This is a genomic window from Fodinibius salinus (assembly GCF_008124865.1).
GTDB lineage: Bacteria > Bacteroidota > Rhodothermia > Balneolales > Balneolaceae > Fodinibius > Fodinibius salinus.
Window position 1 is genome coordinate 173,015 of record NZ_VNHY01000001.1, and the last position, 115,343, is coordinate 288,357.

Genomic DNA, 115,343 nt, shown 5'->3' on the forward strand with positions numbered 1-115,343 from the left:
ATAAAAATTTGAGTTTTCAGAGGTAGGGGGTGGTTTATATAAAGGGGGATCGTTTCTAAGGATGGAAATTTTAATTACGATTACTTGCGGACCCTACTTCGAACCTTGGGGGTGCAATAGGGGACCCATTTTCGGAAGATTGATTTTAAAGTACACCACCGGGGGTACCCCTTAATAAAAAACGCCCCAGCCTATTATGGCTGAGGCGCTCTGATTTCGGGCATTGCCAGATAGCAAGCCACAGTAGTTTTAGGGCATTTACCCTTTCGTAACTCCCAGAAGTATTTTGATCGCTTCCAGTAAATACGTAGCCAGCTGTTCTTCGAAATAGGCAAAGGATTTGTCCACTTTCCGCAGGTGACGGTCTTCAAAGTCATTGCTCCGATCAATGATTGCCTTCACCTCCGCAAGAGAACAAGCATTTTTGAGCTGCTGGTTTCAGGACAACCATTCCCGCAGTTCCCTGCAGTAGGTAAACGGTCCATCGTATTCTTTTATTCACGCTAAAAATAGTTTTTCAGTGTATCGTTCTAGTTCTTTCTTATTACTCATTGTTATTTTTCTTTTCGTTTGAATTTAAATTGCAGTTGGTAAAGTCAAGGGTCTTGTAATGCTCGGTGCTTACCGTACCATTAAGGACGCCTTTGAGGATCGCCGGTGCTTTCTCAGCTGGCCTTTTTCACTCGTGTTTATGCGCTAAATAGCGGATCACATACGGTGAGGTATCCAACTTTCCGGCGGTTCGGTACATCCCACATTCTGTTCAGATCTCTTTGATCCTTTTCAGTCCATACTCTTCGATCAGCCGGTGGCTTTCCGAATAACTGGTATCGCGGGGTTTTCTGTTATTGGGATAATTGTGTGTTCTGCTCTTACTCATAGTTGTATTATTTAAGGTTACTGTTTTAGTGAATTAAATGATCTATATATAATAATCAGATTTTTTCGTCGGCTGTTGTCGGTCACCCTGCCACAGGTTATATATAAGGTGAGGGGTAGGTGGCTTATTTTGCAATATTATTTATTATAGTGTTTACAACAGTGTTATTTTTATTTCAATGTTCTCTTATAGGCCTCACCACCCTACACCTATTAAGATAGTTTACTGTTCGTCAAGGACTTACAGGGTTAAGGGTACCTCAAGAAAGGCTACCCCGAGCCGGATCCTTCCTCACCTTCATCGTGATTTGATGCCCTAAAGGTAGATTCAAACGAATCTTTCTTATGAACCAGATAATACTTGGAGCCCTGACTTTTAACCGATTGGTACCCGTGTTTTGAGAGCGCTTGCCCCAAGCGTGTAACAGCCCGATGCGAGCTGCTGGGTAATCCCCCGCCGTGTAGCTTTTCAAGGATTTGGGTGGCCGTATATCGTTTGGCCTGCTGGTCACTTTTTTCAGCCTTTTCGAAATGCTCCAAGAGTAACTCTTCCTCAACCGACTGGGTTTCAAACTGCTTGTTGTGGCGGTTGATTTGCTGGATTTCATTCCCGTCAAACCAATACTTGAACCCTTTCTTGTATAGATGCAGTGCTTGAGAATACACCTTGGTCATATCGATATTGTGCTGGTAGTTGATATCACTGACACGGTGAATCAGGAAGCGCCTCGACCCCGTGGGATCATGCAGCATGGTACCCTGATTGATAGAGCCGCAAAGGCTCGAAAACCGAGTAAGCTTGTCGGCATATCTGGCGTAGGGTCGCCGGACGCGTATTTCACTTTTGGTAATGAGTTCTTTGAGGGCGCCTTCCTTGTATTTGGTAAGGGTTTCTAGCTCATCAAGCTGGCAGATGATTGTCTCAGATAATTGTATGACAGAGTCTTTATTGTTTGGATTGAGATTGCCCGAGAAAACGTAGTCGGTAAGTTCATCCGGTGCTAGTCCGAGTAGAAACGTACTCTTTCCTATTCCTTGTCCTCCTTGGAGTATAAGCACCGTTTGGTTGACAACCTCTTGTTCCTTTACGCTGGCAACTAACGCTACCAGCCACTTGCGCAGGCACCATTTCCAATACTGCTGATCTTTCGCCTTTACCTGCTCGGCCAACTTATTGATGTGGTCGGTACCGTCTCACTTGGGCAACCCTTCGAAATATTCGTGGAAGGGATGGTATTTTTCCACAAAATCAGATTGCAAGAGGCTCTGCAGACGTCGTTGGCTGATCTTGGCCCCACGATTTCGCATATCTCGAAGCACGCTGTTGAACTGATAGTCATCCATCAGCTTCCAGTCTCCATCTACCTTCACTTCGGTGCGGTTGGTCACCACATTGAAACGAAAATCGTAGAAATAGTTTAGAAATCCCTCGTGTTCGTCGCTGCTCGTAATCGGTTTGTTCTCAAAGGCCTTGCGGATGGTCATTTCCCCATAGGTCGTCCCATCTGAGCGGTGTTTTTCGTCCCATTTCGAGCGCATAAGCGCCGATTGTCGGTAAATTTGATCGGTAAGCTCGGCATCGAACTTGGTTCACTTTGCAAGGAGGCTAATATATCCCAATTCGGCCCGGGATTTGTCGCCAGCGTAGCGCGTCAGGTCGCCATGATCGTGCAATGCGCTAAAAAGGGGCCCGTCGTCGCTCTCTTTGATCTGTGAGAGTAGATAATCGTGTTTAGGACTGGAAACAGCCCGTTTTCGGCTCGAAGATCCTCCAGTAGTCGTTGGAATCTCCAGTTCTTGGATATTTACCGTCCGAATAGGCTTCGAATCCCCATAAATATCGCCGGTCATCGTAAAATACCGCACTGAATCGTAGATTTCGATACATTTGAAGCCCACATGCTCCATGGAGATCTTATTGGGGAAGTCATCTGCTAATATTCCTTTTACAAAGATGTGCAGGCCGTTCCCGCTGACTGATTTTTCGGTATAGGAGTCCGCCCACTCGACAATTTCGGCGGCAGCTGGCAGCAACTGACCACCGCTAAAACAATCATCGAGGTCAATACCAATAAACGGGTCATCTTTGGTAAACATATACCCGATACCACTGATATTAGAATGTGTACCCACTGTTAGAGCCTGTAACGCCTCCTGAAAGGAACTTCAAGTGGAGGGATCATTGGATCTGGCCGGGCGGCCATTGGGTTGGAGGGGGATTTTATTGTCGCTATGACATACTCACTGATCTCGTCCGGTGAGTCCGGAGTTTATATTTTGAAAGTTACTATTCATTTTATTGAGATTAATTTATCAATTTATTTGACACTGGGATTAATTCATCCCTGTTCTTACTTAATACATTGCGTGATCTGGAGTGATTTGTCAAATATTTCTTACAACTGTTAAAAATGGCTTTATTAGTTATAAAGTTTTATATCATAAAATAAAGCCCTTTAAGTGTTATAAAACAGGTATTTAGTAATAATAAATAGATTTAGTAAAAAGTTTGATAAAATTATTTTATTCGCTAATTGTGTTGATACTTAATTTTGAAGCTCCTCAATCAGTGTGATAGGAATAAGATAGAGGCTTTCATTATTTTGGGTCGTCGTGGCGTATTGACTATCTCTTCGTATGCCAAAACAATTTTCAATTAACTCGTTAAATTTTCCCTTTCTTCGTAGTACCTCATAATCCTCTTCAAAATCCTTTTTTAAGTCGAATTCCCAGAGTTTTTTGGTGATATATTTGAAATGGACTGTATCCTTATCATCCGGGTCATGTTCTTTAAAAAATGCTTTCAGTATATCTCGTATTGCGTCAAGCAGTTGACTCTGATTAGCAGCTTCTTCATACCAACAGACATCAAGGCCTTCCAAAATATTTCTTTTTACGTTGAGTTCGTCAACAAGCTGGGCAACTGTTAATAGTGGTTTGGCTAGCTGCAGTTTACGATTGTCAAGCTTGATATTACTGACCGGTAATCGAATATCGGTAGGCATATTGGCAACCGCATCAAACAGGGTGGAGGTATTGGTGAGTCCAAAAGCGAAGCAGGAAAGTTGAATCAGGCGAATATCCTCAGCGATCTGATTGTCAAACTCAATGAATTGGTCCTTTGGAATACTTTTGGGCTTTTCAAGAGTCTTAATCTGAATGGATCGTGATTTCAAGGTATCAATAAAAATATCTCCAGTACCACCGAAGGCTTTAGGAGAATAGGTGTTAAGAATGACATTGTCATTCTTGGATCGTTTTTCGTAGGAACCCTTATAGTGATAGCCTCCATTAAGAAACCGGGAGAGATCATCTTCGGATTTCCTTTTTGAAGAGTAATCTTCAAATTCATCAATACACAGTGTAGAACTATGGTAATGGACCTGGTGAATAAGAGAGGAGGGGGTGGCTTTCGTCAAATGTTTGCCGTTGAACGATAGTTGTGAAAGGATTTCTAGGATCGTTGTTTTTCCCGTGCCCCGTTTCCCCATAAAGTGCAGATATGGATAGGCTTGAAATAACTTAAACACATAACTACCAATCAGCCACGCAGTGAGAATGTCAAAAACCTGGCGATGCTCAAAATACAGAAATCGCCTAATGAACGACCGAACGAATGGATATAACGAAGAGGGTTCCAAGAGTTCTTCTCGCTTTATATGGTCAACCATATCTTGGTCTAATCGACTTTGCACAGGAGTGCTATGTGAAGGCGTTAAGCTTTCCAACACATATAGGTGCCGATTCTTCATGGTTCTAATAGGATTAGAAAGGATCGTTCGAGTGCCACCATAGCTATAGATTAGCGAGCCCCTTTTAACATCTTGGGCTGGATTAAATGAGAGTTGCCCATATTCTTTGCGATTATCATTGTAATTTCTTCTACTTGGGACATCACTCGCTTCGAGCTTGGTTATATTCTTTCGAAGTTCTTCCAACAGCTTCTCCGGGGTATGCTCACTGAGCCATATGGCAATAGATGTATTGGAAAAAACATTGTAGAGGTTCGATTTATAAAGCGGTATATCCTCCGTTAATAAAACGCTTGCAAAGGGATAAATGGAGAAACTGAAATTCTTCCCAAAGTTACGCAGGCAGAATATGATTTCTTTATCAGACAATAGGGAGGGGTAACCATAGTAGCTTACTTCATCTTCGGAAGGTAAGGGAATGGCACATATCCTATGAGATTGAAGAAAGTCTGCTATTAGGGGATTTTCTACGATCAACACAGTCTCGGATTCAGTGAACATCTGCACTGGAAGTCGAAAAACGCCACGGTGCTGCCATTTTAATCCATGAGCCTGAAGATTGTAATCCCTAATAGCTACCTCCGCTCCCGTGTTGCTTAAACTAAAATATCGGAGCGTATTCAGATGGGGAAGGGCTTTTATCTTTATATTTTTTGGCTGGTAGGAGAAAGGAAACTGTCTGGATAATGCCTGAATATCATCAGTCGATTGACCTGAGTCTTCTACATTTTGCTGAAATGCACCAAAGTAGTCCCCTTCGAAATTGAAGGCCACTTTTTGTCCACTGGATGCGATGTTATAGAGTTCACCATACAACTCCTCAATTGTGATCGACTCATTATCAAGGTTTAGTTCAAAACTGTTATTAACCGATAATGATCGACTTTCCCCACGCCAGTCCTGAATAGTTATCGATATCGGGAAGTTGTCATTGTGCACATCCCTAATGGGGAAATTAGGTATATTTTGCTCAAGAATTAGCAGTTCGTGACGCTGAAGTTTTACTGATTGGAAATTAATCATGATTCAGTAGGTGAAGGGCTTAAGATGTTTTTAAATAGGTTTTGATCTGCTTTGTCTCCGTCAGCAGTATGGAATACAAGGTGCCGCTTGATGCTATTTATATAATCAGAAATCTCAGCTTGCGTTCTTTTTTGTTGGTATAGTAAATTGGCTAAAGAGTCAATTTGTGTTTCGGTAAGTTGATGGGGGATTTCTTCAAGCTGCTGCTTAAGCTGTTTCTTGATATTCGGTAATTCTGGACGTTCTACCTCAATGTTCGTTCCAAACCGACCTGGACGAAGCAAGGCTGGATCAATCATATCCTTTCGATTGGTTGCTGCCACAAAGATGATATTTTCATTGTCAGCGCTATCCCCAAACTGAGTAAGTAGCGTATTGATGCTATCTGACGCATGACTGGATTCTGCAGAATTCCTAGTTTGGGCGATACTATCAATTTCATCAATGAAAACTAGGATAGGTCTGAACAATCGAGCATTTTCAAAAAGCTTGTTTATATTTTTCACCGTTTCACCAATCCACTGAGATTTGTTTTCACCGGCATTAACGACTTTAAACAGGATATTCAGTTCGTTAGCCACGGCATTGGCAATACTGGTTTTACCCGTTCCGGGAGGTCCATATAATAGAAACGCTTGGTTGGGTTTCACCTCAATATCGGTTCGAAACCGTTCGGGATGAAACATGAGTTCAGCTTCAGCACAAATCTGATCCACAAATCCTTCGGATCCTGGTAGATCTTCCTTCTTTACGGAAGGCCGTTCGATGTTCATTTCAGTTTCACAAAGCGGGGTAACAGCTTGTAAAGCATTTAATAGATCTTCTTTTATCATGGGGAGAGAAGAAGTATTTGTTTCTTGCTTTCGAGCCCGGGCCTTTTGATATGTTTTTGTCTTTTCTACCAGTGTATTTAAATCTGAACCAACGTAACCAATAGTCTTCCTTGCAATGTCTTTCACAAACCCTTCAGTTATCGAACTGCTATCGACAGAATACTTATTAAGTTTCGTTCGTAATATTGCTGCTCTGCCTGTTTCATCGGGAGGACCAATGCCGATTTTCGTATCAAATCGACCGGATCTAGTAACGGCTGTATCTAATGATGAGAGGTAATTTGTTGCTGCGAATACCAAAACATTTGGGGGACGATTTTTGGGATCTAATAACTGCAGCAGGACATTTACATTTTCTCTATCATGGGCATGATTCATCTCCGAGCGATGCCCCGCAAAAGCGTCAAGCTCATCCAAAAATATGATTGCACCACCTTTAGCTTTTGCAGCTTTATCGAAGCGTGCTTTTAAATTCTTACCGAACTGATGAGCCCACTTAGATGCCAGATCTCCTATTTGAATTGAATCAAAATACACTCCGAGATCTTCTGCTATGGAAGTAGCTATCTCAGTTTTACCGCAACCTGGCGGTCCATAAAGAAGTACTCCGCCCATCGGGTCGGGGTTTGACTCTTCACCATTTAAGATATCAAGGAAAGGATATACAACCTCATTTTTTAAGCGCTGTATAGTGTCATCGACCCCCTTTACTTTGTGAAGGTTTTTAAACGTTAGTTCCCGTTTTTCGCCTGTAGTAATATCTTCTATAGATTCTTCCCGGTTTTCATCGTCCAGGTAATATTGTTCTGCGTCTGGACCGTTCCCAAACTTCAGAAGGGTTTGTTCCGTAATGATCGCCTGAGAACGATCATTATCAATTGATAATACCTTGCAAATATTACCACCATTACGGATATAGTGTCCTTTAAATATTACACTTTTATCTTTTATCCGTTCTGTGAGGGGAGGTAGTGAATCGCTCTCATCTTCATCAAGGACTTTAAACTGGACTTTCTTTGCAAAAGAAGGCTCGATTAGTTTACATAGTGCAGAGGAGGAGGAAAAATTGTAAGCTTCTTTCCATTCCTCCGGCAATACGACAACTGATCGGTCATGGTATTTAGCAGGGGCGGGGATTATCCTTCCAATTACTGATAGCTTATCATTAGGTCTTTGTATGCTGATAACTTTTTGATACTGGGTTTTAAACTCCAAGACAATTTTGGGCGGTAGCGCAATACCTCCCTCAATATAGTTGTCAAACTCGACAGGTAGAGAAAACTCCTTGGCTACGTTTTCTTGATTCATAGAAAATATGGGCTTAACTAAAACTATTTGCGAGGAATAGGTGAGCAATGTCCTCTATTAGTCGCAATGCAGATGATTTTTTAGCGACTTGTATATATTGAGAGAGGGCTTATATTGCAAGAAATGAATACAAGATTCTAAATACTTGAAGTAAATGTCTGAAGAGAACGATGAGAATAACATTTTAAACCGCCTTAGACAGGCTAAACAATCATTCCATAAGGCAACTTATGGCGAGGTTGAAGAGCATAAAGTTGGAAGTCCGAAATATTTTGCCGCACTTCATGGGGTCTTGTTGGGCATATCTGATCAAAAGCTAGTTGAGGCTTTAAGCAAGTTTGGAGACCATATAAGAACAATGGGAGAAGGGGAGTATAACCCTGAACAAGGAATGCAACTAATTAGATGCTATGCAGAGCTAAATGACGAACTAGAAATAATGTTAGTTCCTGAAGTCCAAAAACGATTCAGAAATATCCTGAAAAAAGATGTCGAGTTTATTCGGATGAAGGACTCAGACAACGGTGACTTGAACGAAATTGCCGATAGAACAAGAATGGCATCTGAAAAGCAAAAACCAATGTTGGGTTCTCTGGATGAACAAGAACAGCTTGTCAATTATTACCTTAGCAAACTTCTTGATTATCGGCTATCTACATTACCAGAAGAAGCAGCGTGGGATTTTGTAGCACAATCCATTCTTGACCATTCTACGACAAAACCTTAGAAACCCACGCACGACTAACTCCAAATTTTCGGGCAATTTCAGATTGGTTCTTGACTTTTCCGGAGTCCAATAATTCCTCATATATTTTACGTTGTTCAGCTCGGCTTTTCCGTTTCTTTTTCTTCCTCTTTTTGGGCTTTGACTTAACATTTTTCTCTGTTAACCTATGGTTCGCATTATTCAAAAATGGCTGGATATTTAGTAATTTTGAGGTGTTAACTTCGTACCTAATTCCCCTTCGACCCTTGTTAACGACTCTGATAGGCCATTTTACGGAAAAAATAGTTCGCAGGTCGTTAACTGTCACGGAGCTTTAAAAATTAGAAGGACTAATTGGCCAAAAGCCGATTAGTCCTTTTTCTTTTTTAAGATTGCTCCGCCAGAGCAATCCGCTGTTATTCCGATGGTTGTAGGGACGTAGGTTTTACAAATGCGTTCGGATAATCAGGTTTTAGCTTCTTGTTAGCCATAGATTCCACTTCAATAGTACCCGTCTTATCTCGATTCGTATTAGAGGTAACTCTTTTGCACTAATGTTTTGATGTGATCTTCCCGATCATCAGGATCCCCATCTGGCTAACGATCTTGTTTAGTTAATCCCAGCATTTTCTTTTTGGTGCGCTGGGAGTTCATATCCTTTCGAATTATAGAAATCAATTCAGATTTTAGCTCCCTATTCCTTTAACCTCAGCCATCTCAAACTGTATAATGAACTTACTTCCATTTTCTCGCTGATATTCAATAGTTGCATCCAATTGTCCGCACAGCGTTTGTATAATACGCATACCTAATGTTGAGGGCTGATGAATATCAAAATCGTCCGGCAATCCAACACCATTATCGGCAATAGTTAGGCTTAATTCCTGTTGGTTGGTTTTTAGGATGATATTGATGGTACCTTTGTCTCTTTGCTCAAAGGCGTGTTTAAAAGCATTGGTAACCAGCTCGTTAACAATTAATGCAGTGGGAATAGCTTGATTTACATTGAGTATTGCATCCTCCAACTCATAGTTGATGTCGACTTCCGTATCAATTCGTAAGGTATCATTTATGGTGGCTACCAGCTTTTCTATCTGATTGGTAAAATTAAGTTCTGTAAAGCTCTCCGAATCATACAATAACTCATGGACGGAGGCCATTGACTGTATCCGAAGTTGACTTTCCTGAAGTTTGTTTGACAAACTTTTACTTTCACTTTCCATGGCCTGCAGCTGCATCATGCCGGAAATAATCGCCAGATTATTTTTAACCCGGTGATGGATTTCCTGCAGCAGTACTGACTTTTCCTCCAGCGTCTCTTGTAATTGTTCTTCATAATTAATGTGCTCTGTAATATCCACACCCACCGTTTGGGTAGCATTTTTTCCATTATATACGATAGGCACAGATTCAAATTGAACGTAACGGTTCTCTCCGTCAAGCCGCTTTATGACATAAACTTCTGGTGCAATTTGTTCCTTTTCTTCTTCGATTCTTCTAATGCGGTCAATGGCCTGACTTTTTTGGGCCTGGTCGATATAATCGAAAACTGATTCACCAATGAGATTGTCAGCTGAATCAACACCCATCATTTTGGCGCCACCTTCATTAATGAACTGAACTTCTCCCTCTATGTGGATGAGTACCATGCTCGGATCTTGGTCGACCAGTGTCTCCCACAGCTTGAGATTCTGTTCAGCTTTTTTCCTTATTTTTTGTTCTTCTTTAATATGTTCCTGTAACTTTTCTGTCATTTCATTAAAGGCTTGGGCTAACTCATTATGCTCCTCAAAACCCCCAACGGTTATTTTATCATCAAGGTTACCATTTGCTATAGACTTTGTTCCCTCGAGAAGTTTTCCAAGTGAAGCAAGAAGTTGTTTTCGTATCCGAAAGATCATATAAACAACAAATCCAATACCGGGAATCAAGATGAGTAAAAACTGAAGGCGCTGATATACTTGTAAGGTGCGAACTTCTTGCAGGCGGCTTTGTTCAAGTTTTTGGGATTCTGCCAGCAGCAACTGGATATCCGAGCGGATACGTGCGGTTGCACGTTCCAATAGGCGTTCCCGTTTTTCCGGTTGGTCCTGATACACCGATGGATTGTTATAAACTTCTTGAATTAGGGCAAATGACTGTTTTATTGAAGGAAGCGCATTAGTAACAACTCTGCGCGTTGGAAATTTTTCTATCTTACTCTTTTTTTCCTGTAGATCCTCGTATAATGTATTCCACTTCTCATAATATCGTTGTTCTTCGTACGCCAGAAATTGTTCGGTAATAATATTGAGCTCTGAAGCTCTCTTCGCGAATTGATTTACCCGATCTATTTGGTTGAGTTCATCACTAATTTGCCAGGTCGTGTATAATAAAAATCCGAATAGCACCACAACAGTAGCTACGGACAAAAGCGCAACAATATTTAGACGAGATTTTATAGTCATTGTATTACTGTTATGCCTTCGGGATGAGCTTTCTGGAGTGCATCAAAATAGATAGCATTGTGAACGTTAGATTGTTTCGTAGTGTCGGCAACACGTTGTTCCTGCATGAACCAACGCTGTTGTTCATTGAGTAGAGAAAGCATTCTTTGACCTATCGAAAGTTCATACTCAATGGAGGGCCAAAGATTCTCAATAGTTTCCAATGAGGTCTTCGTTTTCTGCGACACCAAGGTCTTTGTTTCTTCTGGATGGTGTTTGATATAATCTTGCGCTTTTTTAAGAGCTCGAAGATATTTTACGATTGTTTCAGGGTGTTGTTGGATATATGTTTCAGACGATACGCCCAGCCACAATGTTGAATGGCCCAGGACGGAATTAAGTTTGAAAGTGTTATTCTTTAACTTTTTTAAAATTTGAGAGGCATGAGGTTCCCAGCTGACTACTGCATCCACCTGGCCGTTTTTTAGTGCTTTATAATGTTCTGATATATCGATATTCACCTTCTCAACTTGCTTCTCCGGTATGCCATGTTCCAATAAGAACGTATCGAAAAAGTACTCCGACGTTGTTTCATAATACAAACCAACTTTTTTGTTTCTTAAGTCCTGAGGATTTTCTATCCCATGATCACGACGAGCAATAACTTTTTGACTATTGCTCGTGTAGATCATGCCCGTAAATATTTTGAGGTTGAATTCGTCGTACTTCGAATAGGGCAATGCCCCGGAAAGCGCACGAACCACTGGAATTTCAGCAACATGTGCTATATCGAGCTTTCCCTGGTATAACTCTTTCAATGATTCCCTTCCGGCTGAATGAGGATGGTCAATGATTTCCAGTCCCTCTTCTTCGAAAAAACCTTCAGATTGTGCGATATAATAAGCAGCTTCGCCCCAGAAAGTGGTAACACCAACTCGAACTGTTGTAAGATCGGAAGAATCATCATCGTTGCTATTGCAACCTACAAGCAAAACCAAAGCTAATATTGATGTTAGCTTCATAAAAAAAGCAGTATGATTGTTCTTTATTAAAAATACATCCATAAGGTTTGCTTGTATACTAAAAGTTGTTTCATACATTAAATAAACTTTAGCGTTTTTAACGCCATGTTATAATCATTGTATTACTGTTATGCCTTCGGGATGAACAGTCTGCATTGGCTCGAAATTGACCAGAGCTCTAAAATTGATATCAGAGGAATCTGTGATATTATTCCGTTCCATCCATCGTGCCTGATCATCCAGCAGGGTAATCAGGCGCTCGTTAAGGGACAGTTCGTAGTCGATATTATCCCAAGATTCCTGAATGGCTGCTATCGAGACCCCCGTTCGCTGAGCTAACAGTTGCTGGGTTTTATTCGGATATTTGCTGATATATTTCTGTGCCTGTCGAAGTGCCTGCAAGTATTGGACCAAAACTTCGGGATTTTCCTCTGCATAACGGTCACGCGCAGTAGCCAGCCATAAAGTAGAATACGTAAGTTTCGTATCAAGAGAAATGGCTTTATTCCCCAGTTCCTGTTTGATATAGGTGGCGTACGGTTCCCAGTTTACGGCTACATCAACCTCTCCGTTTGCTATGGCGTTAACCTGCTTTTGGGGGTCTATATCGACAAGAGTGAGTTCTTCTTTTGCAATTTGATGCTCCAGCAGAAACGAATCCAGAAAATAGTCCAGTTGCGTACCTTGAGATATAGCCACCGTTTTTCCGCTGATATCCCGGGGATTGGAAATACCTTGGTCTCGACGTCCGATAATATGCTGTATTTCGTCCGCATAGATCATATCGGCAAATATCTGGAAGGAAGGAATTTCTTTTCTCGTATAATACGAACTATCGAGAAGTGCGTACATGATAGGAGTTTCCGCTACATGTGCAATATCAATTTTTTCATCGAATAACTCGCGTATGGATACCGCCCCCGAAGAATTTTGCTCAAGCTGAACATCAAGTCCTTCGTCCTTAAAGTATCCCTGTTGCTGTGCCACAAAGGTTGCGGCTTCTCCTAAAAATGATTTCGTAATACCCACTCGAACGGTAGTAAGATCGGCTGAATCCTCATCTTTGCTACTACAGCCTGTGAATAAAGCCAAAGCCAATATCAGCTTTATCGTAAATTTGAGGTAATTCTTATTTGATAAGAATATATTCATAAGGTTTTTGCTGTACCCTTAAATAGTTTTTATAAATCCAGCAACTCTTAGTGTTTAACCTTAGGTTGAACGAACCATTTGCAAAGGCGTTCTGTAACAATATTTCGAAATAGTACGATAAATTAAAAACGCATTTAAATAAAGACATCCTTTCTGCTATCACTGCTGAAACGCTATATCCCTTTTGCAACCAAAGAAGAAGCACTGGCTGCAGAGTCAAAGGTAAAGAGCTGGAAAGTATGAAGATGAGATCCGCCTTTTGGTTGAAGGAGAGATTACTGATATCGCCCGAATCCATTTTTTTTGAGACCATTTCACGGTGAGATAGGAGGGGTAAGATCAGCAGGGGAGAGGGTAATGCATTTAATAAGTCCTTACCTAAAACCCATCGGGCACCAAATCTAATTGATTTGTATGCTTGTTTTCAATACTGCTGATATTTTAACGCGTTGTTTAAGTTGGACGGAGCGATTGTGGCAGGATACTATACTGATTTTTAATTATTTGGGGATAGTAATTTTGTATCAGCTTAGAAGTAACGACAATTAATACAAGTACTAATAATCGGGCTATAATTCCAATAATACTTCCTTCTAGTCCATACTCACCACCGCTTAAATATTTTGTACCCACCGGATTAAGGTGTACAAAAATATCTGAATACCATGTTAATCCACTGACATTAAAACCCCAGAATGATTGTGCAAAATTCCAAAATACGTGAAGCGAAAAGGGCATCCATATTCGACCGGTATAAATTAATGCAATTGAATACATCAGACCTCCAATGGCATTGCTAAAAGCTGTTAACAGGGTAGCGCTTGGATTAGTAATGTGAAGCACACCAAATAGTATGATCTGCAATAAGATAGCCACCCAGATATTTTTTAATAAATAGATAAGTAATAGAAGCAGCCCAACTCTAAAAATGATCTCTTCAGCAGCTGCACCTATTGCATATGTACCAAGACCTTTAAAGAACTTTGGAGTATCGAGAGCAATGGATTTAATTTCTATAAAACCACCAATCTTAAGAGCAAGGAAGGCCAAAGTTACAGAAACAAATGCGATGGATATTCCCAATATCAGCTCCCCGGGAGCCCATTTATCAAATGAGAAACCAAGCTTAATCTTATTTTGATACCTTAGGTATAAAATTGACAGCAAGGCTATAAGCCCGGATAGGCTAATAATTGTATTTAATATCTCCATGGATGCACGAATTGAATTTCAATTTATAGTGATCCTACTTTACGAAAGATGAGTATAATTGTTACTTATTTGTTGTTGCTAGAAATGATAAATATTAGCGTTGATAGCTTGTAAACTATCTATCGAAATCACTTAGCTCATTATATCCTTAGTATTTAGTAATATGCTCTTGGCGCTCAGACCAATCCTCTTGAAACCGGTCGGGATTGACAGTTTCTTCTTGGTAGTTCTTGATGTTTTTTTGAAGGAGGTCTTTATTCATTTGGATAAAAATTAATTGTAATTATTCTTCTATTTCCGAAACTGTCATGGTGAAGGAGGCGTGGCCATACCCTAATGAGGATGTGGTCGTTACGGCGTTGTGGGGATCGCAGCGTCGCGATGACACTATCCATTCAAACACGTTAAAGAAATAAATACCAATGAATAAGGGGGGGATATTTCGATGTTGAGAGATTGCAATAAAAAACTGATGTTTGGAGTCAGCTAATTAGTTCATAACTTCGGGTCATGAAATTTTCTAACGATTGGAAACAAAAGTGGATTAGGCTGCTTCGGTGGTGGCAAAGTTTTAAAAAGGATGTGAGTCTAAACTTTCACTACCTGCAAGATGATATTTATGAAATTGACAAGGTAGCGCACCCGTATCTCCGGGCATTTACTGTATTGCTTAGCTTGCTTGTGGTCGTAAGCATCCTTATCCCCATTGGCTTTGAACTTACTCCCGATTTGTTGTTTCTGAATCGTCAGATCGAGGAATGGATTCTGTTTGGCTTTGTTGCCAACTTTTTTGTCCGTTTAATTTTGACCAGCGATCGAAAAACATACCTCAAAAAACGTTGGTTTGAGGGAGTAATGTCGATTTTTTCAATATTTTTGCTCATCGATATTGGGATGTTCTCCATTGGTATTATTGACTATCTATTTGGGAGTGCTCCCAACCCCGAAGTGATGTTCCTGAAGTTTCTAAAAGGTTACCTGCTGTTTGTGGTAGCTGTAAAGTTTCTGCAGTATCTGCCCGAGCTGTTAGGGCAACAAGAGAATACCGGCCGGTTTTTAGTTTATAGCTTCTTGTCGCTGATCGCCGGTGGCACCTTTCTGCTTATGCTGCCCGGTGCAACACAGAATGGACAGGGGCTGCTGTTTATCGATGCTTTGTTTACGTCAACCAGTGCCGTTTGTGTGACAGGACTTATAGTTGTTGATACGGCCACCCACTTTACCCTGTTTGGTGAGATGGTGATTCTCACTTTAATTCAGCTGGGCGGTATTGGGATTGTTACTTTTGCAACCTTCCTGTTTCTTTTCATCAGCGGAGGCTTGGGGGTGGGGCAGATGAATACCCTAAAAGATGTTGTTGGAGAAAGTAATTCCAGTTTGGTAACCGCTACGTTAAAACGAGTGGTTGGATTTACATTTGTTGTTGAGGCGATAGGGGCCGTGGGATATTATCTGAGCTGGGAGGTTTCTTTTCCGAGCCATGGACAACGAATCCTATTCTCCATATTTCATGCGATATCGGCTTTTTGTAATGCAGGGTTTTCGCTGTTTACCAACAGCCTGGCTGACCCGGCGAATGCCACCAACCTGGGTATCAATATGACTACTATGATACTCATTGTATTGGGAGGTCTGGGCTTTACCGTTATTTGGGAGATGATCAGAACCCAAACAGATCACTCGCGGTGGAGAAGGCGTCTTTCAATCCATACACGAACGGTGCTCGTTTCTACAGCTGTACTTATTGCAGCTGGAACTGTTTTTATTTTAGCCATGGAATGGGACGGAACATTGGCAAGCTATAGCTGGGGAAATAAGATTATGGCTTCTCTTTTTCAGAGCATAACTACGCGTACTGCGGGCTTTAACACCATTGACACCGGAGCTATAGGCATCTCTGCTACTTTGATAATGCTCACTCTCATGTTTATTGGGGGATCGCCGGCCTCTACTGCCGGAGGGATAAAAACGACAACTTTTGCGGTGGTCATGCGGTCTATTGTGATGACTGTACGCGGATATAATAAGATGGAACTGTTTAAAAGAACGGTACCCAATCATGTTATCTTTCGGGCAATGACCGTTATTTTATTAGCTGCCTCTTGTATTAGCATTAGTACAATTTTATTATCATTGGTAGAAGATCATGCATTTATGGATCTGTTCTTTGAAGAAGTCTCGGCCTTTGCCACGGTGGGGTTGTCTCGGGGTATTACTGGGGACCTAACATCGTGGGGAAAATTTATTATTGTAGTCTCTATGTTTTTAGGCAGGGTGGGAATCCTCACCTTTATGGCTGCTTTTGCAAGTAAAGTGGATACCAATAAGTATAAGTATCCCGAAGAAGATATTATGGTATCATAATTCAAATGAATAACGATTTCTACTATGGAAAGACGAAGTGACCTGCATTTTGCAATTATCGGTATCGGGGCTTTTGGCAGTGCTCTTGCTAAAAAGCTTTCCGAGGAGGGAGCGTATGTCATCGCTATTGATAATGACATGGATCATATCAACCAGGTGAAAGAATATGTCTCTGATGCTATTTGTTTTGATGCTACTGAGCCTGAACTGCTGGAAAGCCACGGTATTACCAATGTAGATGTGGCGATTATCGCTATTGGGGAACGGTTTGAACCGGTGGCTCTCATCGCTATGCACCTGCTCAACTCTGGGGTGGAAGAGGTCTATGGCCGGGCAGGAACCTTGATTCAGGAGCAAATTTTGAAACAGATTGGTATTACGGATGTCATCCACCCCGAACGGCAGGTGGCTGAACGCATGGGGGTGTCGCTGGTGCGCCGGGGTATGTCTGACGTATTTGATATCGGGGAAGGACTGGCTATGTTTGAAGTTGAAGTCCCGGATTCAATGGTGGGCTATACCCTGGAAGAGCTTGAAATAAGGAAACGCTATGAGCTGAACCTAATTACGATTAAGCGCCTGCAATCGTTGGAAAGTGAAGTCGGTCCTGATGAGCAGTATGAACCGATAGGCATTCTTCGCGGATCAACAAAGGTGAAAGAGGGTGACCGATTTTTACTGGTAGGGCGTAAAGAAGATGTTGATAAATTACTCGAAACAAATTAAGAGAGCGAATAGTGATAACGGAGTTTCTGTAGCTTAAAACAGATTTTTAACTCAATGTTATTTTGGTCAAATTTAGTGATGTGTTTTTACGAAGCAAAAATTAGCAAATAATTTAATTTTTATGACACAAGAAGAAATCAATAAGGGAAGCAGGCTGATTGAAAACATTATGGGCAGTACCATTAAAATTGAGCAGGATGATGTGAAAGATATTCCGCTGGCGTTTTTGCAGCCCGAGGATATGAAATTTCACCAATCCTGGAAGTGGCTGATGCCGGTAGTACTCAAGATTGAAGAAGAGATGGGGCATACCGTCGTTATTGAAGAAAAGTCATGTAAAGTAATAACTGATGAGGATACCTATGCTGCTGAGGGGGATACGAAGCTGAAGGCTATATGGCAGGCAATTGTCGATTTTCTAGAATCAGAAGGATAGTAAAGTAATACAAGTTACTTGTTGACGGGCGACTTGGATAGTTCCGAGTCGCCTTTTTAAAATATTGATTTACGCTATACCGGGTTATTGTAGAAAATAGAAAAGGTCGCTTTTTAAAAAGCGACCTTTTAAAAATAGATAATCGTGGATTAAGAGAAATTAAATTTCGTCAACTTTTCCCGTATTTTTCCACTCTTGAATTTCCATTCGGATTTCTTGTGCTTTTTTCTTCATTGCCTGAAGAGTTTTTCGCGCACGAGTTCCGGCAGCTTTGTTGCCTTTATTGTAAAATTTATTGATATCTGGTTCCAGCTGATCTACTAATTCAGTTACTTCGTCATATCGGCTCATTGTAAACTCCGTTTGATTTTTTGTTAATAATTAAAACTCTTCCGATGTATTTTGTGTTTACATCGAATACTCGAATCTAGGTATATGGAACTGCCGTGTCAAGTAAAAAATGCCTTTTTAGTAAAATAAATGGGCTTTTTATGATTTAAATTGCTTTCCGGTAACTAAAACTGTCATCATAACCCTTATTCAATAAGTGTGCTGTGGTCCAGTTTGGGCAGTTGGGAAAAATCACGCGCACTGCTCAAACGTACAGATCTGTTATATTCGGTAAACTCATTTGGGATTTGCCGGTCGCGAAAAGTCTCATCCATGTTTTGCCATTGCAGATGTTGCATTTCTTTGGACTTGGTAAACACCTCGGACTCATCCGACTTTGTGAAAATAAATCGTTCATCTACACTAAGTTCATCAGATATAAAATTCATCAGTCGTGGCAGTTCCAGGATGGTTGGTTCACCGGTGTCTAAATCCTGTATAAGGGTAGAGAGTAGCAGTACTGACCGTTTGGGCAGGGTATCCAAAAACGACTGGTCAAGGTTGAGCTCCCCATCGCTGTGGGTAATAACATTACGCTTGTTGGGATTAATGCCTACCGTTGATACCCCCTCATCGGCAAGCAGTGCCACAAGTCGTTTGTTTAAATCTTTAACGCTTCGGATACGGGCTTGTTCACGCATAACCCCGGTTTGTATGACCCGTTCGGTGTATTCGCTGTCGCTGTGGATGAGAATAGAGCGCACCTCTTGTTCGTCTTGCTGCTGAGATAAGGACTGTGCAAGTGAGGTAAGAAAAACACCATTATCAAGGTGTTCGTAATCAATAGCTGCTATATAGTTCATGTTTTGGGTAAAGAGTCTAATTATTTTTAAGTGATGATGATTGGAAACTGTGCGGCAGCAGATCGGTACTAAAATGCACGGATGTGGAATGGTCGGCGTGGTATAGATGAATTTGCCGGTCGGGCATGTGCTCGATAATAACTTGCCGGCATGCTCCACAGGGACTGCTAAAATCGCCGCTGCGTGTATGAATGTATAGCTCTTCTAATTGTTTGCTGCCGTATGTCAGTGCTTTTGCGATAGCTACCCGTTCGGCACAAAGTCCCATATCCCATGCACTGCATTCAATATTGACGCCGCTGAAAATTCCCTGATCGGTTTTAAGAAGGGCGGCCACCGGGAAATCTGATTCTTTAACAACGGCATCATCAAGGAGTGATACAAGCTTATCTTTCAGATTGATATTTGGATCCAGTATCAGATCAGCAAACTCAATGTCCCCGGGCTCATCGTTGCTCCATTCTTTACATGTTATTTCCAGTTCAGATTCCCAAAATTTCTTGTGCGGTAACTCCGTTGCTGTCGTCCAGGCTATATCGGGAGTACTCCCCTCGCTTAGACAAGAAAATAATGCATTTTGAATAGCACTTATGCTTAGCGGATAAGCGATACTTTCTATGCGACAACCCGGAAAATATGTTCCTTCTTTGCTGCGTACGACTGCCAGGGAATCCGTATTGGAATAGGGTACATAGCAATGGTTTTGCAAGTCAGTAATATCCATCATTATTCTATTATTGATGACATAACCGCATCGGCTATTCGGGCACGGATGGTGCTGATGTTTTGTCCATAGGAACGATGCGGAAATGTCCGGTTCGTTAAAATTATGATCGCTATATCATGATTGGGGTCAATCCAAAAGCTGGTGCCGGTAAATCCGGTATGACCAAACGTTTTGTCACTGGTCAGCGATCCCGCGGTGCTAAAACCGCTGCTCTTTCGATCAAAGCCATAGCCACGATTGATCAGCTCAGATTGCCTTTGGCTAAACTTGTTGACGGTGGAGGGATCCAAATACTGCTGGCCGGCATAGGAGCCGCCGCTCAAAAGCATCTGGCAATAAATAGCAAGATCATCGACGGTTGAAAACAATCCCGCGTGCCCCGCAACACCGTTGAGGTAATAGGCTCGTTCATCATGTACTTGCCCTTTGATTGTTTTCATTCGGATAGAGGTATCAATTTCGGTAGGGGAGATACGTTTAAAAATCCATTTGTTGGATCGGTTGGGAGTAAAAAAAGTATCATTCATGCCCAGTGGATAATAAAATGTTTTGTGAACATATTGATCCAGCGGCAGACCGGTAACCTGTTCAATAATTTCGCCTAGTAAAATAAACCCCAGATCACTGTACTTATATTTTGTGCCGGGTTTGTACGTTAGTGGCTCATTTTTAATGGCTTTGATTAGTTTTGCTTCGGTCTTGATGGAATCCACATAAATGCGATAGGGCGGTAACCCTGAGTTGTGCAGCAGCAGGTTACGAATAGTGATATTCTTTTTTGGACCGGAGGTAAACTCGGCAATATATTTGCCTACGCGGTCATCGAGGCTCAATTTCCCTTCATCAACCAGTTTCATCACTGCGGGAGTAGTGGCCGTCACTTTTGTAAGTGAGGCCAGATCATAGATCGTATTTTTGCGTATGGGATTCAGCTTTTTGTAGGTTTGGTAGCCAAATCCTTTTTGGTAAGCCATAACTCCATTTTTTACAACGGCTACTGCACCACCCGGGAAAGTAGAATCGAGCACGGCCTGATTCATAATTTTTTCTACTTTTTTGAGCGAGTCCCGCGAAAGACCAGCCACTTCGGGGGCGTCGGATCGTATAGTCGTTTGCGGCAGCGTAATACCGTGGTTAAAATCATACATACCGGGTATTTCAATTGGCAGCCGCCCGCTTATACTTGCACCGCCAAAAAGAGCAGGGACCACACTTTTTACTTGCTGGTCAGTGGCTGACCATGCCATAAGTTGCGCATCTGTTTTGGGCAAATCCTGTACTACATAGGGATTTCCGAATGCGACAAGTGCCGCGGGCGTATCCTTATGTAGTTTTTGCAGCAGTCGCAGATCATCTTGGTTGAGCTGTACTTTTTGACCGGAACGCACATAAATGAATGATCCGATGATGACTAAATCAGCATCACGGGCATCGGCTAACATTTGTTTCTTTTCTTTGGGACCGGTGCGCTTATCAAGCACGTGCGATGTTATATTGGGATGATGATCTTTGATACAAGAAACAAAACCATTGCCCGCGCGTCCGGAGCTTCCGTCTGATACCGAAACGACGGTAATATTGGGATATTGATAGGGTTTGATGGGCAGGATATCGCCCTTGTTTTTAACAAGGGTAAGGGATTTTTGGCTTATTTCTTGCGCAATGAGCTCGTGCTTACGCGTACTTATTTTGTTGCTGAGCGTATTGATATCGATGTGTTCTTTTTGGAATAGGCCCTGCTTTTTTTTCCACTTTAACAATTTACGTACGGACTGATCGATACGCTGTTCAGTAATACGTTTATTTTTAATTGCTGCTTCTATTTCATTAATAGCTGTTAGCTCATCAGGACTCAAAAGTATGAGATCAACACCGGCTTGCAGTGCTTTGATAACTGCATCACCGGGTGAATAGTTAGACGAAATTCCTTTCATTTCCAGGCCGTCACTCACTACTAGGCCATTGAATCCCAGGCTGTCTGCCAGAATATTGTTTATGATGGTAGAATCCATGGTAGCTGGCAGATTCTGGCGCGAACTGATTTGGGGGAATGCAATGTGGGCACTCATTATGCTGCTAACGCCATCGCCAACGGCAGAGCGGAAGGGGAGAAGTTCTACTGAGTCTAGTCGTGTATAATTATAATTGATAACTGGCAACGACAGGTGAGAGTCGGTATCCGTGTCGCCGTGGCCGGGAAAGTGCTTGGCGGTTGCAAGAATATCCTCTGATTGTACGCCGTCAATAAATCGTTTGCCATAGGCAGCAACGGTATCGGGATTACCCGAAAATGAACGCACATTAATAACCGGATTTCGAGGATTGTTGTTCACATCCAGAACGGGACCGAAAATTTGATTAACGCCCAGGGCGTTAGCCTCTTTGGCCGTAACCTTACCCATCCAATAGGCATAATCGGGATTTTGGGTAGCTGCTACGGCCATGGCCGGTGGGAATCGGGTTGCTCCATCAACGCGCATGGCGGCGCCGTACTCCATATCCTGGGTAATCCACAGGGGGATCTTACTGGCTTGCTGAAGCTTATTAGTAAGTATGGTTTGCCCATAAATGGTACCGTTAAAAAAGGTAATACCCCCGATATGGAAGTCCTTAATCTTCTGGAGTAACTGCTGATATGATGCCTCGTCATAACTTTTAAAATGGCCGTAAGCACGGACAAAGAAGAGCTGCCCAATTTTTTCTTTCAGCGTCATCCGGTTAAGCAGCGAATCAATATTTATAGAATCAGCTTCAGCAAGGGTGTCTGAAGGTCCTTCAAATGGAATTGAATCGGAGACGTCAATGTTTGTGGAGTCAACCTTGGTAAGTATGCTCTCCTGCTTAATGTCTGGGGATGATTCCTCTGAATCTGAAAACATATTTTCGAGCACCGAGCAGGCACCAACAGTAAAACCAACCGTTAGCGTGAGAAATATCAGGGTGAAAGAACGTAAATGACTTTGAAAAAAAGTGCTCATTTAAAAGTTAAGACCAATTGTTGATGAAAATTTGAGCTTATATTAATTAACGATTCCGTTACCACCATGTTTTAATGTGGTGACAATAAGGTGCCAGGAATGTACTATTCTTCCGGAAGTAAGGTAGTGGTTTGATAGGGAATTTCGTTGAAAAAGCTACTGTCCTGATATACAAACTTATACTGTCCGTTGAGCCAGCTTTCGGTTTGGTCACCGTAAAATTGCGAAAGGGGATTCCCGGATTGCCCCGTTGGCATAATAGATCTTGTTCGACTGAGGTCCGAAAAGTCAACGACACGTCGTATTGATGGTCCAAGTATCATCTGGTAGGGATCGTTCCAATTATATTCTCCATTGTTGATACTTAGTCCGTGTCCTTCGGTTGGGTAGGGTCCTTTGCTAAGTAGATTATTGACAACCAACTGTAGTGTTTCAGAGGCATCTTCTTTTTCGGCTGCGCGTCCCAACAGAGGTGGTTTAAGGGATATGGTATGTAGTTGTCCCCACCGCCATTCGAAGGGTTCTGAGCCCAGTCTCTGTGTCAAAAATGTTGTTGTTTCTTGCATGCTCTGGATAATAAGATCAGCGTGATCTTCTATCTTATTTTCGGTCTGTTTATTCTCGATAAAAGAGTTTTGGTTGCGTAATGCTCGCATTAGCGTGCGTTCGGGAAGGGCTGAGAATTGGACAAAATTATTATACACCGCGGGTCCTAAGTCATCCTCAAAAATATTTTTTGAAAGCTTGAGCATGAAAACGTCCATAATGGAAGCAGCAGTTTCTGAGGGGTCATAGGAGTAATCCCAATTTTCGAGATATGAGATAACGGTATCAAAACTGTCGGCTTTGCTTTTTTTCAAGACCGGCAAAATAAGCTTGGTAAGATCACGGGCATAAAGGGAGTACGAGTCGTTTTGCATCTCTTGAAATGTTGTGGGCGAAAAGGGGATGTCACGTTTCAGATACTGTTTAATACGTTCATATCGTGCATCCGGTTCCCAGTAGATCGACAGGTAGTGTTCGTAGTTTTGGCCTCCAACGGGATTGTTGGCATTGGCGACCCATCCGCGATCGGGATTTACGGTCGAAGGCAATTCATCAAAAGGTACAGTTTCCTGCCAATTTTGGGATGAATCCCATCCATCACGTAAAAGAATAGGATTGCCGCTCCTCTTTGGAACTTTGCCAAGCGTAAGTCGGGCTATGTTGCCTGCCGTATCTGCATAAACAACATTTTGCGCAGGGGCTTTGAATTTGCTTGCTTCCTGGCGAAATTCACTAAATGATGTGGCCCAGTTCATGCCCAGTAGTGCTTCAATTTCATGGCTTACTTCGTGGCCAGTCCACCGCATAGTAATAACACGATTATCGATATAGTTTTGCTCAGTGAAAATATCAGATATTACAGGACCGTGATTGGTTACTTTTCTTGTAAAAACGGTATCGTCGGCATTTTTTATTTTCAGTACTTCTTGCTGATACTCAAATTTTTCATAGATGGCATTGCCATCCAACGAATCTACGGCATAGCGGTTCTTATTTTGGGGATCTACGGCCTCTTGGTAAAAATCAGTATCGTCTAGCATGACGTTGGTCAACGACCACCCCAGCTGTTCATTTTGGCCGAGCACTACAATGGGAGCACCGGCCAGTGTGGCTCCTGATAGATTGCGTCCATTTAAATTTAGATGTGCCTCGTACCACTTACCGGGTATGTTGATTCCCAAGTGTGGGTCGCCCGCTAATAAGGGAGCGCTATCAGCCGATTTTTGACCGCTTACGGCCCAGGCATTGCTTCCAAGGTGTGAGCCCTGCTTGCCCAGCATCTTGTTCAGTTGTTCATCCTTTTGGATAATTGGCATTAAACTTTGTGCCCATCTGTCGGAATGGGATGGTACGGAATGGCCAGCAACAAAATTGGTATCAGGTAAAAGATCAGAAAACTTGTTGCGAGACAATTGTTCTGAAAGGTACGCATAGGTTAATTCTGATTTCCAGGCTAGGTTGAGGTCCCAAGCCATCAGGCGTGTCAGGGCTATGGAGTGGGTGATCGTCCATTGGATAGGCTCCATACCAGTAAGAGAAAACTGTATGGGCAGGCTCTTGGGATTTTTTTGAATGTACGAGTTGACGCCGTCAGTATAGGCTTGTAGCTGTCGCCGGGTAGAATCAGAAAGTGTCTTTTCTATTTTTTTGGCCGTACGCCAGAATCCAATGGTCCGCTGTAGCTTGTCATACGGTACCATCTTTTTACCAAGAAATTCAGCAAAACGCCCTTCGATAGCCATCTGGCTAAGTGTCATTTGCCAAAGACGATCTTGTGCATGTACATATCCTAGGCTGTAGTAAAGATCGTGCTTGCTTTCAGCATAGATATGGGGTACGCCGCGCGAATCCCAGTGGATGTTAACTTTTTGCTGGAGTTGAGGTTGCGTAGTGGTGGCGTTGTAGTCGGGGAGGGGACGATAAAACGTCCAGTAAATACCGAGGATAGCAATACCCAACACCAAAATACCTATAAAAAGAAGACCTCGAGAGATTGATTTCATCAGCTACTATATTGATAGAGGGTTTTGAAGGCATCATGTTATCCCCTTCCGAATTTTCGGTAGGGCACAAAATGACATAGTAATTTAGCTCTGAAACTACTGTTAATAGTAAGTCAAGAATGTAGCAAACATAGTGATTAATAAATAACGGGTAAAATAGGATGACTCAACTGCTTTATTCAGTTATCTCCAAATAAGAAGTTAAAAGTCACCGTCCTAAAAACGATCTGTCGTTCTGGTGACAGGATAAAAGATTTTGATGATTCTTCGACTCATATTTAAAGATTATAATCAGTACTAATTATCCATGCTCGCGCTTTCAATATTTACACTATGAGTCCTTATGATTGGTAGTTTTAGTCTTAACTTAGGAGAAGGGCAAATTTAGCCAAAAAATAGAAATTAGGAGTCATAATAACATTGGCTAAAATTGATAATGCTTCAAAATTTCGATACTCTCTGCCATGAAATGAAGAAAACTAATCGTAATAAATTTTAGATCTATGGATATTAAACAAGTAGCAGTTATCGGCGGCGGCACTATGGGTAATGGAATTTGCCATGTATTTGCCATGAATGGAATTCCTGTAAACCTGGTAGAAATGGAGCAGGAACTGGCGGATAAAGCGGTGGAGACCATCGACAAGAATTTGGAGCGGATGGTCAACAAAGAAAAGATTGACGCTGAACAGAAAGTACAGACGCTCGAAAATATCACCACTTTCACCAATACTATTGAAGCTGTCAAAGATGCGGATTTAGTGATCGAAGCCGTGCCCGAGAATTTTGAAATTAAAAAGCAGGTATTTGCGGACGTGGATAAAGCAGCTCCGGAAGATAGTATCCTGGCAACGAACACTTCTTCGATTTCTATTACGAAACTGGCAGCTACGACATCCCGTCCCGAGCAGGTTGTTGGCATGCACTTCTTTAATCCAGTGCCTGTTATGAAGTTGGTAGAGGTTGTACGTGGACTTGATACCAGCGACGATGTAGTGGAAACGGTAGATGAAACGGCGCGGCTGCTCAATAAAAACCCTGTTGAAGTAGCAGACTACCCGGGTTTTGTATCCAACCGTGTACTCATGCCAATGATTAATGAGGCTATCTGTTGTGTGCATGAAGGAGTGGCTGATCCCGAAGATATTGATGACGTTATGAAGCTGGGTATGGCACATCCAATGGGCCCGCTTCGGTTGGCCGATTTTATTGGCTTGGATGTATGTCTCGATATTTTAAATGTATTGCACGAGGGGTTTAAAGATCCTAAATACCGTCCCTCTCCGCTTTTGGTAAAGATGGTGGATGCCGGCAAGCTGGGGGATAAGACGGGTGAAGGATTTTATGAGCACTAATCCTTTGCTGAAAAGATCTAGGTTCACCATTTAGTAAGGATTTGTAAATATAGAATGGTAAGGGCAAAGGTATTTCCTTTGCCCTTTTTTAATTGTGATACCTTATATTTTTCACCAAAATTTCCAGTAGCTGAGGTAGGTCTTCAGCCGATCAATAAAATATTGACCTCGGAACCACCCATAGATAAAACAGATTGCTAACAAAGCAATAACGGCTATGTTAACTATATCGCTGATAAAGGCCACCGTATGGTGTGCTGAAGAAAACATATACAGCCCAAAAATTCCGGGTCCGGGAAACATCCAAAATCCAATAATATTGATAAGGATAAATCCTAAAAAAAGTGCAAAAAGAGCATGCTTCAGGCGTTCGGTGGCAGATAATACCCGAGAGTGGGTGCGCTCATCTATTTTTAGCTCATTGTTGCTCATCATTCAGATGGATTTTGATGAAATGATTTAAGATAAACTAAAAAGTTTGAGCGGAAATAGCATATCAGTTGAGATAACTTTTCCATTATCAATACAGCTGAAAAATGTTTTAGACAGTTTCTATTTCTATTATATTCTTGTTATTTCTTATATCAATGAGATTTTAGGATTAAAATCAGGGTATATATGGAAAGTATTCAAGTTCCTACGCCAAGACAGATTGAACAAGCCCGAGAAAGGTTGGGCAACAAGGTTCGCCGAACCCCGGTTTGGGAATGGAAAAGTGAGATATCTAAGGAATTAACCAGCCCGGATACCAATCTTTTTTTGAAGCTGGAGCTCTTGCAATATGCCGGCAGTTTCAAGCCGCGCGGTGCGCTGATGAATATGTTGGAGCTCTCTGATGAGCAGCTTGAAAATGGTGTTACAGCTGTCAGCGCCGGTAATCATGCTATTGCGGTAGCCTATGCGGCAAAATCACTGAATACAACGGCCAAGGTAGTTATGCCGAAGACAGCCAACCAATTTCGAGTAAAAAAATGTGAGTATCACGGAGCCAATGTTGAACTGGTGGATGATGTGCATATTGCTTTTGAGCGAGTAAAAGAGATTGAAGAACAGGAAAACCGGGCATTTATCCATCCGTTTGAAGGTGAACAAACCGCGATTGGTACCGCTACTGTAGGACTTGAGCTGATGCAGGATACTCGGCACTTGGATGCCGTTATTGTTCCTATTGGCGGCGGGGGCCTTTGTGCTGGTATAGCAACGGCAGTAAAGCAAATAAATCCCGATTGTAAAGTATATGGCGTGGAGCCTACCGGGGCCGACAGCATGAGCAAGAGCAGAGCAGCAGGCGAACCGGTTGAGATTGAAAAGGTTGATACTATTGCTGATAGCCTGGGCGCTCCGCACGCTGCTCCGTATAGTTTTGGCCTTTGCCAGCGGTTTGTGGATGACGTGGTAACGATTACCGATCTGCAGATGGCACAGATGATGAAAGTGATGTTCGAAGAGCTGAAGCTGGCTGTTGAACCGGCGGGTGCTTCGGCAATGGCAGGAGCTGTAGGTCCGTTAGCGGATCGTATTGAAGGAAAATCGGTGGGTATTATTGTATGCGGTACCAACATTGATACCAAAAGTTTTCACACTATTTTAGATGAGACAAAGTGATTACAAACTATAATGAAATGTCATCCTGTCTCGATTAATCGGGATCTGCATTCGTAAACTAATTATCATGATTGATCTGCGAAGTGATACGGTAACTAAGCCCACCCCTCAAATGCGTCAGGCTATGGTTGAGGCCAAAGTAGGGGACGATGTGTTTGGTGAGGATCCTACAGTAAATGCGTTGGAAAAGAAGATAGCTCGTAAGTTTGGATTCGAAGCAGGCTTGTTTGTGCCCAGCGGTACCATGGCTAATCAGCTGAGTATCAATACGCTAACCGAACAGGGAGAGGAAGTGCTCATCGAAGAAACGGGCCATATTGCTAATTATGAATCCACAGCAGCGGCTCATCTTTCATCCGTTCATCTAAAGACGCTGCCGGGTCAACAGGGTAAATTATCGGCAGAATTACTTACAGATACTGTCCGCGGCAGTCGCGACTGGGAACCACAAACTTCTGTAATTGCACTGGAAAATACTACAAACAAGGGGGGCGGATGTTGCTACAGTGAAGAGGAGCTTTCTGCTATTCGTGCATTTTCCGATAATCATAACTTGGCTGTTCATTTAGATGGAGCGCGGATCTGGAATGCGATGACGGCTACTGGTACCGAGCCTAAGTTCTACAGTTCCATTGCTGATACGCTATCCGTTTGTTTTAGCAAGGGGTTGGGTGCACCCGTTGGATCCATGGTGTTGTCATCGAAACAGCAAATTGCCGAAATGCGGCGTATGCGTAAAATGTGGGGTGGAGGCATGCGACAAGTCGGGATACTGGCTGCAGCTGCCGACTATGCTGTGGAGAATCACTATCAGCTGCTGAAAGAAGATCACCGCCGGGCGAAGGAACTGGCAGAAGTTATTGAGCAGTGTAGCGGACTTGCAATTAAACGGGATCTGGTAGAGACGAATATCCTTATTTTTGATGTTTTGAATATGTCAGCGCCTACGGCCGTGGAAAAATTAGAAGAGCAGGGCGTTCGTCTGGTGCCATTTGGACCAAATACGCTGCGAGCAACTTTTTATTTTCATATCACAGATGAAGATTTGCAACAGGCAAAGCAAATATTTAGAAGCCTTTACGATTAGTTTTATTGCTTCTTTTTATCACTGGTGTAGTTTTGCCAAAGCGGATTCCCCCGGTCAGGGTAAGACAATTCGGAAGACTGTGATGGTCCGAACTGGAGATTAATAAACGAGTTTGCGACCCACATCAGAGATGACCAGTTTTCTCCAAACTCTTCTTTCATTTGTTCACGATATGCTTTCATAGCCCTGTCCAGGTGTTTTTGACCCATAAAAGGACGTTCATAATGGTATGGGTTCGGTTCTGGTACATCGTACGTTCCCATTTCAGACATCGCGCCCAGTGAGACAGAACGGTCTTGCGGAGTGTCTAAATTAAGCGAACGGTTGGCTTTTGGGTTACGCTCGATATCCCTCTTTGTGGTATCTTGTTCTTGTGACAGTGAACAAAGGGGCATGACAAGGAAGGTTACAAAAAAGAAAAACCTGAAATAAATTTTGTCGTTCAGTGGCACGTTACGCAGTTTATTTTGGAGTGGGATGCATACTATAACAAAAATGCGATCATTTTGTTTTATCTATCCCGATATTTTTTCTGATTGCCTGTATTAGCACGTCAGCTAATCGAGTCAACTCTTCGTTGTTAATGACAAGCGGCGGCACCAGGCGAATTACGTTGCCTTGTGTACAGTTAGAAAGCACTCCCATGGCCATCATATCCTCAACCACCTTGCGGCCGTTAAAGTCCAGTTCAACACCGAGCATCAATCCTCGTCCGCGAATGTCTGTGATTTCGGGAATAGTTGAACTCATTTCGCGAAGTTTATTTTCCAAAAACTGTCCCTTTTCATCAGCTTGTTGGATTAAATCTTCATCCTTTATCGTATTCAAGGCGGCCACAGAAGCGGCACAAGCTAGCGGATTGCCACCGTACGTGCTTCCGTGGTCGCCGTAACTCATGGTTTTAGCTACTTTATCGGTACACACCATGGCTCCAATAGGGAACCCGCCGCCCATAGCTTTAGCGATGGCAATAATATCAGGCTGCACGTTATAGTGTTCAAATCCGAACATTGCTCCCGTTCGTCCAATGCCAGTTTGTACCTCATCAACGATAAACAGAGCATCATGAGTATCACAGAGGCTTTGAATCCTTTCTATAAAATCTTGTGAAGCTACATGGAGTCCGCCGGATCCCTGTATGGTTTCAATAACGACGCCAAGCGTTTGATCATTAAATGTGGCTTCGAGTGCTTCTGTGTCGTTCATTGGCACTTCATTAAATCCTTTCATCAGTGGGTCGTAGCCTTTGGAATATTTTTTCATCCCCATGGATATGGTTCCCATCGTTCGTCCGTGAAAGGCATTACTGACGGTTATAAGTGAAGGCTGCTTGTCATAAGCCTGCCCATATTTCCGAGCCGCTTTTACAGCTGCCTCCATGGCTTCGCCACCACTATTGCAGATGAATCCTTTGTCTAATCCTGAGATTTCAGCAAGTAATTCTAAAAGCTGTGCCTGTGGTTTGCTGTAATAAAAGTTGGAGATATGCATCAGCTGCTCTACTTGTTGCTGAACAGCTTCTACAACATTTGGATGGCAGTGTCCAAGGCTGTTAACTGCTATACCTGCAAGAGCATCCAAGTATTTATTGCCGTTTTCATCCCAGACATGAGTTCCTTGGCCTTTGGTGATGGTAATGGGAAATCGATTGTAAACAGGGAGATGGTATTGTTCGGTAAGCTGCTGAAAATTCATCGGCTGCGGATTAGAAAAATTGTAAAATAGGATTTTAAATTATCGCTCAACAAGGTATTCAATAGTAACAAAAATTTGAGGCAACTATGAAAATTAAGCAGCCTCTCAATGGAATTGTTTCATCTGTGAACGCATGTTATTAGAACATAGGATGGAGCAGAGTCTGAGGCCTCCCAAAGAAGTGTGGAAGCCAATCAATATCTGACAAAATAAAAAGGTATCAAATGGAGAAGGGCAGTGGTCCCGTCGGCAGATCAGGGGAATTACTATGGTAGATTCTATCATTTTTTTCTGGTTTTATTTGACAACTTTGAGGATAAGCAAGACTTATTACTTCAGGTTGGGAAAGAAGGTCCGTTATGGGAACGTGATGTGCCGATTTTGACTCCCTGTGCATCGACAAAGAATAGACCTACAATGTAGCCGAAGTATGATAAATAACTTATGCAAAAAGCTCTCAATTCTGCAGATAATACTGGCTTGTTTTGTCTCATCGGTAAGGGGTGACGTCGGTCATTATTAGGGCCAAAAAATGTCGTATTAATGGATTAATGTTAGAGGCGGAAGAGATGAGATTAACAGGCGAAGAAATTGCTCGAATTCTAGAAGTTACCAAGTCTCGAAAGGTCTACCCCAACTGGATGATTGAACGCATGAAAAGGGAGTGGAGATAGACTGATACTTTTTGACCAATCAACTTGTAAATGGTTTTTAAGAATTAATCATTTTGGTCGGTCATCTGTCATTACAGAGGACTGTTTTTGTAGCTGGCAAACCAAAGCAGAAGTATGATTGTGAAAGGGAAAAGGGTATATAACGTGGAGTATGTTATTATGGCATAGCATAATGGAGTTATTGGGTCTGGTACAGAGATGAGGCTATAGTATATTGCTTCCCAATAAGTTACAGTGATTATTTTTTAGGAAATTGATGTATGTATTCATAACAGCGAAAAGACATGATTATAGTTTTAGTCAAGTTTTTAATATCGTATGGTATAACACAGGTTAAACTCATGCTTACCAGTGGATTACAGAACTTATTATAACTAATATATTGTATGTATAATAGGATCAGTATGTGCGGAGCTTAAATTATTTAGGCGTGCATGAAATAAAATTACAACGGGGTTGTTAAATTGTATTTTTTATAACACGTAAGTATATAAATTTCAGTAATTTACGACTATTATTATCCTCATAGATGAGAAGGATTTAGGGGCTTTATGTTTGCCTTAATTATTTAGGGTTTTGGGTTGATAACAACAATCAGACAATTTATCATATAATTTATATACATGATAAAATATTACTCAACATATAGTTACAAAATATATCTATAATTTACTTTAAGTATAATACTAGTATTTATTGTGTTTTGGGTCTTGCTGGTCCAGAATTTGTCAAAAAAAAGGAAAGGCTGCCGATTTCAGATCGACAGCCTTGATAGTTTAAGGAAGAGAAAATTAGGTTGGTAATAAGTTTCTAAAAGAGAGAGTTGTTTAGTTAATCTTTTTGGTTAATGAGGGATAATCCGATGCGTCCTCGTTCCAGATCAAGCGACACAATTTTAAGTTTTATGATGTCGCCAACGGATACAATATCGTGCGGATCATCTACCTTGCGATCGGCCATTTCTGAGATGTGCAAAAGGCCGTCTTGCTTGACGCCGATATCGACAAAAGCGCCGAAGTCAACGACGTTGCGAACAGTTCCTTCGACCCCCTGTCCAACACTTAGATCTTCCATCTTCATAATGTCTTCTCGGAGCACCGGTTTTGGTAGTGATTCCCTCGGGTCGCGGCCGGGTTTTTGAAGGTTCTCGATGATCAGTTCAAGGGTCGGAATTCCGACCTCGATTTGGTCGGAGACTTGTTCCTTGTCAATGTTCTCAAACTTCTTGGCGATAGCCTCTGTTTGGTCGTGCAAATTTTTGAGATTGATGTCGAAGAGGTTACATAATTTTTCGGTGGCTTCGTAGCTTTCCGGGTGGATGGCTGTGTTGTCCAGTGGATTTTCGGATTCCGGAATTCGCATAAATCCAGCCGCCTGCTGGAAGCGAAATTCACCAATACCTTTTATTTCTTTGATTTGCTCGCGATCTGAAATGATACCTTCGGTCTCCCTGCGTTGTACTATGTTTTTGGCAACGCGGCTGCTTAAGCCGGAAATATGAGCCAATAGCGGGGCGCTTGCTGTATTTAGGTTTACGCCCACTTGGTTTACGCAGCTTTCTACTACATCATCGAGTGATTGTGCCAGCTGATTTTGATTTACATCATGTTGGTATAATCCCACACCAATCGACTTTGGATCGATTTTGACCAGCTCGGCCAGGGGATCCTGCACGCGGCGAGCAATGGAGATGTTACCGCGTTGGGGAGCGTCAAGGTCCGGGAATTCTTCGGCTGCTATTTTTGATGCCGAGTAAACCGAAGCTCCTGCCTCATTAACAATCATGTAACTGAGTTCTTCATCGGGATGTTTCTCTTTTCGCTTCTGAATAAAATTGGCGATAATCTGCTCGGTCTCTCGGCTGGCTGTCCCGTTGCCAATAGCGATCAGGTTAACATCGTATTTGTCAATTAAGTCGCTGTACACTTTTTCCGCTTTAGCTACTTTGTTCTGCGGCGGGGTAGGATAAGTTGTTGTACCCTCCAGGTATTTACCGGTTTCATCAACAACAGCGACCTTACAACCTGATTTATAGGCCGGGTCGATACCCATCACCACTTTGTGATCCAGCGGCGGCTGCATAAGCAAATTAGATAAGTTCGTGGCGAAGGTCTCGATGGCATGCCGGTCAGCTCTTTCAGTAAGCTGATTACGAAGCTCGCGTTTCAGGGAAGGAAATAGCAGACGCTTGTAGGCATCCTCCACGGCATCCTGCAACTTGGGGACAAAAATACTTATATCGTTATCAATCACCACATCGTCAATATTTTCAAGGGTGATATCATCCCAGAGTTCTACATTTACGAAAAGTACACTTTCGCGCTCTCCGCGATTAATAGCCAAGATTTGATAAGGTTTAAGATGCTTTGCCTTCTGTGAAAATTCGTAATAGTCCTCAAAGTTGGTGCGCTCATCCACAGCCGGATTTTTCTCTGTTTTGATGACTGCATGCTCCTGAAAGATATCTCTCAGTTTTTCACGCACCTTGGCCGACTCGTTAATCCACTCGGCGACAATGTTCAGGGCACCGTCCATGGCTTCTTCGGCAGATTCTAATTCATTTTCTTCATCGATATATTCAGCGGCGTAATCCATGGGATCTCCCTGTTCAATCTCCTGATCCCAAATGAGCTCGGCCAACGGTTCCAGGCCTTTCTCCTTGGCCATATCGCCCTTGGTACGGCGCTTGGGCTTGTAGGGAAGGTAGAGATCCTCTAGTGTATTCAGGTCGGTGCAGTTTTTGATCTCTTCCTCAAGTTCCTCGGTCAGTTTATCCTGCTCGTCAATTGTCTTGAGGATGGTTTTCTTGCGATCTTCGAGCGTGCGGTGAAATTCCAGCTTGTCGCGCACTGCCCGAATCTGCTCTTCATCAAGTCCGCCGGTGGCCTCCTGTCGGTAGCGGGCCAAAAAGGGAACGGTGGCCCCGTCATCTAGAAAATCAGCTACAGTGCTGATCTGTTTGGATCGTAATTCTAGTTCCTGTGCAATACTTTTATACATCTGGGGTTCGGTCATGTTCGTGGTTATAAATTCTGACTTCTAATTTCTGAGTCCTATATTTGGATGCCGGAAAATAATCACCCTAAAGCATTTTATACACATGAATTTTGATTTGGATACCGTTCATCAATCAGCGATTAAAATAGCCAAACAGGGAGGGGCGCATACCCTGGAATACTTCAACAAATCATTTAAAGTCGAACGAAAATCTGATGATTCGCCGGTGACTGTTGCAGATCGCGAAGTGGAATCTATGATGCGCGAAGCTATCACTGACCAATTCCCCGAGCACGGCATTGTCGGTGAGGAATACGATGATGTGAATCCTGAGAGCCCGGTGCAGTGGATTATTGACCCCATTGACGGGACGAAATCCTTTATACACGGCGTACCGTTGTACACTACGCTTATCGGTGTGGTGGTGGATGGAGTGCCGCAGGTCGGAATTATTTATGCACCGGCACTCGACGAACTTTGTGATGCAGCCAAGGGGAAGGGGGCGCGACTCAACGGCGTATCTTGCAGCGTGCGTTCCTGTGATGACCTTGCGCAAGCAAGCTTTATGAGCACAGACTGTTATACGTCTGCCAACTTTAATTACGGAAAGGCTTTTGATGTGCTTGTTGACCAAACGTCTATCCATCGTACCTGGGGTGATGCTTATGGGCACATGTTGGTGGCAACCGGTCGGGCTGACCTTATGTTTGATCCTGTGTTAAATATTTGGGATGCAGCCCCGTTACTGACTGTCTTGCAAGAGGCAGGGGGTGTATTTTGTGATACGGATGGTAAGGAAACAATTGAGTCGGGCAATGGTTTTTCCTGCAGCCGTGAGTTGTTGCCGGAGGTCCTTGAAGTGTTTGACAATAATTAAAACTTCTATGCCAAGTACCAATATGGTATACAGCTGAAGTAGTTGCCGTAAGGGGCACGATTTTGGTCAAGCTGGCTTAATCTAATAAAAGTGTGGACGCTTCTATCAGCAAAGCCCCCGGGTTTGTGTTTGAAATAAAAAAGGTGTAGCACACATGAAAGTGTACTACACCAGGGAAAGATTGTTACTTGTACGATTTCAGGTCACATCTCGAGTACAACCCGGAAACGTGCCTCATTGTTAATCATTCGATCGTAAGCTTCATTGGCTTCTTCGAGTGGGAATGTTTCAATTTTAGGACTCACATTATTCAGAGCACTAAAGTCAAGAGTATCCTCCGAATCTTTCGCATCGCCGCTTGGCCATCCGGCTACCGACTTACGCCCCATTATTAGTTGAAAAGGAGAAACCTCAATAGGATCGTTGGTAGCAGCAACGATCATAAGATTGCCATTGCGCCCCAGCCCGTCGATAACTGAAGTGATCGCTTCGCTGCTGGGAGCTGTTGCCAGGAGAACATCAGCACCGCCCATATTCTGCAGGCGTTCAACGGCATTTTCTGCTTCTGTGTTGATGTACACATCTGCCCCGAGCCCCAATGCCAGTTCTTTTTTGTCCATGCCGCGAGACAGCGCTGCCACTTTGCATCCCATTTTATGTGCATACTGTACGCCTAAGTGACCCAAGCCGCCAATACCTTGTACGGCAACAAGATCACCGGGTTTTAGATCACTATTACGGAGAGCATTAAAAGTGGTGATACCGGCACACAGCAGCGGAGCTGCTTCGGTGGAATTGAGCCCATCGGGAATACTAGCCAGCGCATTTTGAGGGGCGGTCATGTACTCGGCGTATCCGCCGTCAAAATGAAGGCCAGTAATCTTGGCGTTTTCGCAGTTTATAAAATCACCGTTTCGGCAGGCTTCACATTCATAACAGTGTCCGCCGTGCCAGCCTACGCCAACTCGTTGTCCTTCATCCCAGGCAGAAACATTATTTCCAACTTCCTCAACCGTACCAATAACTTCGTGGCCCGGCACCCGCGGGTATTCAATACCGGGCATTAATCCATCTTTGACAAAAGCATCACTGTGACAAATTCCACAAGCTTGTACTTTAATGAGAACTTCATCATCAGCCGGGGAGGGAATGTCTTTGTCGACCAGTTCAAAATCTGCTCCCGGTTCATTTATTTGCATTGTTTTCATAGCAAGAATAATATTTTTGATTAACGTGTCGTCTTCTAGGTTAACAGAAAAATCAGATTAATCATTTGCTGATGTATGAAACAAATACGATGCGTGCGACTTATATTTATTCGTAAGGCGAAGAGTTCTTATATTCTTCAATTCAGCTGATTAATTACAAAACAGTTATTATTTAATTTCACAATTGTATTGTCCATGAGCAGATCTATCCATTCATATCAACGGTACTATCTTGTTGGTATAGTTTTGTTGGTTACACTTTTAGGATTTCAATCTTTACAAGCGCAGTCCTTTGATTACAAATCTCATCCTAAACTGGATTTTGATTTTAGAAGTCTGAACCTAGAGCTGGGGATACAACCCCAAAATCTGCGGATCGACGGTTCGGTTACTTACAGTGTAGAAGCTAATGTCAGCGGTGCCGATACGCTTACCCTTTTTGCTTCTCATATTGATGTACGAAATGTTACAGTGGGTGATGAGGCCGTAGAATACAGCCTGCAGAATGATTCGTTGCTGATTCCCGTAACCGATTCCACAGAAATTGGAAATCGTTATCAAATTGCTATCCGTTATTCAGGCCGGCCGCAGTTTGGGCTTTTAAAAAATAGCAGTGGCACTGTGTGGACTTCAATGCTTCCCAAAACCCAACGCCACTGGGTGCCAATTATTGATAATCCACAGGTGGACATGAAAACAGAGATGACCTTTTCTGTTCCCGGTGATCGGCAGGTATGGGCAACAGGACAAAAGATGACAGAGAAGACGGGATCAGAATCAGAAGGAGTAAAGCAGTATAAATTTACATCACAGAAACAAGTGCCAGCCAGTAGTCTTTCATTTGCGATAGGCAGTTTTGAAGAGCAGTCCACTACTTACGGTATCAAGCGTATTAATGTGGCTGTTGAGCAGTCTCTGAGTGATTCTGTGGATACTAAAAATTTGTTGGAGAAGGCCTACAATTATTTGGAAAAAGCTGAGCGAAAGTTACAGCACGAGTTTCCCTACAGCCGGTTGAATGTTATTGTGACCGGAGATCACAGTTGGGAGACGAAATCATGGGGAGCGTCAACGGTATTTTTATATGCCGACCAGCAGAGTATCGATACCCAGCTAATGCGGGGCATTGTAGGACAGTGGTTTGGCGTTTTGCAGCGCGAAGGGCAGTGGAGCCAGGCTGATGCAATATCGTTGTATCAAACTATTATTGCCGATGAGCTTTTGAATGATTCGTCTCTTAAACTGGATAGCCAAACCAGCCCTGATCTGTCATTTAGAACCGTTTACGAAAAGTTTGGGGGCAAACGGTGGAATCAATGGCAGCAGAATATAAATACTTGGCAAGAGCCCTCTGTGCGTTCTGTGATTTTTGAGGCTTCGACGAAGTTGCTTAATGCTTTGCCGCCGGTTATCAGTTGGGATGATTATGCTGACTACTGGTATCAGCAAACGGGCCAGCCGCTTTTTGATCTGCCGAGGTTGAGGGAGATGAATGATATAAATAAAAAAAGCACGGCGGGCGATACAACGTATAATGTATTTTATGATCTGAATGAGGCTGAAGGAGAGCTGAAGCTGCGGTTTGAGTCCACTGGTAACTCATATTCTACATTGGTCTCTGTTGAGGCCCATGAAGTTTATAGCGATAAAATTGAAGCTACTACCGTAACTTTTACCGGAGTGCAGGATTCGGTGATTATTAAAGTTGATCCCCTTATTAACACTCTGCGACTGAAAACTCCGAAACACCCTGAGTTGAAACTAAACAGTATGAAGCCTGCTCCTTTTTTGATTTATGATTTTCGTAACGGGGAAACAGCAAACGCGCGTGCAGAGGCGGCCCGGAAACTAGGTTATCACAGGGAGAATGCAGACTTACAGCTGGCCATTCGTGATTTTATGAATCAGGAGTTGAAGCCTAAGGTACGAGCGGCATTGCTAAGTTCATTTGCAAATATTACGAATGGAGCAGAGGGTACTCAACAGGTATTTTTAGATGCTTTGAATACGGACCAAAAGGTTTTACAAGAGGCTGGATTTAAAGGTCTTCAAAACTTTAGCGGGAATGCTGAAATTTCGGCTCGTGTACAGTCAATTGCTAAAAAGACAAGCAATTTTGCTCTTTTTGAAAGTGCTGCTAAAACTCTTCGGGCAATGACATCCGGTGATAAATTTGGGCGATTTGCAGCGTCGATTACCAGTCAAGACACGACAGGTGCTAAATCAATATTCATACTTCAGCAGCTGGCAGATATGGGCAATACCGAACAAGCAGTACGGCAGGCAAACAAATTTACGAACAGTACATATGATTACTCAGTTCGTAAAAGTGCAATTGAACTTCTTGCTGCCTACGATCAGTCCGTTGAGTCTTGGATGAGCCGAGCAGAGAAGCTCCTGGATGCTCCCGACCCGCGCATTCGATTTTTGACTGTTCAAGCTCTTCAAAAATATTCTAACGACGAAGTTAGGACATTTTTAAGCGAGCGAATTGCGGACGAATACGATGCCCGTGTATATAAAAAGATCCGACAGGTGCTGCAATAGTTATTCTGTTTCTTCGATGAGACCAAACTGCAGCAGGTGGTGGAAACAGTGTTTAAAATGAAACCGCTGCCACTGTTCATTATCTAACAATCCAAAAGTTGGATTGGTGTGCTCAGCATCAGGGTGATCTTGATAGTACTGCCAGTATTCTTTGACTGCTTTTTTTAATTCTTTTTGTGCAGTTTCAAAGTCTGACAACTTTAATTCTGGTAGTTCATCTTCCGAAAGGGGATTAGTAAATCCTTTTGGCATGGGACGATTAGTGCGCAAAAACATTTGTAGCTGTCTTTGTTTCTTCTCGGAATTATGACACTCTACCTCCATCTTTCCCGTCGAAATCCAGTATGTCCCCGTGAGGTGTTCAACCATATGCTGGGCACTCATTCGTCCCCATTGTGGTGCAGTATCTTCTGATAAAGAAGATACTGCTTGAGGCACTATTTGGGTTATAAAATGTTGTCGTAACTCCTCGTCATCAGCATTATATGTGACTGTAATTTGTTCCATGATATTGTGTATTCTGTAACATGATTTATTCCCGAATCCACTTGAGAAGTTCTTTTAGATTGGCCGTTTTCCCATAGCTTAAAATTCCTACACTGTAAATTTTAGCACTTAGCCACATGGTGCCGGCAAAGGTGCCAACCATCAGCAGGATGGAAAGACCAATTTGCCAAAATGGAACATCGGTGATGGCGATACGGGTAATCATCACAATAGGAGTACAAAAGGGAATGAGCGATCCAACTACTGATAACATTCCGTCGGGGTTTTCCATTGTACGAAACATGATGAAATAAGCAATCATGATAGGAATCATAATGGGAAACATGTATTGCTGTGTGTCGGCTTCAGAATCGACAGCGGAACCAATAGCAGCAAATAGTGAGCTGTAGATCAGGTATCCCAGTACAAAGAAAATAACAAAGTAAACGAAAATTGAAGTCTCGATGGTAGGCAGGGTTAGGGTAGAGGGATCGAAACCCTGTGGGGCTTGGGTTGCCTGTGCGGCTTCGGGCATTTGTTCCATCTGTGTGCTTAGAAACATACTTGCGATGGGACCTGCGGCGGCGCCTAACCCAAACAAAAAGATTATCCAGATAGTCATTTGGGTGAGTGCCAGTGACCCGATGCCGGCCAGTTTGCCACATAACAGTTCGATGGGTTTTACTGATGAAGCAATGACTTCAATAATACGGTTGGTCTTTTCTTCGATCACACTGCGGGTAATAAGTCCCCCGTACCCACTAATGGCACCAAAGATGATAACACCCATGGCAATGCCTAAGATGGTCAGGAAGCCGGTATCATCATCGGTTTCCTTACCTGCCTTGGTAAGTTTTCGGGTTTCAAAAGCCACATCACTGGCATAAATATCTTTGATGTTCTCTGAGACCTCGGCGCGGTTGAGCCGCTCGTTGCGAATTACTTCGCGCAGGTCTGATCGAATATTGGATTGTAAACTGAGTCCACCGGATCCGCTGGAAATGAATTCCAGGCTCTTGTCATTATCGATATGTTCTTCCTGCAGCACAAGGTATCCATCAATGTCTTCGCTTTGTATCATTGAGCGAACAGAATCTTCCGACAGATCAGAAAAGTCTTTGTACCGCTGGGGAGCGATTTTCTCCAGCCGTGGATAGAGCACCTCTGTCTGATCCATAATACCAATAGTACGTTGTGTTTCGGAGTCGAAGACGGATATGCCAACGACAATACCCACAAATGCAACCATTCCCAGGGGAATTAAAATAGTAGCTAAAATAAAGGCTTTGGATCGTATGCGGGTCATATATTCCCGCTTTAGAACAAGAAAAATTTGCTTCAAACTCATAAAATCAGGCTAATTCGTTTGGGTTAACATTATCTTCGCCAACAGTAGAAATAAAGATCTCAGTTAGTGACGGTTCCACACGCTCAAACTTGTAAACTTCGGCGTGACTGATGGCTGTCTTAAGGATGTTTTGCATGTCCTGTCCATCAAGTACTCGGATTTCGGCAAAACCAGTTGAACGATTATTGATTCGCACATTTTTGAGCTTATCCAGGAAATTGTGGTCCCCCTCAAATTCAATTTCAACGGTATTTTTGCCGAATTTTTGTTTGATATCTCGAAGATTCCCTTTGAGCACTGCTTTGCCGTTATTGAATAAGCATATTTCATCACACATCTGCTCAACTTGTTCCATGCGATGGGTCGAAAAGAGTACTGTTTTCCCCTCGTCGCGGAGCTCGATGACAATCTCTTTCAGCATCTCACTGTTTATGGGATCAAGTCCGCTGAACGGCTCGTCAAAAATATATAGATCCGGATCATGGGCTATGGTGGCAATAAACTGGATCTTCTGTGACATCCCCTTGGATAGTTCTCCAATCTCTTTGTTGTACCAGTCGGTAGCGTTAAAACGGTCGAGCCAATATTTCGTTGTTTCTTTGGCTTGGGCATGGCTCAGTCCTTTAAGTTGTGCCAGGTAAATGAGCTGTTCGCCGACTTTCATCTTTTTATACAGCCCACGCTCTTCAGGCATATAGCCGATCATATTTTGTGTTTCGGAGCTTACTTCTATTCCATTAATGGTAACCGATCCGCTGTCGGCAATTAAAATATGATTGATAATGCGAATAGCGGTCGTTTTACCTGCTCCATTAGGACCAAGCAAACCAAAAATGCGTCCTTTAGGAACCTCAAAACTTACATCTTGTACCGCTTGGGTATCGCCAAATGATTTATTGATATTATTAACTTCAATGACTGCCATATATAGTAATCTTATTTATTAAGAATGGGATAAAGTACAGAAAGCTTTTGATAAAAAAGTAAAGGTTTAATTAAGCCATTCTAATCTATTGATTTTAACTTATGGTCTCAAAACAAATTGCCGGTACGTAAAAACAGTTAAGGTGTTACAGCAAATATGAATATTCTACATCTCAGTGCCGAGTGTTATCCGGCAGCAAAAGTTGGTGGACTGGCGGATGTCGTGGGTGCATTGCCAAAGTACTTGAATAAGCGGAAAGTTAACGCTTCTGTGCTTATGCCCAAATACGGTAATGAATGGATGAAAAACCATTCTTTTGAGACGGTTTATGAAGGTAATGCTCCGCTGGGAGAAAATAAGTTTAAATTCAAGATCCAGAAAGGAGAGAATATTGCTCTTGGCTATCCACTCTATGTGATTGATATACCAGGCCGTTTTGATCGTCCCGGTATTTACAGTGAAACTGAAACGGGTTGTTCCTTTGATGATACGTTCGAACGTTTTCTAAGTTTCCAAATTGCTGCTCTCGATTGGGTAAAATCAATGTCCGATCAGCCCGATATCATTCATTGCCACGATCACCATATGGCGTTGCTGCCATTTATGATCAGCCGAAGTAACCGGTACCAGTTGATTGCGCAAATTCCTACTGTACTAACAGTTCACCATGCACAATACCACGGACGTTTTGAGTTGCAGAAAACGGCACTGCTACCTGATTTTGACAGCAAACACCGCGGTCTGCTGGAATGGGATAGGCAGCTCAACTGTCTGGCGGCGGGACTGAAATGCTGCTGGCAAATTTCAACAGTTTCTCCATCGTATATGCAACAGCTTAGTGAACAAAGCAATGGCCTGGAATGGTTGTTTGAAAACGAGCAGCAGAAATCGCGCGGTATTCTCAACGGCATTGATACGGCTGTATGGGATCCCGACAGTGATTCACTGATTGCTCAACAATTTAATGATGATACCATTGCTGAAGGGAAGTTAGCGAACAAAAAAGCATTAAGCCGGCGAGCAGGTTTCGATCTGCAATATCCCCTTATTTCGTATATCGGCCGGTTAGCTCATGAAAAGGGGGCTGATTTACTTCCTGATCTTTTTGCTCTTTTTCTGTCTGCTAAACAACCGGTAAATATTTTGCTGTTGGGTACGGGAGATCGTGAACTGCACAATCAATTTGAGAAGTTGAACAGGCAGTATCCGGACTATTTTCATGCCGAATTGGACTACAACGAGACACTGGCTCATCAGATTTATGCCGGTAGTGATTTCTTAGTTATGCCTTCACGCGTCGAGCCGTGTGGCCTCAACCAGATGTATGCTATGCAGTACGGAACGGTGCCTATTGTGCGTAATACCGGTGGATTGAAAGATACGGTTATAGATTTGAATCAGCCTGACGGTTATGGCATTACTTTCGATGAATTTACGTTGGAGGCTGCCGAGCAGGCCCTCTGGCGGGCTTTAGATTTATATCAGAAAGATGAACAAATAGCCAATCTGAGGCCGCGGATTATGGGCTTGGATTTTTCTTGGAATGCTTCGGCCAACGACTATATTAAAATGTATAGTGCACTGATTGAATGATAGAAAACTGAATATTTTTATGCGAAACAAAGCAATTGCGGTTATTTTGGGCGGGGGACAGGGTACCCGCTTATTTCCATTAACGAAATTACGGTCGAAGCCGGCGGTACCCATTGCCGGTAAATATCGGCTGGTTGATATTCCCATTTCGAACTGTCTGAATTCCGATATCCGCCGGATTTATGTGCTTACGCAATTTAATTCCGCTTCCCTGAACCGACATATTAAAAACACCTACAATTTTGATGTGTTTAGCAGTGGCTTCGTGGATATTCTTGCTGCTGAACAGACGCCCCAAAGCGATACTTGGTATCAGGGCACGGCCGACGCTGTCCGGCAGTCAATTCATCACATGGAAAATCATCCCCACGAACATGTATTTGTTCTTTCTGGTGATCAGCTTTACCAGATGGATTACCGCAAGATGATGGCTAAGCACGAGGCAAGCAATGCTGATCTTACGGTTGCAACAATACCGGTTGTAGCTAAACATGCTCCGCAATTTGGAATTATGAAAACAAATAATTCCGGCGTCATTGAAGGTTTTACAGAAAAACCGGATCCTGCTGAGCTTGACCAATGGAAATCTGACACGCAGGAACGGTTTCAAAAAGACGGCCGCGTGTATCTTGCTTCAATGGGTATCTATATTTTTCAAAAAGAAGTGCTTACCCAAATGCTTGATCAATATGCTGATTCCACTGATTTTGGCAAAGAGATTATTCCCAGTGCTATAGCGGATGATTTTAATATACACAGCTATGAGTTTGATGGCTACTGGCGGGACATTGGGACTGTAAAATCATTTTTTGAAGCTAACCTTGCACTTACCGATGATCTGCCAAAATTTAATCTCTATGATAACGACGACTTTATCTATACTCACGCGCGGATGTTGCCGGCTTCGAAGCTTTCCGGTACTACTTTTGCCAACTCTATTTTGGCTGAAGGTTGTATCATAGAAGCAAATAAAATTGAACACTCGGTGGTGGGAATTCGATCGCGTATTGGTCAAGGAACAACTATCGAAGATGCTATTATCATGGGGAATGACTTTTTCCCTTCAGATGAAATGCCACAAGATACCAAAGCTGCTAAACCACAGGTTTCCATCGGGGAGCGGTGTTTTATAAGCAATGCAATCATTGATAAGAATTGTATAATCGGGGACGATGTGCGCATTATCGGGGGCGACCATCTTGAAGATGGGGAATACGAAAATTACCACGTGGTTGACGGTATTGTTATTGTACCTAAAAACTCAGTAATCGAAGATGGGACTGAGATTTAGAAAAAATAATCTTTTGTGCTGCGTATTGCGTAAGAAATAGATTTGCTAGTCAAGTTCTTTTGAGTGTTGATAGTAACAATGCCCCAATACTTACTTGTTACTCATTGTTCTGTATTTCCTCAAGCTTACTCATCGCCCGATCATTCAGATTGTCGAAAAGCTCTTTATCAATATCACCAACGGTATATTTTAGATGTAGCCATACCACATAGGTACCCATCACATCTTCGTAGCAGTAATGCTCAATTTGGGGTAGTTGTTCATCTCGATACATTGCAAGTACTTCATGGCCTTCGCCGGTCTGTTTAAAGGGAATGTCGATCAGGTGTCCCAAGTGTTTAAGCTTGGGCCATGAGCTGGCACCATAATTACTGAATTCGTCAATAAGATCTACATTATCGTTGCTGTAACGGTAATTAATATCGTAATGATTGAGCCGTTTAGGCATTTGTAGCCCGTGTTTTAAGGCTCGGTACGTAAGTAAGGGCAGATCAAAGCCGCGCCCATTGTGGTGAACAAGCCCAAAATCTTTGTAGGTGTTAAGGCTATCGAATATTTTTTGGAGTCCTTCTTTTTCGTCTTCCCCGTGCCAGCCTACTTTCTGTTTGGGAACACCATTATTTTCAATCCAGAGTCCTACCCACGAGACCATTCGGTGATACATGGGGGGCAGAAATCCTGAGGAGTTACGTGCCAGCTCTTCACTTGCTTGAATCAGCAGTTCATCTTCATCTGCTTCGGGATTTTTGATGACCTTTCGAACGAACTTAAAATCGGGAATAGTCTCGATATCAAATACAAAAAACATGATTACTCCGTTATTTCTCCAGCTATATTGTGGTTAAAGGCATTGATGATATTTTGTGTCTTGTCGTATTTGCCCAAAAGATACATGATTTTTGTGAGTGTTGCTTCGGTGGTCATATCTTTTGCGCTCAGGGCGCCCAGTTCAATAGCTTTGCGACCGCTTTCATAATTATTAAGCTCTACGGCGTCATAGTCTGCTTGAGAAGTGATGATGAGCAGTGTGTCCTCATCAACGCAGCGTTTAAAGAAGGGCAGAAGGCTTTGTTCGCCGTGAATGGGGAAGTTTCCACTTCCAAAGGCTTCGATAATAAGAGCGCGAATATTACTGAAATCAATTTGTTGCAGGTATTTCGGGTTTAGATTGGGATGAATCTTTTGCAAAAACACTTGGTCGTTAAACTCTGTAGATACCTGCAGCTTTTGTGCCGGTGATAGGATATGATCACTAATTTCAATATTTAGTCCAATTTCGGCCAGTGGAGAATAGTTCGGAGAGCTGAATGCATCAAAATCGCCGATACTCATTTTGGTGGCGCGATTACCCCGATAGACAAAGTCGTTAAAACAGATAGCCACTTCGGGCAGTGGCATAGTGGCCATTTCTATAGCATTGATAAGGTTTCGTCGCGCATCGCTACGGATATTGCGCATGGGGACTTGACTTCCGGTAAAAATGATGGGCTTGTCCAAGTTTTGCAGTGCAAAAGAAAGGGCAGAGGCCGTATAAGCCATAGTATCAGTACCGTGCAAAACTACAAATCCGTTATAATCCCTATAATGTTCATGAATGAACGTTGCCAGCTTTGACCAATGTTTTTTGTTGATATCCGAGCTGTCTTCGGAAAAGAGCTGCTTGCTTTGGATATCAGCAATTTTTGAGAGTTCGGGAATTGCTTCATATAGCAGCTGGGTCCATCGGTCGGTATCAAGCGTGGGATTGTTATCATCACCGATATCCATAGCAATAGTGCCGCCGGTTTGTATGAGGAGGATTTTCTTCATCTACTGGTTGGTAAAAAGCGAATTAAAACTATTTATGTAACTTATCTCACTAATTACTTTTTTGTATCGATTTAGAGGTTGAAATTGGTAGCCATTTGCTTTCAGGATGCTCTTCTTTTAAATGCTCTATGTATCGCTGGGGAAGAGGGAAAAAGATATCGTCTGATATAGGCGGAAAACGTCGTTTCATTTTTTTCTTGGGACGCTCGGGACGTAGGTCGGGATTCCAGCTAAAACCGTTTAAACGGCGATTAGCCGTTTGTTCACTTTCTGGTAAATATGATCCATCGACAGTTCCAATTGCATTCATCTTTTTAAGCTGACCGTTTTTAAAAAAGATGCGAATATCGGGAGCTGTCAGGTCAATAGCTCCATCCGGTTGCCCCTTTTTATTTTTGGTGTAACGGAGTAATTTGGCATTGCCAAAAACATAAATCTGTCTGAGTGTCCCTTCATTAAAATTAGCATGTAACGTATCTCCGGTAATCTGGTTAAGCCGGTTAAGGGAGGTATCCTGCTGCACCGAAAATGGTCTGGGATATGATTTTAGGCTGTCAATATCACCATTTTTAATCTTAGCCAGGATATACGGACCTGTAAGTTGCACCTGTTCGTGCCATGATTTGGCATTCGACCAAATTTCGAAGGTATTGGTACTGTCGGTATAGGTGGTAGTGTCGCCTACGGCGGAAAATGAGGAGGACCAGATACGTACGTTTTCAAATCCCCGCACCGTGGTAGAAGTGTCTGTTTGGGATTGGTGTTTAATCGAGCGAATAATATTAGCTTGAATGTGCGTGGTGTCGGCCTGTGTGGTATCGGTGGTATCAGATTCGAAATTTTGAAGCCAGGCATTGCCCTCAAGCAGTTTGCGACCAGTGGAGTCAGACTCCAAATAATCACCTTGAATCATACTCTCATTTTTTTGGTCATTGCCGTAAACTTTACCGTATAGTTCGTAATATTTTGTGTCTCTGTTGCTGAAAAGCGAATCCCCTTCTAGATACTGTAGGGAATCTGCAATTTGTACGTGACCCCGAAATTTTGCACTGTCGGCTCGGCGATAATAGTAGCCGGAGTCTGCCAGTAACGTTCCCCGCTGATCTTCAAGTCTAATCTTGTCAATAAAGTGAGCAATTCTAGTTGAAAAGCGGTAATCCACACTGTTTCCAAATAGGGTAGTACTGTCGGCTTCAATGATCACGCGTCCCCGCAGCTCGCTGAAATCCACGTCCGTAAAATATGTGAGGCTGTCTGCCCAAATCTTTTCAGATTCAGTGTTGATTTGAATATTACCGAATGCACGAATTTTACTTTTGTTGGTGAACTGGTAGGCACTATCGCAATACATTTCCATATTTTGCCCTTGCAGATGTACATTCCCAATAATTTTCTGAATGCGTTGACCCTGAAAATTACCGCCGCGAATACTATCAGCTTTTAGGATCGTAACTTTGCGTTGGGCTTGGGAGGATTGAGGTAATAAACTGATCAACAGTATGGGGATTACTAAGACGAGTGTCCATACCGGTATAGTTTGCAAGGTGTTTTTTATTTTGGAGTGAGAGTAGCGTAAATCCATTTAATTTACGATAACACGCCCTTTAGGTTCTTTTATGGTATAATTTGTTAGTTTAGTGGTACCTTCAAATCCCGTGCCGGCAATACTGTCACTGGGTGTTGTAATGATCACAAATTTTGGAGTACTGATGAGGTCTTCGCCTTGCTTCCACTTGAGATATTCAGATTTTAGATGGCGGTTATCAGAAGTGTTAACGCGCACATTTCCATATAGTTCAAAAATGGCTTCTTTAGCTTTGTAAATAGCTCGGTCTGAATATACGGTGGTTTCTATAGCACCGCCGGTTTTATACACGTAAATCGTTACCGGACCTTTAATGCGTGTTTCGTTGAGTTTTTTAGTGTTATATGTTGCGGCATAGGAACCTAATACACGCACTTTTTTAAAACCGTCTTCGGTAATTTCCATATCCACTCCCCAAGTCTCGGTTGTAGATGTAAGGGAGTCTTTAAGTGCATCATTTACCTTTTGGGCTTGCTCTTGCGAAAGTTCGGTGCAGGAGGATACGGTTGTAACCACTAGAATACTTATTAATAATATGGAGAGTGTGTCAGACTGTGCCGAAATAGCGGTCACCTGCATCACCCAGTCCCGGAACGATAAAAGCATCGTCATTAAGTTTTTCATCTATAGCAGCTGTTATGATATGCACGTCGGGATGTTCCTGTTCCATCTTTTTTAACCCTTCTGGTGCACAAACTAACGAAACAAATCGCAAATGTTGTGCTCCTTGTTTCTTTAAGAAGGAAAGGGCATCGTTTGCACTGCCACCGGTGGCAAGCATAGGGTCAACAACCAGTACCATAGCATCCTCAACGCCTTTTGGAATGTTAGAATAATAGTCCTCCGGCTCGTGTGTTGTTTCGTTACGCTCCATACCCAGATGCCCAACTTTGGCATCAGGGATAAACTGCAATAGAGCATCAGAAAGTCCTAGCCCCGCCCGTAAAATAGGGACGACCATCACATCTTGATCAATATCATACCCTGTAGTTTTTTGAATAGGTGTTTCTATTTCAAAAGTGCGCAGGGGCAATTCTTTAAGTGCATGGTAAGCCAAGATTATGGCAATCCGTTTCAGAGCTGCTCTAAACTGAGCAGTATCCGATGAAGCATCCCGCAGGATTGTCAAATCCTTACTTATAACGGGATGCTCAATAAGCGAAACCTGCTTAAAATTTTGCGAAGCCATTAGACCGTAAAATTAAGATTCTGGCGTTTCGTGTTCGGTGCTAAAGTATTGTTTAGTTGTCTTGTAGACTACTCCGGATAGGGCAAAGAGGGCGATTATGTTGAAGAAAGCCATCAGGCCGAGCATGACATCGCCAAAAGCCCAAATAGTAGCCAGTGATGCAACAGCACCAAAAAAGTGCATGCCTACAAAGGCCGTTCGATAGATCATAATAGATTCAAACCCGAAAAGGTATTGCGCAGCTCGATCTCCGTAGTAGCTCCAACTGATGGAGGTAGAGATAGCAAACAGCAGTACGGCAAAAGTTACCAGATATCCACCACCGGGTATTATCGGAGACAATCCCTTTTCAAAAGCCGCTGTAGTTAGTGGGGCTCCTGTTCTGACAACACCTCCATAGAGGGTTGATACTTGGTCTCCATTTTGCTGATAGGCGATATCACCATTCTCTTTGGAGACTTCTATCCGTCCGGTAAATGGTTTTGAATAATTAGCATCCACAAACATAGTATCCACGGGAGCACTATTATGCAGCATAGTACCATTTTCGGCGACGCCGTTGCTAAAGTAAAGAATTTCACCTTCAGTATCTTGTGGTTGGTTGGCTGCCTGAGCGGTTACTTCATAACTAACCTGGCTGGCAGAGGGACTAAATCCAGAGGGATGTTGCATGTCCCAGGCTCCGGTAGAGACGATCACCAATCCAGTCATGGTACAAATGATAAGAGTGTCAATAAATGGTTCCAGCAATGCAACCACACCCTCGCGCACAGGTTCATCTGTTCGGGCTGCCGAGTGGGCAATAGGCGCTGATCCCTGGCCGGCTTCATTGGAAAAAATACCGCGTTGTACACCATAGCTCAGGGTAACAATAACAGCTCCTGATCCAACTCCAAGTGCTCCCGCTACAGGATTGAAGGCTGTGCTAATGATTGTAGCAAGGGAAGGAATAATGGCATCATAATTAATTATAAGAATTGCCAAAGCGCCAAGCACGTACAAAATGCCCATAAAGGGGACAAGCTTGGATGTTACTTTCCCAATACGCTTAATTCCACCAAGTATAACAGCTCCCACAATACTTGCTGTTATAAGACCTGTTATCCAGAGCGGAATTTGGAAATCTGTTTGCATTACATCAGCAACAGTATTGGCCTGTACAGCATTACCCGTGAGGAAAGCACATATTGCTGCCGATATAGCGAAAGCTACCGCTAGCCATTTCCAATTATCCCCCAGGCCTTCTTCGATATAATACATGGGGCCGCCGGAGACAGTGCCATCAGGATTCGTTTTTCGAAATTTTTGTGCAAGCGTGACCTCAGTGTATTTAATGGCCATTCCAAAAAGCGCTGTAATCCACATCCAGAAAAGGGCACCGGGGCCTCCAATGTGGATAGCCAATGCAACGCCGGCAATGTTACCAATACCGACTGTGGCCGAAAGCGCTGTTGTTAATGCTTGGAAGTGATTAATGTCTCCTTCGTCTTCCGGATCATCATAATAACCGGTTACTACTTTTAGGCCGTGTTTAAATCCTTTAAACTGTATAAAGCCTAATCGTATAGTTATATAGATTCCAAAGGCGAGAAGAATAACCACCATGGCCGGAAGCGCTTCAGGGGTATTCCAAACAAGGTTTTCGAGCCAGGTAATAATTTGATCAAATGTCTCCATGGAGTATGTACTTAGCTTTGTGTTAAAAAAGAATCAGGCTGAAAGTATAAAAAGTTTTTTGAATTTTTTAGATTTAATTCGGAAAGAACTATGAGTACCCATTAAAAAACGTTAAAATTAGGGTATAATAAAGTAGTGACGCAATATTAAGAGATAAATAAAATAATATTAAACAGATAAGGTGGCTATCTATGACGAAAGCAGATATGGTAGATGTGATTTCATCATCGACGGGTCTTACAAAAGTAGAAACAGAAGCAGTGGTTAATGGTTTTATGGAAACCGTTATTGATGCTATGAAGCGAGGTGAACATATTGAGCTTCGGGGATTTGGCACGTTTAAGGTAGTAAAGCGTGCACAGCGTGTTGCTCGTAATCCCAAAACTAACGAAGAGGTGATTGTGCCCGAGAAGTTTGCCCCGGTTCTTAAAATGTCCAAATCGTTCAAAGAAGAGGTCAACGAATCGGTATCAGAGAAAAGAGAGTCGTAAGTTTATAGTTTTTCTCTTTAAGGAGCAGCAATTCTATGATAAAAAACAGGCAGAGCTATGTTGAGAGTTATCGATCAAGCAGCTTGAGACTCGAGCGTTTGATCGGCAATGGTGATCACACGCTTTGACTTACCAAGCAGTTCTTCTAGCCGGTCAATGACAAAATTGTGGACTTCGTTGAGACTCTTCAAGTCAATGAGACTATATTGGAAGTAAGAGATCAGGTTAACGGCCGATAGGTATTTATGGTCATTAGAGCCCTCCACTTCAAGATGCCAACGGGTGATGATGTCATCATCAGCCAGCAATTCATTAACTTGCTGAGTAATTTCTTCCATCCATTCGCTAGCAGCATTTAGACTGTGGTTGCCGTTTTGAGCAGCCATCTGTGGGTGTGGTGCTTTTTCATCAAAAAGCCAAGAAACCTCAATATCAATGATTGGGGCAATGCCTGTTGATGTGTTATCTTCGTCTTGTAGACATGGATGCTTTTGCATGCCATCAAGTTGCTTGGCCAAGACGGTTTCGCGAAAACGATCCCAGTCAAGGTTAATACTCAATCCTTTTAGAAAATTGGTTTGAGGCTGCAAGTCAATTTCTATTTCCAGTCCCGTTGCATTTATTCTATCTTCGTTCCAGGTACGGAATGAATTAAGTGATATATTTCTCTTATTTAGGTCAGACTCGATTCGGTTCACGACCGAATTAAATATCGGATATGTCATTCGTCAACCTCGCTGATTTTAATTTAGAACGTCTCTGTTAATCAATGAATAATTATTACACGCTAATATATTTAAACCGTGAGATAAAAGAAAAAATTACGGGTGGGTTTTTCCGTTTTTCAATCAGTCCGCACAAAGATGTGCTACACATATATATAGAAAAAGAGGATGAAATATCACGCCTTATTTTTAGTGCAAACTTCAGAGAAACGGCTCTGTTTTGTGATTTTTATCGCCCTCCCAAGAAAAGTAATGTCATCAATTTTTTTGAGGGATTGGAAGATCGAAAAATTGTTGATGTGGCTTTGGCCGATCAGGATCGGTTAGTATCGGTACATTTTGATAACGGTCAGCATCTGGTGTTCAAACTTTTTAGCGGATCTCCCAACGTTTTTTTTGTAGAGGATGATACTATTATTGATGCTTTTAAAAACCCCGAAGACCGAAAGGGAGATGCACCGCCGAGTCCGCAAGCCCCTAACTTTCAAGATGAGGTAAGTCCCAGACGCAATGCTAAAAACCAGATGACAGAAATTAATCCCCTGCTCCCGCGCAACTTGTTACCCCACATTATTGAACAGCACGATGTTGATGAGATGCCTCCCGATCAAGTTAAAGAATTTACAAACGCACTCACCATGCCGTTGCTTGAAGATCCGCATCCGCGCGTACTTAAAACGGGTGATTTTTGTTTGTGGTCCCGAGAGTGGTTAGATATCCCCAGTGAAAAAGAGTGTGAGTCGGTAAATGATTGTGTAGCATTTGCTTATAAAAATGCAGTTCATCTGCGTCGTCTGCATAATAAAAGAAAGGATGTGGCTGAATTTTTGGAGCGAAGCAAGCATCAAAAAGAGCAATTGATTGACCAGTTGGAGCAGGCAGACAAAAGTTTAGAACGGTCGGATAAGTATGAAAAATATGGTCACCTGTTGATGGCGCACGCTCACGAAGACTTACCCCCCGGCACCGAAGAAATAGAGCTTGAGGATTTTTATGAGGAGGGGGCAGCAATTACCATCCCACTAAAAGGAGATAAAGATGTGGCTGAGAATGCAGAGTACTATTATGAGAAAGCCAAAGATGCAGAAAAATCGTATAAAAAGGCAATGCAGCGCTTACCCAAAGCAAAAGAAGATCTCCAAAAACTTGAGGATCTTCTAAATGAAATACGAAGTATTGAACATTTGCCCGATTTAAATAGCTGGATAAAAGATCACAAAGAGGTACTGAACAGTTTTGGTTTTGGCAGCAGTGATGATAAACAGGCTACATCGCCGTTTCGCAAATTCAAGGAGGGTAAATTTGAAATTTGGATTGGGAAAAACGCAAAAAGCAACGACCAGCTTACCAGTCATGCACATAAAGAAGATATTTGGATGCACGCACGGGGCGTCAGCGGTTCGCATACGGTTATCAGGATGGGAAACAGGAAAGATTACCCTCCACAGAAAGTAATTCTAAAGGCTGCTAGTTATGCTGCTTATTACTCAAAGGCCAGGGGTATGAAATCGGCGCCGGTTATGTACACCAAGCGTAAATATGTGCATAAACCTAAGGGAGCGGCCCCGGGAGCGGTAGTGGTGCGGCGCGAGCAAGTACAGATGGTGCCGCCAATGAAACCCGAAAGTAGCTAACGAGAATAAAAATTTAATACCTTCGGCTATAAGATATATCATATGGCAAATATTCTTGTTGAATTTCGAGATAAATTTAATAGGAATAAAAGTTTTTTTAATCCGAGATATTAATTTTAAGCAATGATTCCGAACGTACCAGATCGTATTTTTCTCAGTGGATTTATGGGAGCTGGCAAATCCACGGTGGGACGCCTGCTGGCTGAGGAGCTGGAGCAGTCATTTGTAGATCTCGATGACAAGATTGAAGAACAGGATGGCCGTACTATTCCCGCTATTTTTGAAGAGTCGAGAGAAGCGGCTTTTCGTAGAATAGAGCGGGGTGCACTGATGGAAGTTGTTCGTAATTTCGAGGGCATTGTTGCACTAGGAGGCGGTAGCCTGCAGAATCAACATATAGTAGATCACCTTAAATTAAATGGGCTACTTATCTTTATTAAAACGCCAATTTCTGTTATATTACGGCGCATTTCTGATGACGAACACCGCCCGTTGTTAACGGATGATGACGGTCGTCCCAAGGACAAGAAAACACTTCGCGAAGAACTGCAGAAAAAATATGACCAGAGAGCCCCCTTATATAAGCAGGCGGTGATCACTATAGAAGATAACGGTAATTGCACGCCACAGGTATTAGCAAAAAAGCTTGTGAAAAAGATTAGAAATCATGTCGAATATTAACTTAGATATTACTACCCGTAAAGAGTATCCGATTGAAGTTGGGAAAGGACTCGGCAATACAGTTTCAGCGTGGTTGGGCGAACACTATTCCACTGATAGTGTTTTTGTAGTAATTGATGAAAATGTAAACAACCTCCACCGCGAACGACTAGAAAAATGGTGTCAGCCGCAGTTTAAGCATGTTTACTATATTGAAATTCCTGAGGGAGAAAGGTCAAAGTCAATACAACAGTGGAAAGAGGTTGCTGATGAAATTCTTTCAATTGGTGTGGAGCGTTCTACCCCATTGATGGCTGTAGGTGGAGGTGTAACTGGCGATCTCGGTGGCTTTGTAGCTTCGACAGTGCTGCGCGGTCTTCCGCTTATCCATGTACCGACCACATTGTTGGCCATGGTTGATAGTTCCATTGGAGGCAAGACCGGTATTAATCATAACACCGGCAAAAACCTGATTGGTGCTTTTTATCAGCCGGATGCCGTTTTTGCTGATGTCCATTTTTTGGATACACTGGATGACAAAGAGTGGGTCACAGGTATTGCTGAAATTTTAAAGTATGGAGCAATTCGCAATCCTGATCTTTTTAAAGATTTCGAATCTTTAGTTAATAAATCGTTTACAGCTAATGAGCAATGGGTAAGTGTAATTGCCGAAAGTGCAGGTATTAAAGCAGATATTGTGCAAGAAGATGCACTTGAGTCTGGTATCCGTGCCTATCTTAATTTTGGTCATACTTTTGGACATGCGCTTGAAAAAGTGGCAGGCTATGGTACGATAACACATGGAGAGGCTGTTTTTGTGGGTATGCTTGCGGCGTGTAACTTTTCGGCGCAATTGGGCCATTCGGTAGATATAACGCCTTTTAAATCTTTTTTACCGTTGTATCAGCGTCAAATGTCGCCCTTGCCCGATGATGTAGATGAGCTTATAGAAGCGATGAAGTCAGATAAAAAAGTAAAAAATAATATGCTACGCTTAGTGTTATTGAATAGTTGGGCATCACCTTATGTTCACGATTGTACCGATTATTCGGCATTGCGTGAAGCGTGGGAGTTTGCCTTGTCACAATTTAATAAAAGTATTTAGGTTTATCGTTGTTTGTCCGCTGGTTACATAACGCTTGGAAGTATTTTTGGCGTGTCGTCATGGCTTTGCTGTTAGTTATTTTAATTGTCGGCGGATGCCTGATCGGAGTTCTTCAATTGGATGTGACTCAAAACTATCTGGTTGATAATATTGAACAGCGAGTAGAACAGAACTTCCATGCCAAATTGGAAATTGGTGATGTCGGCGGTTTTCTCCCTTTTAATATTTCGATGCAAGATGTTGTTTTGGTAAACACATATTCAGCATCTGAAGATACTGTGGCTTCGGTTCAGAATTTGACCAGTCAAATTGCTGTTTGGGGATTACTGCAAAATGAACTGGCTATCACTGGTTTTAGACTTGATAAACCTCGTTTATGGATACGTTCTGATGAGGAAGGACGCCGTCGCTTGTTAATTCCTAAAAAGGATAACTTGGCCGAAGATTCAAAATCAGCAGAAGAGGGTTGGTTTAGTAGTGTAGAGATTGTAGCGCCGGCATTGGAAATTACAGACGGTACGCTACATTTAACTGCCGCAACAAAAAAGAACAAAATTGGGAATTTACCTCAATCCTTTGCACTTACAGATATTGAAGCTAGTTTTTTCCTGGAGTGGGGTGGTCCGGAACGATATTTTGATGTTAGTTCTTTTTCGGCCAACACAAAAAATTTAGGAATAGATAAATTTTCGTTATCCGGCCAGTTGTACAGTGATCAAAATGCATTAGAGTTCAATTCTTTTTATGTGAATCTTGCCGATTCACGATTTATCCTGAATGGACAGGTGCAGGGGGTGGATATAACACAACCTGATCTGACAGGCCAGTTAGCGGAAGCCCGCTATAATATAAGTGTGGAGTCTGAACGTTTTGAGCTAAATGATTTGCGGGATATTATTCCGAACACACCTTCTTGGGATCCACAGTTTTCATTACAAGTTGAGGCTGATGGTACTACTGATTCACTTGCTGTAACGCAAGCTTCCATAGGTACGGGAGAAAGTTTTATTCGATTTAAAGGATTTTTTAAACACCTGAAGCAGCAAAATTTTTCTTATGATGTAACACTTGATTCAGTGAACCTTCGCAAGCCGGATGTTTATAAATTTGCTGATACGCTTTCAACTTCGCAATATCGTGCGCTTCAAGATCTGTCAGCCAGCGGTGAGGCGTCTGGTTCTGCCAATTCGGTGGATGTTGACTTGCAGTTACAAAATCCCATGGGGAGGTTGACCGTTAATGGTCAAAGCCAGTTACGCGCACCATATAATTATTCGGGTACAATAAGCGCTAAAAAGCTCAATATTGCTCCGCTCATAACCACTTGGGATACAACTTCTTTGAATATTAATAGTCGTTTTGAAGGGCAAGGTATTTCATTGGAAGAAGCATCCGGCAATTTTGAAGTGTCTTTGGCAGACAGTTATATCAATAATATTGGTATTGACACATTATGGACGACAGCTGAATTGTCAGACGGATTGTTTTCACACCATTATGAGTATTCCAGTGGTGATGAGCATTTATCTGGATCGGGAACCGTTGACGTTACAGCAGATAAATCGTTATCGTTAGAGGGGGATGGGCAGAATTTTAATATTAAAAAATACCTTGAATCTGCTGCCGTAGTATCAACGAGTCTCAATTTTGATTACAACGTTGAGTTCCAAAATTTTAAGCTTGACGATATTTATGGACGGGTAAATGTCGATATTCATCCATCTATCGTTGGAGAGGATTCTGTCAAGTCTCATCAATTTTATGCCGATCTAAACGCCCCCGGCAATGACAATCGTTCATTGCGGCTTACAAGTTCCGTATTTGATATGAACATCAGCGGTGATATCCTTCCATCTGATATTGTTGAACAGTATCAGTTTTGGATGCCTTATTTACGCAGTCAATTTAGGACGGAGTTGTTGCTGGATACCGAACCAGCAGCGCAGCCATCTGCTTCTGCTTTGCCTGATGATCCAGTGGTTGTTGAAGGTAATATCACAGCAAAAAATTTGAGCCTTATTAAAAAATATATTCCCGACTTTCCGTCAATATACTCGAATGCAGAGCTGACCTTTAGTACGAATACCAGTGCCCAGCGATTTTTACTTTCAGCAAATATGCAGGCCGATTCTCTAAATTTTAATAACTGGACGTTTACCGACAGCCAAACACAGTTTACGGCTAGTGCTCGCAGCGATCAATCACTCAAAGAATTTACAACTGTTGATTGGGAAACCTCCGTTGGGACGCTCGATACCCCCAGGCTCACAGCCGATTCACTTGTATTTGATTTTGCCCTAAATCAGGATTCAGTATACTACAGCCAAACAACTGGAAGCATTGCGAAAAATACGCAGTTCCAAATGGATGTAGAGGCAGCACTTACTGATACGGCTATTTCAGTTACAGTTCCTAATTTTTATTTGGGAAATCAGGAGTATGCATGGCAGCAAGTTCAAACCCCCTCTTTTACTTACAATCAAAAGGGACAAATTCAATTTAACGATTTTCGATTTCAGAACAGGGACGAATATCTGCGATTGCAGGGAACATTTAGCAAAAATCGGAGCGATTCGCTTACCTATATCCTTGAGGATATTCACCTGAATCGTATTTCTGATCTTATTAAGGGCCAAATTAATTTCAACGGCGTGCTTAACGGTACATTTGTTACCCGTTCTCTTACGCGTCAACCGACCGTGCAGGGCAAATTTGATATCAACAGTTTTAAGCTTAATAACCGGCTAATTGGTGATGTCGATTTTAATAGCGAATATAATCCTGATAAAAAACGGTTTGATACGCAAATTGATATCCAGACGGACAGTACTAAGTATCAGGATTATCTTGCTTCTAATGACGGAATTGGTCAGGATATACAGCTGGATGGCTATGTATTACAGCCGGATGCAAATACTGAAAGTGACTCACTCTATTATTTTGATGCCAGCTTCAAGCAAATTGATATGTGGGTGCTTCCGCTTTTCTTGGATAATATATTCCAAAATATGGAGGGTCAAGCTACGGGCGACGGTTATATCACCGGTAATTTTGATGATATAGATTTCCACGCCAATTTTGAGACAAAAAATGTATTTGCCAAACCGCAATTTGTGAATACTAATTATTTCTTAACCGGTCCGGTAATATTAGATAGGGATGAGGGAGTAACGCTGGATTCATTAAATGTGATCGATACCAAGGGGGGTAGTGGTACGGTATGGGGCAATATTGATTTTAATGATTTTAGTCCTATCACATATATTGATCTTACGATGGATATGAACCGGCTGCAGTTCTTGAACAATAAGAGAGATCCCGATGTACCCTTTTTCGGGAATGCATCCGGTTCCGGAATTTTACGGCTAACTGGTTCAAATCAGGATATGTATATGCGTACCCCTGGTACCTTGCAATTAAGCAGTAGTTCTGAAATGTCAATTCCTTTGCTCGAAGAAACAGAACTTCAGGAGACCGGAAAGTTTATACAATTTGTGGAAACCTTTGAGCCCGAATCCACGTCACAAACTGAGGAAGCGGAAGAGCAAGCTAAAGAAGCGACTGTAGATGAAGAAGCACTGCGAGAAGAAATTTCAGACATGACGTTTACCGAGCGTTTTGACTTGGACCTACAGTTCGAGGCTAACGAAAATGTTACGGTGAATTTACTTTTTGATCCCGTTACAGGAGAAGTACTTACGGCGGGAGGAACTGGTCAGCTCAATATTACTATGCAGGATCAAGACCTGCAGATGTTTGGTCGATATACCATTAACAATGGGAATTACCAGTTTGTGACCGGAGAAATTATTAGTCGCAATTTTCAACTGCAGCCCGGCGGAACTATTATCTGGGAAGGCCCCGCCGATAATGCCCGGCTTGATATCAGTGCTGTGTATAACGCACGGCCTAATATTGCCACGCTGACATCCCAAACAGCTTTTGATGCCGAAAATGAGAATACTAGTCAACAGGTACCAATCGAGCTTGTGCTGGAAATTACTGGGACTCTTAACAGCGTAGAAAATAACTTTTTCTTTCGGCTGCCGTCTTCCATTGATTTGTCATCAAACTCTACGCTTCAATATACGATCAACCAGATTAATCGTGACGACCAACAAAAGCTGTTACAGGCTACGAGTATTCTGTTCTCGGGCCAGTTTATACCATCTCGGGGGGCAAGTAATTCTACGGCTTCGCTGAGTCAGAACTTAACACGGGGTTCTACTGTTATAAATCCGTTGCTTTCTAACCAAGTGATAAGTCCGTTATTATCTAATCAAATAAATGCCTTACTTAACAGTGATGTAAGTGAACTTGAAGTAGACTTTAATTTGAATGCCAATAATGAAGTGGATCTTGGAATTGCATTGCGATTGTATAATGACCGTCTGATTTTACGGCGCGAAGGTCAATTAACCGGTCAAGGTTCCGAAAGTTCTTTTGGAGATCGCATTGGCGATCTTAATGCCACTTATCGCATCAATCGTGGTTTATCACTTACAGCTTTTCACCGGCAGGATCAGGTATTAAACAGTTATTCTGCTAGTGGATCCCAAGCCGGCGATGTGACGCCCAGCGTAGATGGTATTGGTATTGAAACGCAAGTCCAATATAATACTTGGGGTGAGCTGATGCGTAAGATTAGGAATATTTTTGGAAATAATGAGAACGAAAATAAGAATAAGAAATCCGGAGAGCGTAATGAGACTGCTCAAAAACCGGAAGAAGGAAATTAAGAATTTTAATGTTTTATAATTTAATCAATGAATAGAAGTAAAAAAGAAACCTTTGAGGATATTATCCTCGATATTTTACAAAAGAATCCCAATGCACAACTGCCGTTTAATGTGTTGCAGAATATTCTGCAAGTCAATGGCAAACAAGATAATAATCGACTTAAGAGTGTCATTAATAGCCTTTTTGATCGTAATCTTATCGTAAAACGAAAAGGTGGAGCTATACAACTGGCCGACAATAAAAGTAAGCGCGGACAGCGTACCGTAACCGGTAAAATTGACATAAGTCGGCGCGGGACAGGCTATCTTATTACTGATGCTTTTGAGGAAGACGTACAAGTGTCTTCCAAGCATTTGGGAACGGCTCTGCAGGATGACAAGGTTAGCGTTGAATTGTTTGATAAGAACAATGGTCGCCGCAAGGGTAAAGTAGTTGAAGTTTTAGAACGCGGTAAAAGCATTTTTGTGGGCACTCTAAACAAGCAGGGCAAACAAAATTATTTGATTGAGCCTGATGAAAAATCAGCACATACTAACTTTTTTATACTTCCGGATAATATTGGGAAAGCACAGCCTGGCGATAAAGTGGTTTTTGAGCTGGTTGACTGGGTACATCCCCGATCGCTGCCTGAAGCTTCCATCGTTGAAATTCTCGGTAAGGAGGGGTCTAATGATGCCAATGTGCTTTCGATTTTAGCTGAGAATGATATTAAACCCGGATTCCCGGACCAGGTAAAAGTCTTTGCCGATAATATTGATAGCAGTATTCCCAAACAGGAAATTGCCCGCCGACGTGATATTCGCGACGAGACGGTCTTTACCATTGACCCGGATACGGCCAAAGATTTTGATGATGCTTTGAGTATTAAGGTATTGGATAATGGTAACTTTTATTTGGGTGTGCACATTGCGGATGTTACGCACTATATGCCCAGAAATAATGTACTGGATGAGGAGGCTTATAAGCGTGGAACCAGTGTATACTTGGTTGACCGTGTAATTCCTATGCTTCCAGAAAAGCTCAGTAATGGTGTGTGCAGTTTAAGTCCGCATGAAGACAAGCTGGCCTACAGCTGTTTTATGGAAATATCGCCTAATGGTAAACTAGTTGATCATTCTATTGAAGAAACCGTCATCCACTCCGATCATCGCTTTACTTATGAAGAGGCTCAAGAAGTGATCGACGGAGCAGACAGTGACTACGCTGCAAAAATACAAACTGCAGCTAAATTAGCACAGACGCTTTTGGATAAACGATTTGAGGAAGGAAGTATCAACTTTGAAACCAAAGAACCAAAGTTTATTCTGGATGATGATGGCACTCCCCTTGATGTAAAGCTAAAAGAACGCCTGTTTGCCCATCGCCTCATTGAAGAATGCATGCTCATGGCCAACAAAACGGTAGCAAAACATGTCGATGGACTGCGTAAAAAATCGAATAAACAAGATAATGAAGATCTGTTTCCGTTTTTATATCGTATTCATGACCAGCCGGATCTTGATAAGTTGAAGAATATCGAAGAAAACGTGAAACCTATCGGTATTAATTTTCATATCGACAGCCCAACGGTAAGTTCGAAAGCTATTAATGTACTTCTCGACCAAATTAAAGACACTCCGCTTGAGTTAACGGTCAATGATCTGATGCTTCGGGCTATGTCGAAGGCCGAATACAGCCCCGATAATATTGGGCACTTTGGCTTGGGTTTTGAAGATTATGCACACTTTACCAGTCCTATTCGTCGCTATCCGGATGTGCTTGTACATCGGTTGCTTAAAGCTTACGGTGCTGGCAAACCCGGGTATTCCTACAACGAACTTAAAACGTTGGGAGCACATTGCAGCGAGCAGGAACGATCGGCTATTGATGCTGAACGAGACTCTGTAAAGCTGAAACAAGTAGAGTTTTTAAGTCAGCATCTTGGTGAAGATTTTGATGGCGTAATAAGTGGAGTAATGGGTAGCGGTATTTTTGTTGATTTGGAAGATATCCACTGCGAAGGAATGGTCCGGGTTAGTGATCTTAACGATGATTATTATGAATATAACGAAAGCCAGCACTGCCTGATTGGACGAAATCACGGCAAAAAATATCAGCTGGGGAAAGAAATCCGCGTAAAAGTTGTTAACACTGACATAAAAGCACGGCAGATAGATCTGAAATTAGTCGATGACGGCGAATAATCTACATATATAAATCCTAATGTCACTATGAAAATCTTTCGATACCTACGGCGATTGTTGGTACTGCTTTTTGTGATTGTCTTTGTTGGGGGACTGTTGCAAGAATCTCATGCCCAGTACTTTTCATTTGGCAAAAATAGGGTTCAATACAAGAATTTTGATTGGAAATATATACAGTCCGAGCATTTTGATATATATTATTACCAGTCGAAAAATTATGACTTGGCTAATTTTGCAGCCTACAATTTAGAAGCCTCGTTGCAACAGCTTAATGAGGATTTCGACCATCAGATTGCTGATCGTATTCAGGTAATCCTTTACGATTCTCACAACGACTTCTCGCAGACAAACGTGGTGCCACTACCGGTTGATGCAGAGGGAATTGGTGGTGTTACTGATCCTTACAAGAATCGAATTACCATGCCGTTCGACGGTAATTATACCAAATTTAGAAGTACGTTACAGCACGAGCTTGAACACGCTGTCATCAACGATATGTTTTATGGGGGCACCGTACAATCTCGGTTAAGCGGTAATGCACTGCAGATTCCGAATTGGTTTAATGAAGGCATGGCCGAGTATACTTCGCTGGGGTGGGATACGGAGACTGATATGTATATGCGGGATGCTATTATTAATGATTACATTCCTCCCATACCTCGGTTAGGGGGATTTTTTGCTTACAGGGGGGGAGAGGCCGTATGGAATTATATTGCCGAAGAATATGGACGCCAAAAGATTACGGAAATTATGCAGACCCTGAAAAGTACGCGTAGTTTAGAAGTTGCTTTTCGGCGGTCGCTGGGTCTAAGTATCGAAGAGCTATCCAAACGTTGGAAAGATTATTACCGGGAGCGATATTTGCCGGAGGTGGCTAATCGCGAAGATGTAACTAATTTTGGTGAACAATTAACTAATCAGGGTAAGAACGCAACTTATAACACTAGTCCCGCTATTTCACCGCAGGGTGATAAAATTGCGATGATTACCAATGCACGCGGTTATTTTGATGTGGTGGTCATTAGCGCGGTAACCGGGAAAAAAATAAAGACGCTAATAAAGGGAGAAGATAACGTCAATTTTGAAGAGCTGAACATTTTAAATCCTAATTTAACGTGGTCGCCGGATGGACAAAAAATAGCGCTCTCTACAAAGTCGAAGGGAGAAGATAAGCTGGCCATTGTAGATTATGAAACTGGCGATGTACGTCTTATTTCATTTCCTAAATTGGATGCTATTGGTTCTGTAGCTTGGTCTCCAAACGGCAATAAAATTGCCTTTGACGGTAATATTGGACCCTACCAGGATATTTATGTTTATAATCTTAAAAATGAAGAGTTTATAAATGTTACGAATGATGTGATCTCTGATTATACACCTGCTTGGGGCAGTGACTCAAAAACTATTTATTTTGTCTCATCGCGTGGAGATGAAACCAGATTAAATGCTGTTAAAAATACATCAAGGTTGTTACTGGACGATGATTTATACAGTTCAGATATTTATTCAGTGACTATCGGAGATTCCAAGGCAACACAGCTTACGAAAACGCCCCTATGGAATGAAACGCAGCCTATTACCTCGCCTAATGGTTCGCTGTTTTATATTTCTGATGAAAATGGTATTCCTAATGTATATCAAATGGATCTGGAAGATCGCACAACAGTGCCACTTACCAACCTACAGACTGGAGTGCGTCAAATGTCAATTAGTGCAGATGCAAGCCGGCTGGCAGTTAATTCCATCAACAAGGGGGCATTAGATATTTTTATGATAAATGCACCTCTTAGTCGAAAGAAAGATGGTCCCCTGAAACCCAATCACTGGGCCCAGCGGCGTGCTAAGGAGACGGAGGCCGAACGGGTACCTGCAACCGGCTACGTTCGTGATATGTTAACGAACAATGCACTGGCCACAACAAGTTTAACAGATGCCGTAGCTGATAAAGTGGATCCTGAGCCAAAAGAAGCGGCAGTCGATACGTTGGCAGGAGATGCTAAGTCGGCAAAAAGTGATACTACGGTAGCCCAAGCACAAACAGATACCACAGCTAAAGAGGGTTCGGATAATATTGATTTTCGAAACTATGTATTTGACTCCTCAGTGTCAGAAGACTCTACTTTCGAGAAAAAATATTTAGATGCTTCAAAGTTTGAGGTTAAAAAGAATAAAACAGAAGACGGCCGCTATATTCCCAATGAATATCGCCTAAAGTTTAGCACTGACCTTGTATATGCAGGAGGTAATTTTTCAACGATGTATGGGGCTTATGGAATTACTCAGATACAATTCAGTGATCTTTTGGGTAACCATCAGATCTCTTTTGGGACCAATCTCAATTTAGATTTGCGCAACAGCACCTATTTTTTGCAGTACGGTTACCTTAAACAACGAACTGACTGGATTTTTAACTTCTTCCATCAATCCAGAAACTTCCAGGATTTTAGTGGCAATTTATTTCGGTTCCGTACCTTTGGCGGTGGGATAAATATGCGGTATCCCATTGACAAATTCCGTCGGGTTGATGTAAGTCTCTCAGCTATTGGTCTTGCACAGGACTTTTCAGTTGCGTATGAAGATACGGCAAGCAATCAAAAAGCTACTTTTTTATACCCTCAGGTAATTTATACCAGTGACAAAACACTCGGAGGATTTTTGGCACCAAGAGGAGGGCATCGGTATTCGGTAAGTGTCAGTGGTAGCCCGCCCATTAGTAGTAGCACATCCCAATTTGTTTCCGCACTGGGCGATTTCCGAAAATATTTTCACTTAGGTAGCAGATATTCGTTTGCCGTTAGGGGATCTGGCGGAGCTTCTTTTGGCCGTGACTCACAGACTTTCTTTTTGGGGGGGACACTGGGATGGATTAATCAGCAGTATTCGGGTCGTGGTATTCCGTTAGATCGTCTTGGAGACACCTTCTTTACCCAGCCGGCACTGCCACTTCGCGGTCATCCGTATAATGCTACTTACGGAAATAAGTTTTCATTAGTCAACGCAGAATTCCGGTTTCCGTTGTTTGCAGCTATTTTGCCCGGTCCAATACCGGTACTCCCGTTATATAACTTAACTGGTGTAGCATTTTTGGATGCCGGGATGGCTTGGGGACAGAATGTAAAATTCGAGTTTCGGAACCAAAACAACCCGCAAAATACACAAGAAATTATTTTAAATGATAAAGAACTGGATTTTGCTGTAGCCCAGCAAACACGTCAGACGGTTGTTACACCGGGTGGGCAGACTTCGGTACCTGTCACTGAGGGAGATATCTTGATGGGCGCCGGATTTGGCCTGCGTACTGTCCTTTTTGGATTTCCCTTGCGTTATGATGTGGGGTGGCCCTATTTTCGCGATGGTTTTGATAGCGATCCTATCCACTACATATCGATTGGGATAGATTTTTAGAGCATTTCGCAGAAATAGTTATAATCAATATCTGTAGTTTGTTATAGATATTTCTTTTAGCAACTTACTGTTTCATAGTGCGATCTACTTTTAACAGCCGGTCAAAATTTTTATCAGGATCTTTATAATAGATAAAGGTAAAATATTCTTGGGCTGAAGATACAAAGAGTTGGTCGAGTGCCAGGTCGTTTATATTGTTATTGCTGACTGTTACGTACTTATAAGCATATTGCCCTTCCTTGATGATTGCATTTCCTTTCCAGAGCTTTCTTTCGCTATCATATTCCATCTGATGGAAGTCATTTACAATCCAGTTGTTAAAATCACCGATCACAAAGATATTGGTATTGGGAGAGACTGATGAGTCTGTTGTCAGCGAAAACTGCACCCGGGCATAGTTTCCGCTCCGGCCCTTGCTTGGCATTCCCAGATTAGAAAGAGGAAAGGGGCTAGGCGTTACCCCAAACCGTTGGATATCACGGCGTAAAACAACTTTAGGTGGCGTTAGGCCTGGAAAATACTCTACAATTTGCTGTCCATCTGCTTCAAAATTTTGCAGGTTTAATGTTTTAAATTCATAATTACCCACAAAGCTATTGTTTATTTGCAACCGGCCGTTTAGCTTATTTTGAGTAATGGTATCAAGAAAATCAGCTTTGCGCATTCGCCCCCAAAACTGGTTTTGAGCAAAAGACATCGACAAATCAAACTGTGGGTATTCAACGAATTTGGGATATTGGTACTTACTGGAAGGCTGATCAAGAGGTCGCCCGTCATTCCTTTTTGCAAATAATCGGTCAATTTGAGTACTTATTTGCCCTTCGTTTTCGGTAACAAAAAAAGGCAGCTTAAAAAGCAATGTCCCATCGTTGTCGTCATAAACTTCAATTAAGTAATTTCCACTTACAGCAGGACGTAACTGATCATTTGGAAACGAGTATTCGACATGCCGATAAGATGGATTGTTAGTAAAACTGGCCTTTGCATTTTGGATAAAGGCATAAGAAAAACTGTCGAGATAGGTAGAGGCAGTAATAGAACTTTGTTTCCAATTTTGAGTACGATGAGAAATTTCAATTCGAAATTGGCGGCTTTGTGTACTCAGATAATCAAATGACAATACAAGTTTTTGTGAAGTCTTGAGGCTAATAATAGGGGCTTTAGCAGGGGCATTTTGGGGATGTACGTGAATACTCTGGATATCCTTGGGCGGAACTTGCTGCCCTGGGAGTGCAAATCCTGATGTTAAAAGAGGTCGATCAGAGTGAGTGAGATTAGCATTTCTATTTTGGTTAGAGGCTGCACAACCAATCCCCAAATACAATAAAAATGTGACAAAAAGGAGATTACTGTAGAAAGTTGCCTTGAAAAACAAAATGGGCGGGTCCTTTGAGTGTTATATTTGAGTATTTTTTTTCATCCGGATAATATGAAAAACCAACATCCAGTTTTCCCCCTTTCGTTTCGACGGAAAATATGTTAGAAGTAGCAGTCATCTCCTGTATATGGTGCCAGGCTAGTGCCGAAGCAATAGCTCCTGTTCCACAGGCAAGGGTGAGATCTTCGACCCCACGTTCATAGGTTTGCAGCTCAAGACTTGAGGTATCATTGCCACAGATAAAGTTTACGTTAGTGCCTTCGGGAGCAAAGTCCTGATGGTATCGAAGTTTGCGTCCCTCACTGACTAGCTGGTCTTTGTTTTCTAGTTGTTCTTCGTTGACTTGTTTTACGATATGTTCCGTTCCGGTAAAGGTTTCAAAAAGTTCTTGATCAGCAACGCTTCGTTCTTGTACCGAAGTTTCCATGGGGAAACCAATAGAGGCTGTATTCGAGTTGGTAATAGAGGCCTCATAAATTTGTTCATGCACATTAAAACGATGTTGTTTGTCAAAGCCCAGAGAATGTGCAAATAAAGCTATGCAGCGGGCTCCATTACCGCACATGCCAGCTGGACTACCATCAGGATTGCGGTAGAGCATGGTGTAATCGACAGCTTCCAATTGGGGGCTTGAAAGTCCCAGTATACCATCAGCTCCAACACCAAACTTACGTTCGCAGATGGCAGGAGCAAGCTCGGCAATGTCTTCTTCGGAAAGGTTGAGATTGCGATTATCGAGCAACACAAAGTCGTTGCCGGCGCCCTGCATTTTTGTAAAGGGGATATGTGATGTAGTATTTGTCATAGGTCAGTTCGTATATGCTGGTAAGTGTTCCCAGGGATTGTCATCAGCAATAAATGGATCGTTTCCGCGCATCAGGCTTGAAAAACGAAGGGCCAGGCTGGTGAATACTAATTTACCCTGTACATTCTGATAGATAAATGGCTTGCAGTTATTTACTTGGGCTATCATATCTTCTAGCCGTGCATCGCTGAGTGTAGAACAAAAATTTTTAATTACGTCAATTTTGTTGGCATTGGTAATCAGCGATTTCTGTTGTGTAGAGCGATAAACCAACAAATCACGAAGAAAAACTTCCATCATATTTAGCACAGCAATTTGGCCCTCAATATTTTTTTGGCTCTGCCAATCTTGTGCAGTTTCCGTGATATTTACCGCATCCTGGACATAAGAATACCGGAGAAATTCAATGATCTCTTGTCGTGTCTCTTTAAGGGTTTCAGCATCAAAAAAGCGTGTCATAGCATAATTACCGCCAGAAACGCGAGCAAGGTAGGCGGCGTCTTCTTCCGGTAGTCCATCTCGCTGGATTAATGCCTGTTCAATCTTATCAGTACCTAGAGCTGATAACTGAATATGTTGACAGCGCGAGATTATAGTAGGCAGTAGTGATTCTGAGTGGTTTGTTGTAAGTAAAAAAATCAGATTTTCGGAAGGCTCTTCAAGCAGTTTCAAAAATGCATTGGCTGCTTCTTTACGCATGTGTTCAATGCCCGTCAGAATAACTATGGTCTTTTTACCTTCATTTGGTTTCAAAAAGGCAGTGGGACGAATTTCTTCTCGGAAGTAATCAATAGGATAAAATGCCTGCTTGTTGCTGGTGCTGTCTTCGTTGGTAAGCGAAGGCCGTAGGCTGAAATCCACTACTTCATAGGGATCTTTTTTTAGCAGTTCTAGTCTATTGCGTAATTCCTCAACCGAAACTGAAGTGGGTACAGGCAAAAATACATGAATATCTGGATGCGTAAACCAAGATGATTTTTTTGAAAATGCCTGTTCTCCAAGATCCGTAATATTGTCAACACCGTTTAGTAGCTCGGCAAAGGCTAGGGCAAAAGCTGTTTTCCCAGACCCTGGGGGTCCAGAAAATAGATAGGCATGGCCGATGCGTCCTGATTTGATTGTTCGCTTAATTTGTTCACGAGCAAATTGTTGGCCAACGAGACGTCGATTTCCAAATTCAAATGTAAGATTCTTATATGATGTCATGAGTAATTATTCGTCCCAGATGTAGTCAAAAAGTAATATACCAGCTGTAATTGTGGCCCCGGCATAACCGAAGAGTGCCCAAAAGTCATTGGCATAATTTTGTATAACTCCTTCAATAAGTGCCGCTTTTGTGGTGCGTACGAGTATTAAAATGAGCGGGAACATAAGTGGGATACTTAGTACTGAAAAAATAGCACCTTTACGGTCGGCCTGCGAAACGATAGCACCAAGTAGGGTGGCTACGCCCGAAAGTCCTGCGGTTCCCAGAATAAGCAACAGAACAAATGCACCGCTGTCTGCAATGGGCATTCCTAATAAGAAAATATACAACAAAAAGGTGGTGGTATTAACTGACAAGCAAAAAAGATAATTGTAGCACAACTTTCCAACAAATACTTCTTCTGAGCGGGCATGTAGCCGAAGAAGGTTGTATGTTTTATGTTCCGTTTCCATCACAAATGATCGGGATAAGCTGGATAGTGCGGCAAAAAGGATAACGATCCAGACAAGCGCACTTTGGGGAGTGGGGGAAAGTTGTTCGGCATTGAGTGCGAATAATATGAGCAACAAAGCGCCGCCAACAAATGCCAACACAGTATTGATGGCATACCGAGATCGAAATTCGGTTTGCAGATCTTTGGTGAGAACAGCCGTTACTCCTTTAAAAAACTTCATTTTTGTGGTTTAGAAAAAATTGTGAAAAACGATTAAAAATGGTTTTATGATAGCAATCATTCTGGTGTGCTCTTATTTACCAATATTAGTTGTATCACACCGTTAACGATGAGTATATTTAACATCCATTGGAATTAATAATATAGTTTTTCGCCGAATGAATATTTTCAGCTTGCTCGATTCCCAAACTGTTTTTCCTGCTCTTCATGCCAAGGATAAAGCTGAAATTTTAGATAAATTAATATCGTCACTGCAAAATAATGTTTCGAACGGGGAGGTCGAAAAAATTAGGGAAGCGGTTATGGAGCGCGAAAATATTATGTCAACAGGCGTGGGGAAAGGGCTGGCGATTCCTCATGGAAAAGCACCTGGTATCCAGGAAACGTATGCGGCTTTTGCAATGCTGGATGAACCGGTAGATTATGAATCGATTGACGATGAACCGGTCAACATGGTGTTTTTGCTTGTGGGTCCGCAATCTAGTAATAGTCTGCACATAAAGTTGCTGAGTCGTATTTCACGCCTTATGAATAACTCCTCATTTCGGGAGCAGCTGCGTGGTTGTTCATCTGCGGATGAAATTATAGATCTCTTTAAAGAACAAGAGCACGTATCTTTTCATGGGTAACCGAATCTAATTATTTACAACAGGGACGTATGGGAAAAAAGACTCTTCTTTGGTTTGTAGTGATATCTTTTTCTTTTGGCGGATTTTCATTCCCGGTAAGCGGTCAGGATATCAACGAACAATCCGCCTATCAGTATATCAAAAAAAGCCGTGCAAATGATGCTTTTTGGTCGATAACTGTTTGTGATAGCACTGGTACTATTCTTGAAAGTTATAATAGTCGTAAACTAATGCGTCCGGCATCAAACCTTAAATTGCTTACCTCGGCTGCTATTCTGGACCAGCTTGGACCTGACTTTACATTTACAACTACTGTTTATGGTATTGGTCACAAATCAGGAAATACCTGGAAAGGAGATATCATTATTCGAGGATCTGGCGACCCCTCTATCAGCGGTACTTTTTATAACGAAGACCGGTTTCACGTTTTTGATAAATTTTATACCGCGCTCGATTCTATGGGTATTCGCAAAATTGAGGGAAACCTGATTGGCAATGATGCATTTTTCGATCAGCAACCATATCCCAAGAACTGGAGCTGGCAAGATCTTTCTTTTTATTATGGCGTTGAGATAAGTGCTTTGTCTTTTAATAACAATGCCGTTGATCTGCGCGTATATGCCGATGGTGAGATAGGGAGTACTCCAAGAATTGAGTGGTTTCCTTTTGATACCGACTATGTAACCTTTGAAAATGAACAGGTTATTACGCCGCCTGGTACTGAATATGATGAATTTTATAGGCGTGTACTGGGCACAAATACGATTCTATTGCGTAGTAAACTCCCCCAGAATTATGTAGAAAAAGAATCTCTTTCGATTAAAAATGCTCCTCGTTTTTTTCTGGATACTTTTAAACAGTATTTGGAAGATGGTGGTATTGAAGTTGCCGGGGGCATTATTGTAGATAGCCAAAATACCGATTGGAAGTCTGATAAATATCAGCCGCTGGTAAAACATCAGTCGGTTCCGTTGAAAAAAATGATAACACAGATAAATAAGGAAAGCAGTAATTTTTATACTGAAATGCTGCTTAAAACGATGGCAGCCGTTGAGTTTGATGCTCCTGGAAGTACAGATCTGGGCTTACATCTGGTAGAAGATTTTGCAGCATCCATGAAAATGGACACCACAAAAATTGAGTTAACTGATGGGTCGGGTATGGCAGCATCTACGCTGTTAAAGCCTCTTGATTTAAGCCAGATGATGGTTGCTATGAGTGATCATCCGCATTTTGATGTATATAAAAACAGTTTATCCCTCGCTGGTATTGATGGATCACTTAAAAAACGATTTTCCGACTCACCTGTTCAGGGTAAATTGTATGGCAAAACTGGATATTTGTCGGGGGTTCGTTCGCTGAGTGGGTATTTGGATACCTCCTCCGGACAAACGGTCGCGTTTACCATAGCCACAAATAATTATACCCAAAAGACTTCATACATTGATACCGTACAACAGCAAATTGTGCAGCACATTTATCAAAAATATTAGGATTTAATGTCAGACGTTACGCCCACAATTTTAGTTGTTGATGATGAAAAAAGCATCCGTAACTCTCTGCGTGATATTTTGGAGTTTGAAGACTATAGTGTAGTTGAAGCCTCCAATGGGCAGAAGGTATTTGAGTTGCTGGAAGATAGTATTGATGTGGACTTAATGCTCTTGGATATCAAGATGAAGGGCATGGACGGGATGGAGATTCTTACTAAACTGCGGGAGCAGAAGTACAGTTTCCCGGTGATTATGATTTCCGGGCATGGTAATATTGAAATTGCCGTTAAAGCCACGAAGAAGGGGGCGTTCGATTTTATTGAAAAGCCGCCGGATTTAAATCGCTTGCTGGTGAGTGTACGCAATGCTCTAGATCAGCACCGCCTGTCCAAAGAAAACCAATCGATGAAATCGCGCCTGCCAGAAGTGCCCGAGATTATTGGTGAAAGTAAGGCCATTCAACAGATTAAATCGGCGATCGAAAAGGTGGCAAAGACCAGTTCTCGTGTAATGGTAACGGGTGAAAATGGGACGGGAAAAGAGCTTGTAGCCCGTTGGATTCATAAAAAAAGCAGCCGCTACAGTAATCCGTTTGTAGAAGTCAATTGCGCTGCTATTCCTGCCGATTTGCTTGAGAGTGAGCTTTTTGGTCACGAAGAAGGTGCTTTTACGGGAGCTAGCAGTCAACGTATAGGTAAGTTTGAACAGGCTGATGGCGGTACGCTCTTTTTGGATGAGGTAGGTGATATGAGTATGGATGCACAGGCAAAAGTGCTGCGTGCACTGGAGGAAAATGCTATTATACGTGTTGGAGGCACACAAAAAATTTCAGTGGATGTCCGCGTTATTTCTGCAACAAACAAAAAATTGCTTGAGGAGATTGAAGAAGGCAATTTTAGGGAAGATTTGTACCATCGCCTAAATGTAATCCCTATCGAGGTGCCGCCATTGAGAGAGCGGCGCGAAGATATTTCGTTACTGGCAGATTCTTGGCTGGACCATCTTGCTCAAAAAGATATTGTGTTTTCAGGAATTTCTTTCACCGAAGAAGCTCTTAACGAGCTTAAAACGAAGCAATGGTCGGGCAATGTGAGAGAATTACAAAATGCGATAGAGCGATTGGGATTGCTGGTCGATGGTTCGAAAATCACCAAAAAAGATGTGCAAGATTTAACGTTTACTGGTAACCGAGGTGACGAAGGAATTGACAATTTGGTTAATGAAATTAGTGAATTCAAAGATTTTAAAGAATCAGCGGAACGTTTATTTTTGATCCAAAAATTGGAAGATCACGATTGGAATATTTCCAAAACAGCCAAGGCTATTGATATCCAGCGTAGTCACATGTACACCAAGATGAAAAAGTACGATATCAACAGATAGACGCGGATATTTTATAGCAGACCAACAGAAGTACACATTACGAAATATGTTATTTAAAATTGAAATTATCGCGTATTTCGTAATGCGTAATTCTAAACTCTTTTAAATTTACCCTTTATCAATGTCCGCAAAAATTATTGACGGTAAAAAAGTAGCGAAATTAACTCGTAAAGAAGTCCGCCAAGATGTTGATGACTGGATGGATGACGGCCATCGTGCTCCGTTCCTGCAGGTTGTGTTGGTGGGTACAAATCCAGCTTCTGATGTGTATGTGGGAGCGAAGACACGAGCTTGCAAAGATGTGGGGATCGAGACGGACACGATGCGTCTGCCTGATACAATTTCGGCAAAAGAGCTGAAAGCTACAATCCAAGAACTCAATGAGGATGATACCGTTGATGGCATTCTTGTGCAGTTGCCATTGCCCAACCATTTGTCAGCTCATGATGTGATTGAATCCATAGATTATCGTAAAGATGTTGACGGGTTTCATCCTATGAATGTGGGTCGACTAACCGTTGGTCAACCTAGTTTTCGATCATGCACTCCGGCGGGTATCATTGAATTGTTTAAGCATTACAGTATTCCCACAAAGGGGAAACATGCCGTAGTAGTTGGCGCCAGTAATATTGTAGGACGCCCTATATCTATCCTTCTCAATAAAGAAAGCGGAGAGTATGGCAAAGCCACAACCACCGTTTGCCACAAATATACCAAAGATCTGACTCAGCACACCATTTCTGCTGATATCTTGGTTGTTGCAGCAGGGCAGCCTAATCTAATTAAACCGGAGATGGTTAAAGAAGGAGTTGTTGTAATTGATGTAGGCATTAATCGAGTGGCTGACGAAACAAAAGACAAAGGGTATACCCTGATGGGTGACTGTCATTTTGAGAGCGTCAAAGAAAAAGCCAGCTGGATTACACCCGTTCCCGGAGGTGTGGGGCCAATGACGGTAGCAATGTTGATGAAAAACACGCTGTTAGCTGCAAAAAATTCTATTTATCCGCAATAGAGAGACTACAGGCAACGATCGCGATAATCAGGATGGATGTGACAGGTATCGGGCTGTAGGGTGCGATTTAAGTTAAATTCTTCATTTGGATTATCTAAATAGGCTTTAATCTGTTCCTGCTTCTTCCAAATTTGATGCGTATCGCTAAGTACCGAAAAGCTCATTCATCTGTATCTTTTGGGTAGTGATCCTGGATCAGATACGGGCAGGATTCTATAGGCACAAAAACCCATCTCTTGTAGCCTTTTGCTCAATCCGTGTAGTGAATAAATTATCGTAATTCCTGTAAAATTTTAACATGCCTGTCTGTTACCTAGTTAGGTTGATTAATATTTAAAAATAGTCCTTCATTCCGTTTAAGCATGATTATCGTTATTTCCTGAACGGCTCCGAAGTTTTTGTAAATAGGGGTGACATAACGGTGTCACATCGGCTAATTATATTATGATTGAACAATAATTAACCGACAAACATCAATTATGAATACTGCAAAGACGTTTTCTCCTCAACAACAGACAAAAAACTTAGAACCTGTCCTTCGTAAAGTATTAAAAGAGGCAAAACAAGAACATCAGGAACTGCAAGAGATGTTTGAACTTATGGGATGGAGTGAATTGCCGGACGCACTAAAAATAGAAATTAAAGACGATGTTTCGGCTATGGCTGATGAACTTAAAGGGCAGTATTCCAGTTGCGATCCGCATATAGCCCGCCGCCGGGAGCGCGTTGTACATTGGGTGAACAGTTATTTGGATGGAATTTGCTCACTGGAAACGGCTATTGAGGTGCTTCGGGTAAACAAGTTGTAATAGTTTTAGTGCTACTTTAGTTGGTATCTGTATATGTTTAAAGTCGTTATTTCAATTTGGCAATAGGTAAGAATGTTGTAGAATAGCAGAAAGGCGTAAGAAAAATAGCCTTATTTTAACAAAATATGCTACATAGTTCGCTTACATTTTTTTATCTTTGCCCAAATCAGAAAAAGAAAACGTGCAGACTTTTTTACCATGTCAGATTCCTCTCCTTTTGATCGAGTTACGCGCCAAGGCTTAACTTATGATGATGTACTACTTGTACCGGCCCATTCCGAAACTCTTCCCCGTAATGCTAATACAAGTGTACAGCTGACACCTAACTTACAGCTCAATACACCGGTGATGAGTGCAGCAATGGATACGGTCTCGGAATATCGACTAGCTATTGCTTTGGCCCGGGAGGGAGGTATTGCTATGCTACATAAAAATATGTCTATCGAAGATCAGGCTGACCAAGTGCGTATGGTAAAGCGCAGTGAAAGCGGCATGATTGTAGATCCGGTGACATTGGATAAAGATGCAACCGTTCTTAAGGCCCGTGGCCTTATGAAAAAGCATAAAATTGGTGGTATTCCCATTGTTGAAGAGGACAATACGCTTGTCGGGATTGTTACGAATCGTGACTTGCGTTTTGAGCACTCTGTGGATAAAAAGCTGAGCACTATTATGACGACAGAGAATTTGGTAACGGCACGGGAAGGCACCACTCTTGATGAAGCTGAGAAAATTCTTCAGGAACATAAAATTGAAAAGCTACCTATCGTAGATGATGGTATGCAGCTGGTGGGACTCATTACCGTTAAGGATATTGAAAAGAGGAAGAATTTTCCCAATGCCTGCAAAGATGAGATGGGACGTTTGCGTGTTGGAGCTGCGGTGGGTATTACATCAAATACCCTTGATCGAGTTGAGGCATTGGTTAATTCTGGAGTAGATATTATTACTGTTGATACTGCTCACGGACATTCATCGGGTGTGCTGGATATGATTAAGGATATCCGAAACGAGTATCCCGAATTGGATATTATTGCAGGAAATATAGCTACAAAATCTGCTGCAAAAGCGCTGGTTGATGCTGGAGCTGATGTATTGAAAGTAGGGGTAGGACCGGGATCTATTTGTACCACACGGATAGTGACCGGCGTAGGTGTTCCTCAGCTAAGTGCTGTTATGGAAGTCGCAAATTATACCAAAGAGGCTAATGTGGGGCTTATTGCTGATGGCGGTATCAAACAAACGGGAGATATACCGAAAGCCATAGCTGGTGGGGCGGATGCAGTAATGATGGGGTCGATGTTTGCGGGTGTTGATGAAAGTCCTGGTGAAACTATTATTTACGAGTCACGGAAGTATAAATCGTACCGTGGTATGGGCAGTTTAAGTGCCATGGAGCAGGGGTCCAAAGATCGTTATTTTCAAGATGTGGAAGATAATATTAATAAACTTGTTCCCGAAGGTATCGAGGGACGTGTACCCTACAAAGGATATCTCAGTGAAGTTGTTCACCAAATGACGGGCGGACTTCGAGCTGCTATGGGATATGTTGGTGCCAAAAATATCGGAGACCTTCAACAAGCAGAATTTGTTCAAATTTCACCGGCTGCCTATCAGGAAAGTCATCCACATTCGGTAGAAATTACTAAAGAGGCTCCCAACTATTCGGTATAGTTAAGGGTATTATTTTCGAGTATTAATCAAGATGCCCAATCCAACTAACAGAAAAAATAAATGTGGGATAAGAGCAGCCAGAAGTGGGGGTATTTCGCCCTTTCCGCCAAATGGCTCAATGACTTTCATTAATACAAGATATAAAAAGCTAACTGCAAGCCCGGCCGCGATGTAGAATCCCTTTCCACCTTCTCGCCGCACAGATGCCAGCGCAAATCCCACAATAGTTACTACAATAATAGAAAATGGATAGGCATAGCGGCTGTAAAGCTGCACTTTTGGAAGCTCAATATTTCCCGCACCGCTGCGTTCGATGGACTGGATATAATTTTCTGCTTCGGGATAGGTGAGCTGATAAATATCTGATGTTTTTCGGGCTAAGTCTCGAGGATAAATGTTAAGTGTAGTGTCCATAGAATCGATATGGGTATAGTCATATCCCAACTCAGTAAATTCACGCTTATCGATATCTTCGAACTTCCAATGGCTACTGTCAGGCTGCCAGATCATCCGTTGAACATGGAACATTTCACTAACGCTGTCTCCTTTAAAGTTAGTAATATCTACACGGTAACCGATCTGTTCTTTGTTATTAAAATAGTTAATTTTGAAAATAGAATTTTCTGATTCCTGTCTGAAAATTTTATTATTGTCTACGTTATCCGATTTGCCCTGCAGATACTTTGCTTCAAAGGCGATACGCTTTTCATTGGCATCGGGGATGACGAATCCGTCGAGATAACTGATAGACATCGACATAACAGTGGCAAAGATCAAATAGGGTACAAATAGCCGATAAAGACTTATACCCGCTGCTTTTAGGGCCGTAATTTCAAGACGTTCGGACATTTGACCCGTAAGGTAAAGACATGCTACAAAGGCAGCTACGGGAATGATAAGCCGGATCATCTCGGGAATATAGTTCAAGTAATATGTGCCGAAAATTTGAATAAATGTGGCTCCTTTATCCGTAAAATCTTCGCTGTTTTCTGAAAAATCGATAACGATAAAGATGAAGACCAGCACCAGCATCACAAACAGTGTGATTGTTAGCAATCGAAAGAAAATATATCGGTCTATTTTTTTAGTCACGGTTTTTCCAGAAATTTGAAATTTTAAACGAGCTGCAAATGCGAATAGTAAGGTACGTACCTATAAGTCCCAGTACAATGTTGGAAAGCCACATGCCGGTAAAGGGCGTAATAAAAAGCCGATCGGCAAGTTTTTCTCCCTGGATGATAGAAATCCAGTAGATAGTTAAAAATACGGTGCCGATGAGTGCAGCATATCCTAGATTTCCTTTTCGGGTGTACATACCGATGGGGGCTCCCAACAAGACAAAAACGATACACGCAAAGGGAATGGAAAACTTTTTATGAATCTCAACGAGATATCGCGCAATTTTCTCGATACGCCAATCTGTGTTAGTGATTAGCTCGTTTAGTGAGGTTCTGTAAGTTCTTAAACTTGATAATGTAATAGACTTAATCCGTTCTTGTTTCGTCTTTGACGTTAGATGTTTCAATCCAACCCAATCGGTTTTGACAGGAGGTTGAATCTCTTGCTCGTTCCGATACTCAAGTTCTCGTTTAAATACTTTAGAGGTGTCTGAAGTAATTGAGAAACTGTGCTTGGTATAAAGTTTTTGTTTTTTTTCTTTAATCTGTTGATCCAGCGAATCAACCAGGCTGGCCATAGCCTGTATATTCATAGTACGGTCATTTCGCGAACGATCTTGCGGATTGGAACGAGAAAAAGCTAGTTCTGAAAGATCAAAGCTAATGCGGTATCGGTCAAATGATGTTGTTTCATAGACATCCACCTGTTGCCGACCTTTATTCCGTTCTAACTTCCTGAGGATTGAGCCGTTCTCAAGAAAAAGAGTGAGAGTTTGCCCGTTTTCCTTACTGCTGAGTGCTCCTTTCTGGGCTTTGATAAGTGCCTTATTCTTGTTTTTGGTAGGATCTTGGAAAATGGTGACATCATGCAAAGAGTCAGATTCGTTGGTAATGCGGTCTACCAGAAAGGTATAATTATCAATACCGTCGTAAAATTCATCTTCTTTGAGATCAAAGCCAGGTTTTTTTAGTCGAATATCGATAAATAGTGATCGTGCTCGTTGATTAGCATCGGGCAAAACATCATTCGAAAACCATACCAAAAAAATTGTTAGCAAGATGCCCGATGTTAGTACTGGACTTATAACATGAAAGGGATTAACACCGGCAGCACGGATAGCGGTAAGTTCGTTGAGTTCCGTAAATTTCCCATACGCCATCAGGCAGGCTACTAGTACGGCCATGGGCATGGCCAAAACTACCATAGAGGCTAAGTTGGTGACGATAAGTTCAATAATGACGCCCAGCGGTAATCCTTTACCTACCAACAGGTCGATATAAAGGATCAGAAACTGCATAAGCAGTAAAAACATGAGGGTGAAGAAGCAAAATATGAAGGGGCCCACATGCCTTCGCAGTATATCAAGTTGTAATTTATTGGGTAATAGATTCATTATCTGAAACTTTTTGAAAGAACCTAAAATTAGGTCTATACTGCTAGATTACAAAATGGCATTATATTATGACTACAAGTCAAGAGTTTATACTTTTAAGAAAAGAAATTATCTGTTATAATTCTCCGAACTGCCTCTGGGGTTTCACAAATCATAATTAAAAAGAACTGTCTATAGGATAAAGCTACCAGCAATTTATTGATGTTTTCAACATGTAAATTATTCTACAACAGTTTTCGTGCAACTCAGAGTTTATACTTTAATTTTAGGTTTCATATTATGTTTGATGGGCGTTGGGGGTCTATCTGTGGGGGTGGTACAGGCCCAGGACACGACGGATATTGCTTTTCCTACTGCTACTGATTCGCTGCCCAGGCTTGAGCGCCCATCTACGATATCTTATCCCTACCCAATTAATCTGCCCAAGTTATTTTATATTCGTCTTTCTGAAGAGCAAACGATCGTAGAGCGTGATTCCACCGGACAGTATATAAGTTATCGTTTACTGTTTGGGCTGCCGGTAGCCCAGCCGTATGTAATGGACTTCAAAGAGTATAAGAATCGAAGCCGAAGTAATGCTCTCCAGGACAACTGGGATCAACTTATTCGGGAACAGCAAACCTCGGAAACTGACCGAACGGGTTTGCTCGATTTTAAACTGGATTTACCGGCCGCCGAAGAATCTGCCTTTTCTACTATATTTGGCAAGCCCGAGGTAAACCTGAGCATTAACGGTACAGCTAATATGAATGTGGGGGCAACGATACAAAAGACTGAGAATACCGAAATTCCTGAGGACCAGCGTACACAGGTAGATCCTACCTTTGAGCAAAGTTTAAAGTTAAATATACAAGGGACAATCGGTGATAAGTTGTCGATACAAACCGATTGGGATACTGAGCGTGATTTCGACTTTATGAATCGCCTGAATATTGTGTATGACGGTTATGACGATGAAATCCTGCAACGTCTGGAATTGGGTAACGTATCAATGCAAACAGGCAATTCACTGGTTAGGGGTGGGAGTGCACTTTTTGGAGTAAAATCAGTAGCTCAAATAGGTTCGCTGGAGCTAACATCGGTGCTTTCGCAACAGGAGGGAGAAGGGAAGACGGAAACTATTACCGGCGGTGCACAGGAGAAAAATATTTCAATTCGTCCCGGTGATTATGAATCAGACCGTCACTTCTTTCTTGACTTTTTTACACGCCAGCAATTTGAGGAAAATGTATCTGATCCTCAGCAAACAGGTCAGGCCCTGCAGCTTACAGAAGTGAATGTTTGGGCACTTCGGGAATCATCCCAATCGGTAGAAGGAGAGCGCCAGGCTATTGCACTTGGTGGGCTGGGAGTTTCTCAAAATCCCGATAGTACCTACAATAGGCCCAACGAGAACAATGACAACATTAGTGAGCCTGTACTCGATCAGTTTCGGGACCCTTCGCTGGGAGCTTCGGCTTCAGACTTTGGCGTAAATCCGTCACAGTTTGTAGAAGGATATTTTGTGCCTTTGCAAGAAGGTGTTGATTATTCCCTACGCCCCAATTTGGGATATATTTCCCTGAAAAGGAATCTTGGTTCTCGGCAGGCATTAGCCATATCGTTCAAATATCGCAATCCCCAGACTGGTCAGTCAATTAGTGTAGGTGATGTGAGCCCGGGAGGTGGTAACCGAATTTATTTAAAGCTAATTCGCCCGCAGACGGTTACGACAAGTAATCAATTGTGGGATCTTATGATGAAAAATGTCTATTCCATGGGCGTTTCCAATATCACGCAGGATGGACTGGAATTTGATATCAAGTATACTGAGCAAAACGTGCCCAGCAGTTCGTTGCCCGGTCGTAATACCGTCTTGCTGCAGGATTTGGGACTCGATCGTGTAGACCAGCAGGGTTCGTTAAGCCCCGATAATAATCTCGATTTTAGTACGACGGTATTAAACCCCGCCGCGGGACTCATAGTATTTCCGTATTTACAACCGTTTGGAGACCGGATTGAAGAACTGCTAGCCCAGGCTGGGGCGGGCAGTGAAGAAATTTTTTCACTTTCGTTTACAGAACTATATAACGAGAAAAAGGTAAATGCTAACCAAGAGTCAAAAAACAACTTTTACTTAATGGAGGGGACCTCCAAAGGCAGTGTCTCATCAAGCTATTCGCTAGGGTACTCACTAGTAGAGGGATCAGTCACGGTGCTGGCGAATGGACGCGAGCTACAAGAGGGTACCGATTATGCTGTTGATTATTCTATTGGTAGCATTACGATTCTAAATGATCAGTATTTGAAGAAGGGGCAAGAGATAAAAATTGAGTACGAAAACAATCAGCTTACTCAAATTGGGCAAAAGAGTTTTACAGGGGTACGAGCTGAGTATCAGTTCAGTGATAATATTACCTTGGGCAGTACTTATTTTCGACTCAAAGAGAAGCCGCTGCAAGATAAAATCCGAATCGGCGATGAACCCATCAATAATTCTGTAATTGGTTTTGATGCTAATGCCCAATTCGATACGCCGTGGCTTACACGCTTGGTTGATAAAGTTCCGCTGCTTCAGACAAAGGCACGGTCGAGTATGTCATTTAGCGGTGAATTTGCTCGGCTAAAGCCTGGAATTTCGCAGACAGGTGCAGTAGAAGATGCAATTGAACAAAATCGCTTGTTTGAAGATGAAGAAAATGGACTTTCATTTATTGATGATTTTGAAGGATCCGACATTGGATTAAGCTTTCTAAGTCCATCACGATGGTCTTTGGCTGCTGCGCCTGCGGCCGTTCCCGGCTATGCCCCTGATGCCATGTATTTTGATGATAACCCGCCTCAAAATCCAATGACAAGTATTGCTGATAAAGCAGCAAGGTCGGACTTACGCAGTCAATTTGCGTGGTATACCATCCCACAAAATATTGATCAGATTTTGGGAGGCGTAGAATTTACTCCCGAATCAGAGCCGGTGCAGGTAACAGAGGTATTTCCGAATCGTGATGTTCTTACAGAAGAAAACTTTATTAACACACTGGATGTCCATTACAACCCTACTGAGCGTGGCCCCTACAACTATAATAACAATTTGCGAACACTACTTGAGGATGAACCGGAACGTACCTGGGGCGGAATGACGACAACGCTTCCTTCTGGACAAGAAGATTTAACTCAAAATAACATCGAGTTTTTAGAATTTTGGGTGCAGTCGGTACTGCCGGGAGGAAAGGTCCCTACAGCAAAGGATCTGCAAGACTATGACGGTAAAATTTATATTGATGTGGGAGTTGTTTCGGAAGATGTGGTACCAAATTTTAAGACGAATACCGAGGATGGATTAGTCCGCAGACCTGATGACCTCCAACGGGATAATATTGGCGTGGATTCACGGTCTTATTTGCCCATACCACCACCGGCACCCGAAGGGCAATTTTCTAATGAGACACAGTTACAGGCTGATGTAGGACTTGACGGAGCACCCAATACCAATGGTATTGATAATAAAAACGAGCAAAACTTATTCTCCGATTTCATTAATGTGATCAAGTCCCAGTACGGCAACGCCAGTACTATGGCCAGTGATGTACAGAATGATCCCTCGAATGATGACTATACGTATTATGGGGAAAGTGAAGTTGAGGGACGCCCTTTACACCAGCGCTTCCATCGTATGTACGGCTATCATGAAGGTAACTCTCCGTCAAACAGCGGCGAAAAGCGAGCAGTAACGAATGAACCGGATACCGAGGGATTAATTACGCAATCCATTGTAGAACAAAATAATGCTTACTTTCAATATGAGATTGACTGGAACCCTGCCAACCTAGATAACATAAATCCGGGCAGTGACAGTACGTTTGTTGTTGATATGGTGGATAGCCCCAACCAGGAGGATCGGTGGTTTCAGGTACGCGTACCACTAAAAGAATGGGCACGGAAAGTCGGAGGAATCGAAAATTTTCAAAATATTTCGTATATCCGTGTGTGGTTATCGGGTTATGAAAAGCCTTTCACACTTCGTTTTGCAACTTTTGAACTCGTGGGCAGTCAATGGCGACCGGCAGAAAACGTAGATAAAGAACAGGGCACAATGCAGGGTGAATTTAATATCTCATCTGTCAATATAGAGGAAAACAGCCAGCGACAGCCCATCCCATACCGCAAACCGGAAGGTGCCGTACGTGCCACTGATCGAGGGCGACAGCGCCAGACTGTACAAAATGAGCAGTCTATTGTAATGAACCTGCAAAATTTAGCTGGGGGAGAGTTGAAAATGATGAAGCGTGTTTATCCCGGTGGATTAAATATGATCAATTATTCGAATGTACGAATGTTCGTACACGGTGAGGGGTATGATAATCGGAGTGATGCCGAGCTGGTTATGCGTTTCGGTACGGATCTTACAAATAATTACTATGAATACCGCCAGCCTATTACACCTACCGACGAAAAATTCCCGTTCAGTAATAAATTGACCAGCGAATTAGATGATCCAACCCGCCTCACCGAAGCCGAGGAGGTGTGGTTATATGACGAAAACAGTATGAATATTCTGCTTCGGGCTTTTAACGAGCTTAAACAGCTACGCGATCAGCAGGGGGGAGATCCAAGTACAAAATTTGAGCGCAGTGATCTCCTGGAAAATGCACCGTCCGGTACCCGTATTGCCGTAAAAGGGAATCCCTCGCTGGACAGAGTTGGGGAGATTGGAATGGGAATTCATAATCCGTTTGATCCCCAGAATCCTTCGGAAGGGGGTGTTTCATCATTAAGCGGCCAGTTTTGGTTTAATGAACTACGAGTGTCGGGCTATGATAATCAATCAGGATGGGCTGCTACGGCGAAAGGTAATATCGAATTTGCTGACTTTGCCTCTGTTAGTGCAAATGTTAACCGTGAGACGGATGGTTTTGGTTCCCTTGATTCTGGATTGGGACAACGCCGAATGTCTGATCTTTTTGCTTATGATGTGAATACTACGCTGAATCTACACAAATTTATTCCCGAACGGTATGGATGGAATATCCCTGTTACATTATCGACGCGTCAGTCCTCCTCAACGCCGCGATATTTGCCCAATCAGGGTGATGTGCGACTGTCGGAATTTAAGAGTGCTGTCCATGCGCGGGATGATATTGATGAGGAACAGAAAGACCAAATTATTGACCAGCGGATTAGGCAAAGTCAGACTGTGAGTGAGAGTTATTCTATTAATGTTTCGAATGTATCAAAGTCGGGCTCCAATTCTACATTGGCACAATATACGTTAGATAAAACAACCCTTAACTATGTATATAATACGACCGAGCGTCGTAATCCCGAATATTCTATGCAGGATAACTGGAATTACAGCGGGTCACTGCGATACGATGTTAATTTCCAGAATACGCTGTTGTTTCGCCCTTTAGGGTTTTTAGGTAATATTCCAATTTTACACCCACTGGCAGGACTTCAACTTGGGTATACCCCGGCATCCATCAACGCATCGGTGGGTATAGACCGGGAGTATGACGAGCGGTTGCGTCGATTTACAGCCGGAGAGGAAGCTACGCTACAGCAATCACATAGTTTTACCTATAATACCGAGTTTGGCTTTGGTTATAATTTAACCCCATCCATTAAAACTACCTTTCGCAGTCGTTCCGTTTTTGACCTTTCTCAAGCAGGAGTCACCGGTGATACGCCCGGCAATCCAATGGCCGACAGTACCGAGTTTAGAGTACAACCTTCATTTGATGTGCTCAGAGATGTAGCTTTTGATACGGTTTCTGCCCGCCGCAGTAATTATCAGGAAGCCTATACCGCGAGTTGGCAGCCCCGTCTTAATACGATTGATGCCGTTAGCTGGGTCAATTATTCGGCTAACTACAGCGGTGGATACCAGTGGCGTAACAGTCCGCGGGGATCGCAGCTGGGGGCAACAGTTTCAAATAATTTTAGTTTAAATCAGACACTTGATTTTGATCTCCGCAGTTTGTTAAACCGGATGGATTGGTATAGCAACTTACAAAATGAAGAAACTGACTCACGCCCTTCATCCGCTCCACAGGATACAACGTCGGGCTATTCCGAAGAGCAGCTGGGAGAAGATTTGGCCAATATAGGCAAGAAAAGTTTAGCTGCTATATTGAGTCTGCAATCTCTGGATGTGTCTTTCAATATTTCCAAAAGTGCATTACAGAACGGTTATTCCGGTGGTTCTACTTTATTTGATATGTTTAATTCAAGCCCCGGTGATTTTTCTCCCCCTTTTTCTTACCGTACTGGTGTTACGGATAATATCGGGCGAAGTCGCCTTATTGATAATCCCAACGATAATACCAGCTTGCAGTTGCCATCTAATCGTAATCTTACCGACGATATTACTGTGGGTGCACGCTTTGCACCTTTTGATAATTTTACAATTGATCTAACCTGGAATACCGAATGGAAACGAAATCGTACCAAATCAATTACCATTGATCCCAATCAAAGTATCAGCTCGGTGAGTAACCAGAATGGGATGATAGGTTCCAGCGTATGGGCTTTTGGCGGGGGATATTCCAGTCTTTTCCGCGAGCAGCTCAGTACGGCCTTTGAGGATATTAACAACGGAAGTACGGTGATTAACGATAGCCAGGGAAATAATGATGGAGAATCTGTACTGGGACGCAAGACATTGCAGAATGATTTCCGAAGAGCTTATTTAGGAGCTGGAAAAGGAGCTATTGGCAATCGTAGTTTTACGCCTTTTCCTATGCCCAACTGGCGCATTACATGGACGGGCATAGAATCTTTCTTCCCCTTGATAGGTGATGCTATGTCCCGTGCATCCATCACCCATAATTACAAAGGTCAGTACCGCTTGGGATGGGTTTTTAATTCGGATACCAGCTTGCTGCCTGATTTCTCGGTGGGCGCTTATTCTGTTTCAAATCCTCGGCCCGAATTTGATCCTAACAGCATCAGCGTAGAAAAGAAATTTAGTCCGCTACTGGGATTGAATATTACATGGAATTCGGGATTTCGGACCAATTTTCAGTACGAATACAGCCAAATTACAAGTCTGGCACTGTCGAACTCAACTGTAATTGAGCGATTGTCGAAAGGTATAAAGCTCTCTTTTGCTTATACACTTCGTGATTTTAAGATTCCACTTTTTCCCCGAGTGCGCAATGCTATTGATATCACTATTAACGGCAGTTTGCTTGAAGATAAGGAGACAAAATACGAACTTGATTCCGATCTCGGAAAAGCGTTGAGTGCTGGTCCCAGCGTTATCAAAAAAGATGTATCGAATGCTGATTTCTCGGGTACGACTACTGGAGGACAAAAACGTATTAACGGATCTGCAATTATTGGATATCAGTTTTCGCAAACGGTCAAAGCCAATTTTGAGTATAACTACAACCGCTTAATACCCAAAACATCGGGTGTTTTTGGTCGTACCGATCACGACATTCGGTTTAATATTGTAGTCTCTATTCGATCTAATTAGTGCCGTTATCTTTTGAATTTCGGTATCCCACCCAACCGATGCCGAGTGCCGAAAATATAAGCATCAGAATGGGGAGCCAGTCTCCAAAACGTGCATAAAGGGTTTGGGTATTTAGTACAGGAACCTGGTAGTTAAAAGCCGTTTGTTCCCAATAGGGTGTTTCTTTTTTGATAGATCCATTGGGAGCAATAATGCCCGAAATACCATTATTGGCACTACGCACTACCCAACGTCCAAACTCTATGGCTCGCAGCCGGGCATAAGCATAATGCTGTTCATGTCCGCTAGTATTACCCCACCAGCCGTCATTGGTGATAATAGTAAGATAGCCTGCTCCATCATTAACGTATTTTCGTACCCAGCTTGGATAAACCGAATCGTAACAAATAAGTGCGGGTGTTTGGGTATTTCCAACTGAAAACTGATTGGCTTGGTGTCCTTTACCGTATCCCTGGTTTTGGTTCCAGCTGATCCAGTTGAAAACATCAGCCGCATTTAAAAAGTGTATAAAGGGAACCCGCTCTACAATAGGTACCAAATTATGCTTGCGATACACGTCGATGGATGAGTCGCCCAGGGAGGCAGTATCAGAATGAAAGCCCAATGCTGCGTTGAACGGTAAGTATGCTCCGCGGTTGGATTTGTAGGGTAGAGATGGGGTTTCATCTGAATCATAGTATTCATAATAAGTAGCGCCGGCGATGAATGTAGTATTCCATTCCCGGGCCTTTTGTTTGAGCAGTTGTTTAGTGCTATTGGAGCCCTTGCTGATATTTCTGCGGTTATAGATAGATGATTGAATAGCATTTTCGGGCCAAACGATGAGGTCCGTTTTCGACGTGCGTACCGAATCGGAAAGCTGTAGCAAGTGTTGGTTCGCCTTTTGGGGTGAATCCAGCCCTCCATACTGCAAATAGGAATCAAAATTTGGCTGTACAACGACGACTTCTTGTGTGTTTACTACTTTTTTGGTCGGATTTATTGATCCACTTACCAGCGACCAGAGGGGGAATGCAAAAAGAACGCATACCAACGTTATTTTCAATGATCGGCTTGGTTTTTTAATGATTCGATAAGCTAATGCGCTGCTAAAGAGCACCCAGAAAGAGATTCCCCAGAAACCGGTAACCGAAATATATTGTACCAGCTGAGGCACGTTGGACCATGCATTAGCTATGGTAAGCCAAGGCCAGGCCAGATCCCACTGGTGATGCAGGTATTCAAAGCTGAGCCAAAAAGCAGTTTGAAAAAGGGCGATCAGCCAGCCGGGTAGTTTTAGTTCTTGTACTTTGTATTGCCCCATTACCGGCAGTGTCATAACTACAGCATTTGCCAGTATGGCCGCTACCCCTCCTGCCACGGTAGCCATGACCAGCCAGTAGGTGGTGATAATATTCCATATCAGAAATGCAGGATACGTCCAGTAGGCAGCGGCGCGGGCGGAATCGGCAAGATCAGTAATGCGGAAAATAAGAACAAAGGCCGGGAAGACCAGAAAAGGCAGGGGTATAGGGGGCCAGCTTAGTCCCAATAGCAATCCCGCAGACAATGTTAAAGCCCATTTGTTATCCCAAAAAGCAGATAGTTTATTCATTCGCTGTAATCTTTTGGAGCAATTACAATAGCAATTTCGCCTTTAATCTCATCCCTCAGAGCAAAGGTATCGGCCACAGATTTTAGAGAGCCACGGACGACTTCCTCAAATTTTTTCGTCAGCTCACGGCAAACAGCAGCCATACGTCGGTCGCCCATATACTTGCGCAACTCTTCCAGCAGTTTGTGCAGTCGATAGGGACTTTCATAGAGTACGACTGACCGATCTTCTTCAGCCAGTTTTTTAAGTCGTTTTTGGCGCCCCTTTTTTTGAGGCAGGAATCCCTCATATACATATTTTTCACAGGGCAGTCCGCTGGCAACTAAGGCTGTTGTGGCAGCATCAGGGCCGGGAATAACAGAAACGGAATGTCCTGCCTGGTGAGCAGCGCGCACTGCCAGAAAGCCCGGATCTGAAATGCCCGGCATGCCTGCATCGGAGATCAGGGCCACTGGTTGCCGCCCATCCAGCATATTGATAAGATGTTCCACTTTTTGGTGTTCGTTATGCTGGTGAAAGGCAAAAGTTTTAGTATCAATGCCCAGATGGTTAAGTAGTATACCCGATGTTCGAGTATCTTCACAGCCAATGGCCGCGACGGATTCCAGCACCTCTTGTGCACGGGAAGAAATATCATCCAGATTCCCAATGGGTGTTGCTACGATATAGAGCGTACTCAAAATTTCTTAGTTTTGAATGACTGTTTGATTTCAACTAAACCTCACAAAAACTAATAAAAATGAAGCAACTATTTGGGTTAATTATTCGTTTCTAATAATCTGAAATTGCGCTTTTAAAAGCGTATCTTTAGTAGCCTTGAAAGCAGATAGCTGGTATCAAGTATATTCTGTCAATTATTCTAAAAACAAACCATAAAATCCTACTATTTCATGGCTGATTTTACACCATCCGGTATTAATCACATGACCATCCGCGTGAATGATATTGAACGTGCTGAAGAGTTTTATGGCGATGTCTTGGGGTTTGACCTGATTCGAAAAATGGGAAAAAGTATGTCGGTGTATCAAATTGGAGATGAAGATACGCTAGTACTTGTGGAGGCGGAAACCAGTTATGATACCTCATCAAGTGATTATCGGGTAGATCATTTTGGGTTTTATCTGGATTCAGAAGAAGAAGTCGATGAAATGGCCGAATATTTGCGCGATCAGGAGGTAACAATTTTAAGCGGTCCTGCCAATCGAAAGCGCGGACGGTTTGTGTTTATCTCGGATCCTGATGGCAATATGATTGAACTTTTTTATGAAGAGGATGAAGAATAGCAGATGGTCATATTTTTATAGTCGGACTGACACTCTGAAGTTTAGTTAGCCGACAGGTTTATTTGTCGGCAACTTTGTCACGAGATACCCCCTCATTTTTTGATGGCATGCTATTTGCATTTCAAGATAAACAAGAATGACAGTATTTAACCTTTAGATTGATAACATGAGCGAATCGAAGAAAGAAGTTTCTGAACAAGAAGCGGCTGAAATTGAAGAGCAGGAACAAGAAGTATCTGAGGAACAGTCGGAAGAAGAATTACCGTATCAGAATTTTAATGAAGATGAGCTGCGGGAAATGCTTGTTGCCCGTGAGGAAGAGCTTTCTGAACTGGAACAAGAAGTGAACGAGTTAAAAGACGATCGATTGCGCAAAGTAGCAGAGCTTGAAAACTATAGAAAGCGTGTAAAGCGAGAGCGTTCCCAGGTGTATGAGACAGCTAAAGCCAGAGCGCTCGAAGATTTTTTGGAAATCAATGATGACATCCAGCGAACATTAGGTGCGGCTGAAGAGCTTGATGTGAATGAGACCTTTTTTGATGGGGTACAGATGGTAGCCAAAAAACTTCAGGAAATTTTGCGAAAGAATGATGTGCAGCGCATTGATCAAGAGGGGGTTCCTTTTGATGTAGATTTGCATGATGCTATGATGCGCCGCAAGCCCGAAGATGACAGCATTGAAAGTGATATAGTTTTAAATGTCGTGGAAAGCGGTTATCGTATGGGAGATCGTACTATTCGTCATGCCAAAGTAATTGTAAGTGAATAATTAAGTTTTAAGAAAATCTAATTCATGTCTAAACGCGATTATTACGAAGTATTAGGTGTTAGCAAAAATGCATCTGAATCGGAAATCAAAAAAGCCTATCGTAAGAAGGCCATGAAGTTTCACCCGGATCGCAATGAGGAAGATCCGGAGGCCGAGAAGAAATTTAAGGAGGCTTCAGAGGCATACGAAGTTCTTAGTGATGAGCAAAAGCGTCAGCGTTATGATCAGTTTGGTCACCGAGGAGTTAATAACGGTGCCAATGGTTTTGGCGGTCGCGGCGGTGCAGGCTTTGATAATTTTGAGGATATCTTTAGTCAATTTAGCGATATATTTGGCAGTGAATTTGGCGGGGGTGGCCGTTCTCGGCGGCGTCGATCGTCAGGGCGGAAAGGTTCCGATATGAAACTGCGTATTGACCTGGAGCTTGAGGAAATTGCTTTTGGCACTGAGAAGAAGCTGAAGGTAAAGAAGTATATTACTTGTGATGAATGCGATGGCACCGGGGCCGAGACGAAAAACGATTTTGAGACCTGCAGTACCTGTAGCGGTACCGGTGAAGTTCGCCAAGTGCGTAAAACGATGTTGGGACAGATGGTGAATGTACAGCCTTGTCCCGAATGTAATGGTGAAGGGCGCATTATCCGTAATAAGTGTTCAAAGTGTAGCGGCGAAGGGCGTTACAAAGGGAAAGAAACCGTGAAGGTGAACGTGCCTTCCGGTGTATCAGAAGGAAATTATATTACGCTTCGCGGTAAGGGGAACGCCGGCAAACGCGGCGGTGAGGCTGGTGCTCTCGTTGTCCTGATTGAAGAGAAAGAGCATGAGCACTTTGAGCGTGATGGCAATGATATTTATTACGATCTGGTACTCAGCGTGCCTGATGCTATTCTGGGAACCGAAGTAAAAGTGCCTACGCTTAAAGGTAAGGCAAAAATAAAGGTTGAAGAAGGAGTGCAGCCAGGTAAATTGTTGCGAATGAGTGACAAGGGTATTCATGGCTTAAAACGGTCGGGTATCGGCGACCAGTATGTGCGGGTAAACGTATATATTCCTGATGATCTGGATGAGGAAGAGCGCAAGCACATCGAATCGCTTCGGGGCAGTGAACGGTTTAATGCCTCCAATAAAGAAGATGATGGCAAGGGCTTCTTCTCTAAAATTAGGGATGTATTTGCTTAAAAGGCATACATTTGAGTGGAAAGTATTTAGTATTAAAGTCTTTTATGCTTCACTTGCCATTATGATTGTGGCCTTGGTATAGTATAGAGTTATCATAACTTTATACTTTCTACTAAGGCTTCAACCATTCGTCAAAAACTCTGGCAAATCGTTTGGGAGATTCCGGATCCATATTGAAATAAAGGGACGGCTCGATGAGTTCCAGCTCCATCAAAGCAAATGTATTTTGGTCGGTACGCACATAATCGGCGCGCGTATATAGGGGCAGGGGCGAAATGTTATTACGTGTTTTTTGGGCTGTTGCAAGCAACTTCTTTTCAGGTTCTACCGGTGTAAGTTTTCCCCCATGTTCTTCCTGTACGCGAAAGTCATTGGGTTTTGGAGTTTTAAGGACGGTGTGGCTATAAGAATCTCCAAAGAAAAAGACCGAGAATTCTCCTTCTTCGATAATATTATCCATAAAGGGTTGTACCAAGAAGGGGCGATCGTTAAAGGTATTGGTCAATAGTTGTACATACTCGGAATGTTCAGTGTGTTTAATACGAAAAGTGTTATCAGCTGCAGCACTTACAGTAGGTTTGATAACTATTTCATCGCTCTGTAATTCACTAAAAAAAGTTGGTAGCAATGAGGGCTCAAATTGCTGATACCACAGGCTGGGTACAATCTCAATTCCCTGTTGTTGTAGGTCTTGCAGGTAAGTTTTGTCGATATTCCATTTTACAAGCTCAAGGCTGTTTTCAAGAGTGGCAGTTGAAGATTCAATATTTTCTAAAACATTCAGAAAATCTTTAGGATCGTTCTGGTAATCCCATGGACTTCTGATAATTACTGCATCAAACTGATTCCAATTAATATTTGTATTACGCCATGAAACCTCTTCGGCTGTCCACCCCATTTTTTTCAGCGGTTTATGCAGCAGATGATCATAGGATTCAAATTCAGCAAGGCTATCCATCGACAAAAAAGCGCAGCGTTTCACAGGTTTCAATAGTTAATTTGGAATTTTCGAAATCTAAAATACTACCTCTCTATTGAAGTGCCAAAAGAAAGCCTCTTATTATTCTAGCAACAGTCTGTAAGTACCGAGTCGCTTTCTTCAGAATGGTGAGTTTTATTTGTTTTGCGGAGGCTAAATGACGCGTTGGAATAGCTTTTTTGAATTCTGATGGCATTGGCAATGGCGATAAGAGCTACTCCGACATCCGCAAAAATAGCCTCCCACATAGTGGCTATACCAACAACGGCCAGAACCATAACCAGTATCTTAATTCCCAGCGCAAAGCCGATATTTTGCCATACTACACGATGCGTAAAGTTAGCAATGTCAATAGCCAACGGTATTTTGGAGGGCTGGTCGGTTTGAATAACTATATCTGCTGTTTCAATGGTAGCATCCGAACCGATGCCGCCCATGGCAATCCCGACATCGGCCAGTGTAATAACTGGAGCATCATTAATACCATCTCCAATAAATCCTATTGTTTGGGATGGTTTTAGCGCTTGTTTAACGTGATGATATTTTTCATCAGGCAGAAGGCCTCCATACGCTCTGTCCAAGCTTAACTTTCGGGATACATGATCAACGACCTCTTGGTTATCTCCGGAAAGCATCACTATTTCGTTGACCCCATGTTTTCGAAGATCACCTATAGCCTGCTTACTGTCCTCTTTAATTTGATCCGCAATGCTAATGGTACCAACATGGGTTCCATCCTCCGCTACATGCACATAGGTGTAAGGGTCATTAAAGTCGCTTGATGAAATATTAATACCCTGCTGTTCTATCAAGTCACTATTTCCGACGACAATTGTTTTTCCGTTAATAGTTCCCTTCAATCCTTTGCCAGAAATTTCCTGCTGATTTTCTACGGTATGTAACGGTTGTCCATTGATACGGTTGAGGATTGCTTTTGCTATCGGATGGGTGGAGTCTTGTTCGAGGGAAGCAGCCAAGGCAAGCAGTTCATCCTGGCTATATCCATTAACAGGATGGATTTTCCGTACCTCAAAATTACCCTCTGTCATAGTGCCCGTTTTGTCCATGTACAGTGTTTCCATTTTTCGTAGTTGGTCAAGGAAATCTGAACCTTTGAACAGAATACCGTTGCGGGAGGCTGCTCCGATCCCGCCGAAATAACCAAGGGGTATAGAAATGACTAACCCGCATGGACAAGAGACAACAAGAAAAATAAGAGCGCGATAAAACCAGTCCTGAAAGACGTAGTTTTCAACCACAAGATAGGGGACGAGCGTAAGTGCTACTGCCAGCCAAACGACAATAGGGGTGTAAATGCTGGCAAACTTTGTCATAAACCGTTGTGTCGGGGCTTTTCGCTTGGTGGCTTCCTGCACCATCGTTAAAATGTTAGATAGCTTGGTATCCTCATATCCACTAGTCACTTTAATGCGAACAGGTCGGTCCTGATTAATAGAACCGGCCCAAACTTCGTCGCCTAAATCCCGGCTCATGGGTTTTGACTCACCGGTCAAGGCTGCTGTATTAAAAGAGGCTGTTTCGGTAAGAAGTTTTCCATCCAGCGGGACTTTTTCACCTGGTTTTACCTGGATTATTTCGCCTATCCCCACCTCGGAGGGGTGGACGTTTTTTGTTGTCCCCTTATGCTCTACTGTGGCCGTATCCGGCTGTTGATCTATTAGCGTTTTGATGGATTGTTTTGCTCGTTGAACGGCATTCCCTTGGGCATATTCGCCCACCATATAGAAGAGCATTACGGCTACGCCCTCGGCGTATTCGCCAATGGCAAAAGCACCGACGGTGGCAATACCCATTAGCATAAATTCGCTGAATATGGTGCCGTTTTTAATCGATTTGAACGCTTTTATCCAGACCGGTCCGCCGACAGTTATATATGAAAGTCCATATAGTGGTAAATACACATAGGCCTGACCGGCAAATGAAAATCCGTGTTCAACAATTAGTGCTGCAGCTAAAAATAGTGCACTGGCTACGGCTTCTTTATATTTTTTAAAGAATGTCATCATTATTCAGTTATGATTTTGTTTGAGCCATTCCCTTGCGTTCCCGGCTTGGTCAATAGAAAAAAATTGCATCTCTTCTTTGGTAATAGGGTCGACGAGCTTAGTACCCCATTTTTGCCACTTCTTTTCTCCAACTACAGCAATTCGATCAAAATATCCGATGTATTCGACATCAAGCTGCAGATCTTTCCAAAGCGCTGCGGTATCCTGCCACCCCTCAAAATCTTCAAGTATCATAATTAAATGGGGATCATCAGATGCAGTTGTAAACTTGTTTAAAGCCGGTTCGAGGTGATCCAAGTCTTCTTTCGAAAGTTTCCCGGATGCTTTGATGGCAAGAATATCGTCATCAGTATGATCATTCACTTCAATCATATTGCTCCGTGTTTTTCTTCTACTTTCAATTTCTGTTCCTAAAATAAGCGTCGAACAGTCGCAGTTCTTGCATCTTTGTGTAAATCTTGTGCAGAAATTTGTGATTAACCGCTTAAACTACACCAGCAGCCACATATACTGCTCCAAAATAAAATTCTTGCATATAGAACTTCTGAAAATCTTTTTGCATAGATACCCAGGGCGTTTGTTTGGTATGTTCGTAGCGGACTCCATAAGATTGTAAGAGATTGATCATAGCTTTAACCAACCATTCAGGCCATTTCTTGGGCCGTTTTAACTCGAAAATAGCCATTCGTTTCCCTGCTTGTAATCTATGAGCCGCCCGTTTAATTATGCGATCATAATCCGGTGACATAGATATCGCCAATGTTGATAAAACGCCATCAGAATCAGAAGGGATATTATACTCAGACATATCAGCCTGTACCAACTTAACATTATCCAATCCTAAGTTTTGTATTCGATTCTCTGCCTGCTGTAGCATTGATTCAGATAGATCTACTCCAATAATAGTGCCTTTCCTTCCAATTTGCTTGCTGAGTAACGGAAAATTGAGTCCCGTCCCGCATCCCAGATCAACTATGGTGTCGCCCGATTTAAGTTTGAGGCTTTGAATAGCTTTTTCCCGATAAGTTTTAACCCTGAGGCCCAACATACGCAATAACAAAAGGGAAAGGTCATAATTTGTGGCCAAACTATTGCCATAGATTTCTTGGATTTCATCCAGGCTAAAAATCTGCTTTTCCATCTCCGTCCAATTTGATTAATGATTGTTCAAAATTAAGATGGATAGAGCAGATAAATTTATCTTGTATTTTTATGTGATTATCGTGCAGAATTATGTTTAGAGCTGATCAATAGAAGTGCGCTTATTCTCTTTGATCTCTTTGAAATGTGATGGTGCAAGTCCGGTTTCCTTTTTGAATTGCCTGGAGAAATGTTGTTGGCTGCTGTAATCAAGTTCCAAGGCAATTTGGCTCAGCGTTTTCTCATCATAGACGATAAGTTCCTTGGCCCGCTCGATCTTTTGGAGGATAAAGTAACGCTCTATTGATTTACCTTCTACGGCCGAAAACAGGCGGCTCAGCTGCTGATAATCTTTATGGATTTTTTCTGAAAGATAATCCGATAGATTCTTTTTGAGCGGTCGCCCCGACCGAACCTGTTGTATAATAAGCTGCTTTACCTGTTCAACAATACGGCTGTTTTCATCATCAATGATATCAAAACCATTATCCCGGATGATCGTAACCAAGCGGGCATAGTTGCTTTCACTAATAGTTTCTGCCAAATGCAGTTCCCCGAGTTCTATTTTTTGTATTTTGAAATCGGCATTTGTGAGCTTTTCCTCGAGCACTTCGGCACAGTGGCTGCACACCATGTTTTTGATATGGAAATGTTTATTTTTCATAATTTCAAAGGTAAAAAATTTTTTCGAAGCTGTAATTTCAAAAGAATGTACTGAGTACTGAGATGGTGTTTCGCATTCTTAAGTCATTAAAGTTGGTAAGAATGGTGGTGGCTCGACCAGCGTTAACAGGTAATTAAAGTAGCCCGTGAGCTTGAAGTAATGGTGATGCTCAGCGTCGGGTCCATTTTATGTATTGTTTAAGTCACAGTTTTTTAAACATATACAGATGATCCCGAAACTCATCCTGATAGTGGATAGCATCGGGGATACGCCCACCTTCAGTAAAGTCAAATTTCTGGAGCAGGGACATGCTGGGCGTGTTTTTGTTCATTAATATGGCTACCATTATGCGATAGCCAGCTGTGCGGCAAAAGTTGAGTGCCTTTTCCATCAGTTTTGTAGCAATGCCTTTACCGTGATGGTTGTAATCTACATAGTAGCTTATTTCTACAACTTCGTTGAGGGCTTGTCGATCGGATTTATACGGTGAAACAGAAAGCCAGCCAAGTACATCTTGATCTTGTTGGTAGATAAAAACCGGAAAATTATCCTTATCGTAATTCTGGAACCATAGCGCCCTTTGGCTTAAGGTCATCGGCTGGGTGTGAGCCGTCCGAAATCCCTCTTCTACAGCCTGATTGTAGATATCATTTATTGCTTTTAAATGTCTTGATTCTGCAATAGTAATCATAGCAGGATGATATGTGGATGGGCAATCCTGTCTTTAAGTAGATAAAAAATGGTGGATTCAGCTACGACTCCTTTTTGTCCTTAATTTCCTGGCGGCGGGTGCAAGAATCTATGTCATCACAAGCACCGAAGAAATGCAATGAATGTCCCGAAATATTAAAATCGTGCATCTTTTCCATCATTGTTTTTATTTCCTGAATACGTGGATCACAAAATTCCAATACGGCACCACACTCTTTGCAGATAATGTGGTCGTGTTGCTGATAGGCATAAGCACGCTCATAATAGTATTGGTTTTTCCCAAACTGATGGCGTTGTACTAGTCCACATTCTACCAGTAGGTCGAGGGTGTTATACACCGTAGCTCGGGAGACGCGTGTGCCTCCGTCTTTCATATTAAAAAAGATGTCATCAGCGTCGAAGTGCCCGTCGGCCTCATATATTTGTTTGAGAACCATAAACCGCTCGGGGGTCTGTCGCTGATTATGTTCTTTTAGGTAGGAGCTGAAAATCTCCTTTACCAAATCAATTGTTTCTTCTTTTGCCGGATGTGCCATGTAGTTAATTTTTCTTTTAATATAAGCATTTGGGATTCGTAAAAAAACACGAAGCCCGGGACTTGCGTTATCACAATTACTGAATTTCTGTTTCAGAATGTTATATTCGGGCTGTGTTGTTAAATTAGGATCAGCGTTTGTAATATAAGGGTAAACTAACTTTACATTATGCCAACAGTTGTAGCTTTTGAAACGTTGCCGGAGTTATTTTTAAATATCAAGAATAAATATGAGGATACTTCAAAAACGGCCTTTGCACGAAAACCGGCCACCGATGAACCGTACGAAGAAATAGGGTGGGGAGAGGTTTCGGAAGATGTACATACACTGGCCGCATATTTGGTGGAGCAGGGAGTAGAGGTTGGTGACCGGGTAGCTATACTCAGTGAAAACCGATATGAATGGGCAATTGTTGATTTAGCACTACAGCTTATTGGTGCGATTAATGTTTCGCTATATACTACGCTGCCGGCTCCAAAATGTGAGTATATTCTGCAGAATTCTGAGGCTAAATTCTTTTTTGTATCTACGGGTATACAGCTTAAAAAGGCGCGCCAGGTGTTTGATAATTGTGGTCATCTGCAGCAGGTGATTGCTTTTGACGAGCCGAATATTGAAAGTTATTTGGATGAGGATTACGTTTCCCTTTTTGAAGAAGCAATGGCTGAGGGCCTAAAAATCTATCCTGAACTGGAAGACGAAATTCATCGACGTAGTAAAAGTCGCTCACCGGAAGATATGGCTACCCTTATTTACACTTCAGGCACTACCGGCCAACCAAAGGGAGCTATGCTGACCCATCGTAATATTGTAAGTAATATAAAAGCGGCTCATCAGCGTATTAATATTACAGCAGATGATCGCTGCCTTTCGTTTTTACCGCTTTGCCATTCTTTTGAACGCACAGCCGGATACTATGCCATGTTGGCTGCCGGGGCAGAAATTTATTATACCGAAAGCGTGGATACGGTGGCGAAGAATATGACGGAGGCACGTCCAACTATTATTATTAGTGTACCCCGACTTTTTGAAAAAATTTATAACTTGGTGACTAAAAGCGTAGAAGAAGGCACCGCTGTAAAGAAGAAAATTTTTCAATGGGCACAGAATGTAGGTCGTAAATATGCCGAGGGTAAACGCGGATTGGTAACTCTTCAAAAGAAGCTGGCTGATAAGTTGGTTTTTGATAAACTAAAAGAACGAACCGGTGGACGTATTCGCTTTTTTGTTTCCGGCGGGGCGGCACTGCCCGCTGAAATTGGTCACTTTTTTATGGGGGCCGGTCTACATATTATTGAAGGATATGGACTTACCGAAACATCACCGGTGATGTGTTGCAATACCTATGGTGATGAACAAATGGGTACGGTGGGCAAGGTACTGCCCGGTGTGACGGTGGCTATCCAGCGGCTGGAGGATAATGAAATTATAGCGTCGCTTTGTGGAGAAGATTATCCGATTGATCATTCCTCAGAGCAGGGCGAAATCTTGTGCAAAGGTCCTAATGTAATGAAGGGATATTGGAAAAATGACGAGGCAACAAAAGAAATGATCGATGATGAAGGTTATTTGCATACCGGAGATGTTGGAAGATTTGTGGATGGGAAGCTTCAGATCACTGACCGCATCAAGCATATGATTGTAAATGCCGGCGGTAAAAACATTTATCCGGGCCCCATTGAGGACTTGTTTAAAACCAGTAAATGGATTGATCAACTAATGGTGGTTGGTGAAAATCAGGCGTATATGGCAGGGCTCATTGTGCCTGATTTTGAAGTGATCGAAGATTATGCCACCCAGAACGATATTACATACGATTCTATAGAGGATTTAATTCAGCAGGAGGAAATACAGAATATATTCCGCAAAGAAATTCGCAGCTATTCCCGTGAGTTGGCTTCACACGAAAAGGTCAGAGATTTCCGGTTGCTGGCCAATGAATTTACTGTTGAATCGGGAGAGTTAACACCTACTCTTAAGATCAAGCGGCGTATTGTCAAAGACAAATATGGTGATCTTATTGAGGATATATTTGCTGATTAACATATGGAAGGCTTTAACTTATTACAGTTTTTCTTGGTTTAACAAAGTTCCGCTTTAAAATTAGACTGTAAATATAATATTTCGATGAAAGAAATATGAAGCAGTTATTACAATTTTGAACTTTTCTTCTGCTCAAATGTATGATGTATTCTTTTGGCTGCATATTATTTCATACTTCTGCTGGCTATCGGCTTTTGCGGGTAGCTTGTTTTATGGATTAAAAGTTTGGCAGGAAAATGATCTTCAGCCACAACAAAATTTTATGCATTTTGAACGATTGGTAACCAGTATAGGTGGACATATTGGAGCTTTGGGAATTTTAATTTCCGGTGTGGCACTGACGTCAATGGGTCCATATCATTGGGGATGGTTTCGTGTTCAGTTGTATCCCTGGCTGGCCGCAAAGCAGGTTTTGTTCATTATTATCTTGGTGTTAATTCCTTTTTCGATTAAGCGAAGTATGGATTTCAAAAACAAACTACAAAACGAAGAGCTATCCGATAGTGCTAAGGCAGAGTCATGGCGAAAAGCATACCGGATGTCGTTGGTGGTGTATTTTTTAGTAGTTGTTGATACTATATTGGGACTAACCAAGCCCGGATTGGGATAAAAGGGTTACAAAACAAAAAAGTGAATGTTAAGCAGTTGTTTTGATCCCGATTGAAGTTGAAAAAAAATATGGAAGTCAATGATATTACTTCGTTGCCAATGTTCTTAACAGTTTTATAAATGGTCAGTAAGATTTTTGAGAAACCGTTGTACTCTCCGTCTGTTAACTCCCAAATCGGTTTCTCCTACACGGCTTGCACTGCGCATATGGATGTAGCTTAAAGATGAATTTCGTTTGGAAAGTTTGAGGATCATATCATCCCGAAAAACAACAACCCTAAAAACAGTTTTTATTTTATAGTCTTTTTTAGCAATCGTAATCTTTTCTGGTCCCATTTTTTTAATTGCCTGGACAGAGGCATTAAAAAGAGTATCGATTGGGGTTTTAAATTGTTTTGTTATGCGGATGCAGTTGGGGGAATTGGGACAGGGGGGTAGTGGATTTTCTACGGTTCCGTGATCAGAAAAGTCAGAAGACCGGGAGCCGGATAGAACAGAAAAAGAAAATCCCCAAATGGACATAGGTAGCGTCAGTGATTATTCATAAAAGGGAAGGTGCTCAAAGCATTCATCAACATTGCTAGCAACCTTTAGAAACTTGCGTTTGTCGCTGCTGATAAAACCGTTTTCCACGGCATGATCGATAAAATCGATAAGTTTATTGTAGTAGCCATCTATATTGAATAAAATAACAGCCTTATCGTGAATATGTAGCTGCCGCCAAGTAATGGCTTCCATCAATTCTTCAAAGGTGCCAAAACCACCGGGCAGGGCAATAAAAGCATCTGAAAGTTCAGCCATCATTTCTTTACGCTCGTGCATACTGCCAGTAATATGCAGGGCTGTAAGCTGTTCATGGGCAACTTCCAGTTCATACAGGTGTTGGGGAATTACGCCATGAACCTGTCCGCCGTGGGAAAGTGCCGCATTGGCTACTTCATTCATTAGTCCGATAGAGCCTCCGCCATAGACAAGCCCAACGTCCTTAGATGCGAGCTTAACTCCCAGGTTGTTGGCTAGGTCGGCAAAAGCGGGATTATTGCCGGTCCGCGATCCGCAATAAACGCAAACTCTGTTTTTGTTGCTCATGCTTCGGCTGTTGACATCATGCGATTTACAACCACTTCTATTTTGTCGAGGAAGTAATCGATTTCTTCAGCTGTATTATCTTTGCCAAGGCTTATGCGGATACTTGAGTTGGCAGTCTTTTCATCGAGACCGATACCGTCCAATACGTGTGATGGTTCCATAGCACCGGAGGTACAGGCCGATCCGTTAGATACGCAAATACCTTCTACATCCAAGTTTAGGAGCAGCATTTCACCATCCAGTCCTTCTCCGGCTGGGTCAATAAAAGAAATATTAATGATGTGTGGTACGCGCTGTTCCGAATCTCCGTTAATCTGACAGCGATCGCCAAACTTTTCTTCCAGTCCATTGACCAGTCGACTTCTCAGTTTCTCAAACTTCTTCCGATGGTCATCCATCTGATCTACAACAAGTTCCATTGCTTTTGCTAGGCCAATAATGCCGGGCACGTTCAGTGTTCCTCCGCGCCGACGTCGTTCTTGGGAGCCGCCATGCATCCAGGGTAACCAGGGCGTACCATGACGCATGTAAAGTACCCCTATACCTTTGGGGCCGTATATTTTGTGTCCACTGATACTCAAAAAGTCAATACCCAGTTCATCCACATCAACCGGAATCTTGCCAACACTTTGCACAGTATCAGAATGAAAGGGGACTTTATATTCAGTACAAATTTCTCCAATTTCTTTGATTGGGTTAATGGTTCCGATTTCATTATTAACGTGCATCAGTGAAACGAGGGCCGTATCAGCGTTGATAGCTTCTTTGACCTGTTCGGGCTTGATAATGCCGTCAGAATCTGCCTCTATATAGCGAGGACGAACACCGTTACGTTTAACAGCTTCTGCAGTATGCAAAACAGCGTGATGTTCCAGTGGAGAGGTGATGATATCACTCTTGCCCGTAGCGTTAACTGCTCCCTTGATGGCGGTATTATCACTTTCTGTTCCGCCGCTGGTAAAAATAATTTCTGCGGGTGCGGCCCCAATAATTTCGGCAATAGTTTCGCGTGCTTCTTCTACGGCTACTTTAGCATTATTACCGGATTGATGTGGAGAGTTTGCATTGCCATAATGTTCGGTAAAGTAAGGCGTCATTGCTTCAAGTACACGCTCATCTACTGGAGTAGTAGCAGCATGGTCGAAATATACGGTGTCCATAGCTCCTTTTTGATTGGAATTCAATGCGTAAAATATACTGAAAAGGATAAAGAAAAAACAGTTAGCTCTACTGGTTGTTGAATTGATTTAGGTTGTTATACTTTAGTTATTGTTTTTTGCAAGAATCGTTTTTCAAACTATATTCTGTGTTTTAATAATTATCTCATTAGCAGCTTTATTGGAGTAATGAATTTATTGTACCAGTCAGGAAAGTCGCTAGCTCTTCTTTTTTCTTTTATTGTATTTTTATTTCCAACTGAAATAGTTGCGCAAGATTCAACCTCTCATGCTACCCTGCAGGGCTGGGAACAGCGTACCTTAAATTTTATGCTCGATCGCAGTCATAATTTTGGAGGCACTAATTTTAACCGCGGACTATTTCGATATAATATTAATTTAATGAGTCCTGAGCATGAAATTGACCTGCTGACTTATCGATATACACTTATTGACGATTATAAATGGATGGCGACAGATCAGGGATATCGTTCAACTTTTGGGAGCCTGAATGCAACTAATTTTGCAGTAGAGAACAAGGTTAAAACTACTTATCACATTAATGATAAAAATACTTTACTTATAAGCGGTACTCATGAAGAAAATTTAAGAGCCAGTCGTTTTTTGTTTCGACTGGGATACGAGCATCAGCTTGCAACCAACCACTATGTTGGTATAGAGCCAACACTCAGTAATGACAAAAGTGACTTGGACCTTACAGCCTATTACCGGTACGGAAATCCAGGAAAAGGGATGATTTATGTGGGGATTACCAAATTGGATTTGGCGGCCAATATAGTGCAGGGATTGGCTGATGACAGTGAAAACAAATATAACAAGACCTATGATGAGACTTTCCAGTATAAGACGAGTCCCGGTTTAATAAATGTACGGCTTGAAAGTCCACAGTGGCATAATTTTAGAGCGGAACTGCGAGCCGGTTATCAAACCTATTCACGTAAAAGAGTCAATCCTTCGGCAGACACATTAGATTATTTTGATGAAGAATGGGCTCACTTTGTAGGTGCATTATTGGAGTACAACCATCCTCTGGGAGTAGTAGGGGTGACATATCAACGACGATTTTCAAAGTTGAGGAGACAGCCGGCACCAAACTCGGATTTTACAAATGATTTTACCAATAGACAATTTTCTGACAGTGGCGGTTTTTTTATAACTGGCACCGTTGATAAGTTACACTTAGAGCATTGGATGTGGCTGGAACGAAATGTTGATCGATTAAAAGGCGCCAATGTCCCGCAAAATTTGGGTCCGAACTATTCGCCAAATAATGGACGGTCATTTAACTTTGTTGAACATCGGTTAAAAATTAAAAGCGAACTTTCATACGGCTCTCGTATAAAAGGGTTACAGGCTGGACTTGCCTATCACGCTGATTACCGTCATCCCCAAGGTGAAAAAGGTCCTAATCGTGGAGTACGGAATTTTGATTATCGGTCGGTTTATCCTACAGTAAGAGATCGCAGTGATCGACTAACCTTTACTATAGGGTATCGTTTAAACAAAAATTTTTTATTTGAAGGGGGACTCTCATATGACATGGACAAAGATCGTCAATCAGGTATTGGCGTCCCTCGTGTAACCGGAGAGCAAACGTGGTTTGACGGTGGTTTTGGACGTTTGTCACTACAGTGGTAAATAATTTTTTAAACTAGATGAGAAGATATTTATGGATAAAATGACACTAAATGATGTAGATGTTGAAGGCAAGAATGTACTAATGCGCGTAGATTTTAATGTGCCTATTGAGAACAGGAAAATTGAAGATGATAATCGCATCAAACAGGCATTGCCGTCGATTAATCATGTCATTGAACAGGGCGGTAAATTGATTCTTATGAGCCACCTAGGCCGTCCCGGTGGAGAAGTAGATAAAACGCTGAGTCTAAAACCGGTAGCTGAACACTTGCGAACGCTAGTTGATGCTACCGTATATTTTGCGGAAGATTGTATAGGGGAAGAGGCTTCATCAGTGATCGATCAGGCCGAAGCGGGAGAGATTGTATTGCTCGAAAATGTGCGCTTTCATCCGGGGGAAAAGGGGAATGATGAATCCTTTTGCAAAAAATTATCTGATCACGCCGAGCTGTTTTGTAATGATGCTTTCGGAAGCAGCCACCGCGCGCATGCATCTGTTGCAGGGGTTACACGTTATTTACAGCCGGCAGTTTCAGGATTTTTGCTTGAGAAAGAGATTAGATACTTGAGCGGATCCGTCAATAATCCCGACCGCCCGTTTGTAGCTATTTTAGGCGGTGCCAAAGTATCTGATAAAATTGATGTGATTGAGAACCTACTTGAGAAAGTGGATACCATCATTGTCGGGGGCGGTATGACCTATACATTTTATAAGGCCAAAGAATTACCCGTTGGTGATTCGCTGGTTGAAGAAGAAAAAGTTGGTTTGGCAAGCGAATTAATGGAAAAGGCTGATGAGAAAAATGTGACCTTTGTATTACCCATGGATTCGGTAATTGCTAAAGAATTTAAGAATGAAGCCGAACACAAAGTCGTCGAAGAAGATGGTATTGAGGATGATTGGATGGCGGTAGATATTGGCCCACAGTCATCCATAGCATTTGGTAATATCATCAAAAATGCACAAACGGTTGCTTGGAATGGCCCCATGGGTGTTTTTGAAATGCCTAATTTTGCTGATGGCACAAATGCCGTTGCACAGGCGCTGGCCGAGGCCACAGAAATGGGAGCTACTACAATTATCGGCGGCGGTGATTCGGCATCAGCTATCAAACAAGCGGGGCTGGAAGACGCCGTTTCGCACGTTTCCACCGGTGGTGGTGCTAGCCTTATGTTCCTGGAAGGCAAAGAATTGCCAGGTGTTGTTGCGCTTACGGACAAGTAAAAACTTAGAAAAATTACCGTGCCATCCTGACCTGTGCTACGAAGCTTTAGCGCAGTAGTACTTGTTACAGGATCTGGCTTTTAATGTTAAGGGCGGGATGATTTCCCGTCCTTTTTTTATTTATACTACTTTATCAGGTTTAAGAACTTAAATAGAGAGGACCATCATGTCGAATCCTAAAAATCAAGTGCTCACCGATGATTATAAAAACAGCCAAAATTTTTATAAGAGCGATCTTATTTTACGAAATTATGTCAATCGGCATCTCTCTGAGCAAGCGCAGAAATTTCTAACTGACAAATTGGATCGGCTAGGAAAAATTGCGGCTACTGAAATGGATGAGCTCTCACAGAAAGCCGATAAAAATTCGCCGGTTCTCAAAAAACGTGACAAATTCGGCAACGAGATTGATAAAGTTCAGTTTAACCCGGCTTACTGGAAGCTGATGGATATTGCCGCCGAATCAGAGATGTTTTTCTTGAAATATCATCCTGAAAACAGTTCGGATGTTGAGGGAGATCGTCATAAGACGGGATTTGCACTCGGACAGTTGTATGCAATGAGCGAGTTAGGGCAATATTGCCCGCATTGTATGACTGATGGTGCTGCGTATCTGATTGAAAAGTTTGGTAGCAAAGATCAAAAAAAGCGGCTGCTACCGCGACTGGGAGCCAAAAGAGGAGAAGAGTTATTTTCGGGCGCGATGTTTTTGACCGAAAAGTCCGGCGGATCGGATGTGGGAGCAAATCTTTGCACAGCTGAACAAATTGAAGGCAAAAAATATAAACTCAATGGAGAAAAATGGTTTTGCAGTAATGTCAATGCTGATGTGATGATGGTGCTGGCACGTACGGGACCGATTGGTGAGGGTACGCGCGGATTGTCACTGTTTCTTGTTGAAAAACAGTTGTCTGAGGGAGGGCGAAATCCCATGGAAATTATCCGGCTAAAAGAGAAGCTGGGCGTGCGCTCTATGGCTACGGGAGAAGTTAATCTGCATGATACTATTGGCCAGCGGCTGGGTGATGAAGGAGAGGGGTTTAAGGTAATGGTGCAGATGATCAATATATCCCGCAATTATAATTCAGTGGCGGCATTGGCTGGCAATCGCCGTGCTATTATTGAATCCTGGCAATATTTGAACCACCGTAAAACATTTGGCAAAGTAGCAGTAGAACATGCACTCATTAGAGAAAAGTTTTTTGAATTGGGATCTAAATATCTTGCCAACTTTCTGTTGGTCTGGCGTGGTCTGCGGGCCATGGATGCGGCCGAAAGAGGAGACGATACCGAACAGCAGCTGCTCCGTATTATTACCCCCATGGCCAAGTGGTGGTCAGCCCAGCAGTCGGTGTACGGGGTGCGTGAGTGTATGGAGCTGATGGGTGGAAACGGTTACATCGAAGATTTTGTGATGCCCAAACTGCTGCGCGATGTAAATGTGTTACCTATCTGGGAAGGTTCAGGCAATATTATTGTGCTGGATATACTTCGTGCCGCGCAAAAGACTGAGGGCCTTTCGATTATGTTTGCGATGATCCAAGAAGCTGCTCATCAGTCGGAGAAATATGATCAGCTAATCACGGGTAAATTAGCTGAAGCAAAATCTATTTGGAAATCCATCTTAAAAATGGATAACCGTGACAAAATGGAAGCTACTGCTAAGCCATTATTTAAGCAGATAATTATCCTTTTACAGATGGCACTGTTAATTCGGGAAAAAAATGCCGCTGATTCCAGGCGTTTTGATATAGCACTCCGCTATTTTGCCAAGCAGTTCAAATCATCTTTAACCAAACATCAGCCGTTAGATCGTGAACAAGTAGAAGACCTCTTGGCTGGATGTATTAGCCGGCACTAGCGGCTGCACCGCCGCCTGCTGTGCTGGCCGAGGCTCCGGCGACTCCTCCGGCAACACTTCCGAATGAAGCAGTTCCCGTAGCACTTAAGGTAGAAAAAGAGCTGGCAACAGCTGCAGGTGAATTGGTTTGGTTACTAAAGGAAATCCATATAAAAGCAGGTATTTCGCCATCGGGATTGGTAACGATATGTTCTATGTGTTCTTCTTCAAGACCAAAGGCTACACCATAGATAAAATGTCGCCCCAGCTTGTCGGATGAGAGTGAGTAATTACGAGCATTTTCTAATCCCTTTTTATAATTATGCCATTGGTGGTAAGTTTCTTCTCCCTCTGGAGTACGGCGAATCATGCCGAATGACAGGATAAAAGCAATGACGCAGGTAATGACACTTATCAACCCAAGTGGTCCCGCAAAAATAACGGAGGCAATAGCCGGACCCAGCAGGATGAACTGCAGAGCGATATTCCAATATACACCGGTATAACTTTGGGTGTCTATCCAGCCTTTGTCGTAACAGTAATCTTTAAAATTGTTCTTCCAGGATGTATACCATTTCGATAGGTCTGAAGATCCGCCGTCAAACAGTTTGTCCAATTTTTGATCTCCGTCAGCTATTCGCTGTTCAATAAATTTAAGCAGCTGTCGTTCCCATATTTTAAGCTCATCTTTTTCCGGCTGATCGGTACGTTCAATAGAAAAGGTGGGATTATTATCTGACGAAGATCCCTCTTCGGGAGTTTGTTCCTGAATGGTGAAATAGCCCCGGCGCGCCAGATCCAGAACAGTACTCATTAGCAAATTGGCGGTGATGCTTCGATTTTGAAGCAGCCATCCCACAGCGGCCGGTGGTGTATTATCTGGTGCCATAATCGTCTCTTGGGATGAAAATCGTGATGTAGAATGTGGTTTGCCGTATTTATGATACAGGAAGTATAGGATGCCAATACTAAGCAGAGCAATAAAATAGTTAAGTGTTCCCCATAGGTCTGCAAGATAGGCCTCCCGTTTTTTCTCTTCTGCCAGTTGTTGTTGATAGTCTTGCTCTTCCTTTTCTGCTTGTGCAAGCGAAAAGTTGGTGTCGTTAACTGAAATTTTCGATAGGTCGAAGACAACAGTGGGAAATACAGTCCGTACTTTGGCAAAAGTATCCTCATCAATATTAGTAACATTAACAGAAAACCTGCCGTCAGCTTGCTTTATATTTATATTTTGACCAAATCCACGTGACCATGCATATAAGGAATCCGGAGCTACCGTTTGGGGAAGAGAAATAGCAATATCCAGCTGATTTGTTGATTTATCACGGTCGTTGGATAGGTAATTCCAGAAAAATTGCGACCAGTTGGGGCCAATCGTTATTGCCCCTTTTAGGGTGTAGGATATTGTGAAGGTGCGTTTTTCATCTTTGGCATCATAGTACCATTTGAACCGAATGTGATCTTCGTTTCGAGCTACGTTGAATGTACCGTTTTCCTCTGTATTTAGATTGATATAGGAAGTGTCACCTTCCGAAATTTGGATATTAGTAATAGCGGTATAGCCTCGTCTGGGTAGTTTATATTCAGCCCACGAAAATTCCCCGTCAAAGGTATACGTTAAATGTTCGGTGACATGCACATGGCCATTTTCATCAATAGTGACTTCAACTTGTATTTTGGGGATTTCGTATGATTTGGCGGATGATTGTGTAAAGCCAACGATGAGTAGTATAATACTTAACACAAAAGATTTGAACCGCATAGCTGAGAGATTATATGTTCAGGATTAACTACTTTCTACGAGTGATTACTGCGAAAGTTAAGGCATCGGAATTTTAAATGATAATACCTATATTTTTTTTACCTATTTATATAGGTAATGGGCTAATCTAAAAATTTTTCTGTAAGGATTTCCTCCAAAATATATCTTACCTTTAGAATGAAACGATAAAATAAATAAGGAAAACATTATGAGTTCATTAAACAAAGCGATGATTATTGGTCGATTGGGACAAGATCCGGATGTGCGTTACACGCAATCCAATACGGCCGTAGCGAACATGTCAATTGCCACATCTGAGCGATATAAAGATAAACAAGGTGAATGGAAAGAACGCACCGAATGGCACCGCGTAGTAGCGTGGGGACGAACAGCTGAAGTTTGCCAAGAATATCTCAAGAAAGGGTCGCAGGTGTATATCGAGGGTCCTATCCAAACACGTAAGTGGGAAGACAAAGAAGGTCAAACACGCTATACCACTGAAATTAAAGCTCTAACGATGACTATGCTTGACAGCAAAGGCGACGGAGGCGGAGAAGCTAATGTGCCTAATAAGCCTGAAAGTTCTCAGCCGGTTTCGAGCAGTGCAGATCTAGATGATATTGACGATATGGATGATGATCTTCCGTTCTAATCTGCATATGAGATATCTAAAGCGGTAAGGTTTTGGCTTTACCGCTTTATATATTCTATCATCATATCCAATAAGTGTATAGTTTTAAGAAAAACTAGTTTAATATTACCTCATTGGACGATCCAGGCTGTTTATTTCTTTTAGTTGATTTATTGTTCCAAAAGGAAATTGTTCTCTTGGCTATTTCTTCGTTTAGTACTATTGTGTTTGCTGTATTAACAGCTTGTATGGTTTTGGGAATTTCGTTCTCTGCTCTTTTTTCCAGCTCAGAGATCGCATTTCTAACTCTTATTAATCACAATGAACTTTTGTCCGAAGGGAACTCAGCCCAAACATCACACCGCCTTTTGGAACGGATGCTCAAGTATCCCAATCGACTGTTAGCTACTTTACAGATTGGGAATACAACAGCAAATATATTTTCTGCTATTCTTGCTGCAGTACTTACCGGTGAATTAATTGCCGTGTTTGCGTTGCCTGCTATTCCTGTATATATCATCGAAGTTTTGGTGGTTGTTCTTGTGCTTCTTGTTTTAAGTGAGATTACGCCCAAATTAAGCGCCATAGAAAATCCGCTGACTACTGCTCAGCGGAACAGTCTTTTTATTTATCCCTTCTTTGTGATATGTAAACCTCTGGCAATGATTCTTACTACTAGTAGGCTAAACCTGGAGGATCGACTGTCAACAACGGACAGTGAAATGACGACCGAAGAGCTGATAACTATGGCAGAGGTAAGCGAATCAGCAGAGCCAATCAAAAATGAGGAGCGCGAAATTATTGAGAATGTAATTGAATTTGGTAGTACTATTGCCCGCGAAATTATGACCTCCAGGGTTGATATTGCTGCTATTCCAACCGGTAGTTCGTTAGATGAAGTATTAGAATTGATTCGTGGCGAAGGACTTTCGCGGATGCCTATTTACGAGGATAATCTCGACAATATATTGGGGGTTATCCATTCAAAGGATGTGCTGCCGTATATTAATTCTGATATTGAGCGTACTACTATCAACTGGCGAAATATTGCCCGGAAGGCATTGTTTGTACCCGCTACTAAAAAGCTTGATGATCTGCTTCGCGACTTCCAGCAGGAGCGAACACATATTGCCATTGTTGTGGATGAATATGGAGGCACGGAAGGGCTCGTCACGCTTGACGATATTCTCGAAGAGATTGTAGGTGATATTTCGGATGAATATGATGAAGGCGATGATAAGCTTTATACGCGTTTTAAAAGTGGAGTCTATATTTTTGAAGCAGCCATCGATCTTGATGATATGGAAGAGGTGTTGGATTGTTCGTTAACCTCTGAAGATGATGAATATGAAACTTTGGGCGGACTTTTATATCATCTTACCGAACGATTGCCTAATGTGGGAGAACGTATTAATTATCAGAATTTAGAGTGCACCATCCATTCAGTAGAAAATAATCGCGTCAAAAAAGTTCGGGTTAAGGTACAAGATCGTCCCGAACGATCACCAGAAAAAGATTAATCTAAGTATAGTACTTAATTTTAAATGAGCAACTCTTTTGAATCATTAGTCGAAACGGATGTAAACTTAAAGCCTTTTAACACTTTAAATATTTCCGCACGGGCACGTTATTTTGCTTCCATTGAAAATACCGATCAGCTAAAAAAGATATTGAATCATCCAGGTTCATTTGGATTGAGTATTCGCATCATAGGAGGGGGCAGTAATATCCTGTTTGCGGATGATTATGACGGCTTGGTATTACATATCGATATAAAAGGACGAGAGGTTATTGACGAAACGGAGGAGCATGTTTGGCTAAAAGTGGGAGCCGGGGAAAACTGGCATCAGACTGTTCGCTACTGTATTGATAAAGGGTGGGGAGGCATAGAAAATTTATCACTTATTCCCGGAACAGTAGGAGCCGCACCCATCCAAAATATTGGAGCTTACGGGGTAGAACTGGCGGAAGTATTTGAGTGGTTAGAAGGTATGGATATTGAAGGCCGCGCTACCCGCAGGTATGAAAGGGAATTTTGTGAATTTGGATATCGTGACAGCATATTCAAGGGAGAGCTAAAAGGCATTGTTATTGTAACGCAAGTTGTGCTTAAACTTTCCAAAGACCCTGAGCTTAATACTTCGTATGGATCTATTCAATCTGAATTGAAAGATCGAGGTATTACCGATCCTACTATTGAGGATATTAGTGACATTATTATTGATATTCGAAATAGTAAGCTGCCGGATCCTAATACATTAGGTAATGCAGGCAGTTTTTTCAAAAATCCTATTGTAGATGAGGCTCGTTATCAGAAAATTACCGAACAATATCCGGATGCACCGGGCTATCCAATGGAGGATGGGAAAGTAAAAGTTCCGGCGGGCTGGCTGATTGAAGAAGCAGGCTGGAAAGGAAAGGTAGTAGGCAATACCGGAACTTATAAGCAGCAGGCGCTGGTCATTGTCAATCACGGTGGAGCAACGGGAGATGAAATTCTGCAGCTTGCCGATGATATTCAACAATCGGTAGAGGATCTTTTTGGCATTGCGCTGGTCCCAGAAGTGAATATTATTAACTGAATATGAGTCAGACTTCTAAGCAGGCTACGTATTTGACAAAACACCTGTTTGGAGCCGGTATTGAATGCCCACAAAAATTATTTTACTACGCTCGTCAATATCCTCAAAATCAAGGGGCTGTTCCGTTTATTAGACATGCTGTTTTCAACAAACGATTGTTAAAAGCGTTGGTACGGTCGGTCTTTCCTCAAGGAGTATTTGTGAAAGAGGATTCTGTTTCAGCAGCAAATAGTCAAACGAACAAACTGTTGGAGGAAGGGAATAGGACAATATTTGATGCGGTGTTTGCCTACGAAAAAATGATGGCACGCCTTCCCATTGTCCAACGAAAAGATAATGAACTTATCTTATTTCACCTGCAAACCAAAGTTTTCGATTCACAGCATTATAGTCTGACAAATCAGGAAGGAAAAATAAGAGGGAAATGGCAGGATTATCTACTCGATTTTGCTTATCAAGCGTATTTGGTTCAGCAATGGTGGCCGGATATGCAGTTACGGACTATATTGGTGCTGCCCGAAAAGCAAGGTCTTGCGAAAGAAAATTATCTTCCCGGAAAACTTTGGCATTCCGATGATAATAACAACACAGCGGACATTTTACCTGCTAATCAAGAGCTTGTTGCCAAGCAAGATGTAACGGCACTGATTGATAGGGTATGGCATGATGCTTCTTTTGCGGATGAGGTTTTGCCCCGCCCAACATTTAAGGAGACCCTCTATTTTTTGCGCGATCAGTATTTGGGAGGCGAAAAATCCTCTTTTGATATCGGGATGAAGTGCAAAGATTGTGAGTTCAGGATTGACCAAAGTCGTATTAATGAGAAGACGAAAAGTGGGTTTGATGAATGCTGGGTTGCGAAAGCTGGGCTCGAAAGTCCTTCCGAACAGCACGTGTTTGATCTCATCGGTTCGGGTACTAAACAATGGATCGCCAAAGGACATTACAAACAGCAGCAAATTCCGCCGCATGAAGTTATGAGTGTTAAAGATATTACCGGGGAAAATGGTCGTATCAGTCATGCCATGCGTCAGTCACTACAGATACATAAAGCAAAAGGGAATAGCGTTCCCGGAGAAATTATACGCCCACAGCTTATTGAGGAGGTAAACGGGTGGCAATATCCACTGCATTTTTTGGATTTTGAGGCGGGTAATTATGCTGTGCCAATTCGTTCGGGGCGCTCTCCTTACGATTTACTGTTGTTTCAATTTTCATGTCATACGTTGTATAAGGATGGATCATGGAAGCACCATCAGTGGATAGATAACCTGCAAAGTGAGTATGCAAATTATGAGCTTATCCGTCAGCTTATGGAAGTACCTGGAATTAATGCAGGAACAATTATACAATATTCAAATTTTGAACGGCATGCTCTTAAAGCTATTCGCCGTGAGCTGATGCATGAAAGTACTACAATTACAGATGCTGAGAATCTTATCCAGTGGATTGAAGGGATTATCCATCGCAATGATTCATTGCATCATGATCCGCCGTATATCGCTGATCTGAGCCGGCAGGTCAAGCAATTTTACTACAATTGCGAAATGGGGAGCTCGCTGAGTATCAAAGATGTATTGCAGTCGGTGATGAGCTACAGCTCGTTTCTCAAAGAGCAATATTCTCAACCATATAGCAGCTCCAATTTTGACCAGTTTATTTGGTGGCAGGATGATGATACTGGCAATATCCGAAACCCTTATTCATTACTGAGTGAAGCCGGAGATTGGCCCATTCGCCGCGGTGCCGAAGCAATGGTAGTATTTGGGAAACTTATTTCGCGTGAGCTGGCGCCACCGGAGGAACAAAGCATGCGTGAGGCTCTGCTTAAATATTGTGAGCTAGACACGCTGGCAATGCTGATGATTTATCAGCACTGGAAGCATCAGATCAATTAATAAAGAAGTATAGAAGTGATATTTGCAAAGATTTGGAAGAAAGGAATAGGATGAAACTTCTTCGTTTTTATTACATTTAATTATCTTTTGCCTGATATCCTAACAAAATACGCTACTATGAAAACTACTCATTTGCGAAATATTATACTTTTAGTCGTAGTCGGACTTTTTATCAGTTCTTGCGCCGTACAGAGGAGTCCCATTACGGGTAATAAACGAGCATATGGATACAGTTGGGAGAAGGAACTCAAAATTGGGGAACAGTCTGACAAGCAAATCCAGCAGCAGTATGGGGTTTATGGGGATGAGAAGATATCACACTATGTTAATGACATCGGTCAGGAGTTACTTTCTGTTAGCCATATGCGCCGCGAAAATACGTCTGAAAAGTACCGGCAAACTGAATTTACTTTTCGGGTACTAAATAGCCCCATCACGAATGCTTTTGCACTGCCGGGCGGTTATGTATATGTGACGAGAGGAATGCTGGCTCATCTTGAAAATGAAGCACAACTGGCGGTAGTACTGGGACACGAAATTGGTCACGTTGCAGCGCGGCATTCCTCACAGCGTGCCCTAGAGCAGCAAGTGGGACAAATCGCACTCATTGGCGGAGCGGTAGCAGGACAGGAATTGTTGGATGTACCCGCCAAAAATATTTTGGGATTAGGAAGTCAAGCAGCACAGTTTTTATTTCTTAGCTACAGTCGCGATGACGAACGCGAATCGGATCAACTAGGGGTTGAATACGC

The 115,343-nt window shown here is 42.4% G+C and carries 86 protein-coding genes and 2 pseudogenes (1 of these 88 cut by a window edge); 38 read left to right on the forward strand and 50 right to left on the reverse strand.

The window, feature by feature from the left end; all coding sequences use genetic code 11:
* Positions 1-258: 258 nt before the first annotated feature.
* The 6 genes and pseudogenes from LX73_RS12875 to LX73_RS00890 all read right to left on the reverse strand — a co-directional run bounded on the left by LX73_RS12875 (position 259) and on the right by LX73_RS00890 (position 7,795).
* Complete coding sequence (locus tag LX73_RS12875) at positions 259-402, reverse strand: hypothetical protein (RefSeq protein WP_170245542.1); 144 nt, start codon at positions 400-402, stop codon at positions 259-261.
* Between the two features lie 747 nt (positions 403-1,149).
* Positions 1,150-2,061 (reverse strand): annotated as a pseudogene (locus tag LX73_RS00870) (VapE domain-containing protein); the annotation flags it as partial.
* Between the two features lie 12 nt (positions 2,062-2,073).
* Positions 2,074-2,454: pseudogene (locus tag LX73_RS00875) on the reverse strand (phage NrS-1 polymerase family protein); the annotation flags it as partial.
* A 15-nt stretch (positions 2,455-2,469) separates the two neighbouring features.
* Complete coding sequence (locus LX73_RS00880) at positions 2,470-3,012, reverse strand: hypothetical protein (protein ID WP_148897578.1); 543 nt, start codon at positions 3,010-3,012, stop codon at positions 2,470-2,472.
* Between the two features lie 413 nt (positions 3,013-3,425).
* Positions 3,426-5,654 carry a HindVP family restriction endonuclease gene (locus LX73_RS00885; RefSeq protein ID WP_148897579.1) on the reverse strand — a complete coding sequence of 743 codons (2,229 nt, stop codon included), beginning with the start codon at positions 5,652-5,654 and terminating at the stop codon, positions 3,426-3,428.
* The gene (locus tag LX73_RS00890; RefSeq protein ID WP_148897580.1) at positions 5,651-7,795 is read right to left on the reverse strand and encodes an AAA family ATPase; all 2,145 of its coding nucleotides are present in this window, start codon (positions 7,793-7,795) and stop codon (positions 5,651-5,653) included. Before LX73_RS00890 ends, LX73_RS00885 begins: the two co-directional genes overlap by 4 nt.
* Before the next feature lie 154 nt (positions 7,796-7,949).
* Here LX73_RS00890 and LX73_RS00895 point away from each other — a divergent pair, with 154 nt between their 5' ends.
* Positions 7,950-8,522 (forward strand): hypothetical protein, encoded by a 573-nt coding sequence (locus LX73_RS00895; RefSeq protein ID WP_148897581.1) that lies wholly within the window; start codon positions 7,950-7,952, stop codon positions 8,520-8,522.
* Positions 8,523-9,187: 665 nt separating this feature from the next.
* On the opposite strand, the gene LX73_RS00900 is transcribed toward LX73_RS00895, so the two are convergent.
* The 4 genes from LX73_RS00900 to LX73_RS00915 form a co-directional block, all read right to left on the reverse strand.
* The gene (locus LX73_RS00900) at positions 9,188-10,948 is read right to left on the reverse strand and encodes a sensor histidine kinase (protein ID WP_148897582.1); all 1,761 of its coding nucleotides are present in this window, start codon (positions 10,946-10,948) and stop codon (positions 9,188-9,190) included.
* A complete protein-coding gene (locus tag LX73_RS00905; protein ID WP_170245543.1) occupies positions 10,945-11,949 on the reverse strand; it encodes an ABC transporter substrate-binding protein in 1,005 nt (334 codons plus the stop codon). Before LX73_RS00905 ends, LX73_RS00900 begins: the two co-directional genes overlap by 4 nt.
* A 114-nt stretch (positions 11,950-12,063) precedes the next feature.
* On the reverse strand, positions 12,064-13,041 hold the full coding sequence (locus tag LX73_RS00910; RefSeq protein WP_170245544.1) for an ABC transporter substrate-binding protein: 978 nt from the start codon (positions 13,039-13,041) through the stop codon (positions 12,064-12,066).
* A 513-nt stretch (positions 13,042-13,554) separates the two neighbouring features.
* Positions 13,555-14,313 carry a CPBP family intramembrane glutamic endopeptidase gene (locus tag LX73_RS00915; RefSeq protein ID WP_148897585.1) on the reverse strand — a complete coding sequence of 253 codons (759 nt, stop codon included), beginning with the start codon at positions 14,311-14,313 and terminating at the stop codon, positions 13,555-13,557.
* 510 nt (positions 14,314-14,823) lie between these two features.
* On the opposite strand from LX73_RS00915, the gene LX73_RS00920 reads away from it, so the two are divergent.
* From LX73_RS00920 to LX73_RS00930, 3 genes are all read left to right on the forward strand, one after another.
* Positions 14,824-16,677, forward strand: a complete 1,854-nt coding sequence (locus tag LX73_RS00920) for a TrkH family potassium uptake protein (RefSeq protein ID WP_148897586.1) — start codon at positions 14,824-14,826, stop codon at positions 16,675-16,677.
* A 24-nt stretch (positions 16,678-16,701) separates the two neighbouring features.
* Positions 16,702-17,403, forward strand: coding sequence for a potassium channel family protein (locus LX73_RS00925; protein WP_148897587.1), 702 nt, complete (start codon positions 16,702-16,704; stop codon positions 17,401-17,403).
* A 121-nt stretch (positions 17,404-17,524) separates the two neighbouring features.
* Positions 17,525-17,839 carry a hypothetical protein gene (locus LX73_RS00930; RefSeq protein WP_148897588.1) on the forward strand — a complete coding sequence of 105 codons (315 nt, stop codon included), beginning with the start codon at positions 17,525-17,527 and terminating at the stop codon, positions 17,837-17,839.
* Between the two features lie 159 nt (positions 17,840-17,998).
* Here LX73_RS00930 and LX73_RS00935 read toward each other — a convergent pair whose 3' ends face one another.
* From LX73_RS00935 to LX73_RS00955, 5 genes are all read right to left on the reverse strand, one after another.
* Positions 17,999-18,190 (reverse strand): histone H1, encoded by a 192-nt coding sequence (locus LX73_RS00935; protein ID WP_148897589.1) that lies wholly within the window; start codon positions 18,188-18,190, stop codon positions 17,999-18,001.
* A 185-nt stretch (positions 18,191-18,375) separates the two neighbouring features.
* Entirely contained in the window at positions 18,376-19,032 is a 657-nt protein-coding gene (locus LX73_RS00940; RefSeq protein WP_148897590.1) for a hypothetical protein, read from the reverse strand.
* A 16-nt stretch (positions 19,033-19,048) separates the two neighbouring features.
* Complete coding sequence (locus LX73_RS00945; protein ID WP_148897591.1) at positions 19,049-19,759, reverse strand: cytidine deaminase; 711 nt, start codon at positions 19,757-19,759, stop codon at positions 19,049-19,051.
* Positions 19,759-22,737: a glycoside hydrolase family 3 N-terminal domain-containing protein gene (locus LX73_RS00950; RefSeq protein WP_148897592.1), complete on the reverse strand. Its 2,979-nt coding sequence runs from the start codon at positions 22,735-22,737 to the stop codon at positions 19,759-19,761. The genes LX73_RS00945 and LX73_RS00950 overlap by 1 nt, the downstream gene beginning before the upstream one ends.
* Before the next feature lie 104 nt (positions 22,738-22,841).
* A complete protein-coding gene (locus LX73_RS00955) occupies positions 22,842-25,286 on the reverse strand; it encodes a penicillin acylase family protein (RefSeq protein WP_148897593.1) in 2,445 nt (814 codons plus the stop codon).
* Positions 25,287-25,795: 509 nt separating this feature from the next.
* Between LX73_RS00955 and LX73_RS00960 the strand changes: the two genes are divergently transcribed.
* Positions 25,796-26,641, forward strand: a complete 846-nt coding sequence (locus tag LX73_RS00960) for a 3-hydroxybutyryl-CoA dehydrogenase (protein ID WP_148898340.1) — start codon at positions 25,796-25,798, stop codon at positions 26,639-26,641.
* 111 nt (positions 26,642-26,752) lie between these two features.
* Here LX73_RS00960 and LX73_RS00965 read toward each other — a convergent pair whose 3' ends face one another.
* Positions 26,753-27,076 carry a hypothetical protein gene (locus LX73_RS00965; RefSeq protein WP_148897594.1) on the reverse strand — a complete coding sequence of 108 codons (324 nt, stop codon included), beginning with the start codon at positions 27,074-27,076 and terminating at the stop codon, positions 26,753-26,755.
* 183 nt (positions 27,077-27,259) lie between these two features.
* On the opposite strand from LX73_RS00965, the gene LX73_RS00970 reads away from it, so the two are divergent.
* Together LX73_RS00970 and LX73_RS00975 are read left to right on the forward strand one after the other, a co-directional pair.
* The gene (locus LX73_RS00970; RefSeq protein WP_148897595.1) at positions 27,260-28,246 is read left to right on the forward strand and encodes a threonine/serine dehydratase family protein; all 987 of its coding nucleotides are present in this window, start codon (positions 27,260-27,262) and stop codon (positions 28,244-28,246) included.
* 67 nt (positions 28,247-28,313) lie between these two features.
* Positions 28,314-29,333 (forward strand): threonine aldolase family protein, encoded by a 1,020-nt coding sequence (locus LX73_RS00975; protein WP_148897596.1) that lies wholly within the window; start codon positions 28,314-28,316, stop codon positions 29,331-29,333.
* 2 nt (positions 29,334-29,335) lie between these two features.
* Here the strand turns inward: LX73_RS00975 and LX73_RS00980 are convergent, their stop codons facing one another.
* From LX73_RS00980 to LX73_RS00990, 3 genes are all read right to left on the reverse strand, one after another.
* On the reverse strand, positions 29,336-29,728 hold the full coding sequence (locus tag LX73_RS00980) for a hypothetical protein (RefSeq protein ID WP_148897597.1): 393 nt from the start codon (positions 29,726-29,728) through the stop codon (positions 29,336-29,338).
* A 106-nt stretch (positions 29,729-29,834) separates the two neighbouring features.
* Positions 29,835-31,028, reverse strand: coding sequence for an aspartate aminotransferase family protein (locus LX73_RS00985; RefSeq protein ID WP_148897598.1), 1,194 nt, complete (start codon positions 31,026-31,028; stop codon positions 29,835-29,837).
* Between the two features lie 1,505 nt (positions 31,029-32,533).
* Positions 32,534-34,717 (reverse strand): Tex family protein, encoded by a 2,184-nt coding sequence (locus tag LX73_RS00990; RefSeq protein WP_148897599.1) that lies wholly within the window; start codon positions 34,715-34,717, stop codon positions 32,534-32,536.
* Positions 34,718-34,802: 85 nt separating this feature from the next.
* On the opposite strand from LX73_RS00990, the gene LX73_RS00995 reads away from it, so the two are divergent.
* Positions 34,803-35,576: an inositol monophosphatase family protein gene (locus LX73_RS00995; RefSeq protein WP_148897600.1), complete on the forward strand. Its 774-nt coding sequence runs from the start codon at positions 34,803-34,805 to the stop codon at positions 35,574-35,576.
* A 203-nt stretch (positions 35,577-35,779) separates the two neighbouring features.
* On the opposite strand, the gene LX73_RS01000 is transcribed toward LX73_RS00995, so the two are convergent.
* Entirely contained in the window at positions 35,780-36,784 is a 1,005-nt protein-coding gene (locus tag LX73_RS01000) for an alcohol dehydrogenase (protein WP_148897601.1), read from the reverse strand.
* Between the two features lie 195 nt (positions 36,785-36,979).
* Here LX73_RS01000 and LX73_RS01005 point away from each other — a divergent pair, with 195 nt between their 5' ends.
* Complete coding sequence (locus LX73_RS01005; RefSeq protein WP_148897602.1) at positions 36,980-39,331, forward strand: HEAT repeat domain-containing protein; 2,352 nt, start codon at positions 36,980-36,982, stop codon at positions 39,329-39,331.
* On the opposite strand, the gene LX73_RS01010 is transcribed toward LX73_RS01005, so the two are convergent.
* From LX73_RS01010 to LX73_RS01020, 3 genes are read right to left on the reverse strand one after another with little or no spacing between them, the layout of a single operon-like run.
* The gene (locus tag LX73_RS01010; RefSeq protein WP_148897603.1) at positions 39,332-39,838 is read right to left on the reverse strand and encodes a hypothetical protein; all 507 of its coding nucleotides are present in this window, start codon (positions 39,836-39,838) and stop codon (positions 39,332-39,334) included. It lies immediately after the preceding gene.
* Positions 39,839-39,863: 25 nt separating this feature from the next.
* Entirely contained in the window at positions 39,864-41,165 is a 1,302-nt protein-coding gene (locus tag LX73_RS01015) for an ABC transporter permease (protein ID WP_148897604.1), read from the reverse strand.
* Positions 41,166-41,169: 4 nt separating this feature from the next.
* Complete coding sequence (locus LX73_RS01020) at positions 41,170-42,090, reverse strand: ABC transporter ATP-binding protein (RefSeq protein WP_148897605.1); 921 nt, start codon at positions 42,088-42,090, stop codon at positions 41,170-41,172.
* A gap of 156 nt (positions 42,091-42,246) precedes the next feature.
* Between LX73_RS01020 and LX73_RS01025 the strand changes: the two genes are divergently transcribed.
* Positions 42,247-43,683 carry a glycogen synthase gene (locus LX73_RS01025; protein ID WP_148897606.1) on the forward strand — a complete coding sequence of 479 codons (1,437 nt, stop codon included), beginning with the start codon at positions 42,247-42,249 and terminating at the stop codon, positions 43,681-43,683.
* Between the two features lie 19 nt (positions 43,684-43,702).
* Positions 43,703-44,974: a glucose-1-phosphate adenylyltransferase gene (locus LX73_RS01030; RefSeq protein ID WP_148897607.1), complete on the forward strand. Its 1,272-nt coding sequence runs from the start codon at positions 43,703-43,705 to the stop codon at positions 44,972-44,974.
* 97 nt (positions 44,975-45,071) lie between these two features.
* On the opposite strand, the gene LX73_RS01035 is transcribed toward LX73_RS01030, so the two are convergent.
* From LX73_RS01035 to LX73_RS01060, 6 genes are read right to left on the reverse strand one after another with little or no spacing between them, the layout of a single operon-like run.
* Positions 45,072-45,782 carry a ribonuclease H-like domain-containing protein gene (locus tag LX73_RS01035; protein ID WP_148897608.1) on the reverse strand — a complete coding sequence of 237 codons (711 nt, stop codon included), beginning with the start codon at positions 45,780-45,782 and terminating at the stop codon, positions 45,072-45,074.
* Between the two features lie 2 nt (positions 45,783-45,784).
* A complete protein-coding gene (locus LX73_RS01040; protein WP_148897609.1) occupies positions 45,785-46,783 on the reverse strand; it encodes an asparaginase in 999 nt (332 codons plus the stop codon).
* 49 nt (positions 46,784-46,832) lie between these two features.
* Complete coding sequence (locus LX73_RS01045) at positions 46,833-48,365, reverse strand: OstA-like protein (RefSeq protein WP_148897610.1); 1,533 nt, start codon at positions 48,363-48,365, stop codon at positions 46,833-46,835.
* The gene (gene lptC / locus LX73_RS01050) at positions 48,366-48,974 is read right to left on the reverse strand and encodes an LPS export ABC transporter periplasmic protein LptC (protein ID WP_170245545.1); all 609 of its coding nucleotides are present in this window, start codon (positions 48,972-48,974) and stop codon (positions 48,366-48,368) included.
* The gene (gene upp, locus LX73_RS01055) at positions 48,916-49,557 is read right to left on the reverse strand and encodes a uracil phosphoribosyltransferase (protein WP_148897612.1); all 642 of its coding nucleotides are present in this window, start codon (positions 49,555-49,557) and stop codon (positions 48,916-48,918) included. Before upp ends, lptC begins: the two co-directional genes overlap by 59 nt.
* Before the next feature lie 12 nt (positions 49,558-49,569).
* A complete protein-coding gene (locus LX73_RS01060; protein ID WP_246138140.1) occupies positions 49,570-51,234 on the reverse strand; it encodes an alanine/glycine:cation symporter family protein in 1,665 nt (554 codons plus the stop codon).
* A 191-nt stretch (positions 51,235-51,425) separates the two neighbouring features.
* On the opposite strand from LX73_RS01060, the gene LX73_RS01065 reads away from it, so the two are divergent.
* Entirely contained in the window at positions 51,426-51,725 is a 300-nt protein-coding gene (locus LX73_RS01065; protein ID WP_148897613.1) for an HU family DNA-binding protein, read from the forward strand.
* A 74-nt stretch (positions 51,726-51,799) separates the two neighbouring features.
* Here LX73_RS01065 and LX73_RS01070 read toward each other — a convergent pair whose 3' ends face one another.
* Complete coding sequence (locus tag LX73_RS01070) at positions 51,800-52,450, reverse strand: hypothetical protein (RefSeq protein ID WP_148897614.1); 651 nt, start codon at positions 52,448-52,450, stop codon at positions 51,800-51,802.
* Positions 52,451-52,494: 44 nt separating this feature from the next.
* On the opposite strand from LX73_RS01070, the gene LX73_RS01075 reads away from it, so the two are divergent.
* From LX73_RS01075 to LX73_RS01100, 6 genes are all read left to right on the forward strand, one after another.
* The gene (locus LX73_RS01075; RefSeq protein ID WP_148897615.1) at positions 52,495-54,084 is read left to right on the forward strand and encodes an NFACT RNA binding domain-containing protein; all 1,590 of its coding nucleotides are present in this window, start codon (positions 52,495-52,497) and stop codon (positions 54,082-54,084) included.
* Between the two features lie 123 nt (positions 54,085-54,207).
* The gene (locus LX73_RS01080) at positions 54,208-54,765 is read left to right on the forward strand and encodes a shikimate kinase (protein ID WP_148897616.1); all 558 of its coding nucleotides are present in this window, start codon (positions 54,208-54,210) and stop codon (positions 54,763-54,765) included.
* Positions 54,752-55,849, forward strand: a complete 1,098-nt coding sequence (aroB, locus tag LX73_RS01085; RefSeq protein WP_148897617.1) for a 3-dehydroquinate synthase — start codon at positions 54,752-54,754, stop codon at positions 55,847-55,849. The genes LX73_RS01080 and aroB overlap by 14 nt, the downstream gene beginning before the upstream one ends.
* A gap of 59 nt (positions 55,850-55,908) precedes the next feature.
* Positions 55,909-60,588, forward strand: coding sequence for an AsmA family protein (locus LX73_RS01090; protein WP_148897618.1), 4,680 nt, complete (start codon positions 55,909-55,911; stop codon positions 60,586-60,588).
* A gap of 27 nt (positions 60,589-60,615) precedes the next feature.
* Positions 60,616-62,772: a ribonuclease R gene (rnr, locus tag LX73_RS01095; RefSeq protein ID WP_148897619.1), complete on the forward strand. Its 2,157-nt coding sequence runs from the start codon at positions 60,616-60,618 to the stop codon at positions 62,770-62,772.
* A 27-nt stretch (positions 62,773-62,799) separates the two neighbouring features.
* Positions 62,800-66,177 (forward strand): peptidase MA family metallohydrolase, encoded by a 3,378-nt coding sequence (locus tag LX73_RS01100; protein ID WP_148897620.1) that lies wholly within the window; start codon positions 62,800-62,802, stop codon positions 66,175-66,177.
* A 64-nt stretch (positions 66,178-66,241) separates the two neighbouring features.
* On the opposite strand, the gene LX73_RS01105 is transcribed toward LX73_RS01100, so the two are convergent.
* Genes LX73_RS01105 through LX73_RS01120 form a run of 4 tightly spaced genes read right to left on the reverse strand, consistent with a single transcriptional unit; the run spans position 66,242 to position 70,241 of the window.
* Entirely contained in the window at positions 66,242-67,552 is a 1,311-nt protein-coding gene (locus LX73_RS01105; RefSeq protein WP_170245546.1) for a type IX secretion system plug protein, read from the reverse strand.
* Positions 67,524-68,360, reverse strand: coding sequence for a diaminopimelate epimerase (dapF, locus tag LX73_RS01110; protein WP_148897622.1), 837 nt, complete (start codon positions 68,358-68,360; stop codon positions 67,524-67,526). The genes LX73_RS01105 and dapF overlap by 29 nt, the downstream gene beginning before the upstream one ends.
* 3 nt (positions 68,361-68,363) lie before the next feature.
* Positions 68,364-69,566, reverse strand: coding sequence for a DNA polymerase III subunit (locus LX73_RS01115; protein WP_148897623.1), 1,203 nt, complete (start codon positions 69,564-69,566; stop codon positions 68,364-68,366).
* Positions 69,567-69,572: 6 nt separating this feature from the next.
* A complete protein-coding gene (locus LX73_RS01120) occupies positions 69,573-70,241 on the reverse strand; it encodes a heme exporter protein CcmB (RefSeq protein ID WP_148897624.1) in 669 nt (222 codons plus the stop codon).
* A 157-nt stretch (positions 70,242-70,398) separates the two neighbouring features.
* Between LX73_RS01120 and LX73_RS01125 the strand changes: the two genes are divergently transcribed.
* The 4 genes from LX73_RS01125 (at position 70,399) to folD (ending at position 74,760) form a co-directional block, all read left to right on the forward strand.
* Complete coding sequence (locus tag LX73_RS01125; RefSeq protein WP_148897625.1) at positions 70,399-70,869, forward strand: PTS sugar transporter subunit IIA; 471 nt, start codon at positions 70,399-70,401, stop codon at positions 70,867-70,869.
* 29 nt (positions 70,870-70,898) lie between these two features.
* Complete coding sequence (dacB, locus tag LX73_RS01130) at positions 70,899-72,362, forward strand: D-alanyl-D-alanine carboxypeptidase/D-alanyl-D-alanine endopeptidase (protein ID WP_148897626.1); 1,464 nt, start codon at positions 70,899-70,901, stop codon at positions 72,360-72,362.
* Between the two features lie 6 nt (positions 72,363-72,368).
* Positions 72,369-73,745, forward strand: a complete 1,377-nt coding sequence (locus LX73_RS01135) for a sigma-54-dependent transcriptional regulator (RefSeq protein ID WP_148897627.1) — start codon at positions 72,369-72,371, stop codon at positions 73,743-73,745.
* A gap of 121 nt (positions 73,746-73,866) precedes the next feature.
* The gene (gene folD / locus LX73_RS01140; protein ID WP_148897628.1) at positions 73,867-74,760 is read left to right on the forward strand and encodes a bifunctional methylenetetrahydrofolate dehydrogenase/methenyltetrahydrofolate cyclohydrolase FolD; all 894 of its coding nucleotides are present in this window, start codon (positions 73,867-73,869) and stop codon (positions 74,758-74,760) included.
* Between the two features lie 5 nt (positions 74,761-74,765).
* On the opposite strand, the gene LX73_RS12880 is transcribed toward folD, so the two are convergent.
* Positions 74,766-74,924 (reverse strand): hypothetical protein, encoded by a 159-nt coding sequence (locus LX73_RS12880; RefSeq protein ID WP_170245547.1) that lies wholly within the window; start codon positions 74,922-74,924, stop codon positions 74,766-74,768.
* A gap of 315 nt (positions 74,925-75,239) precedes the next feature.
* On the opposite strand from LX73_RS12880, the gene LX73_RS01145 reads away from it, so the two are divergent.
* The gene (locus tag LX73_RS01145; RefSeq protein WP_148897629.1) at positions 75,240-75,569 is read left to right on the forward strand and encodes a hypothetical protein; all 330 of its coding nucleotides are present in this window, start codon (positions 75,240-75,242) and stop codon (positions 75,567-75,569) included.
* Positions 75,570-75,767: 198 nt separating this feature from the next.
* Complete coding sequence (gene guaB / locus LX73_RS01150; RefSeq protein WP_148897630.1) at positions 75,768-77,243, forward strand: IMP dehydrogenase; 1,476 nt, start codon at positions 75,768-75,770, stop codon at positions 77,241-77,243.
* 9 nt (positions 77,244-77,252) lie between these two features.
* On the opposite strand, the gene LX73_RS01155 is transcribed toward guaB, so the two are convergent.
* Positions 77,253-78,335 carry an LptF/LptG family permease gene (locus LX73_RS01155; protein ID WP_148897631.1) on the reverse strand — a complete coding sequence of 361 codons (1,083 nt, stop codon included), beginning with the start codon at positions 78,333-78,335 and terminating at the stop codon, positions 77,253-77,255.
* The gene (locus tag LX73_RS01160; RefSeq protein WP_148897632.1) at positions 78,328-79,755 is read right to left on the reverse strand and encodes an LptF/LptG family permease; all 1,428 of its coding nucleotides are present in this window, start codon (positions 79,753-79,755) and stop codon (positions 78,328-78,330) included. The genes LX73_RS01155 and LX73_RS01160 overlap by 8 nt, the downstream gene beginning before the upstream one ends.
* 286 nt (positions 79,756-80,041) lie before the next feature.
* On the opposite strand from LX73_RS01160, the gene sov reads away from it, so the two are divergent.
* A complete protein-coding gene (gene sov / locus LX73_RS01165; protein WP_148897633.1) occupies positions 80,042-87,214 on the forward strand; it encodes a T9SS outer membrane translocon Sov/SprA in 7,173 nt (2,390 codons plus the stop codon).
* On the opposite strand, the gene lnt is transcribed toward sov, so the two are convergent.
* Positions 87,207-88,808 (reverse strand): apolipoprotein N-acyltransferase, encoded by a 1,602-nt coding sequence (gene lnt, locus LX73_RS01170; protein ID WP_148897634.1) that lies wholly within the window; start codon positions 88,806-88,808, stop codon positions 87,207-87,209. The genes sov and lnt overlap by 8 nt on opposite strands.
* Complete coding sequence (rsmI, locus tag LX73_RS01175) at positions 88,805-89,488, reverse strand: 16S rRNA (cytidine(1402)-2'-O)-methyltransferase (protein ID WP_148897635.1); 684 nt, start codon at positions 89,486-89,488, stop codon at positions 88,805-88,807. Before rsmI ends, lnt begins: the two co-directional genes overlap by 4 nt.
* A gap of 210 nt (positions 89,489-89,698) precedes the next feature.
* Between rsmI and LX73_RS01180 the strand changes: the two genes are divergently transcribed.
* From LX73_RS01180 to dnaJ, 3 genes are all read left to right on the forward strand, one after another.
* On the forward strand, positions 89,699-90,091 hold the full coding sequence (locus tag LX73_RS01180) for a VOC family protein (protein ID WP_148897636.1): 393 nt from the start codon (positions 89,699-89,701) through the stop codon (positions 90,089-90,091).
* 166 nt (positions 90,092-90,257) lie between these two features.
* Positions 90,258-90,860 carry a nucleotide exchange factor GrpE gene (locus LX73_RS01185; RefSeq protein ID WP_148897637.1) on the forward strand — a complete coding sequence of 201 codons (603 nt, stop codon included), beginning with the start codon at positions 90,258-90,260 and terminating at the stop codon, positions 90,858-90,860.
* A 24-nt stretch (positions 90,861-90,884) separates the two neighbouring features.
* Positions 90,885-92,039 (forward strand): molecular chaperone DnaJ, encoded by a 1,155-nt coding sequence (dnaJ, locus tag LX73_RS01190; protein WP_148897638.1) that lies wholly within the window; start codon positions 90,885-90,887, stop codon positions 92,037-92,039.
* A 112-nt stretch (positions 92,040-92,151) separates the two neighbouring features.
* Here the strand turns inward: dnaJ and LX73_RS01195 are convergent, their stop codons facing one another.
* The 7 genes from LX73_RS01195 to LX73_RS01225 form a co-directional block, all read right to left on the reverse strand.
* Positions 92,152-93,021 carry an ATP-grasp domain-containing protein gene (locus LX73_RS01195; RefSeq protein WP_148897639.1) on the reverse strand — a complete coding sequence of 290 codons (870 nt, stop codon included), beginning with the start codon at positions 93,019-93,021 and terminating at the stop codon, positions 92,152-92,154.
* An 83-nt stretch (positions 93,022-93,104) separates the two neighbouring features.
* Positions 93,105-95,045: a heavy metal translocating P-type ATPase gene (locus LX73_RS01200; RefSeq protein WP_148897640.1), complete on the reverse strand. Its 1,941-nt coding sequence runs from the start codon at positions 95,043-95,045 to the stop codon at positions 93,105-93,107.
* Between the two features lie 3 nt (positions 95,046-95,048).
* Positions 95,049-95,417: a SpoIIAA family protein gene (locus LX73_RS01205; protein WP_148897641.1), complete on the reverse strand. Its 369-nt coding sequence runs from the start codon at positions 95,415-95,417 to the stop codon at positions 95,049-95,051.
* Positions 95,418-95,529: 112 nt separating this feature from the next.
* Positions 95,530-96,186: a class I SAM-dependent methyltransferase gene (locus LX73_RS01210; RefSeq protein ID WP_148897642.1), complete on the reverse strand. Its 657-nt coding sequence runs from the start codon at positions 96,184-96,186 to the stop codon at positions 95,530-95,532.
* Between the two features lie 96 nt (positions 96,187-96,282).
* The gene (locus LX73_RS01215) at positions 96,283-96,849 is read right to left on the reverse strand and encodes a helix-turn-helix domain-containing protein (RefSeq protein ID WP_148897643.1); all 567 of its coding nucleotides are present in this window, start codon (positions 96,847-96,849) and stop codon (positions 96,283-96,285) included.
* A 202-nt stretch (positions 96,850-97,051) separates the two neighbouring features.
* On the reverse strand, positions 97,052-97,540 hold the full coding sequence (locus LX73_RS01220; protein ID WP_148897644.1) for a GNAT family N-acetyltransferase: 489 nt from the start codon (positions 97,538-97,540) through the stop codon (positions 97,052-97,054).
* Between the two features lie 61 nt (positions 97,541-97,601).
* Positions 97,602-98,096, reverse strand: coding sequence for a Fur family transcriptional regulator (locus LX73_RS01225; RefSeq protein ID WP_148897645.1), 495 nt, complete (start codon positions 98,094-98,096; stop codon positions 97,602-97,604).
* Positions 98,097-98,264: 168 nt separating this feature from the next.
* Between LX73_RS01225 and LX73_RS01230 the strand changes: the two genes are divergently transcribed.
* Positions 98,265-100,139: an AMP-dependent synthetase/ligase gene (locus LX73_RS01230; protein WP_148897646.1), complete on the forward strand. Its 1,875-nt coding sequence runs from the start codon at positions 98,265-98,267 to the stop codon at positions 100,137-100,139.
* Between the two features lie 115 nt (positions 100,140-100,254).
* Positions 100,255-100,749 (forward strand): DUF2269 family protein, encoded by a 495-nt coding sequence (locus LX73_RS01235; RefSeq protein WP_148897647.1) that lies wholly within the window; start codon positions 100,255-100,257, stop codon positions 100,747-100,749.
* Positions 100,750-100,862: 113 nt separating this feature from the next.
* On the opposite strand, the gene LX73_RS01240 is transcribed toward LX73_RS01235, so the two are convergent.
* Genes LX73_RS01240 through LX73_RS01250 form a run of 3 tightly spaced genes read right to left on the reverse strand, consistent with a single transcriptional unit; the run spans position 100,863 to position 102,997 of the window.
* Positions 100,863-101,270 (reverse strand): DUF1499 domain-containing protein, encoded by a 408-nt coding sequence (locus LX73_RS01240; RefSeq protein WP_148897648.1) that lies wholly within the window; start codon positions 101,268-101,270, stop codon positions 100,863-100,865.
* Positions 101,271-101,285: 15 nt separating this feature from the next.
* A complete protein-coding gene (locus LX73_RS01245; protein ID WP_148897649.1) occupies positions 101,286-101,837 on the reverse strand; it encodes an LOG family protein in 552 nt (183 codons plus the stop codon).
* Positions 101,834-102,997: a cysteine desulfurase family protein gene (locus tag LX73_RS01250; RefSeq protein ID WP_148897650.1), complete on the reverse strand. Its 1,164-nt coding sequence runs from the start codon at positions 102,995-102,997 to the stop codon at positions 101,834-101,836. The genes LX73_RS01245 and LX73_RS01250 overlap by 4 nt, the downstream gene beginning before the upstream one ends.
* Before the next feature lie 186 nt (positions 102,998-103,183).
* Here LX73_RS01250 and LX73_RS01255 point away from each other — a divergent pair, with 186 nt between their 5' ends.
* From LX73_RS01255 to LX73_RS01265, 3 genes are all read left to right on the forward strand, one after another.
* The gene (locus LX73_RS01255) at positions 103,184-104,653 is read left to right on the forward strand and encodes a hypothetical protein (RefSeq protein ID WP_148897651.1); all 1,470 of its coding nucleotides are present in this window, start codon (positions 103,184-103,186) and stop codon (positions 104,651-104,653) included.
* A 31-nt stretch (positions 104,654-104,684) separates the two neighbouring features.
* The gene (locus tag LX73_RS01260) at positions 104,685-105,878 is read left to right on the forward strand and encodes a phosphoglycerate kinase (RefSeq protein ID WP_148897652.1); all 1,194 of its coding nucleotides are present in this window, start codon (positions 104,685-104,687) and stop codon (positions 105,876-105,878) included.
* A gap of 166 nt (positions 105,879-106,044) precedes the next feature.
* Positions 106,045-107,739 carry an acyl-CoA dehydrogenase family protein gene (locus LX73_RS01265; protein WP_148897653.1) on the forward strand — a complete coding sequence of 565 codons (1,695 nt, stop codon included), beginning with the start codon at positions 106,045-106,047 and terminating at the stop codon, positions 107,737-107,739.
* On the opposite strand, the gene LX73_RS01270 is transcribed toward LX73_RS01265, so the two are convergent.
* Positions 107,726-109,480 carry a DUF2207 domain-containing protein gene (locus tag LX73_RS01270; protein ID WP_148897654.1) on the reverse strand — a complete coding sequence of 585 codons (1,755 nt, stop codon included), beginning with the start codon at positions 109,478-109,480 and terminating at the stop codon, positions 107,726-107,728. The genes LX73_RS01265 and LX73_RS01270 overlap by 14 nt on opposite strands.
* Positions 109,481-109,688: 208 nt before the next feature.
* On the opposite strand from LX73_RS01270, the gene LX73_RS01275 reads away from it, so the two are divergent.
* From LX73_RS01275 to LX73_RS01295, 5 genes are all read left to right on the forward strand, one after another.
* The gene (locus LX73_RS01275) at positions 109,689-110,132 is read left to right on the forward strand and encodes a single-stranded DNA-binding protein (protein ID WP_148897655.1); all 444 of its coding nucleotides are present in this window, start codon (positions 109,689-109,691) and stop codon (positions 110,130-110,132) included.
* A gap of 176 nt (positions 110,133-110,308) precedes the next feature.
* Positions 110,309-111,631 carry a hemolysin family protein gene (locus LX73_RS01280; RefSeq protein ID WP_246138141.1) on the forward strand — a complete coding sequence of 441 codons (1,323 nt, stop codon included), beginning with the start codon at positions 110,309-110,311 and terminating at the stop codon, positions 111,629-111,631.
* 24 nt (positions 111,632-111,655) lie between these two features.
* The gene (gene murB / locus LX73_RS01285) at positions 111,656-112,693 is read left to right on the forward strand and encodes a UDP-N-acetylmuramate dehydrogenase (protein WP_148897656.1); all 1,038 of its coding nucleotides are present in this window, start codon (positions 111,656-111,658) and stop codon (positions 112,691-112,693) included.
* Positions 112,694-112,695: 2 nt separating this feature from the next.
* Positions 112,696-114,591, forward strand: coding sequence for a DUF2779 domain-containing protein (locus tag LX73_RS01290; RefSeq protein ID WP_148897657.1), 1,896 nt, complete (start codon positions 112,696-112,698; stop codon positions 114,589-114,591).
* Between the two features lie 117 nt (positions 114,592-114,708).
* Positions 114,709-115,343: the start of a M48 family metalloprotease gene (locus LX73_RS01295; protein ID WP_246138142.1), read on the forward strand. Its footprint extends 859 nt past the window's final position; the window shows 635 of its 1,494 coding nt (coding positions 1-635); the start codon lies at positions 114,709-114,711; its stop codon lies off the right edge, out of view.

What these genes read in the sequence shown, in the direction of transcription:
- LX73_RS00885 (WP_148897579.1), bottom strand. Translation starts at nt 5,654, where the DNA reads ATGATTAATTTCCAATCAGTAAAACTTCAGCGTCACGAACTGCTAATT.
- LX73_RS00890 (WP_148897580.1), bottom strand. Translation starts at nt 7,795, where the DNA reads ATGAATCAAGAAAACGTAGCCAAGGAGTTTTCTCTACCTGTCGAGTTT.
- LX73_RS00895 (WP_148897581.1), top strand. Translation starts at nt 7,950, where the DNA reads ATGTCTGAAGAGAACGATGAGAATAACATTTTAAACCGCCTTAGACAG.
- LX73_RS00900 (WP_148897582.1), bottom strand. Translation starts at nt 10,948, where the DNA reads ATGACTATAAAATCTCGTCTAAATATTGTTGCGCTTTTGTCCGTAGCT.
- LX73_RS00905 (WP_170245543.1), bottom strand. Translation starts at nt 11,949, where the DNA reads ATGAAGCTAACATCAATATTAGCTTTGGTTTTGCTTGTAGGTTGCAAT.
- LX73_RS00915 (WP_148897585.1), bottom strand. Translation starts at nt 14,313, where the DNA reads ATGGAGATATTAAATACAATTATTAGCCTATCCGGGCTTATAGCCTTG.
- LX73_RS00920 (WP_148897586.1), top strand. Translation starts at nt 14,824, where the DNA reads ATGAAATTTTCTAACGATTGGAAACAAAAGTGGATTAGGCTGCTTCGG.
- LX73_RS00925 (WP_148897587.1), top strand. Translation starts at nt 16,702, where the DNA reads ATGGAAAGACGAAGTGACCTGCATTTTGCAATTATCGGTATCGGGGCT.
- LX73_RS00930 (WP_148897588.1), top strand. Translation starts at nt 17,525, where the DNA reads ATGACACAAGAAGAAATCAATAAGGGAAGCAGGCTGATTGAAAACATT.
- LX73_RS00935 (WP_148897589.1), bottom strand. Translation starts at nt 18,190, where the DNA reads ATGAGCCGATATGACGAAGTAACTGAATTAGTAGATCAGCTGGAACCA.
- LX73_RS00940 (WP_148897590.1), bottom strand. Translation starts at nt 19,032, where the DNA reads ATGAACTATATAGCAGCTATTGATTACGAACACCTTGATAATGGTGTT.
- LX73_RS00945 (WP_148897591.1), bottom strand. Translation starts at nt 19,759, where the DNA reads ATGATGGATATTACTGACTTGCAAAACCATTGCTATGTACCCTATTCC.
- LX73_RS00950 (WP_148897592.1), bottom strand. Translation starts at nt 22,737, where the DNA reads ATGAGCACTTTTTTTCAAAGTCATTTACGTTCTTTCACCCTGATATTT.
- LX73_RS00955 (WP_148897593.1), bottom strand. Translation starts at nt 25,286, where the DNA reads ATGAAATCAATCTCTCGAGGTCTTCTTTTTATAGGTATTTTGGTGTTG.
- LX73_RS00965 (WP_148897594.1), bottom strand. Translation starts at nt 27,076, where the DNA reads ATGATGAGCAACAATGAGCTAAAAATAGATGAGCGCACCCACTCTCGG.
- LX73_RS00970 (WP_148897595.1), top strand. Translation starts at nt 27,260, where the DNA reads ATGGAAAGTATTCAAGTTCCTACGCCAAGACAGATTGAACAAGCCCGA.
- LX73_RS00975 (WP_148897596.1), top strand. Translation starts at nt 28,314, where the DNA reads ATGATTGATCTGCGAAGTGATACGGTAACTAAGCCCACCCCTCAAATG.
- LX73_RS00980 (WP_148897597.1), bottom strand. Translation starts at nt 29,728, where the DNA reads ATGCCCCTTTGTTCACTGTCACAAGAACAAGATACCACAAAGAGGGAT.
- LX73_RS00985 (WP_148897598.1), bottom strand. Translation starts at nt 31,028, where the DNA reads ATGAATTTTCAGCAGCTTACCGAACAATACCATCTCCCTGTTTACAAT.
- LX73_RS00990 (WP_148897599.1), bottom strand. Translation starts at nt 34,717, where the DNA reads ATGACCGAACCCCAGATGTATAAAAGTATTGCACAGGAACTAGAATTA.
- LX73_RS00995 (WP_148897600.1), top strand. Translation starts at nt 34,803, where the DNA reads ATGAATTTTGATTTGGATACCGTTCATCAATCAGCGATTAAAATAGCC.
- LX73_RS01000 (WP_148897601.1), bottom strand. Translation starts at nt 36,784, where the DNA reads ATGAAAACAATGCAAATAAATGAACCGGGAGCAGATTTTGAACTGGTC.
- LX73_RS01005 (WP_148897602.1), top strand. Translation starts at nt 36,980, where the DNA reads ATGAGCAGATCTATCCATTCATATCAACGGTACTATCTTGTTGGTATA.
- LX73_RS01010 (WP_148897603.1), bottom strand. Translation starts at nt 39,838, where the DNA reads ATGGAACAAATTACAGTCACATATAATGCTGATGACGAGGAGTTACGA.
- LX73_RS01015 (WP_148897604.1), bottom strand. Translation starts at nt 41,165, where the DNA reads ATGAGTTTGAAGCAAATTTTTCTTGTTCTAAAGCGGGAATATATGACC.
- LX73_RS01020 (WP_148897605.1), bottom strand. Translation starts at nt 42,090, where the DNA reads ATGGCAGTCATTGAAGTTAATAATATCAATAAATCATTTGGCGATACC.
- LX73_RS01025 (WP_148897606.1), top strand. Translation starts at nt 42,247, where the DNA reads ATGAATATTCTACATCTCAGTGCCGAGTGTTATCCGGCAGCAAAAGTT.
- LX73_RS01030 (WP_148897607.1), top strand. Translation starts at nt 43,703, where the DNA reads ATGCGAAACAAAGCAATTGCGGTTATTTTGGGCGGGGGACAGGGTACC.
- LX73_RS01035 (WP_148897608.1), bottom strand. Translation starts at nt 45,782, where the DNA reads ATGTTTTTTGTATTTGATATCGAGACTATTCCCGATTTTAAGTTCGTT.
- LX73_RS01040 (WP_148897609.1), bottom strand. Translation starts at nt 46,783, where the DNA reads ATGAAGAAAATCCTCCTCATACAAACCGGCGGCACTATTGCTATGGAT.
- LX73_RS01045 (WP_148897610.1), bottom strand. Translation starts at nt 48,365, where the DNA reads ATGGATTTACGCTACTCTCACTCCAAAATAAAAAACACCTTGCAAACT.
- lptC (WP_170245545.1), bottom strand. Translation starts at nt 48,974, where the DNA reads ATGCTTTTATCGTTCCGGGACTGGGTGATGCAGGTGACCGCTATTTCG.
- upp (WP_148897612.1), bottom strand. Translation starts at nt 49,557, where the DNA reads ATGGCTTCGCAAAATTTTAAGCAGGTTTCGCTTATTGAGCATCCCGTT.
- LX73_RS01060 (WP_246138140.1), bottom strand. Translation starts at nt 51,234, where the DNA reads ATGGAGACATTTGATCAAATTATTACCTGGCTCGAAAACCTTGTTTGG.
- LX73_RS01065 (WP_148897613.1), top strand. Translation starts at nt 51,426, where the DNA reads ATGACGAAAGCAGATATGGTAGATGTGATTTCATCATCGACGGGTCTT.
- LX73_RS01070 (WP_148897614.1), bottom strand. Translation starts at nt 52,450, where the DNA reads ATGACATATCCGATATTTAATTCGGTCGTGAACCGAATCGAGTCTGAC.
- LX73_RS01075 (WP_148897615.1), top strand. Translation starts at nt 52,495, where the DNA reads ATGAATAATTATTACACGCTAATATATTTAAACCGTGAGATAAAAGAA.
- LX73_RS01080 (WP_148897616.1), top strand. Translation starts at nt 54,208, where the DNA reads ATGATTCCGAACGTACCAGATCGTATTTTTCTCAGTGGATTTATGGGA.
- aroB (WP_148897617.1), top strand. Translation starts at nt 54,752, where the DNA reads ATGTCGAATATTAACTTAGATATTACTACCCGTAAAGAGTATCCGATT.
- LX73_RS01090 (WP_148897618.1), top strand. Translation starts at nt 55,909, where the DNA reads ATGGCTTTGCTGTTAGTTATTTTAATTGTCGGCGGATGCCTGATCGGA.
- rnr (WP_148897619.1), top strand. Translation starts at nt 60,616, where the DNA reads ATGAATAGAAGTAAAAAAGAAACCTTTGAGGATATTATCCTCGATATT.
- LX73_RS01100 (WP_148897620.1), top strand. Translation starts at nt 62,800, where the DNA reads ATGAAAATCTTTCGATACCTACGGCGATTGTTGGTACTGCTTTTTGTG.
- dapF (WP_148897622.1), bottom strand. Translation starts at nt 68,360, where the DNA reads ATGACAAATACTACATCACATATCCCCTTTACAAAAATGCAGGGCGCC.
- LX73_RS01115 (WP_148897623.1), bottom strand. Translation starts at nt 69,566, where the DNA reads ATGACATCATATAAGAATCTTACATTTGAATTTGGAAATCGACGTCTC.
- LX73_RS01120 (WP_148897624.1), bottom strand. Translation starts at nt 70,241, where the DNA reads ATGAAGTTTTTTAAAGGAGTAACGGCTGTTCTCACCAAAGATCTGCAA.
- LX73_RS01125 (WP_148897625.1), top strand. Translation starts at nt 70,399, where the DNA reads ATGAATATTTTCAGCTTGCTCGATTCCCAAACTGTTTTTCCTGCTCTT.
- dacB (WP_148897626.1), top strand. Translation starts at nt 70,899, where the DNA reads ATGGGAAAAAAGACTCTTCTTTGGTTTGTAGTGATATCTTTTTCTTTT.
- LX73_RS01135 (WP_148897627.1), top strand. Translation starts at nt 72,369, where the DNA reads ATGTCAGACGTTACGCCCACAATTTTAGTTGTTGATGATGAAAAAAGC.
- folD (WP_148897628.1), top strand. Translation starts at nt 73,867, where the DNA reads ATGTCCGCAAAAATTATTGACGGTAAAAAAGTAGCGAAATTAACTCGT.
- LX73_RS12880 (WP_170245547.1), bottom strand. Translation starts at nt 74,924, where the DNA reads ATGAGCTTTTCGGTACTTAGCGATACGCATCAAATTTGGAAGAAGCAG.
- LX73_RS01145 (WP_148897629.1), top strand. Translation starts at nt 75,240, where the DNA reads ATGAATACTGCAAAGACGTTTTCTCCTCAACAACAGACAAAAAACTTA.
- guaB (WP_148897630.1), top strand. Translation starts at nt 75,768, where the DNA reads ATGTCAGATTCCTCTCCTTTTGATCGAGTTACGCGCCAAGGCTTAACT.
- LX73_RS01160 (WP_148897632.1), bottom strand. Translation starts at nt 79,755, where the DNA reads ATGAATCTATTACCCAATAAATTACAACTTGATATACTGCGAAGGCAT.
- sov (WP_148897633.1), top strand. Translation starts at nt 80,042, where the DNA reads ATGGGCGTTGGGGGTCTATCTGTGGGGGTGGTACAGGCCCAGGACACG.
- lnt (WP_148897634.1), bottom strand. Translation starts at nt 88,808, where the DNA reads ATGAATAAACTATCTGCTTTTTGGGATAACAAATGGGCTTTAACATTG.
- LX73_RS01180 (WP_148897636.1), top strand. Translation starts at nt 89,699, where the DNA reads ATGGCTGATTTTACACCATCCGGTATTAATCACATGACCATCCGCGTG.
- LX73_RS01185 (WP_148897637.1), top strand. Translation starts at nt 90,258, where the DNA reads ATGAGCGAATCGAAGAAAGAAGTTTCTGAACAAGAAGCGGCTGAAATT.
- dnaJ (WP_148897638.1), top strand. Translation starts at nt 90,885, where the DNA reads ATGTCTAAACGCGATTATTACGAAGTATTAGGTGTTAGCAAAAATGCA.
- LX73_RS01200 (WP_148897640.1), bottom strand. Translation starts at nt 95,045, where the DNA reads ATGATGACATTCTTTAAAAAATATAAAGAAGCCGTAGCCAGTGCACTA.
- LX73_RS01205 (WP_148897641.1), bottom strand. Translation starts at nt 95,417, where the DNA reads ATGATTGAAGTGAATGATCATACTGATGACGATATTCTTGCCATCAAA.
- LX73_RS01210 (WP_148897642.1), bottom strand. Translation starts at nt 96,186, where the DNA reads ATGGAAAAGCAGATTTTTAGCCTGGATGAAATCCAAGAAATCTATGGC.
- LX73_RS01215 (WP_148897643.1), bottom strand. Translation starts at nt 96,849, where the DNA reads ATGAAAAATAAACATTTCCATATCAAAAACATGGTGTGCAGCCACTGT.
- LX73_RS01220 (WP_148897644.1), bottom strand. Translation starts at nt 97,540, where the DNA reads ATGATTACTATTGCAGAATCAAGACATTTAAAAGCAATAAATGATATC.
- LX73_RS01225 (WP_148897645.1), bottom strand. Translation starts at nt 98,096, where the DNA reads ATGGCACATCCGGCAAAAGAAGAAACAATTGATTTGGTAAAGGAGATT.
- LX73_RS01230 (WP_148897646.1), top strand. Translation starts at nt 98,265, where the DNA reads ATGCCAACAGTTGTAGCTTTTGAAACGTTGCCGGAGTTATTTTTAAAT.
- LX73_RS01240 (WP_148897648.1), bottom strand. Translation starts at nt 101,270, where the DNA reads ATGTCCATTTGGGGATTTTCTTTTTCTGTTCTATCCGGCTCCCGGTCT.
- LX73_RS01245 (WP_148897649.1), bottom strand. Translation starts at nt 101,837, where the DNA reads ATGAGCAACAAAAACAGAGTTTGCGTTTATTGCGGATCGCGGACCGGC.
- LX73_RS01250 (WP_148897650.1), bottom strand. Translation starts at nt 102,997, where the DNA reads ATGGACACCGTATATTTCGACCATGCTGCTACTACTCCAGTAGATGAG.
- LX73_RS01255 (WP_148897651.1), top strand. Translation starts at nt 103,184, where the DNA reads ATGAATTTATTGTACCAGTCAGGAAAGTCGCTAGCTCTTCTTTTTTCT.
- LX73_RS01260 (WP_148897652.1), top strand. Translation starts at nt 104,685, where the DNA reads ATGGATAAAATGACACTAAATGATGTAGATGTTGAAGGCAAGAATGTA.
- LX73_RS01265 (WP_148897653.1), top strand. Translation starts at nt 106,045, where the DNA reads ATGTCGAATCCTAAAAATCAAGTGCTCACCGATGATTATAAAAACAGC.
- LX73_RS01270 (WP_148897654.1), bottom strand. Translation starts at nt 109,480, where the DNA reads ATGCGGTTCAAATCTTTTGTGTTAAGTATTATACTACTCATCGTTGGC.
- LX73_RS01275 (WP_148897655.1), top strand. Translation starts at nt 109,689, where the DNA reads ATGAGTTCATTAAACAAAGCGATGATTATTGGTCGATTGGGACAAGAT.
- murB (WP_148897656.1), top strand. Translation starts at nt 111,656, where the DNA reads ATGAGCAACTCTTTTGAATCATTAGTCGAAACGGATGTAAACTTAAAG.
- LX73_RS01290 (WP_148897657.1), top strand. Translation starts at nt 112,696, where the DNA reads ATGAGTCAGACTTCTAAGCAGGCTACGTATTTGACAAAACACCTGTTT.